88 protein-coding genes and 2 tRNA genes (1 of these 90 running past the window's edge) are annotated in these 115,343 nt (G+C 70.2%); 39 read left to right on the forward strand and 51 right to left on the reverse strand.

Annotation, left to right across the window (positions count from 1 at the left end):
• A partial coding sequence (locus tag VF557_12265) for an amidase family protein (protein ID HEX8080978.1) occupies positions 1-810 on the forward strand: 810 nt, incomplete at its 5' end.
• Positions 811-837: 27 nt separating this feature from the next.
• Here the strand turns inward: VF557_12265 and VF557_12270 are convergent.
• Complete coding sequence (locus VF557_12270; GenBank protein HEX8080979.1) at positions 838-1,944, reverse strand: adenosine deaminase; 1,107 nt, start codon at positions 1,942-1,944, stop codon at positions 838-840.
• A gap of 70 nt (positions 1,945-2,014) precedes the next feature.
• On the opposite strand from VF557_12270, the gene VF557_12275 reads away from it, so the two are divergent.
• The 3 genes from VF557_12275 (at position 2,015) to VF557_12285 (ending at position 5,050) form a co-directional block, all read left to right on the forward strand.
• Complete coding sequence (locus VF557_12275) at positions 2,015-3,580, forward strand: aminopeptidase P family protein (protein HEX8080980.1); 1,566 nt, start codon at positions 2,015-2,017, stop codon at positions 3,578-3,580.
• Positions 3,581-3,618: 38 nt separating this feature from the next.
• Positions 3,619-4,077, forward strand: a complete 459-nt coding sequence (gene arfB / locus VF557_12280) for an alternative ribosome rescue aminoacyl-tRNA hydrolase ArfB (protein HEX8080981.1) — start codon at positions 3,619-3,621, stop codon at positions 4,075-4,077.
• A 124-nt stretch (positions 4,078-4,201) separates the two neighbouring features.
• The gene (locus tag VF557_12285; protein ID HEX8080982.1) at positions 4,202-5,050 is read left to right on the forward strand and encodes a hypothetical protein; all 849 of its coding nucleotides are present in this window, start codon (positions 4,202-4,204) and stop codon (positions 5,048-5,050) included.
• A gap of 17 nt (positions 5,051-5,067) precedes the next feature.
• On the opposite strand, the gene VF557_12290 is transcribed toward VF557_12285, so the two are convergent.
• Both VF557_12290 and mca read right to left on the reverse strand, forming a co-directional pair.
• Complete coding sequence (locus VF557_12290; GenBank protein HEX8080983.1) at positions 5,068-5,394, reverse strand: hypothetical protein; 327 nt, start codon at positions 5,392-5,394, stop codon at positions 5,068-5,070.
• Positions 5,391-6,353, reverse strand: a complete 963-nt coding sequence (mca, locus tag VF557_12295) for a mycothiol conjugate amidase Mca (GenBank protein ID HEX8080984.1) — start codon at positions 6,351-6,353, stop codon at positions 5,391-5,393. Before mca ends, VF557_12290 begins: the two co-directional genes overlap by 4 nt.
• Positions 6,354-6,591: 238 nt before the next feature.
• On the opposite strand from mca, the gene greA reads away from it, so the two are divergent.
• From greA to VF557_12310, 3 genes are all read left to right on the forward strand, one after another.
• A complete protein-coding gene (gene greA / locus VF557_12300) occupies positions 6,592-7,092 on the forward strand; it encodes a transcription elongation factor GreA (protein HEX8080985.1) in 501 nt (166 codons plus the stop codon).
• A 79-nt stretch (positions 7,093-7,171) separates the two neighbouring features.
• Positions 7,172-8,623 (forward strand): magnesium chelatase, encoded by a 1,452-nt coding sequence (locus tag VF557_12305; GenBank protein HEX8080986.1) that lies wholly within the window; start codon positions 7,172-7,174, stop codon positions 8,621-8,623.
• A gap of 39 nt (positions 8,624-8,662) precedes the next feature.
• Positions 8,663-10,609 carry a VWA domain-containing protein gene (locus VF557_12310; protein ID HEX8080987.1) on the forward strand — a complete coding sequence of 649 codons (1,947 nt, stop codon included), beginning with the start codon at positions 8,663-8,665 and terminating at the stop codon, positions 10,607-10,609.
• 36 nt (positions 10,610-10,645) lie between these two features.
• On the opposite strand, the gene VF557_12315 is transcribed toward VF557_12310, so the two are convergent.
• On the reverse strand, positions 10,646-11,377 hold the full coding sequence (locus tag VF557_12315; protein ID HEX8080988.1) for an HU family DNA-binding protein: 732 nt from the start codon (positions 11,375-11,377) through the stop codon (positions 10,646-10,648).
• A 280-nt stretch (positions 11,378-11,657) separates the two neighbouring features.
• Between VF557_12315 and VF557_12320 the strand changes: the two genes are divergently transcribed.
• Positions 11,658-12,026, forward strand: coding sequence for a GNAT family N-acetyltransferase (locus VF557_12320; protein HEX8080989.1), 369 nt, complete (start codon positions 11,658-11,660; stop codon positions 12,024-12,026).
• On the opposite strand, the gene VF557_12325 is transcribed toward VF557_12320, so the two are convergent.
• Entirely contained in the window at positions 12,027-14,720 is a 2,694-nt protein-coding gene (locus VF557_12325; GenBank protein ID HEX8080990.1) for a GNAT family N-acetyltransferase, read from the reverse strand.
• A 36-nt stretch (positions 14,721-14,756) separates the two neighbouring features.
• Positions 14,757-15,953 (reverse strand): acetoin utilization protein AcuC, encoded by a 1,197-nt coding sequence (locus VF557_12330; GenBank protein ID HEX8080991.1) that lies wholly within the window; start codon positions 15,951-15,953, stop codon positions 14,757-14,759.
• 471 nt (positions 15,954-16,424) lie between these two features.
• Here VF557_12330 and VF557_12335 point away from each other — a divergent pair, with 471 nt between their 5' ends.
• The 4 genes from VF557_12335 to VF557_12350 all read left to right on the forward strand — a co-directional run bounded on the left by VF557_12335 (position 16,425) and on the right by VF557_12350 (position 21,385).
• Positions 16,425-17,246: a hypothetical protein gene (locus VF557_12335; protein HEX8080992.1), complete on the forward strand. Its 822-nt coding sequence runs from the start codon at positions 16,425-16,427 to the stop codon at positions 17,244-17,246.
• 67 nt (positions 17,247-17,313) lie between these two features.
• On the forward strand, positions 17,314-19,230 hold the full coding sequence (locus VF557_12340; GenBank protein HEX8080993.1) for a fumarate reductase/succinate dehydrogenase flavoprotein subunit: 1,917 nt from the start codon (positions 17,314-17,316) through the stop codon (positions 19,228-19,230).
• A 73-nt stretch (positions 19,231-19,303) separates the two neighbouring features.
• Positions 19,304-20,056 (forward strand): succinate dehydrogenase/fumarate reductase iron-sulfur subunit, encoded by a 753-nt coding sequence (locus tag VF557_12345; protein HEX8080994.1) that lies wholly within the window; start codon positions 19,304-19,306, stop codon positions 20,054-20,056.
• A 213-nt stretch (positions 20,057-20,269) separates the two neighbouring features.
• Complete coding sequence (locus tag VF557_12350) at positions 20,270-21,385, forward strand: sulfotransferase (protein ID HEX8080995.1); 1,116 nt, start codon at positions 20,270-20,272, stop codon at positions 21,383-21,385.
• A 12-nt stretch (positions 21,386-21,397) separates the two neighbouring features.
• On the opposite strand, the gene VF557_12355 is transcribed toward VF557_12350, so the two are convergent.
• From VF557_12355 to VF557_12385, 7 genes are all read right to left on the reverse strand, one after another.
• A complete protein-coding gene (locus VF557_12355; GenBank protein HEX8080996.1) occupies positions 21,398-21,979 on the reverse strand; it encodes a hypothetical protein in 582 nt (193 codons plus the stop codon).
• A complete protein-coding gene (locus VF557_12360; GenBank protein HEX8080997.1) occupies positions 21,976-23,301 on the reverse strand; it encodes a DUF58 domain-containing protein in 1,326 nt (441 codons plus the stop codon). Before VF557_12360 ends, VF557_12355 begins: the two co-directional genes overlap by 4 nt.
• Positions 23,302-23,315: 14 nt before the next feature.
• On the reverse strand, positions 23,316-24,302 hold the full coding sequence (locus tag VF557_12365; protein ID HEX8080998.1) for a MoxR family ATPase: 987 nt from the start codon (positions 24,300-24,302) through the stop codon (positions 23,316-23,318).
• Positions 24,302-24,823, reverse strand: a complete 522-nt coding sequence (locus VF557_12370) for a hypothetical protein (protein ID HEX8080999.1) — start codon at positions 24,821-24,823, stop codon at positions 24,302-24,304. The genes VF557_12365 and VF557_12370 overlap by 1 nt, the downstream gene beginning before the upstream one ends.
• Entirely contained in the window at positions 24,820-25,548 is a 729-nt protein-coding gene (locus VF557_12375) for a DUF4129 domain-containing protein (GenBank protein HEX8081000.1), read from the reverse strand. The genes VF557_12370 and VF557_12375 overlap by 4 nt, the downstream gene beginning before the upstream one ends.
• 55 nt (positions 25,549-25,603) lie before the next feature.
• Positions 25,604-26,773 carry a cystathionine gamma-synthase gene (locus tag VF557_12380; protein HEX8081001.1) on the reverse strand — a complete coding sequence of 390 codons (1,170 nt, stop codon included), beginning with the start codon at positions 26,771-26,773 and terminating at the stop codon, positions 25,604-25,606.
• A gap of 61 nt (positions 26,774-26,834) precedes the next feature.
• Positions 26,835-28,226: a cystathionine beta-synthase gene (locus VF557_12385; GenBank protein ID HEX8081002.1), complete on the reverse strand. Its 1,392-nt coding sequence runs from the start codon at positions 28,224-28,226 to the stop codon at positions 26,835-26,837.
• 65 nt (positions 28,227-28,291) lie between these two features.
• On the opposite strand from VF557_12385, the gene VF557_12390 reads away from it, so the two are divergent.
• Both VF557_12390 and VF557_12395 read left to right on the forward strand, forming a co-directional pair.
• Positions 28,292-29,332, forward strand: a complete 1,041-nt coding sequence (locus VF557_12390; protein HEX8081003.1) for an SGNH/GDSL hydrolase family protein — start codon at positions 28,292-28,294, stop codon at positions 29,330-29,332.
• Positions 29,333-29,378: 46 nt separating this feature from the next.
• The gene (locus VF557_12395; GenBank protein ID HEX8081004.1) at positions 29,379-30,608 is read left to right on the forward strand and encodes an acetyl-CoA C-acetyltransferase; all 1,230 of its coding nucleotides are present in this window, start codon (positions 29,379-29,381) and stop codon (positions 30,606-30,608) included.
• A 164-nt stretch (positions 30,609-30,772) separates the two neighbouring features.
• Here the strand turns inward: VF557_12395 and VF557_12400 are convergent, their stop codons facing one another.
• From VF557_12400 to VF557_12410, 3 genes are all read right to left on the reverse strand, one after another.
• Entirely contained in the window at positions 30,773-31,609 is an 837-nt protein-coding gene (locus VF557_12400; protein HEX8081005.1) for a Bax inhibitor-1/YccA family protein, read from the reverse strand.
• A 148-nt stretch (positions 31,610-31,757) separates the two neighbouring features.
• Positions 31,758-31,830: transfer RNA gene (locus tag VF557_12405), tRNA-Leu, on the reverse strand.
• An 18-nt stretch (positions 31,831-31,848) separates the two neighbouring features.
• Positions 31,849-33,159, reverse strand: coding sequence for an NAD(P)/FAD-dependent oxidoreductase (locus VF557_12410; GenBank protein HEX8081006.1), 1,311 nt, complete (start codon positions 33,157-33,159; stop codon positions 31,849-31,851).
• Positions 33,160-33,307: 148 nt separating this feature from the next.
• On the opposite strand from VF557_12410, the gene VF557_12415 reads away from it, so the two are divergent.
• Positions 33,308-33,646 carry a DUF4235 domain-containing protein gene (locus VF557_12415; protein HEX8081007.1) on the forward strand — a complete coding sequence of 113 codons (339 nt, stop codon included), beginning with the start codon at positions 33,308-33,310 and terminating at the stop codon, positions 33,644-33,646.
• 102 nt (positions 33,647-33,748) lie between these two features.
• On the opposite strand, the gene VF557_12420 is transcribed toward VF557_12415, so the two are convergent.
• From VF557_12420 to VF557_12445, 6 genes are all read right to left on the reverse strand, one after another.
• Positions 33,749-34,687, reverse strand: a complete 939-nt coding sequence (locus VF557_12420; protein ID HEX8081008.1) for a Ppx/GppA phosphatase family protein — start codon at positions 34,685-34,687, stop codon at positions 33,749-33,751.
• Complete coding sequence (locus VF557_12425; GenBank protein HEX8081009.1) at positions 34,684-35,256, reverse strand: DUF501 domain-containing protein; 573 nt, start codon at positions 35,254-35,256, stop codon at positions 34,684-34,686. Before VF557_12425 ends, VF557_12420 begins: the two co-directional genes overlap by 4 nt.
• 20 nt (positions 35,257-35,276) lie before the next feature.
• Positions 35,277-35,759 carry a septum formation initiator family protein gene (locus VF557_12430; protein HEX8081010.1) on the reverse strand — a complete coding sequence of 161 codons (483 nt, stop codon included), beginning with the start codon at positions 35,757-35,759 and terminating at the stop codon, positions 35,277-35,279.
• 3 nt (positions 35,760-35,762) lie between these two features.
• Positions 35,763-37,049, reverse strand: a complete 1,287-nt coding sequence (gene eno / locus VF557_12435; protein HEX8081011.1) for a phosphopyruvate hydratase — start codon at positions 37,047-37,049, stop codon at positions 35,763-35,765.
• Between the two features lie 126 nt (positions 37,050-37,175).
• Complete coding sequence (locus VF557_12440) at positions 37,176-37,955, reverse strand: MazG family protein (protein ID HEX8081012.1); 780 nt, start codon at positions 37,953-37,955, stop codon at positions 37,176-37,178.
• The gene (locus tag VF557_12445) at positions 37,952-38,572 is read right to left on the reverse strand and encodes a hypothetical protein (protein ID HEX8081013.1); all 621 of its coding nucleotides are present in this window, start codon (positions 38,570-38,572) and stop codon (positions 37,952-37,954) included. The genes VF557_12440 and VF557_12445 overlap by 4 nt, the downstream gene beginning before the upstream one ends.
• A gap of 125 nt (positions 38,573-38,697) precedes the next feature.
• Between VF557_12445 and VF557_12450 the strand changes: the two genes are divergently transcribed.
• Together VF557_12450 and VF557_12455 are read left to right on the forward strand one after the other, a co-directional pair.
• Positions 38,698-39,042: an MmcQ/YjbR family DNA-binding protein gene (locus tag VF557_12450; GenBank protein ID HEX8081014.1), complete on the forward strand. Its 345-nt coding sequence runs from the start codon at positions 38,698-38,700 to the stop codon at positions 39,040-39,042.
• A 100-nt stretch (positions 39,043-39,142) separates the two neighbouring features.
• Entirely contained in the window at positions 39,143-40,822 is a 1,680-nt protein-coding gene (locus tag VF557_12455) for a hypothetical protein (protein HEX8081015.1), read from the forward strand.
• A 313-nt stretch (positions 40,823-41,135) separates the two neighbouring features.
• Here VF557_12455 and VF557_12460 read toward each other — a convergent pair whose 3' ends face one another.
• Positions 41,136-43,298: an SNF2-related protein gene (locus VF557_12460; protein HEX8081016.1), complete on the reverse strand. Its 2,163-nt coding sequence runs from the start codon at positions 43,296-43,298 to the stop codon at positions 41,136-41,138.
• Between the two features lie 97 nt (positions 43,299-43,395).
• Complete coding sequence (gene mfd, locus VF557_12465; GenBank protein ID HEX8081017.1) at positions 43,396-46,998, reverse strand: transcription-repair coupling factor; 3,603 nt, start codon at positions 46,996-46,998, stop codon at positions 43,396-43,398.
• Between the two features lie 224 nt (positions 46,999-47,222).
• Here mfd and VF557_12470 point away from each other — a divergent pair, with 224 nt between their 5' ends.
• Positions 47,223-47,933, forward strand: a complete 711-nt coding sequence (locus VF557_12470; GenBank protein ID HEX8081018.1) for a hypothetical protein — start codon at positions 47,223-47,225, stop codon at positions 47,931-47,933.
• Between the two features lie 125 nt (positions 47,934-48,058).
• Positions 48,059-49,852, forward strand: coding sequence for a DUF4012 domain-containing protein (locus VF557_12475; protein HEX8081019.1), 1,794 nt, complete (start codon positions 48,059-48,061; stop codon positions 49,850-49,852).
• Between the two features lie 45 nt (positions 49,853-49,897).
• Here VF557_12475 and VF557_12480 read toward each other — a convergent pair whose 3' ends face one another.
• The gene (locus VF557_12480; protein ID HEX8081020.1) at positions 49,898-50,341 is read right to left on the reverse strand and encodes an adenylyltransferase/cytidyltransferase family protein; all 444 of its coding nucleotides are present in this window, start codon (positions 50,339-50,341) and stop codon (positions 49,898-49,900) included.
• A 147-nt stretch (positions 50,342-50,488) separates the two neighbouring features.
• On the opposite strand from VF557_12480, the gene galE reads away from it, so the two are divergent.
• The 6 genes from galE (at position 50,489) to VF557_12510 (ending at position 56,960) form a co-directional block, all read left to right on the forward strand.
• Positions 50,489-51,463 carry a UDP-glucose 4-epimerase GalE gene (gene galE / locus VF557_12485; protein HEX8081021.1) on the forward strand — a complete coding sequence of 325 codons (975 nt, stop codon included), beginning with the start codon at positions 50,489-50,491 and terminating at the stop codon, positions 51,461-51,463.
• Positions 51,464-51,520: 57 nt separating this feature from the next.
• Positions 51,521-52,363 (forward strand): CDP-alcohol phosphatidyltransferase family protein, encoded by an 843-nt coding sequence (locus VF557_12490; GenBank protein ID HEX8081022.1) that lies wholly within the window; start codon positions 51,521-51,523, stop codon positions 52,361-52,363.
• Positions 52,360-53,907 carry an oligosaccharide flippase family protein gene (locus VF557_12495; GenBank protein HEX8081023.1) on the forward strand — a complete coding sequence of 516 codons (1,548 nt, stop codon included), beginning with the start codon at positions 52,360-52,362 and terminating at the stop codon, positions 53,905-53,907. The genes VF557_12490 and VF557_12495 overlap by 4 nt, the downstream gene beginning before the upstream one ends.
• A 135-nt stretch (positions 53,908-54,042) precedes the next feature.
• Positions 54,043-55,830, forward strand: coding sequence for a Wzz/FepE/Etk N-terminal domain-containing protein (locus VF557_12500; protein ID HEX8081024.1), 1,788 nt, complete (start codon positions 54,043-54,045; stop codon positions 55,828-55,830).
• 6 nt (positions 55,831-55,836) lie between these two features.
• On the forward strand, positions 55,837-56,286 hold the full coding sequence (pssD, locus tag VF557_12505) for a PssD/Cps14F family polysaccharide biosynthesis glycosyltransferase (protein ID HEX8081025.1): 450 nt from the start codon (positions 55,837-55,839) through the stop codon (positions 56,284-56,286).
• A gap of 98 nt (positions 56,287-56,384) precedes the next feature.
• A complete protein-coding gene (locus tag VF557_12510) occupies positions 56,385-56,960 on the forward strand; it encodes a glycosyltransferase (protein ID HEX8081026.1) in 576 nt (191 codons plus the stop codon).
• Between the two features lie 131 nt (positions 56,961-57,091).
• On the opposite strand, the gene VF557_12515 is transcribed toward VF557_12510, so the two are convergent.
• The 6 genes from VF557_12515 to VF557_12540 form a co-directional block, all read right to left on the reverse strand.
• Complete coding sequence (locus VF557_12515; GenBank protein ID HEX8081027.1) at positions 57,092-58,402, reverse strand: hypothetical protein; 1,311 nt, start codon at positions 58,400-58,402, stop codon at positions 57,092-57,094.
• Positions 58,403-58,404: 2 nt separating this feature from the next.
• The gene (locus VF557_12520) at positions 58,405-59,358 is read right to left on the reverse strand and encodes a glycosyltransferase family 2 protein (protein HEX8081028.1); all 954 of its coding nucleotides are present in this window, start codon (positions 59,356-59,358) and stop codon (positions 58,405-58,407) included.
• Entirely contained in the window at positions 59,349-60,266 is a 918-nt protein-coding gene (locus VF557_12525) for a glycoside hydrolase family 16 protein (GenBank protein HEX8081029.1), read from the reverse strand. Before VF557_12525 ends, VF557_12520 begins: the two co-directional genes overlap by 10 nt.
• A 96-nt stretch (positions 60,267-60,362) precedes the next feature.
• Positions 60,363-61,856 (reverse strand): family 16 glycosylhydrolase, encoded by a 1,494-nt coding sequence (locus tag VF557_12530; GenBank protein ID HEX8081030.1) that lies wholly within the window; start codon positions 61,854-61,856, stop codon positions 60,363-60,365.
• A 439-nt stretch (positions 61,857-62,295) separates the two neighbouring features.
• Positions 62,296-65,949 carry an Ig-like domain-containing protein gene (locus VF557_12535; GenBank protein HEX8081031.1) on the reverse strand — a complete coding sequence of 1,218 codons (3,654 nt, stop codon included), beginning with the start codon at positions 65,947-65,949 and terminating at the stop codon, positions 62,296-62,298.
• A 137-nt stretch (positions 65,950-66,086) separates the two neighbouring features.
• Positions 66,087-67,604, reverse strand: coding sequence for a sugar transferase (locus VF557_12540; protein ID HEX8081032.1), 1,518 nt, complete (start codon positions 67,602-67,604; stop codon positions 66,087-66,089).
• A gap of 495 nt (positions 67,605-68,099) precedes the next feature.
• Here VF557_12540 and ppc point away from each other — a divergent pair, with 495 nt between their 5' ends.
• The 3 genes from ppc to VF557_12555 all read left to right on the forward strand — a co-directional run bounded on the left by ppc (position 68,100) and on the right by VF557_12555 (position 73,014).
• Entirely contained in the window at positions 68,100-70,940 is a 2,841-nt protein-coding gene (gene ppc / locus VF557_12545) for a phosphoenolpyruvate carboxylase (protein HEX8081033.1), read from the forward strand.
• 75 nt (positions 70,941-71,015) lie between these two features.
• The gene (locus VF557_12550) at positions 71,016-72,500 is read left to right on the forward strand and encodes an AlkA N-terminal domain-containing protein (protein ID HEX8081034.1); all 1,485 of its coding nucleotides are present in this window, start codon (positions 71,016-71,018) and stop codon (positions 72,498-72,500) included.
• A gap of 10 nt (positions 72,501-72,510) precedes the next feature.
• Positions 72,511-73,014: a methylated-DNA--[protein]-cysteine S-methyltransferase gene (locus tag VF557_12555; GenBank protein ID HEX8081035.1), complete on the forward strand. Its 504-nt coding sequence runs from the start codon at positions 72,511-72,513 to the stop codon at positions 73,012-73,014.
• Positions 73,015-73,059: 45 nt separating this feature from the next.
• Here VF557_12555 and VF557_12560 read toward each other — a convergent pair whose 3' ends face one another.
• The 4 genes from VF557_12560 to VF557_12575 form a co-directional block, all read right to left on the reverse strand.
• Positions 73,060-73,320, reverse strand: coding sequence for a hypothetical protein (locus VF557_12560; protein HEX8081036.1), 261 nt, complete (start codon positions 73,318-73,320; stop codon positions 73,060-73,062).
• Between the two features lie 79 nt (positions 73,321-73,399).
• On the reverse strand, positions 73,400-74,425 hold the full coding sequence (locus tag VF557_12565; GenBank protein HEX8081037.1) for a L,D-transpeptidase family protein: 1,026 nt from the start codon (positions 74,423-74,425) through the stop codon (positions 73,400-73,402).
• A gap of 91 nt (positions 74,426-74,516) precedes the next feature.
• Positions 74,517-75,089, reverse strand: a complete 573-nt coding sequence (pth, locus tag VF557_12570) for an aminoacyl-tRNA hydrolase (GenBank protein ID HEX8081038.1) — start codon at positions 75,087-75,089, stop codon at positions 74,517-74,519.
• A gap of 51 nt (positions 75,090-75,140) precedes the next feature.
• Complete coding sequence (locus tag VF557_12575; protein ID HEX8081039.1) at positions 75,141-75,824, reverse strand: 50S ribosomal protein L25/general stress protein Ctc; 684 nt, start codon at positions 75,822-75,824, stop codon at positions 75,141-75,143.
• Positions 75,825-76,184: 360 nt separating this feature from the next.
• Here VF557_12575 and VF557_12580 point away from each other — a divergent pair, with 360 nt between their 5' ends.
• A complete protein-coding gene (locus tag VF557_12580; GenBank protein HEX8081040.1) occupies positions 76,185-77,114 on the forward strand; it encodes a 4-(cytidine 5'-diphospho)-2-C-methyl-D-erythritol kinase in 930 nt (309 codons plus the stop codon).
• A 33-nt stretch (positions 77,115-77,147) separates the two neighbouring features.
• Positions 77,148-78,914: an ABC-F family ATP-binding cassette domain-containing protein gene (locus tag VF557_12585; protein ID HEX8081041.1), complete on the forward strand. Its 1,767-nt coding sequence runs from the start codon at positions 77,148-77,150 to the stop codon at positions 78,912-78,914.
• A gap of 17 nt (positions 78,915-78,931) precedes the next feature.
• On the opposite strand, the gene VF557_12590 is transcribed toward VF557_12585, so the two are convergent.
• Positions 78,932-79,570 carry a TetR/AcrR family transcriptional regulator gene (locus tag VF557_12590; protein ID HEX8081042.1) on the reverse strand — a complete coding sequence of 213 codons (639 nt, stop codon included), beginning with the start codon at positions 79,568-79,570 and terminating at the stop codon, positions 78,932-78,934.
• A gap of 72 nt (positions 79,571-79,642) precedes the next feature.
• Between VF557_12590 and kynU the strand changes: the two genes are divergently transcribed.
• A complete protein-coding gene (kynU, locus tag VF557_12595; GenBank protein HEX8081043.1) occupies positions 79,643-80,998 on the forward strand; it encodes a kynureninase in 1,356 nt (451 codons plus the stop codon).
• 7 nt (positions 80,999-81,005) lie between these two features.
• Here the strand turns inward: kynU and VF557_12600 are convergent, their stop codons facing one another.
• Positions 81,006-82,076, reverse strand: a complete 1,071-nt coding sequence (locus tag VF557_12600) for a fatty acid desaturase (GenBank protein ID HEX8081044.1) — start codon at positions 82,074-82,076, stop codon at positions 81,006-81,008.
• Between the two features lie 211 nt (positions 82,077-82,287).
• On the opposite strand from VF557_12600, the gene VF557_12605 reads away from it, so the two are divergent.
• From VF557_12605 to VF557_12615, 3 genes are all read left to right on the forward strand, one after another.
• Positions 82,288-82,360: transfer RNA gene (locus VF557_12605), tRNA-Gln, on the forward strand.
• Between the two features lie 93 nt (positions 82,361-82,453).
• A complete protein-coding gene (glmU, locus tag VF557_12610) occupies positions 82,454-84,034 on the forward strand; it encodes a bifunctional UDP-N-acetylglucosamine diphosphorylase/glucosamine-1-phosphate N-acetyltransferase GlmU (GenBank protein ID HEX8081045.1) in 1,581 nt (526 codons plus the stop codon).
• The gene (locus VF557_12615) at positions 84,031-85,176 is read left to right on the forward strand and encodes a ribose-phosphate diphosphokinase (GenBank protein HEX8081046.1); all 1,146 of its coding nucleotides are present in this window, start codon (positions 84,031-84,033) and stop codon (positions 85,174-85,176) included. Before glmU ends, VF557_12615 begins: the two co-directional genes overlap by 4 nt.
• 27 nt (positions 85,177-85,203) lie before the next feature.
• On the opposite strand, the gene rsmA is transcribed toward VF557_12615, so the two are convergent.
• The 8 genes from rsmA to rsmI all read right to left on the reverse strand — a co-directional run bounded on the left by rsmA (position 85,204) and on the right by rsmI (position 95,551).
• Positions 85,204-86,049: a 16S rRNA (adenine(1518)-N(6)/adenine(1519)-N(6))-dimethyltransferase RsmA gene (gene rsmA / locus VF557_12620; protein HEX8081047.1), complete on the reverse strand. Its 846-nt coding sequence runs from the start codon at positions 86,047-86,049 to the stop codon at positions 85,204-85,206.
• 401 nt (positions 86,050-86,450) lie between these two features.
• Positions 86,451-86,900: an ASCH domain-containing protein gene (locus tag VF557_12625; GenBank protein ID HEX8081048.1), complete on the reverse strand. Its 450-nt coding sequence runs from the start codon at positions 86,898-86,900 to the stop codon at positions 86,451-86,453.
• Positions 86,901-86,919: 19 nt separating this feature from the next.
• Positions 86,920-88,992 carry a GNAT family N-acetyltransferase gene (locus VF557_12630; protein ID HEX8081049.1) on the reverse strand — a complete coding sequence of 691 codons (2,073 nt, stop codon included), beginning with the start codon at positions 88,990-88,992 and terminating at the stop codon, positions 86,920-86,922.
• 316 nt (positions 88,993-89,308) lie between these two features.
• A complete protein-coding gene (locus VF557_12635; GenBank protein HEX8081050.1) occupies positions 89,309-90,478 on the reverse strand; it encodes a ubiquitin-like domain-containing protein in 1,170 nt (389 codons plus the stop codon).
• Positions 90,479-90,610: 132 nt separating this feature from the next.
• On the reverse strand, positions 90,611-91,798 hold the full coding sequence (locus VF557_12640; protein HEX8081051.1) for a transglycosylase family protein: 1,188 nt from the start codon (positions 91,796-91,798) through the stop codon (positions 90,611-90,613).
• Between the two features lie 123 nt (positions 91,799-91,921).
• Complete coding sequence (locus VF557_12645) at positions 91,922-92,755, reverse strand: TatD family hydrolase (protein ID HEX8081052.1); 834 nt, start codon at positions 92,753-92,755, stop codon at positions 91,922-91,924.
• Positions 92,752-94,572 carry a methionine--tRNA ligase gene (gene metG, locus VF557_12650; GenBank protein ID HEX8081053.1) on the reverse strand — a complete coding sequence of 607 codons (1,821 nt, stop codon included), beginning with the start codon at positions 94,570-94,572 and terminating at the stop codon, positions 92,752-92,754. Before metG ends, VF557_12645 begins: the two co-directional genes overlap by 4 nt.
• Before the next feature lie 106 nt (positions 94,573-94,678).
• On the reverse strand, positions 94,679-95,551 hold the full coding sequence (gene rsmI, locus VF557_12655) for a 16S rRNA (cytidine(1402)-2'-O)-methyltransferase (GenBank protein HEX8081054.1): 873 nt from the start codon (positions 95,549-95,551) through the stop codon (positions 94,679-94,681).
• 38 nt (positions 95,552-95,589) lie between these two features.
• Between rsmI and VF557_12660 the strand changes: the two genes are divergently transcribed.
• From VF557_12660 to VF557_12680, 5 genes are all read left to right on the forward strand, one after another.
• Positions 95,590-97,287, forward strand: a complete 1,698-nt coding sequence (locus VF557_12660) for a phospholipid carrier-dependent glycosyltransferase (GenBank protein ID HEX8081055.1) — start codon at positions 95,590-95,592, stop codon at positions 97,285-97,287.
• A 56-nt stretch (positions 97,288-97,343) separates the two neighbouring features.
• The gene (locus tag VF557_12665; GenBank protein HEX8081056.1) at positions 97,344-97,856 is read left to right on the forward strand and encodes a general stress protein; all 513 of its coding nucleotides are present in this window, start codon (positions 97,344-97,346) and stop codon (positions 97,854-97,856) included.
• Between the two features lie 330 nt (positions 97,857-98,186).
• Complete coding sequence (locus tag VF557_12670) at positions 98,187-99,536, forward strand: hypothetical protein (GenBank protein HEX8081057.1); 1,350 nt, start codon at positions 98,187-98,189, stop codon at positions 99,534-99,536.
• A 44-nt stretch (positions 99,537-99,580) separates the two neighbouring features.
• Positions 99,581-101,356: a GTPase gene (locus tag VF557_12675; GenBank protein HEX8081058.1), complete on the forward strand. Its 1,776-nt coding sequence runs from the start codon at positions 99,581-99,583 to the stop codon at positions 101,354-101,356.
• On the forward strand, positions 101,353-102,975 hold the full coding sequence (locus VF557_12680; protein ID HEX8081059.1) for a GTPase: 1,623 nt from the start codon (positions 101,353-101,355) through the stop codon (positions 102,973-102,975). The genes VF557_12675 and VF557_12680 overlap by 4 nt, the downstream gene beginning before the upstream one ends.
• Before the next feature lie 196 nt (positions 102,976-103,171).
• Here the strand turns inward: VF557_12680 and VF557_12685 are convergent, their stop codons facing one another.
• From VF557_12685 to VF557_12710, 6 genes are all read right to left on the reverse strand, one after another.
• Entirely contained in the window at positions 103,172-104,467 is a 1,296-nt protein-coding gene (locus tag VF557_12685) for a S8 family peptidase (protein HEX8081060.1), read from the reverse strand.
• A gap of 1,010 nt (positions 104,468-105,477) precedes the next feature.
• On the reverse strand, positions 105,478-106,902 hold the full coding sequence (locus tag VF557_12690; GenBank protein HEX8081061.1) for a peptidoglycan DD-metalloendopeptidase family protein: 1,425 nt from the start codon (positions 106,900-106,902) through the stop codon (positions 105,478-105,480).
• A 177-nt stretch (positions 106,903-107,079) separates the two neighbouring features.
• A complete protein-coding gene (locus VF557_12695; GenBank protein HEX8081062.1) occupies positions 107,080-109,923 on the reverse strand; it encodes an amino acid adenylation domain-containing protein in 2,844 nt (947 codons plus the stop codon).
• Positions 109,920-110,849, reverse strand: a complete 930-nt coding sequence (locus VF557_12700) for an SDR family oxidoreductase (protein ID HEX8081063.1) — start codon at positions 110,847-110,849, stop codon at positions 109,920-109,922. The genes VF557_12695 and VF557_12700 overlap by 4 nt, the downstream gene beginning before the upstream one ends.
• The gene (locus VF557_12705; protein HEX8081064.1) at positions 110,846-111,559 is read right to left on the reverse strand and encodes an alpha/beta fold hydrolase; all 714 of its coding nucleotides are present in this window, start codon (positions 111,557-111,559) and stop codon (positions 110,846-110,848) included. The genes VF557_12700 and VF557_12705 overlap by 4 nt, the downstream gene beginning before the upstream one ends.
• Positions 111,560-115,343, reverse strand: the 3' portion of a protein-coding gene (locus VF557_12710; protein ID HEX8081065.1) for an amino acid adenylation domain-containing protein. 1,280 nt of this gene lie beyond the right edge of the window; 3,784 of the gene's 5,064 nt are visible here — the last part of the coding sequence; its start codon lies off the right edge, out of view; it ends in the stop codon at positions 111,560-111,562.

A 115,343-nucleotide genomic window follows, 5' to 3' on the forward strand; every position in this document is an offset into this window, starting at 1 on the left:
GCCCGGTTGTTCACGGTGCTGGCCGGCGGCTCACCCGCTGGCAGCGTCGAAGGGCCCGACCGCAGCCCCGAGGCGTCAGGCGGCAGCCCCGGCGCGTCAAGCGGCAGCTCCAGCGCTTCAAGCGGCAGCTCCAGCGCGTCAGGCGGCCTGGCCGGACGCCGGCTGGCGCTCTGGCGCCCGGAGGCGATGACCGGGGACGTCGCGGCGGTGTTCGCAGCGGTGGCCGACCTGCTGGCCGGCGCCGGCTGCCAGCTGAGCGAGACCCGGGCGGCGATGTCCGGCCCGTTCGAGGACGCCGAGTTCCAGGCGCTGCTGGCGGAGTTCTCGGTGGAGTTGCCGGCCTACCTGCGCGGCCGTCCCGGTCCGCACCCGCGCGACTGGCCCGGGCTGCTGGCCTTCAACCGGGCTGATGAGAAGGAGCTGTCCCTGTTCTCCGACGAGATCTTCCAGTTCTGCGCGGAGCTGGCCGGCGGCGTGGAGTCCGAGGACTACCAGCGGTTCCGGCGAACGGCTGACGAGGCCAGCGCGCAGGGACTGGCCGACGTGCTCGGGAACTGCGAGTTCGCCCTCGCGCCCACCAACTCCCCGGCCTGGCCGATCGCCTACGGCGCGCAGGAGGACCACGGAATCCTGACGTCCTCGCTGTGCGCGGTGACCGGAGCTCCGTCGGTAAGCCTGCCGGCCGGCGTGGTGGGCGGGCTGCCGGTCGGCGTCAGCGTGCTCGGCCGGCACGGCGAGGACGAGCGGTTGCTGGCCTTCGCGGCCGAGCTGCAGGCGGCGCTGCCAGCGCTGAGCTACCCGCTGGACTGAAGCCGAGCCGCTGAGTCCTGAGCCTGATCAGATGCTGAGCGCGGCGTAGCCGGGCTTGATGGTGCCGTTGATGATCGCCAGCCGCTCGTCGAACGGGATGAAGGAGCTCTTCATGGCGTTGACCGTCAGCCACTGCAGGTCCGACCAGGTGTAGCCGAAGGCCTCGGCCAGCAGGGTCATCTCGCGGGTCATCGAGGTGCCGCTCATCAACCGGTTGTCGGTGTTCACCGTGACCCGGAAGTGCAGCCGTCGCAGCAGCCCGATCGGGTGCTCCTCGATCGAGGACACCGCCCCGGTCTGCAGGTTGGAGGACGGGCACATCTCCAGCGGGATCCGCTTGTCCCGGACGTACTGGGCCAGCCGGCCCATCTCGGCCGAGGTGACCTGCTGCTCCAGGCTCGACCCGGTCGACTTGATGTCGTCGATGATCCGGACGCCGTGCCCGAGCCGGTCTGCGCCGCACCACTGGATGGCCTCCCAGATCGAGGGCAGGCCGAACGCCTCACCGGCGTGGATGGTGAAGTGGAAGTTCTCCCGCCGCAGGTACTCGAAGGCGTCCAGGTGCCGGGTGGGCGGAAACCCTGCCTCGGCGCCGGCGATGTCGAAGCCCACCACGCCCCGGTCCCGGTAGGCCACCGCCAGCTCGGCGATCTCGCGCGAGCGGGCCGCGTGGCGCATCGCGGTCACCAGCGAGCCGATCCTGATGTACTGGCCCTTCTCCGAGGCGGCCTGCATGCCGTGCGCGAACCCCTCCAGGGTCGCGTCCATCACCTCGTCCAGGTTGAGGCCGTCGGTGACGTGCTGCTCCGGGGCCCACCTGACCTCGGCGTAGACCACGCCGTCCTCGGCCAGGTCCTGCGCGCACTCGCTGGCGACCCGGTGCAGGCCCTCACGGGTCTGCATGACCGCGACGGTGTGGTCGAAGGTCTCCAGGTAACGCACCAGCGAACCCGAGTTGGCCGACTCGATGAACCACTGGCCCAGCACCTCGGCATCCATGCTGGGCAACTTCTGGTAACCGATCCCGGCGGCCAGGTCGATGATGGTCTGCGGTCGCAGCCCGCCGTCGAGGTGGTCGTGCAGCAGCACCTTGGGAGCGGTCCGGATGGTCGTGGGATTCAGTTCGGCGGGCATGGCCATACGCTAGTCGCACGGAGGAAACACCGTCGGCCGTGATTGCTCGTCCGGGCCTAGACTCACAGCCATGACCGTTGAGACTTCATCGTCGGCGCCTTCCGAGACCGCCGGGTCGGCCGCTGAGCCCACTCCCGAGACCGCCGCTGACGCGATCGAGGGCTCCAGCTCCCACGACATCCCGCTGTCGGCCGAGCTGGCCAAGACGATGGCCGAGAACTGGGACCCGGCGCCGTTGATGCCGCACCCCGCCAGCCCGACCGGCACGCCGTCGGCAGGCGCGGCCACCTTCGCCCGCAACCGGGCGGCACTGTCGGCGGCGTTCGGCGGCCAGCTGGTGGTCGTCCCCGCCGGAGTGCCCAAGGTCCGGGCCTATGACACCCATTACAGCTTTCGGGCCTGGTCGGGCTTCACCTGGTTGACCGGCGAGACGATCGAGGGGGCAGTGCTGGTGCTCGCCCCGGCCGGCGCCGGCCCGGACTCCGGCCACACCGCGGTGCTGTACCTGCGCGAGTACGAGGGCCCTGGCCAGCCGGGTTACTTCACCAACCGGTTCTACGGCGCGCTCTGGGTGGGCAACGTGCCCACGGTCACCGACACCGCCACGGTGCTCGGCGTCTCGACCCGGCCGCTGTCCGAGCTGGCCCGCGACCTGCAGGTCCACCGCGGCCGGCCGGTGCTGGCTCCGCGCGGGGTCGACCCGAGCGTGGACGCGCTGCTGCCCACTGCCGAGCTGGGCCGGCTCCACGAGGTCATCGACGAGCTCCGGCTCGTCAAGGACGACTGGGAGATCAGCCAGCTGCAGGCCGCCTGCGACGCGACCGCGCGCGGTTTCGCCGACGTGGCGGCCGAGTTGCCCGGCGTGCTGGCCCGCGGCGGGCGTCGCGGCGAGCGCTGGCTCGAGGGCACCTTCTGGCGGCGAGCCCGGTACGAGGGCAACGAGGTCGGTTACAGCTCGATCGTCGGCGCCGGCCAGCACGCCACCACGCTGCACTGGTGGCGAAACGACGGCGACCTGGCCGAGGGCCAGTTGCTGCTGGCCGACATGGGGGTCGAGGTCGACTCGCTGTTCACCGCCGACGTGACCCGCACCCTGCCGGTGAACGGCGCCTGGACCGACACCCAGCGCAAGCTCTACAACGCGGTGCTCGAATCGCAGGAGGCCGGCATCGCCGAGGTCAAGGCCGGAGCGGACTTCCTCGCCGCCAACCGGGCCGCGATGTGGGTGCTGGCCGATCACCTGCACTCCTGGGGGGTGCTGCCGGTGACCGCGGACGTCTCGTGCGCCGCCGACCCCGAGGCGCCGGGCGCGGGCCTGCACCGCCGCTACACGCTGCACGCCGTCAGCCACATGCTCGGCATCGACGTGCACGACTGCGCCCAGGCCAGGGCAGAGCTCAACCGGGACGGCCCGCTCGGCGCCGGCTACGTCCTCACCGTCGAACCCGGCCTGTACTTCCAGCCCAATGACCTGACCGTGCCGGCCGAGTGGCGTGGCATCGGGATCCGGATCGAGGACGACATCCTGGTCACCGACGGGGCTCCGGTGAACCTGTCCGGCGGGCTGCCCCGCCAGCCTGACGAGGTCACCGCCTGGATGCGCGACGTCCAGTCACGCCCGGAGCGGCAGCCCTGACCCGGCCCGCGCCGGCCTAGCGACAACCCGACGACGACGTGGCAGCCTCGGGCGACCTGGTGGTGCCGGCCGGCCGAGGCGTGCCGGGCGGGCTGACGGTTCCCGCGACCGAGCTGACCGAGCGGTTCTCGCGCTCGTCCGGGCCAGGTGGCCAGGGGGTCAACACCACCGACAGCCAGGTCGAGCTGCGCTATGACGTCCTGCGTTCAAGCGCGCTGACCGAGTTGCAGCGGTCCCGGGCCCTGGAACACCTGGCGCCCCGGTTGGTGGACGGCGTGCTGACCATCACCGCGTCCGAGCATCGCTCTCAGCTGCAGAACCGGCTCGCCGCGCGGGCCCGGCTGGTGACCTACCTCAGCCAGGCGCTGATTCCCCCGCCGCCGCCCCGGCGAGCCACCCGGCCCTCCCGCGGCGCCAAGCAACGGCGGCTGGACGTCAAGAAACAACGGAGCCATATCAAGGCCGGCCGGGCCCGGGTGCGGGGACGCGAGGACTGACCCGGCCCAGCCGGGCAGAGGTCTACCGATCGCCGACGCTCGATTTCTGCCACAACGCCAGACACCGCCTCGGCGCCCGTGGGATGCTGCACGCGCGTCCGATTCGGGTTGAAAGGGCTGGTTGATGCGGCAGCACAGTGTTCAGTCCACCCGCGCCCGGCTGCGGCCGCGGGACAGCGAGGAGGACGTGGAGCACTCCGGCGCAGAAGCGCCGGTGATGAGGATGACGCCGGTCGCGGGGCTGGCGGTGGGACGTCCCGCTGTAGAGCCGGGCCAGCCGACGCTCCGGCGCACCCTGGTTGACAACTCCGGCCCCGTGCAGGCGAACATCACCACCGAAGCGCAGTTGCAGAACTATCCGTGGTGGAACTCCCTCACCGACCCCCAACAGACGTATCTGGTGGCACGACTGGACGCCGAGCTCGGCCCGTTCGACCTGCACCAGAGCCTTGCCGGTGTGCCCCGGCGTGCCGTGACCGGCGGCATGGATCTCATCAACCCGCAGAGTTGGCAGTTGATCCAGCAGCTGGTCGACCAGTACGCCGATGTGGTGTGCGCCGACCCGGTGCTGAACGTCCAGCTGACCACGTTCCTGAAGCAGAAGAAGGGTCTGGACTTCAGCAATGTGCGCCAGCTGCTTCAGAACGCGGCTCCCGCCGCTCGCAACGCTGACATCTTCATCATCCACCCCGGGCCCTGGATCTATACGGCCAACACCTTGCACCACGATCTGCGGGCCGTCATGACTCCGGGATGTGTGGCCTACGTCCTCACCGACAACGAGAACAGCAGCGGCCAGGCGGCCACTCTGGTCCAGGGTCTCGCCCAACTGGGTGGCTTCACCGTGACGGTCCAGGACCTCGTGCCCGACCCGGAGGGGATGGTGGACCTGGCGACCGGGCCCCAGAACGGCGCGCTCAAGATCAAGCCGTATCACCAGGGTGGGTTCAAACTGATCCGCATCGCCGCCTGAGACCAGCGCGACAACCGTCAGGCAGGCCGCCCGGGCCGCGGTGGCTCAGGTTGGTCGGACGGGCTCGGCGAGGGCGATGCGGCCGGAACGTCCTGGCCTGCGGTGTCGTTGCCAGTGGCGTTCGAAGAGCCCGTGCTGGCAGCGGCGTTGGTCATCCCGTTCGCGCCCCCGCCGTCCGTGCCGGCGCCGTATCCGGGGAACCGCTCCGGCAGCCGGCGGAGCCGGCTCGACATCGAGCGGTACAGCAGGTACACCGCGACGATCAGCAGCAGCATCACGAACAGCCCGATCGGGCTGCCCTTGCCGGTGTCCGAGGCGGCCAGCACCGCCGTGCCGGGGCTCATGTGACGCGCGCCTTCTCCCGAATGCCGGCGAACAGGTCGTCCTCCGGGATCTCGGTGTCCACCAGCGAGCGGGCCAGCTCGAACTGCTCCCACGGAAAGACCTCGCGCTGGACGTCCAGCGGCACCTTGAAGAACCAGCCCTGCGGATCGACCTGGGTGGCGTGCGCCAGCAACGCGGCGTCCCGGCGGTCGAAGTGGTCGGCGCAGTAGACGCTGGTGGTCACCTTCGGCGCTCGCATGCTGGCCGCCCGCTCCTCCCAGTTCGCCAGCCATTCCTGGTAGGGCGACTCGATGCCGCGCTCGACCAGCGCGTTGTGGAAGGCCTCCACCCGCTCGCGGGTGAACGTGACGTCGTAGTACAGCTTGAGCGGCTGCCAGGGCTCTCCGGCGTCGGGGAACGCCTCGGGGTCACCGGCCGCCTCGAAGGCCGCCACCGAGATCTCATGGCAGCGGATGTGGTCGGGGTGCGGGTAGCCGCCGTTCTCGTTGTAGGTGGTCACCACGTGCGGCCGGAACCGGCGGATGACCTCGACCAGCGCCCGGGTGGGTTCTTCCAGCGGCACCACGGCGAAGCAGCCCTCAGGCAGCGGGGGCAGGGGGTCGCCTTCGGGCAGGCCGGAGTCCACGAAACCCAGCCAGTGATGCTGGAAGCCCAGCACCCGCTGGGCTTGGGCCATCTCGGCCTGGCGGATCTCGCGGATGTTCTCCTCGATCTCGGGGCGGCCCTTGAGCGCGGGGTTGAGCACGTCGCCACGCTCACCGCCGGTGCAGCTGACCACCAGCACCCCGGCGCCTTCGTCGACGTAGCGGGCCATGGTGGCCGCGCCCTTGCTCGACTCGTCGTCAGGGTGCGCGTGCACGCACATCAGCCGTAGCTGCTCCCCCGAGTCGGCAATGGCCGCCTCGGAGGCCGCGTCGCCAGCTGAGTTCGGCCCGGTGGCTGACGGTCCTGGTATCACGGGAGGATCACGGTAAACAGAAGTATCGGGCACCCTGCCATTGTTCCCGATGAGCCTGAGGACCCCCACTCTCGGGGGGTTGGGCAGCACTGGGAGCCGCCGAGCGGGGGCGCTGGCGCGTCGGCGGTCGATTTCGCGGAACCCCGGGCGCCGGTGTTACGTTCTAGAACTTCAGGCAAAACCGCCCGCACCTTGGACCGGCGCCACTCTGGCCGGCGCAGCATTTGGGAGTCACACCGTGAGCACCGATACCTCCTCGACCAGCTGGCTTACCCAAGAAGCCTATGACCGCCTGTCGAAGGAGCTCCAGGACCTGATCTCCAACCGGCCGGCGATGGCCCAGGAGATCAACGCCCGCCGTGAAGAGGGCGATCTGAAGGAGAACGGCGGCTACCACGCGGCTCGTGAGGAACAGGGCAAGCAGGAGGGCCGGATCCTGCAGCTCACCAAGTTGCTGCGCGAGGCCAAGGTCGGCGAGGCGCCCACCAGCGAAGGCACCGCCGGCCCGGGCATGGTGGTCACCGTCCGGTTCGGCGACGTCGGCGACGACGAGGTCGAGACGTTCCTGATCGGCTCCCGCGAGGAGGCCGGCACCACCGACCTGGACGTGTACTCCTCCGCCTCACCGCTGGGTCAGGCGCTGACCGGCGCCAAGGAGGGCGACGAGGTGTCCTACTCCACGCCCACCGGCAAGACGCTGACGGTGACCCTGCTGACCGCCAAGCCCTACCGCGGCTGACCGCGAACCGGGCGCGGCCGACCGGGAACCGGGCGCGGCCGACGTAGCCGAAACCTGGTTGGCGACGTAGCGTCGAACGGTGACTACAGCACCGGAGACCACCACCCTGGGTGAGCTGCGCGCCTCCGGGCACGTGCACCGGGTCGTCAAGGCCGAGATCCGGCAGAACCTCATCGCCCGGTTGGCGGCCGGCTTGCCGAGCCTGCCGGGGATCGTGGGCTTCGACGACACGGTGGTGCCCGAGGTCGAGCGCGCGCTGCTGGCCGGCCACGACCTGGTGCTGCTGGGCGAGCGCGGCCAGGGCAAGACCCGGCTGATCCGGACGTTGACCGGGCTGCTCGACGAGTGGACGCCGGTGATCGCCGGCTCGGAGCTCAACGAGCACCCCTACGCCCCGATCACCCCGGCCTCCCGCCGGCTGGCGGCCACGCTCGGCGACGAGCTGCCGGTCACCTGGAAGCACCGCAGCGAGCGCTACGGCGAGAAGCTGGCGACCCCGGACACCTCGGTCGGTGACCTGATCGGCGACGTCGACCCGATCAAGGTGGCCGAGGGCCGCTCGCTCGGTGACCCCGAGACGGTGCATTACGGCCTGGTGCCGCGCACCAACCGCGGCATCTTCGCGGTGAACGAGCTGCCCGACCTGGCCGAGCGAATCCAGGTCGCGATGCTCAACGTGCTCGAAGAGCGTGACATCCAGGTGCGCGGCTACCAGTTGCGGCTGCCGTTGGACCTGTTGCTGGTCGCCAGCGCCAACCCCGAGGACTACACCAACCGCGGCCGCATCATCACCCCGCTCAAGGACCGCTTCGGCGCCGAGATCCGTACCCACTACCCCATCGACCTCGGCGACGAGCTACAGCTGATCGCCCAGGAAGCCGCGGTGCTCTGGGAGGACGGCGACCAGCACGGCGGCGAGGCCACCTCCCACGGCGCCCCGCTGGTCCCCTCGCACCTGCTGGAGGTGGTGGCCCGGTTCGCCCGCAACGTCCGCGACGCCCCGCAGGTCGATCAGCGCTCCGGGGTCTCGGCCCGGTTCGCGATCGCCGCGGTCGAGACGGTGGCCGCCTCAGCCGTCCGGCGGGCGGCTATCAACGGCGAACCGGTCGCGGTCGCCCGGATCTCGGACCTGCCGGCGATCGTGCCGGCCTCCCGCGGCAAGGTCGAGTTCGAGGACACCGACGAGGGACGCGAGTTCGAGGTGCTGGAGCACCTGCTGCGCAGGGCCATCGCCGAGACCGGCCGGGCCAGGCTGGCCGGACTGGACCTGCGGCCGCTGCAGCAGAAGTTCGACTCCGGACTGCTGGTGGAGTCCGGCGACACCGTGTCGGCGGACAAGCTGCTGGAACAGCTGGGCACCATCCCCGGGCTGGCGGCGCTGCTTGAGCGGCTCGAGCCCGACAGTGTGCACGAAGGGCCGGCCACCGTCGGAATCGCCGCCGCGGCCGTCGAATTCGCCCTGGAAGGGCTGTACCTGAACAAGCGGCTGGCCAAGGAATCGGCCGGCAACCGCACCGTGTACGGCGCATGAGCGAGTAACCGACATGAGCGAGCATCGAGTGAGCGCCCCATGAGCATCCGCTACGGCGCCTGGCACGGCGGCGCCGATCCGCTGGAACCGCCCTATGACATCCGCCAGGCGCTGGACGAGATCGGCGAGGACGTCCTGGCCGGGATGTCGCCGCGGACGGCGCTGAGCCGGCTGATGCGCTCCGGGGTGGACGGCCGCAGCGGGCTGGACGCGCTGCGCCAACGGGCTCGCAACCAGGCACGGAAGCTGCGTAACTCCGGCCGGTTGGACGGCACCCTGAACAAGGTGCGCCAGCTGCTGGACCAGGCGCTGGAAAGCGAACGCGCCGCGTTGTTCCCGGACCCGTCGGACTCGGCGCGGCTGGCCGAGAGCGAGTTGGACGCGCTGCCCGCCGACACCTCCCGTGCCGTCCGGGAGCTGGCGGACTACCAGTGGCGCTCGCCGGAGGCCGCAGCCGCCTACCAGCAGATCTCAGACCTGCTGCGCTCGGAGGTGCTCGACGCGCAGTTCGCCGGGCTGCGCGACGCCCTGGCCAATCCCGACCCTCGTGCCATGGAGCAGATTCGGCGGATGCTCGCCGACCTCAACGAGCTGCTGGACGCCGACGCCCGCGGTGAGCACACCGACGCCGACTTCGCCGAGTTCATGGCCAAGCACGGGCAATTCTTCCCCGACAACCCGGCCAACCTTGCCGAACTCGTCGATTCCCTCGCCCGGCGGGCAGCGGCCGCCGAGCGGCTGATGAACTCCCTCACCGCGCAGCAGCGCGCCGAACTCAGCTCGCTGATGGACCAGGCCCTGAGCCAGGCAGATCTCGGCGACCAGCTCAGCCGGCTTCAGCAGTCGCTGCGGGCGGCCCGTCCGGACCTGCCGTGGGGTGGCTCGGAGCGCATGTCGGGCGAGCAGCAGCTCGGCTACTCCGACGGCACCCAGGCACTGGCCGAGCTGGCCGACCTCGACGAGCTGGCCGAACTCGCCGGGCAGGACTACCCCGGCGCCAGCCTGGCCGACATCGATGAGGAGCTGGTGGAGCGAGCGCTGGGTCAGCAGGCGGTCGAGGATCTCGACCAGTTGCGCCGGATCGAGCGTGAGCTGCAGCGGCAAGGTTACCTCGAACAGGGTGGCCGCGGCCTGGAACTCAGCCCGCGGGCGTTGCGCAGGCTCGGTAGCACCGCGCTGCGCAAGGTGTTCGCCGCGCTGGAGTCAGGTGGGCGCGGTGACCACGACGTGCGCGACGCCGGCGCTGCCGGTGAGATAACCGGGGCCAGCCGGGAATGGCGCTTCGGCGACGAGCAACCGCTGGACGTGGCGCGCACCGTGCGCAACGCGGTGCTGCGCTCGGGCCCGGGCCGGGTGCGGTTGAGCGCCGAGGACTTCGAGGTGGTCGAGACCGAGCGCCGATCCTCGGCCGCGGTGGCGTTGCTGGTGGACATGTCGTACTCGATGGAGCTGCGCGGCACCTGGGGCGAGGCCAAGACCACCGCCCTGGCTCTGCACGCGCTGGTCAGCACGAAGTACCCGCAGGACGCCATCGAGATCATCGGATTCTCTGACTACGCCCGCACCATGACCCCCCGCGACCTGGTCAATCACGACTGGGAGCGGGTCTATGGCACCAACCTGCAGCACGCGCTGATGCTGGCTCGCCGGCACCTGGACAAGCATCGTGAGGCTGAGCCGGTGATCCTGGTGATCACTGACGGCGAGCCCACCGCGCACCTGGCCGCCGACGGCTACTCCGATTTCTGCTGGCCGCCGTCGAGTGACACCATCGCCGCGACCGTGGCCGAGGTCCAGCGCTGCACCAGGCGCGGCGCCACCATCAACATCTTCATGCTCGATGACGAGCCCCGGCTGGTCGACTTCATGCAAGAAGTGGGCCGCCGCAACGGCGGACGGGTCTTCCTGCCGAAGTCCGGCGCGCTCGGCGAGTACGTAGTGGCCGACTATCTCAAGGCGCGCAACGGACGGCGCCGGGCCGGTTGAAACGTGGTGTCTCGGCATCGCCGAGCCACCACCGTTTCAGCGAGCGTTCTTTGCCGGAGCCTTGCGGGCGGTGGTCTTCTTCGCCGGAGCGGCCTTAGCGGTGCTCTTGGCCGCGGTCGTCTTGGCCGCGCTGGTCTTGGCCGGAGCGGCCTTGGTCGCCGTGGACTTGGCCGCCGTGGACTTGGCGGCGGTCTTGGCCGGCGCCTTGGTGGCCAGGGTCTTGGCCGCGGTCGTCTTGGCCGCGCTGGTCTTGGCCGGAGCCTTGGTGGCCAGGGTCTTGGCCGCGGTGGTCTTGGCCGTGGACTTGGCCGCCGTGGACTTGGCCGCGGTGGTCTTGGCAGCGGTGCTCTTGACAGTGGCGCCCGCCTTGGTCGCCGTGGCCCTGGCCGGCTTCACCGGAGTCGCCTTGGCCGCGCCGGACTTGGCGGCGGACTTGACGGCCGGTGCGACCTTGGCGGCGACCTTCTTGGCCGGAGCCTTGGCCACCTTGCGGCGACCGGCGATGATCTCCTTGAATTCGGTACCCGGGCGGAAGGCTGGAACCGAGGTCTTCTTGACCCGAACCTTGGCCCCGGTGGCCGGGTTACGCCCGATCCGGGCCGCCCGGTCACGCTTCTCGAAAGCGCCGAAACCGGTGAGGATCACCTTCTCGCCCTTGACGACGTTGGCATAGACCTCGTCGGTGATCGCATCCAGAATGGCTGCGGTGGACTTGTGGTCTGCATTCAGTCGAGCCGCGACGGCGTCGATGAATTGGGTCTTGTTCAAGCTCGTCCCTCCCAATGTGTTGTCATTCCAGCGGAAAGTGTGACACCAATTGATCATCAATGTGAAATCTTGGCTCGATTCGTTCTCGCGAGTCTTTTCCGGCCCTCGACGGCCCCTGCTACGCTCAGCGGCGATTTACCATGTGGAATAGGCATATTCATCGCCTGACAGCTAACCTGACCTGGTGAAAACATCTTTGTCGGTTCGGCGGATTCAGGCCACTGAAAGCAGTGAGTTGCGCCGATCGGTGCTGCGGCCGGGCTGGTCACAGGGTGCGGAGATGCCCGGTGAGGACCAACCCGGGGTCGTGCACCTTGGCGCCTATGACGGAGAAGAGCTTCTCAGCGCTTGCCTGATCTTTCCCGAACCGTGTCCCTGGCTACCCGGTGAGCACGCCTGGCGGCTGCGCGGGATGGCCACCGATCCACAGCGGCGGGGCACCGGTGCGGGTACCGCCATCGTGCGTGAGGCGAGCCGAATCGCCATCGCCGACGGGGCCACCGTTCTGTGGTGCCTGGCCCGCGAGACAGCGGTCGGTTTTTATCGCCGCCATGGTTGGACAACTTTCCAAACAGTGTTCGACACCGACCTGGGACCGCACCAGCGAATGTGGCTGCGACTGGGTCCGACAAGCGATCCGACGCCCTGATCACAGACCGCGCAACCGGCGGGCGCCGACGTCGTTTCGCGTGATCGGCGGGGCGATCCGCACCCGGGCGACGAGCACGTGCGCGCCGGCGGCGGCCGCGACCATCGGCTCCAGCGCGCACTCGACCACTTCGGGTAGCTCATCAGCCAGCCGGGAAAGCCGCAACGCCACCTCGGTCAGGGCCGGGATGTCAGCCGGTTCGCCGCCCCCGTAACCGGTCAGCAGCGGAAACGCCTTGGGGCCCCTGATCAAATCGGCGGCATCGAGAGGGGTCAGCGGCACGACGGCATAGGCCCGGTCATTGAGCAGGTCGGTGGCCAGCCCGCCGACTCCGAAGGACATCAGCGATCCGAAGGACCGGTCGTCGTGCACTCGCAGCACCGTGTCGACGCCCCGGGACGCCATCCGCTGCACGATCACCTCGGCATGCTCGGCAAGACCGAGTGAAAGCCATGCCTCGTCGATGTCAGAAGGGCCGCGCAGGTGCAACCGGACCGCGCCCGGCGCCTTCAGCGCGACCGGCCAGCCGAGCCGCTCAGCCGCTCGCACCGCGGCCGCGACGCTGTCGGCCGGCTCGGCGGCAACCACGTCGATGCCATAGGCGCCAAGCAATGTCCGGGCCTCGGCCGGCTCCAACCACCGTCCGGCCGGCTCGGCTGCCAACAACCGGGCGACGAACTCGCGGGCCGCGACGGCGTCCACCTCGGCGAGTTCCGGCGGCGGGCCGGCGTCACGCCCGCGCCAGCGGGCATAACGCGTCACGTGCGCCAGGGCGGTGACAGCGCGCTCAGGCGATGAGTAGGACGGGATCGAACCGCGCATCGGCGCCAGCGGGCCGGGAGCCGCCAGCGCCGTCAGCACACCGTCAAAGCCCAGAAAGGTCGACAGCACCGGTTTCTGCTGCCCGGCAACGGCGTTGCGCATCTCCTCGGCCACCGCGATCTCCTGGCCCCGGTGCACCGGCGGGACGAAGATGGTGACCACCGCGTCGACATCCGGCGCCGCAAGCGCTTCCCGCAACGCGATCCCGAAGTCAGCGGCGCTGGCGTCGACGCCGACGTCGACCAACCGGGCCAGGCCCATCCCGGCGGTGGCCAGCGCGTCGAGCACCAGCACCCCCAGCGCGGTGGAATGGCCCACCACGGCAACCCTGTTTCCTTCGGGCAGCGGTTGGGTGACCAGCAGCAGGGCGACGTCGAAGAGCTCGGCCAAGGTCTCGGTGCGGATCACCCCCGATGCCTCGAACAACGCCTGGACGCTGGCTTCGGGCACCTCTACCGAGGTGTGCTGAAGGCCTGCGACCATGGAGCCGCGACCGCTTTTGACGGCCACGATGGGCTTGTGCCGCGCGAACCGGCGAGCGATCCTGGCGAACTTGCGAGGGTTGCCGAAGCTTTCCAGGTACAGCAGGGCGATCTCGGTCGCCGGGTCGGCTTCCCAGTACTGCAGCAGGTCGTTGCCCGACACGTCGGCCCGGTTGCCCGCCGAGACGAAGCTCGAGACCCCCAGCCCGCGCCGCGCCGCCTCGCCGAGCACCGCGACTCCCAGAGCCCCGGACTGGCAGAAGAAACCGACCCGGCCGGGTAGCGGCGCGACCGGCGCCAACGACGCGTTCAGCGCCACCCTCGAATCGGTGTTGAGCAGTCCCAGGCAGTTCGGCCCGACGACCCGCATGCCGTGCGCGCGGGCCTCGGACACCAGTTCGCGTTGCGCCCGGGCGCCGTCGGCGCGGGCCTCATCCGTGCCGGACTCGCCGAAACCGGCAGACATCACCACCAGCCCGCGCACCCCGCGGGCGCCGCACTGCCTCACCACCTCGCCCACCTCAGCGGCCGGAATGGCCAGCACCGCCAGATCCACCTCGCCCGGAACGTCGGCGATGCTGGGGTAGGCCAGGGTCGAACTGACCGAACGTGCCGCTGGATTCACCGGATAGATCGGTCCGGTGAAGCCCGAACGCTGCAGGTTGCGCACCACCAGATGGCCGATCTTGGCCGGGTCGGCACTGGCCCCGATCACCGCCACCGAGCGCGGGTACAGCAGCCGGCGGACCGAGCTGGCATCGGCCCGCAGCTCGCGCTCGCGAATCACCTTCTCGGTCAACTCGGTGGCGGCGATGTCGAACTCGAGGGTCACCTCGTTGCCCTCGAGGTGGCGGGACGGCTGGTACCCGGCGTCGAGGAACACCCGCATCATGGCGGTGTTCTCGGCCAGCACCAGCGCCTCGAACCGGGTGATGCCCAGCTCGCGGGCGATCTCGGCCAGATGTTCCAGCAGCACCGAGCCGATCCCCCGGCCCTGATGGGCATCGGCGACCACGAACGCGACCTCGGCGCGCTGGCCGGGCGTGGCCGGGTCAGCACCCGGCAGCCGGTCGAAACGCCCGACAGCGACGACCTCACGGCCGAGCCAGGCCGCCAGCGCCACCCGGTCGACGTGGTCGACGTGGGTGAACCGGATCAGGTCCCGTCGCGGGATCGTGGGATAGGCCGAGAAGTAGCGCAGATAGCGGGTGCGAATCGACAGCCCGGCGTGAAAGGCCACCAGCGCCTCGGCATCCGCGGGAGTCAGCGGGCGCAGGTGCAAGGTGCCGCCGTCGGCGACCACCACGTCGGCTTCCCAGGCCGGCGGGTAGTCGCCCCACTCGGTCACCCGGCCCTGCGAGTCGGTCACCCGACGCGGCGGGTCAGTCACGGGGATCCTCCGGGTCAGTCACGGGGATCCTCCGGATCAGTCACGGGGATCCTCCGGATCCAGGCCCAGCAGCGGGAAGCTGGCGTGGCGGGTGGCCCAGATCGAGCGGTCCAGCCAGGTCTCACCGCCCGGGGCCCACGGCTGCGGTTGCGGCTCGCGGCCCTCACCCATCAGCTGGGGCAGCGCGGCGGTCACCCCGCGGCGGCGCAGTCGCTCCGACCAGGACTGCGGGATCTCGGTCCGGGGGTCGATCGGGTGGCCGGTCATCTCGGCCAGCAGGTGGGTCCAGGTACGTGGCACGCAGCGCAGCACCCCGTAGCCGCCGCCTCCCATGGCCAGCCACCGGCCATCGGCGACCTGGTGCGCGAGCCGGTGCAGCGCCGCGTAGGCGGCCCGCTGGCCCTCGATGGTCAGCGCCAGGTCGGCCAGCGGGTCCTCGTGATGGGTGTCGCAACCGCACTGGGTCACCAGCACGTCCGGGCCGAAGGCCGTCACCGCCCCCGGCACCACCGCCTGAAAGGCCCGCAGCCAACCGTCGTCGGACGTGCCCGGCGGCAGGGCCAGGTTGACCGCGGTGCCCTCACCCGGGCCGCTACCGACGTCAGTGGCCACCCCGGTTCCCGGGTACAGGGTGCGGGGATCCTGGTGCATCGAGATGGTCAGCACCCGCGGGTCGTCGTAGAAGGCCGCCTCGACGCCGTCGCCGTGATGGACGTCGATGTCGACATAGGCCACCCGTCGGGCGCCTGCGGCCAGCAGCGTCCGGATCGCCAGCACCACGTCGTTGAAGACGCAGAAACCGGCGGCCGAGTCGCGCATCGCGTGGTGCAGGCCGCCGGCGATGTTCATCGCGTGCCGGGCGGCGCCGCTCCACACCTGCAACGCCGCCAGCCGGGAGCCGCCGGCGATCAGCGCGGCAGCCTCGAACATGCCCGGGAAAACCGGGTTGTCCGAGCTGCCGAGGCCGAAGCCCTGGTAGCCCGGGTCATCGCCGGCGGCACGGACCGCGGCAAGGTAGCCGGCGCCGTGCACCGTCAGCAGCTCGGACTCCTCGGCCGGAGCCGGTTCCAGCACCGTCAGCCGGTCCAGCACGCCCAGGCTGCGGGCCAGTGACATCGTCAGGTCCAGCCGGACCGGCGCCAGCGGGTGCTCGCCGAAGTCATATCCCAGGTAGCCCTGCCCCCAGATCAGGGTGGTCCGGCAGTCCGATCCGATCCCGGTTGGCGAGCTCATAGGAATTGACGGTAACCGTCGCGGCTGCGGCCTACATCTCGGCGTCCGTGGCAGGCTTGCGCAACGGTCGTCCCCGACCTCGGCGCGGGTCGGGTGGCGTGCTTGGCTGGTGATGTGAAGTTGGACATACTCAGCCTCGGCGCTATGTCAACGTCATACGATTTTGCCGTCGAATGGAAGGCGTTATGCCGGTCTCTGTCGAGCTCAGAACGCTGAACCGCGCGGTGCGGGATCTCCGCACGGCGGTCACGTCTCTGCGCGGCAAGTACGGTGATGTTCCGACCGTGATGCGGCTTCGCAACGATCTCGAACGGCTCGAGTCAGACGTCCACGACGTCAGCTCGCTGCCGCCGACTGGCCTGGGAGGAACCCCATCGAGATGCACCAGCTGACCGACGAACCTCACGACACCTCGATGTGGGCCGAGGACGCCGAGGACGAGGGCCTCGGCGGCCACCGTGGAACCTCACGATGACGAAGGCAGATCCGACCGACCGGGCAACCGGCACCGGCGTCAACGCCCCTGGCCGAGCCCGCATCGGCGCCCGCACGCTGCGCACCGACCGCTGGTGGATGCCCCAACTGGTGACCGCCCTGGTGCTCGGGCTGTTCGCGATCTACGCGACGCTGCGGGCGTTCCAGAACGGTGACTACTACTCCAAGCCCTACCTGTCACCGCTGTACTCGCCCTGCCTGAGCACCGAGTGCGTGCCCGGCTCCAGCGACTTCGGCACGCCGATCGGGTCCTGGTTCCCGCTGTCGCCGGCCATCATCATCCTGATCTTCCCGCTCGGATTCCGGATGACCTGTTACTACTACCGCAAGGCCTACTACCGCTCGTTCTGGCTGTCACCGCCGGCCTGCGCGGTGGCTGAGCCGCACGCCAAGTACACCGGCGAGACCCGCTTTCCGCTGATCCTGCAGAACATCCACCGCTACTTCTGGTACGCGGCGATGGTGTTCTCGGTCATTCTGACCTTCGACGCGATCCTCGGGTTCCGCGACCAGCAGGGCAACTGGGGCCACATGGGCCTGGGCACCGTGGTGCTGCTGATCAACGCGGCGCTGATCTGGGCGTACACGCTGTCCTGCCACTCGTGCCGGCACATCGTCGGCGGGCGGTTGAAGCACTTCTCCAAGCACCCGATCAGGTACTGGGCCTGGGGCAAGGTCTCGGTGCTCAACGCCAAGCACATGGAGCTGGCCTGGGTGTCGCTGGTCTGGCTGGTCGTCACCGACCTGTACATCTTCCTGCTGGCTCGTGGCGCCTTCAGCGATCCCCGGTTCTTCTAGGACCGCCGGCTGCGCTAGCTGAATCCCCCGCGACCATCGAACAACGGACACCGAGGACTGCCGCCTGATGATCGAATACGAACAGCACCGTTACGACGTCCTGATCATCGGCGCCGGCGGCGCCGGCCTGCGCGCCGCCATCGCCGCCCGCGAAGCCGGTCTGCGCACCGCGATCATCTGCAAGTCGCTCTTCGGCAAGGCGCACACCGTGATGGCCGAGGGCGGCATCGCGGCCTCGATGGGAAACGCCAACTCCAACGACAACTGGCAGGTGCACTTTCGCGACACCATGCGCGGGGGCAAGTTCCTGAACAACCCGCGGATGGCCGAGCTGCACGCCAAGGAGTCCCCGCAGCGGGTCTGGGAGCTCGAGACCTACGGCGCGCTGTTCGACCGGACGGCGGACGGACGGATCAGCCAGCGCAACTTCGGTGGGCATGAGTACCCGCGGCTGGCCCACGTCGGTGACCGCACCGGCCTGGAGCTGATCCGGACCCTGCAGCAGAAGATCGTCTCGCTGCAGCAGGACGACGGCGGCGGGGTCGCCTCGGACGGCAAGCTCAAGGTGTTCGCCGAGCTGACCGTCACCGAGTTGCTGCACGACGACAGCGGCTCCATCGCCGGCGCCTTCGGCTACTGGCGCGAGTCAGGCAGGTTCGTGGAGTTCCGGGCGCCGGCCGTGGTGCTGGCCACCGGCGGCATCGGCAAGTCCTTCAAGACCACCTCCAACTCCTGGGAGTACACCGGCGACGGCCATGCGCTGGCGCTGCGGGCCGGGTCGAACCTGATCAACATGGAGTTCGTGCAGTTCCACCCGACCGGCATGGTGTGGCCGCCCTCGGTCAAGGGCATCCTGGTGACCGAGTCGGTCCGCGGCGACGGCGGGGTGCTGCGCAACTCCGACGGCGAGCGGTTCATGTTCAACTACGTGCCGGACGTGTTCCGCAAGAACTACGCCCAGACCGAGGACGAGGCCGACCGCTGGTACAAGGACCCCGAGAACAACAAGCGGCCGCCGGAGCTGCTGCCCCGCGACGAGGTCGCCCGGGCGATCAACTCCGAGGTCAAGGCCGGCCGCGGCTCGCCGCACGGCGGGGTGTTCCTGGACGTCTCGACCCGGTTGCCGGCCGAGGAGATCATCCGGCGGCTGCCCTCGATGCACCACCAGTTCAAGGAACTGGCCGACGTCGACATCACCAAGGAGCCGATGGAGGTCGGCCCGACCTGTCACTACGTGATGGGCGGCGTCCAGGTCGATCCGGACACCGCTGCCGCCGACGGGGTGCCCGGGTTGTTCGCGGCCGGCGAGGTCGCCGGCGGCATGCACGGCTCCAACCGGCTGGGCGGTAACTCGCTGTCGGACCTGCTGGTCTTCGGCCGCCGGGCCGGCGTCGGCGCCGCCGAGTACGTGGCCTCGCTGGGCGGCTCCTACCCGCTGGTCAACGAGAAGGCGCTGGCCGCTGCCGCCGAGGCCGCGGTGGCGCCGTTCCGGACCGAGTCCGGCGAGAATCCCTATACGGTGCACCAGGAGCTGCAGCAGACCATGAACGACCTGGTCGGCATCATCCGCACCGAGCCGGAGATGCGGCAGGCGCTGGACCGGCTGGGCGAGCTCAAGGCCCGGGCCCGTCGGGTCAGCGTCGAGGGCCACCGGCAGTTCAACCCGGGCTGGCACCTCGCCCTGGACCTGCAGAACATGATCGCGGTCAGCGAGTGCGTGGCCCGGGCGGCGCTGATCCGGCAGGAGAGCCGTGGCGGGCACACCCGTGACGACTTCCCGGCGATGAGCTCGGACTGGCGCCAGCGCAACCTGGTCTGCACGCTCAGCCACGACGCCGACGGTATGAGCGATGTCACCGTTGTCGAAAAGCCCACCCCGGCGATGCGAGCGGACCTGCTCGAGCTGTTCGATCGGGACGAGCTGGCCAAGTACCTGACCGACGAGGAACTTCCCGTGACGGCAGCCAAGGAGCAGAACCGATGAGCGAGGATCGCAGCGAAGCGAGGACCGGAGCGAATCCCGTGATGAGCGCTTGCGCGAAGAACAAGGAAAACAAATGACGTACAAGGCGAAGTTCCGGGTCTGGCGAGGCGACGCCGACAACGGTGACCTGCAGGACTTCACCGTCGAGGTCAACGAGGGCGAGGTCGTGCTCGACATCATCCACCGGTTGCAGGCCACCCAGGCCTCGGACCTGGCGGTCCGGTGGAACTGCAAGGCCGGCAAGTGCGGCTCCTGCAGCGCCGAGATCAACGGCCGGCCGCGGCTGCTGTGCATGACCCGGATGTCGACGTTCACCGAGGCCGAGACGATCACCGTCACCCCGCTGCGCGCGTTCCCGGTGATCCGCGACCTGGTCACCGACGTCTCCTTCAACTACCAGAAGGCGCGCGAGATCCCGTCGTTCGCGCCGCCACCGGGCCTGGCGCCCGGCGAGTACCGGATGCAGCAGGTCGACGTGGAACGCTCGCAGGAGTTCCGCAAGTGCATCGAGTGCTTCCTGTGCCAGGACACCTGCCACGTCGTGCGCGACCACGAGGAGAACAAGAAGTCCTTCGCCGGACCGCGGTACCTGATGCGGATCGCCGAGCTGGACATGCACCCGCTGGACGCCCGGGACCGGCAGCGCGAGGCGCAGGACGAGCACGGCCTGGGCTACTGCAACATCACCAAGTGCTGCGGCGACGTCTGCCCCGAGCACATCAAGATCACCGACAACGCCCTGATCCCGATGAAGGAACGGGTCGCCGACCGCAAGTACGACCCGCTGGTCTGGCTGGGCAACAAGATCTTGCGCCGCGACTCCTAGGGACTGGCTCGCCGGCCCCCACCAGTCGAACCTGGAGCAGGCCCGACGCTCATCCGGATGACCTTCGGCGTCAACGCGCTCGTGGTCGCCACCCGGTGAGCCTGCGATCGGCGCTGCGCGGCACACCCAGCAGGGGTATGGTGTCCTCCCACTGGGGGCCCGGCCGGCTGAGGCCGGTGTCGGTATGCACTGGCACCCGATGGGAGCGAGCCGATGAGCGCGCGCGTGCTGCACATCGTCGACAAGGTGGCGCCGCTCGAGTTCTTCCCGGCGGTCCCGCAGAATTTCGTCCTGCGCGAGGGCGAACCAGTGCCCCCGGAGGTCGTGCTCGAGGACCCGGACCTCAGCCTGTACTGCCTGGACGACGACAACGGGCAGGCGCTGTTCGTCCGAACGCCCACCGGCGTCGACCTCTTGGCGTCGCCGTTCTACTACCTTGCCCAGTACCAGCATGCGCAGCAGGTGATCGCGGTGCCCTATGACACCCTGCACCGGCTTGCCGATGGCCTTGCCGTCGGCGCTGACGACCTCGTCCTGATCTACTCTGTCGGGCGCTGCGGCTCCACCCTGATCAGCCAGGCCCTCAACGCCGTGGACGGCGTGCTCAGCTACTCCGAACCCGACGTCTACACCCAGATCGCGATGCTGCGGCACTCCGACGGCAGCCGCGACCAGGAGTACCTGCGGCTGATCCGGACCTGCACCCGCATCCTCCGCCGGAACGCCACGACGGTGGCGCTGAAGTTCCGCGCCAGCGGCATCCACCTCGCCGACCTGTTCCACCAGCTGTACCCCGACGCCCGCAACATCTTTCTGCACCGGCACGCGGAGAGGTGGCTGGAATCGATGAACGCCGGGTTCACCCCGAACCTGCCAGGGCCCGAGGCCGAGCCGATGTTCACCAGGTTCGTGCTGGCTCAGGCGCCGCTGCTGCAGCCGTTCGCGGCCCAGCACCGCCGCAGGCCGACCCTGACCGAGGCCTACACCCTGACCTGGCTGTCCGTCGTGGACAAGTACCTGACGCTGCGCCGCGACGCGGTGCCGTTCCTGACCCTGCACTACGAGGACATCAAGGCACAGCCAAGGGCGACGCTGCTGGAGCTGCTGGCCTACTGCGGGCTGCGGATCGAGGACTTCGACCGGGCCTACGGCACGTTCTCGGCGGACTCGCAGGAAGGCACCCTGCTCTCGCTGGCAAGCCGGCAGAAGAACCCGGCGCCGGCATTGCGCCCGCAGGACTACGTGCAGGCACGGGCGGTGCTGGCCGAGCACGCCACCATCCGGACACCGGATTTCGACCTCGGCGCGGCGCACGCGGCGATGGACTGAGACGGGGGCGGATCAGTCGCGAGATCGCTGCAGCAGCAGCACCGGGACGCCGACCAGCACGAGCACGCCGAGCAGCCCGAGCAGTTGCAGCCCGCTGGTGCCGCCGGGCCGCCCCAGGCCGTAGCTGATCACCGCCAGCGCCGCCGCGACCGCAAGCTCCACCGAGCACCGCCGCAGCCAGCGGCGCAGCACCGGGCCCCGCAGCCGCACGCCCAGCGGAACGGCCGCGGCCAGCGCGGTGCTGGTGTGCAGCAGGTACAGGGCGAGCGCGAACGCGGCCGTGGCGGCCAGCGGCGGCGTGCCCTGCCAACCGTAGGCGGCCAGCCAGCCACCGATCGCCGACCCGAGCGCCAGGCCGGCGCCGGCGCGATCCGGGCTGGCGACCGCGACCAGGACGCCGGCCGCCGTGAGCAGGGCCCACCCCAGGTGGCGCTCGGCCGGAATCGCCAGCACCGCCAGCCCGGCCAGCAGGATGACCAGCCGCACCGCCAACCCGGCCGGCGGGTACCGCCGCCATGCCGGGTGCCCGGACAGCGGGCCGCGGCCGGCCCACGCCGCCGCCAGCCGGCTCATCGGCGCCGCCAGCCGGCTCATCGGCGCACCCTGGCCGCCCGATGGGTCCGGCTGAGCCCGACCAGCACCTGATCCAGGCTGCCACTGCCCAGCCAGGGCACCACCGGAACGCCGTGATCGGCAAGCGCCCTGACCAGGTTCTGCCGCTCGATCAGCTGCGCCCGCCAGGCCAGCTCGAGCCAGGGCCCGGACTCGGGCAGCACCACCTCCGCCGGCAGCGTGTCCACGACCAGCACCGAGCGGCCGGCCCGGGACAGCCCCGCCGCCTCGATCGCCACCTCGGCGCCGAGCAGCGGGCTCAACACGATCACCAGGGCCCGGCCGGAGATCCTGGCCATCGCGCGGCCGGCAGCCAGCTCGCTGACCGGCGCGGCCCGGACGTCCAGCAGCACGTCCATGATCCTGAACAGGTGCGCCTGGCCGGTCCGGGGCTGGACCGGCCGGCCGGCGCGGCCCAGGTCCAGCACCGCCACCCGGTCACCGTGGCGCAGGTAGTGCTCGGCGATCGAGGCGGCCGCGCGCACCGCGACGTCGAGGTTGCTGGCGGTGCCCGGACCGGCGTGGGCGCCCACCTCGAAGGCGGTGTCGAGCACCAGCACCACCTCGGTGTCACGATCTGAGTAGGTGGCGGTGACGTGCAGGTCGCCGGTGCGCAGCGACACCGGCCAGTTGATCCGCCGCAGCCGGTCGCCCGCGACAAAGGGACGCACCCCGGCCGGATCGACCCCTTCGCCGATCCGGCGCGACCGGTGCGCCCCGACGATGCCAGGAGCTGACGGCACCAGGTCGGTGGCTGCGAACTCGGCCCGCAGCGGGATGGTGACCAGCGACGCCACGTCGGCGCCGGTCACGGTGGTGCGCAGCAGTCCGTGGGCGGCCGTGACGCTCATGCTCACCCGGCCGATCCGGCTACGTCCCCACCGGGGCGCGACCAGCCGATGATCGAGGCTGACCTCCTCATCCGGGCCGGCCGTGGTGCAGACGTCCTGGCCGCCGCCGGACAGCTCGATCCAGCCCTCCAGCCGGGTGCGCAGCCGGATGACGTCGACCGCGTCCGGGGCGTGGAGCTGCTGGCTCAAGGTGGTCGACTGGCCCTCGAACAGCGTGGTCGCCGTGGTCCGGAGCCGCACCACCGGCGCCCGGGAGGCCCGGCTGAGCAGCGGCAGCACGGTGCCCACCGCCAACGGCAGCGCCAGCAGCAGCAGGTCCTGGCGGGCCAGCAGCACCGCCAGCCCCAGCAGCACCGCCGCGCAGCCCACCGCGGGCGCCAGCGCCGCGGTGGGTGACCACCGGGCCGGCGGGATCGCGGCCCGGTCAGGCTCCCCGGCCGGGTGGGGGGTCATAGCCGGGTCGGAACTCATGGCCGGCTGGCCGACCGCAGCCGCGGCCGGTCCGTGCCGATTGCCGGGGCCGGCACCTCGGCCAGCACCGTCGAGATCACCTCGGCCGGCATCAGCTGGCGCATCCACATCTCCGGACGCAGCGTCACCCGGTGCGCCAGCGCCGCGACCGCGATGGCCTTGACGTCCTCGGGAGTCACGAAGTCGCGATGATTGATCAGGGCGTAGGCCCGGGCGACCAGCAACAGGGCCAGCGCGCCACGCGGCGAGGCGCCGACCAGCAGGTGGTGATGAAACCGGGTGGCGTCCACCAGCGCGACGCAGTACCGCCCGACGCTCTCCTCGACCTCGATCCCTTCGACGACCCGCTGCACCGCCATCAGCCCGGCCGCGTCCAGCACCGGGTTCAGGGTTATCGCCTCGGCCTGGCGCGCCATCCGGCGCTGCAGCACCTGCCATTCCTCGTCCTGGCTGGGGTAGCCGAAGGACACCCGCAGCAGGAACCGGTCCAGCTGGGCCTCGGGCAGCGGGTAGGTGCCCTCGTACTCGATCGGGTTGGCGGTGGCGATCACGTGGAACGGCTCGGGAAGCGCGAAGGTGCGGCCCTCGACGGTGGCCTGGCGCTCCTGCATCGCCTCCAGCAGCGCGGCCTGGGTCTTGGGCGGCGTCCGGTTGATCTCATCGGCCAGCACCAGGCCGGCGAACAACGGCCCGGCGCGAAACGCGAACTCGCCCTGGCGCTGGTCGTAGACGAACGAGCCGGTGATGTCAGAGGGCAGCAGGTCGGGGGTGAACTGGATCCGGCGGAACTCCAGCCCGAGCGCCTGCGCGAAGGACCGGGCCGTCAGGGTCTTGGCCAGGCCGGGGTTGTCCTCGATCAGAACGTGGCCACCGGCCAGGATGCCGGCCAGCACCATGGCCAGCCGGCCTCGCTTGCCGACCACCGCCCGGCCCACCTCGGCCAGCACCCGGTCACAGGCCTGCGCGGCCGCCGGCGCGTCCATCACAGGGCCTCGATCTGGTCCAGCAGCGCGCTCAACTGGGCGTGACTGGACGCCGGGCTGGAAGGCGTCGGCGGCGCCATCGTCAACGACCACAACTGCTCTCCTAACACTTCTCTGGCCTGGACGGGCTGGCTGCGCGGGTCGATCCCGTACTTCTGGCGCAACCGCTCGGTGGCCAGCCGGGCAAGCATCGGGCGCACGTTGCGGTCATATTTCGAACCGTCCCGGCAGGCTGCTTCGAGCCGGCGTTCGGACTGTCGCAGCCTGCTGAGGTACTCCCCGCCGGTCGGCGCCGGCTGCTCGAAGAGCTCCGGCGGCGGCTGCGGCCCGGCGGCGGTCTCACGCACCAACTGAACCAGCACCGCGGTGGCCATGCCGACTCCGACGCACAGCTCCGGCGGCGGGTCCGCGCCGGAGGCGACGCCGGTCAGCAGCACGACGATGCCGACTCCCAATCCGATCCCGGCGGCCAGGGCCAGCCGTAGCCAGAACCGGGAACGCCAGCCCGCCGGCTCGGTCATCTGCGGCCCTGACCCGCGGGCTCGACGGGCTGGACGGGTCCGGCCGCCTCGAGTTCGGAACGGAGCTGGGCCAGGTCAGCCCGGGCTTGGGCGACAGCCTCGGCCGGGATCGGATGGCTGGAGAACCGGGCCTCGCGGTACAGGGCGGCCAACCGGTTCAGCGGCGCCTCGCTCAACGGCAGCGAGGACAGCAACCGCTCGGCCAGGTCGGAGGAGGTCTCGGCGGGCCGGCGGCGCAGGCCTGCCGCCTCGGCGGTCTGCTCCAACCGGTACCAGCACAGGATCACCCCGTCCCGGATCTGGCCGTTGGCCATCTGGGACATCGTCGAGCGCAGCGTGTTCGAGACCCGCCTGCGGACATCGTCGGGAGCCGGCTCGGCCGGCGGCCGGGCGGTCCGGCGGCCCCGCTGCCGGGAGCGCAGCCAGGCGAGGAAGCGCGGCCAGAGCGCCACCGCGAGCCCGAGCAGCGCCAGCAGCAGGGTGGCGATGAGCACCCACTGGATGAAGGACCAGGGCACCCGGAAGCCGTCCGAGGTCTCGGGGGGCACGGAGTTCAGCTGGTCCTCGGCCGGCGGAGCGGTGACCGAGGCCTCGCGTGGCGCGCCCGAGCGGGTGACGGTCCGCACGTCCACCTGTTGCGGCCGGGCCCGGGCGGCGAAGGCGACCAGCGTGAACCCGGCCAGCGTCGCTGCCGCCAGCCACCCGTTGCGGGCGTTGGACCTCACCGCGCGCTCGCCACCGTCCTCACCTGCGTCAGCCGGGCGCCGCTGCGAACCTGGCTCAGGCCAGTGCCGCGGTGAGGTCTGCCAGCAGATCCTTGATGTCCTCGATGCCGACCGAGAGCCGGACCAGGTCGCCGGGAACCTCCAGCTCTGAGCCTGCCACGCTGGCGTGCGTCATGCGGGCCGGGTGCTCGATCAGCGACTCGATACCCCCGAGCGACTCGCCGAGGGTGAACAGCCGGGTCAGCCCGCACACCTTGAGCGCCGCCTCCTCGCCGCCGCGCACCCGGAAGGACACCATGCCGCCGAACCCGGTCATCTGCCGGGCCGCGACCTCGTGGTGGGGGTGGGTGGGCAGGCCCGGGTACAGCACGCTCGAGACGGCCGGGTGCTGGCTGAGGAACCGCACGATCTGCTCGGCGTTGGAGCAGTGCCGGTCCATCCGCACGCCCAGGGTCTTGATGCCGCGCAGCACCAGCCAGGAGTCGAACGGGCCGCTGACCGCGCCCATCGCGTTCTGGTGGAAGGCCACCTGCTCGCCGATCTCGGGGTCACGGGTCACCACCGCCCCGCCGACCACGTCGGAATGCCCGCCGAGGTACTTGGTGGTGGAGTGCACCACGATGTCGGCGCCCAGGGCCAGCGGCTGCTGCAGGTAGGGCGAGGCGAAGGTGTTGTCGACGACCAGCAACGTCTGGTGCTGACGCGACACCTCGGCCAGCGCGGCGATGTCGACGATGTTGAGCAACGGGTTGGTGGGCGTCTCCACCCAGATGACGCGGGTGTTGGGCTGGATCGCGGCGGCCACCGCGCCGCTGTCGTGCATGGGGACCGGGGTGAACTCGATGCCCCACCTGGTCAGCACCCGGGCCACCAGCCGGTAGGTGCCGCCGTAGGCGTCATCGGGCAGCAGCATGTGGTCCCCGGGCACGCAGAGCGTCCGCAGCAGGGTGTCCTCGGCGGCCAGGCCGGAGGCGAAGGCCATCCCGCGCGCGCCGCCCTCCACCGCGGCCAGGCACTCCTCCAGCGCCGTCCGGGTCGGGTTGCCCGACCGGCTGTACTCATAGCCGCCGCGCAGCCCGCCGACGCCGTCCTGCTTGTAGGTCGAGGTCTGGTAGATCGGCACCACGACCGATCCGGTCAGCGGGTCGGGCTCCTGGCCGGCGTGAATCGCCCGGGAGTTGAAGCCGAGCTGGTCCGGCGCGCTGCCATCAATCGGGTTACCCATAGCCCACAGATTACTGCCCCGTCCGGAATGCCGAGTACCCGTGACAAAACGGGCACCACTCCTACTTGCTGACCAGGAATCCCAGCAGGTCCTGCCGGGTCACCACCCCGGCGGGCTTGCCGTCGACGTGCACCAGCAACGCGTCCGCCCCGCCCAGCGCCTCGACCGCCCGGCGGACCGGCTCACCCGAGCCGATGATCGGCAGCATGGCCGACATGTGCTTCTCCAGCGGGTCCGACAACGAGGCCTGGCCTGCGAACAGGGCGTCCAGCAGCGCCTTCTCCGACACCGACCCGACCACCTCGCCGGCGGTCACCGGCGGCTCCGCGCCGACCACCGGCATCTGCGACACCCCGTACTCGCGCAGGATATCGATCGCCTCGCGGACGGTCTCGTTCGGGTGCCCGTGCACCAGGGCCGGGGTCTCGCCGTCCTTGGCGGTCAGCACCTCGCCCACGGTGGTCTCGGCGCTGTTGTCCAGGAAGCCGTAGTCGCTCATCCACTTGTCGGAGAAGACCTTCGACAGGTAGCCCCGGCCGCCGTCGGGCAGCAGCACCACGATCACGTCCTCGGGCCCGGCGCGCTCGGCCACCCGCAGCGCCGCCGCGACGGCCATGCCACACGAGCCGCCCACCAGCAGGCCCTCCTCGCGCGCCAGCCGCCGGGTGATCTCGAACGACGTCGAGTCCGAGACCGCGATGATCTCGTCGGCGACGTCACGGTCGTAGTTGCCGGGCCAGAAGTCCTCGCCCACCCCCTCGACGAGGTAGGGCCGGCCGGTGCCGCCGGAGTACACCGAGCCCTCGGGGTCGGCGCCGATCACCCGCACCGGGCCGCCGGCGCGCTCGGCCGACATCTCCTTGAGGTAGCGGCCGGTGCCCGAGATGGTGCCGCCGGTGCCCACGCCGGTCACGAAATGGGTGATCCGGCCCTCGGTCTGCTCCCAGATCTCCGGGCCGGTGCTCTCGTAGTGGGCGCGGGAGTTGTTCACGTTGGAGTACTGGTCCGGCTTCCACGCGCCGGGCACCTCACGAGCCAGCCGGTCAGAGACCTGGTAGTAGGAGCGCGGGTCCTCCGGCGCCACCGCGGTCGGGCAGACCACCACCTCGGCGCCGTAGGCCTTGAGGAGGTTGATCTTCTCCGGGGCGACCTTGTCCGGCAGCACGAAGATGCAGGAGTAGCCGCGCTGCTGGGCGACGATCGCCAGTCCCACCCCGGTGTTGCCGGACGTCGGCTCGACGATCGTCCCACCGGGCTTGAGCTCGCCCGCACGCTCGGCCGCCTCGATCATCGGAAGGGCGATCCGGTCCTTGACCGATCCTCCGGGATTGAAGTACTCGACCTTGGCCAGCACCAGCGGTGCGGTCTCGGGGTCGAGGTGGCTGGTGATGCTGCGGAGCTGGAGCAGCGGGGTGTTGCCGATCAGGTCAACGAGTGAGGTGTAGTAGCGCATGGACCAAAGGCTAACCTCGCCTCAACGATTCGGGGACATCAACGGTCAATCCAGGAGGCAGTTCCATGAGCCGGGCTTCGCGCGCACGCCGGGTGGTGACCGCTGCCGCGTTCGGAACAGGCAGCCTGGGCGCGCTCAGCGCGGCGGCGGCCGGCCTGGTCTACGGCCAGACCAAACTTGCCCGGCGGCGGATCCAGCCTGCTGAGGCGAACCCGCCGCGGGCCGACGGGGTGTGGCTGGCGCCCGGCGCGCGGGCCGACGAGCCGCCGCTGCTGCTGGCGATGCTCGGTGACTCCTCAGCCGCCGGATACGGCGTGCACACCGACGCCGAGACCCCGGCAGCCCAGATCGCGATGGGGCTCTCGGCGCTGGCCCGGCGGCCGGTCCAGCTGCGCAACGTCGCGGTGGTCGGGGCCCAGAGCTCGGCGCTGGTGCGGCAGGTCGGGATGGTGCTGGAGGAGAGCCAGCGGCCCGATCTGGTGGTGATCATGATCGGGGCCAACGACGTCACCCACCGGATCCGGGCCTCGGAGTCGGTCCGGCACCTCAACGACGCGCTGAGCGTGCTGGCCGAGCACAACCTCGAGGTGGTGATGGGCACCTGCCCCGACCTGGGGACGATCCGGCCGATCGCGCAGCCGCTGCGCTGGCTGGCCCGCCGGCTGTCCCGGACGCTGGCCGCCGCGCAGGCGGTGGCGGTGGTGGCCGCGGGCGGGCGGGCCGTCAGCCTGGGCGACATCCTGGGGCCGGAGTTCGCCAGCAGCCTGGATTACTTCTCCGCCGACCGGTTCCACCCGTCGGCGATCGGCTACACCCGGGCCGCGGAGGTGCTGCTGCCCTCGGCCGCCGCGGCGCTGGGCCTGAGCACGGTGTCCGAGCCGGCCGCGCCGTTCACCTCGACCAGGGCCCGGCCGGTGGCCAAGGCCGCGGCGCGGTCGGCCGGCCTGCCGGGCACCGAGGTGCTCCCGGCCCAGGTGCACGGCCAGCGGGCGGGCCGGCGCGGGCCGTGGGCAAGGCTCATCCGCCGCCGGGCAGCCACCGTGATACCGCCCACGTCCGGCGGCCAGGAAAACTTCACCCCTGCCACCATGGTGGGTAGCGACTAGCCCGTTCGGGGCCAGCTTTTTCGAGAGCTTCATCAAGGAGAAACCCATGACCAGCACGCCGCAGGCCGTCATCGTCGCCACCGCCCGATCGCCGATCGGCCGGGCCGGCAAGGGCTCGCTGGTGAACATGCGCGCCGATGACCTCACCGCGCAGATGATCGCCGCGGCGCTGGCCAAGGTGCCGCAGCTGGATCCGCGCCAGATCGATGACCTGCTGCTGGGCTGCGGCCTGCCCGGCGGCGAGCAGGGCTACAACATGGCCAAGATCGTGGCCACCCTGCTCGGTTACGACTTCTTGCCGGGCGCGACCGTCACCCGGTACTGCGCGTCCTCGCTGCAGACCACCCGGATGGCGATGCACGCCATCCGGGCCGGCGAGGGGGACGTGTTCATCTCCGCCGGTGTCGAGACGGTGTCGCGGTTCGTCAAGGGCTCCTCCGACGGCCTGCCCGACACCAAGAACCCGCTGTTCGCCGAGGCGCAGGAGCGCACCGCGAAGGTCGCAGCCGAAGGCGCCGACGGCTGGCAGGACCCGCGCGAACGCGGCGACCTGCCCGACCCCTACATCCCGATGGGCCAGACGGCGGAGAACCTGGCCCGGCAGTTGGGCGTCAGCCGCGAGGAGATGGACCACTTCGGGGTGCGGTCGCAGAACCTGGCGGAGAAGTCCATCGCCAACGGCTTCTGGGCCAGGGAGATCACCCCCGTCACGCTGCCCTCCGGCGAGGTGGTCAGCGTCGATGACGGGCCGCGGGCCGGGGTCACCTACGAGGGTGTCTCGCAGCTCAAGCCGGTGTTCCGCCCGGACGGGCTGGTCACCGCCGGCAACTGCTGCCCCCTCAACGACGGGGCCGCGGCGCTGATCATCATGAGCGAGACCAAGGCCGCCGAGTTGGACGTGACGCCGCTGGCCCGGATCGTGGCGACCGGGGTCACCGGCCTGTCGCCGGAGATCATGGGCCTGGGGCCGGTCGAGGCGTCCCGGCAGGCGCTGGCCCGGGCCGGCATGTCGGTCTCCGACATCGACCTGGTGGAGATCAACGAGGCCTTCGCCGCCCAGGTGGTCCCGTCGTACCAGCAGCTGGGCTTCGACCTTGACAAGGTCAACGTCAACGGCGGTTCGATCGCGGTCGGGCACCCGTTCGGCATGACCGGGGCCCGGATCGCCACCACGCTGATCAACTCGCTGCAGACCCATGACAAGCAGTTCGGCCTGGAGACGATGTGCGTCGGCGGCGGCCAGGGTATGGCGATGATCCTGGAGCGGCTGTCCTGAGCTTGACCGACCCGTATCGATTCGGCCTGAGCTTGACCGACCCGTATCGATTCGGCTGCCTGGGACGGCCGACATCGATACGCGTTCCCCGACATGGTGCGGCCCCGTCCCTCAACGCTGAGGGACGGGGCCGACTTGGTAGTTACTAGCTGGCTCTTGGGGGCTTAGTCGTTGCGCCCGGTCAGGTAGCTGAGCAGCCGCAGGATCTCCAGGTACAGCCAGACCAGGGTCACCAGCACGCCCCAGGACAGGTACCAGCCGACCTTCTCGTCCACGCCGCGCCGGACCGACTGCTCGATCATGTCGAAGTCCACGATCAGGTTCGAGGCCGCGATCACGATGCAGAGCAGGCTGAACCCGATGGCCAGCGCCCCGCCGTCCCGCAGGCCCAGGCCGCCGGGAGTGAACATGCCGGCGATCAGGTTGACCAGCATCAGGCCGACGACGCCCAGCGTCGAGGCGAACACGATCTTGGTGAACTTCGGGGTGACCCGGACCGCGCCGGTCTTGTAGACCACCAGCACGCCGCCGGCCACCATGATTGTCCCGGTGATCGCCTGCACCACGATGCCGTTGAACCGGTCGTTGAACATCTCGCTGATGCCACCCAGCGCCAGGCCCTGCAGGCCCGCGTAGATGGTCGCGGTGACGGCGTTCGCCTTGCCCGAGAACGCCATGTAGAGGCCGAGTCCGAGCGTGGCGAGCACGCTGATCAGGACGACGGCGCCGATGGTCGCGTCGGGGATGAGGAACCAGGCGAAGCCGGCTGCCACCAGCAGGGTGCCGAGCAGCACCATGGAGCGGGTGACGACGTCGTCCAGGGTCAGGTACCGCGACGGCGCCGCGGGCGGGGCCGGCTGACCGTAGGACGGCTGGTTGTACCACTCGTTGAGCTGGCCGGGCGACGGCGGCGGCGCGATCGGGCCGTTGGGGCCCTGGGCTGCCGTGGAGCCTGGACGTCCGGTCTTCTCAAAACCCCGCAAGACAGGGTTACTGGCCACTTTGTTGCCTCCACCTCGGTATCCGCACCGGTGGGTTCCCGGTGCGCACGTTGTACATCAGATGTAACGCATGACGGTGCTTCGGTAGTTCCCGGGCCTGCTGCTCGTCCCCGCCGCGATCTGACCGGTGGACAGCCGGCGCCAGCCGTACCCCCGGTCGGACTCGAACCGACACTGTGCGGATTTTAAGTCCGCTGCCTCTGCCATTGGGCTACGGGGGCGCGCCAGCAGGGTATCGGTCAGGACGCGCTGGCCCGCTCGAAGTCATGGCGCGGCGACTGCAGCTGGCCCAGCGACACCACCTCGCGGGGGAAGAACAGCGCGGCGGTCCAGTCGGCGAGCACCCGCACCTTGCGGTTGAAGGTGGGCACCCGGGACAGGTGGTAGGTGCGGTGGATGAACCAGGCCAGCGGGCCGCGCACCTTGACCCCGTAGAGCTCTGCCACCCCGCGGTAGAGCCCCAGCGAGGCGACCGAGCCGACGTAGGCGTGCTTGTAGTCCTTCAGCGCCTGGCCGTTGATCGTCCGCACGAGGTTGTCGGCGAGCAGCCGGGCCTGCCGGACGGCGTGCTGGGCCGACGGGCCGCACAGCGCGTCGGGGTCTGACTTGGACAGGTCCGGCACCGCCGCGGTGTCACCGGCCGAGAACACCCCCTGGACCCCCTTGACGGTCAGGTTCGCGCGGCAGGGCAGCCGGCCGCGATCATCGACCGGCAACCCGGAGCTGGCGGCCAGCGGATGGGCCTTGACCCCGGCCGTCCAGACCAGGGTGTCGACCTCGAAGCTCTCGCCGTCGGACAGCTCGACCCGCCCGCCCACCGCCGACACCAGCCGGGTGTTGAGCCGGACGTCGATGGAGCGTTCGGCCAGCCGGTCGGCGGTGTAGGCCGACAGCCCCACCGAGACCTCGGGCATGATCCGGTTCGCCGCCTCGACCAGCACCCAGCGCAGGTCGGCGGGGCTGATGTCGGGGTAGTAACGGCAGGCGTAGCGGGCCATGTCCTCCAGCTCGGCCAGCGCCTCGACACCCGCGTAGCCGCCGCCGACGAAGGCGAAGGTCAACGCCCTGCGCCTGGCCGCCGGGTTCTCGGTGGAGGAGGCGAAGTCCAGCATGGCCAGCACGTGGTTGCGCATGAAGATGGCCTCGCCGATGGTCTTGAAGCCGATGCCCTGCTCGGCCAGGCCCGGAATCGGCAGCGTCCGGGCGATCGAGCCGGGAGCCACCACCAGCAGGTCGTAGCCCAGCTCGTAGGAGTCGCCCGAGGCCGGCTCCACCACCACCGACCGCCGATCGTGCTCGACCCGGCTGACCAGTCCGGTGATCACCCGGCAGTGCTTGAGCACCCGGCGCAGCGGCACCACCACGTGTCGGGGCTCGACGCTGCCGGCCGCCGCCTCGGGCAGGAAAGGCTGGTAGGTCATATTGGGCTGCGGATCGATCACCACGATCTCGGCCCGGCCGCGGGACAGCTTCTTCTGCGCCCGCAAGGCGGTGTACAGGCCGACGTAGCCACCGCCGACGATCACAATTCGGGTGGGTCCACTGCTCATCGCTTCCGCCCCCTCAGTTGGCGATTTCCACGCTACCGACCCGCGACCGGCGGCCGACCACCCGGCAGCCGCCCACAGCCGCCCGGGGCGCCACCTAGACTGGTCCCACATGCCGGGCGAGCACGGGGCTCACGACGATGGGATGGCTATGGCTGGCAAGGCGAGCAGGTTCGCGTTCAAGTTGGTGGCACTCGCGGTGGCGGTGCCGGTCGGCAAGGTGGTCACCGCCAGCACCTCGAAGCTCTGGACAGCCGCCCGGCCGGGCCGGGCGCCGGTGAATCCTCGCGATGCCGACACCAACTGGAAGGACGCCCTGCTCTGGGCGAGCCTGAGCGGGTTCGGGGTGGCGGTGGCCCAGTTGGTGACCACCAAGGGCGCCGACACGATCTGGCGGGCGATGACCGGCCGGCCGTCGCCGCGGCCCAAGCAGATCAGCGACGACAAGGGCCCCAAGGCTCCGAGCGCGCTGACCGCGGTGAACGCCTAGCGAACCAGCCGAGGCCGAGGCCGACGCCTAGCGGCCCAGCCGAGGCCGAGGCCGACGCCTAGCGGGCCAGCCGACGCTGATCAGCGGGCCAGCAGACGCTGATCAGCGGGCCAGCAGGCTCATCGCGATGCCGTCCAGGATGTCGTGCTCGCTGGCGATCACCTCGCGCGCTCCGACGGCCTCCATCACGGTGCGCAGCACCAGCGCGCCGCCGCCGATCACGTCGACCCGGCCGGGGTGCATCACCGGCAGGGCCGCGCGCTCGTCCCGGCGCATTTTCAGCAGCCGGTCGGTGACCTCGCTGACCTGCAGGTAGTCGATCACCGAACCGTGGATCGCGTCCGGGTCATAGGCGGGCAGGTCCAGCGCCAGCGCGGCGATCGTCGTCACAGTGCCCGCCACCCCGACGAAGGCGGCCGCCTCGCCCACCGGCACGTCCACCATGGCGGCCTGCAGCGCCACCCGCAGATCGGCCAGTGCCGCCTGCACCTGGGCCTCGGTCGGCGGGTCCTCGCGCAGGTGCCGCTCGGTGATCCGGACGCAACCGACGTCCATGCTGTGGGCGGCGATCAGCTTCTGCGAACCCGGGGTGGCGGTCGGCGAGCCCAGCACCAGCTCGGTGGAGCCGCCGCCGATGTCGGCCAGCAGCAGCGGGTCCGCCACCCCGGGCAGCCCGGCCACGGCCCCGGTGAAGGACAGCTCCGCCTCGGCCAGCCCGGTGATCACCTCGGGCTCGACTCCCAGCGCCTGGCGGACCACCGCCCGGAACTCGTCGGCGTTGTCGGCGTCGCGGGAGGCCGAGGTGGCGACCATCCGGACCTCGGTCGCACCCAGCGAGTGGATGCTCGCGGCGTAGTCGGCCAGCGCCAACCGGGTCCGCTCGATCGCCGCCGGGGCCAGCCGGCCGGTCCGGTCGACGCCCTCACCGAGCCGGACCACCCGCATCTCGCGGTGCACGTCACGCAACCCGGTGGGACCGCCGTCGGCGATCAGCAGCCGGATCGAGTTGGTGCCGCAGTCGATGGCCGCTACCCGCTTCACGATGGGCCCGCTTCCGGCTCGGGCACGCACCGGCCCTGGCGCCACCAGTCCCCCAGCGCGGCCAGCGCCTCGTCACCCAGCGGGTTCACCCCGGGACCGGCGGCCAGCGAGTGCGCCACCAGGACGTGCAGGCACTTCACCCGGGTGGGCATCCCGCCGGCCGAGACGCCGCTGATCTCAGGCACCGGCCCGTGCCGCTCGCGCTGGGCCAGGTAAGCCTCGTGCGCCGCCCGGTAGCCGGCGGCCAGGCCGGCGTCCGAGCCCAACCGGTCGGTCATCTGCCGCATCAGCCCGGACGCCTCCAGCGTCGAGACCAGCGAGGCCGCCTTCGGGCAGGTCAGGTAGTACAGCGTCGGAAACGGGGTTCCGTCGGGCAGCCGGGACGCGGTCTCGACCACGTCCGGATTGCCGCACGGGCACCGGTGCGCGACCGCGCGGATGGCCCGCGGCGGCCGTCCCAGCTGGGCCCGGACGATCTCGGCGTCCACGGCACTCACCGCGTCCGTGGCACTCACCGCGCCCGTGGGGCCCACCGCGTCCGGGGGGCCCACCGCGTCCACGGCGTCCATTGCGCGCACCGCGTCCGCGGTCACTGCGAGGTGTCGGTGTCGTGCACGCTGGTCCACAGCACGGTGTTCCAGCTGGGCCGGTGATCAACCCGGGTGATCTTCTCGGCGGCCGCCGCGGCAGGCGGTTCGAGCGGGTTGCCGTGCGCGTCTAGCACGGTGTAGAGGGTGTCGCCGGGACGGATGTACTGCAACCGGATCCGCGCCTGCCTGGCCACGAAGGCCGGGTCCTGCCACTGCTCGCTCTGCTGCCGCAGCTCAGCGAGCTGGGCGTTGAGCTGGCGCTGCTGGCGCTCGGAGTCGGCGACCGAGGCCCGCCGGCTCAGGTAGGTCTGGAACGGCGAGGCCAGCACGACCACCAGGAACAGCGCCATCGCCGCCACCATCATCCGGCGGCCGGTCAACTTGGGCGCGCGCACCCAGGCCGGCCAGCGCCGGCCGGTCGGGGAAGCTCCGCCGGCCTGCCGTGGCCGGCCGGCCACCCGGGTCGGAGTTCGAGCTGCCATCGGCTAGCTGCCTGCCCTGTTGTAGCGCGGGAAGGCGGCCGCCCCGGCGTAGCGCGCGGCGTCGTCGAGCTCCTCCTCGATCCGCAGCAGCTGGTTGTACTTGGCAACCCGCTCCGAGCGGGCCGGCGCGCCGGTCTTGATCTGGCCGCAGTTGGTGGCCACCGCCAGGTCCGCGATGGTGGTGTCCTCGGTCTCGCCGGAGCGGTGGCTCATCATGCAGCGGTAGCCCGAGCGGTGCGCCAGGTCGACCGCGTCCAGGGTCTCGGTCAGCGAGCCGATCTGGTTGACCTTGACCAGCAGCGCGTTGGCCGCGCCGCTGGCGATCCCGCGGGTCAGCCGCTCGGGGTTGGTCACGAACAGGTCATCGCCGACGATCTGGATGACCTCGTCCAGCTCCGAGGTCAGCGAGATCCAGCCGTCCCAATCCTCCTCCGACATCGGGTCCTCGATCGAGACGATCGGGTAGTTGGCGACCAGGTCGGTGTAGTAGGCCACCATCTGCTCCGAGGACTTCGGGCTGCCCTCGAACTGGTAGGCGCCGTCAGAGAAGAACTCGGTCGCCGCGACGTCCATGGCGAAGACGATGTCGGAGCCGAGCCTCAGGCCGGCCTTCTCCACCGCCTCGGAGATCACGTCCAGGGCGGTCCGGTTGGACTCCAGGCTCGGCGCGAAACCGCCCTCGTCGCCCAGGCCGGTCGCCAGGCCCTTGGACTTCAGCACCGACTTCAGCGCGTGATACACCTCCGCACCCTGGCGCAGCGCCTCGCTGAAGGTCGGCGCCCCGATCGGCGCGATCATGAATTCCTGGACGTCGACGTTGGAGTCGGCGTGCGCGCCGCCGTTGAGGATGTTGAGCATCGGCACCGGCAGCAGGTGGGCGTTCGGGCCGCCCAGGTAGCGGAACAGCGGCAGGCCGGCCGACGCGGCAGCCGCCTTGGCGACCGCGAGCGAGACACCGAGCACCGCGTTGGCGCCGAACTTGGACTTGTCGGGGGTGCCGTCCAGGTCGATCAGGGCCGCGTCGATCAGCCGCTGCTCGCTGGCCTCGAAGCCGAGCAGCTCGGGGCCGATGTCGTCCAGCACGGCCGCGACCGCCTTGCGCACGCCCTTGCCGCCGTAGCGGGCATCGCCGTCGCGCAGTTCCACCGCCTCGAACGCGCCGGTGGAGGCGCCGGAGGGCACCGCTGCCCGCGCGAACGTGCCGTCGTCGAGGGCTACCTCGACCTCGACGGTGGGGTTGCCGCGGGAGTCCAGGATCTCCCGGGCGCCTACGGCCTCGATGCTGGCCACAACTGGGTCCTCTCGACGTACTCCGGTGGTGGTTCCGACCGGTTTCAGATCGCAGCCCGCGCACGCACACCGCGCCTGCAGGCTCTTCTCGCCAGCCTATCGGGCGGCCCCGGCGATCCGGCGCAGCTACTCGCCCGTCGCGTTGTCCCGCCCGGCGGTCTCCCGGGCCCGGATGGCTCCGGCGTACTCGCGCGCGCTCTCGCGCAACGCCTGCTCCGGATCGACGCCGGCCCGCACCGCGCTGCCGACCAGGGCCAGCAGTTGATCACCGATCCCGTCGCCGGCCGGCGGCGCGACGGCCAGGCCGGCCCGCTCGGACCGGCTGACCAGCTTGGCGGCCAGGGCCAGCGCGGGTTGCCCCATCGCGATCCCGTCGGTCACCGACTCGCGCTGCTTCTCAGCCTTCTTGATCGCGTCCCAGTTGGTCTGCTGCTGGTCGGCCGAGGACGGACCCTGCGCCCCGTTGCCCTGCGCCCCGTTGCCCTGCGCCCCGTTCCCCTGCGCCCCGTTGCCCTGCGCCCCGTTGCCCTGCGCCCCGTTGCCCTGCGCCCCGTCCTCGGACTCGGCGAAGACGTGCGGATGCCGGCGGACCAGCTTCGCGACCAGGTCGGCGGCGACGTCGTCGATGGTGAACCGCTGGCCGGTGGCGGCCTCTTCGGCCAGCCGGGCGTGAAAGAGCACTTGCAGCAGCAGGTCGCCGAGCTCCTCGCGCAGCGCTGCCAGGTCGGCTGTCTCGATCGCCTCGAGGGTCTCGTAGGCCTCCTCGATCAGGTACGGCGCCAGCGAGGAGTGGGTCTGCTCGGCATCCCAGGGGCAGCCGCCGGGCGAGCGCAGCCGGTCCATGATCTGGACCGCCCGCACCAGTTGCGCGCCCGGTTCGCCGCCTTCGGCGCGGGCCCCGGTCACTGCTGGGTCGGCTGCGTCACGTCGCCGGGCAGGGTCTGGTCGAAGGACAGCACGGAGGGCAGTTGCTTCTTGCCCAGGTCCTTCACCGACAGGCTGCCCAGGTCCCAGCTGCCGTAGCGCGGGTTGATCGAGACCTTGTCCTTGATCTTGGCCAGGGCGTCGTTGATCTGCTTGTCGGTGGTCAGCTTGGTCTGCAGCACGGCGATCAGCTGGCGATTGCGCAGCACCACCGGCTCGAACCGCTCGCTGAGGCCCGAGGCGACGATCTGCTGGGTCAGCTCGCGTTCGGTGGTGCCCTCCAGCGCTTTGGCCCTGCCGGCCGCGAGCTGGGCATCGGTCACCGGGGAGCCGGACGCGGCCAGCAGCAGCGGGAAGACCTCGTTGCGGACCAGGAACTGCAGGACGAAGTTCTTGGCGGGGGTGCTGGTGCCGCCCTGGCCCGGGATCGGCTGCGCGTTGGCCGGCACGTAGCGCGAGAGCTCCTTCTCGGTGATCCGGTGACCGTCGACCACGGCGGCGGTGCCGGCCTTGGATTCACAACCCATCAGCCCCAGGCAGCTGAGCACCAGCACCGGCAGCACGGCCAGCAAGCGGGGCCTTCCCGAACGGATCTTCACGTCTTCGATCTCCGAGTTCGTCTGCGGTGAGGGGCCGAGCGCCACCCATTTTGGCACGGTCGGATAAACGGCTGCCAAGGGCAGCGCGGCGGGCCGGCGCCGGCTGTGCTAAACCTGCTCCCGAGATGGACAGCGACGACGCGATGCGCTACGCCCTCGGCAAGCCCGGCGCCTGGGCTGACAGCCCGTGGGGTGAGGACCACCACGTGGCCAAGGTCGGCCAGAAGATCTTCCTGTTCCCCGGCAGCCGGGACGGCCGTCCCGCGATCACGGTCAAGAACACCGCCGAGGCCATCGAGGAGCTCAAGCAGCGCTTCAGCCCGGACGCCGGGCCCGCGCCCTACCTCAACAAGCGGCTGTGGGCCCAGCTCTACATCGACCGGGTGCCGGAGGAGGACGTCCGGGAGCTGATCGATGACTCCTACCGACTGGTGGTCGCCAAGCTGCCGAAGTCCCAGCGGCCCGGCTGAGGCGGCATCGGCTGGGAGCCGTGGGCAGAAGCCGATGGCAGGCGCGCTACCCTACCAAATGTGGTGAAACCTCCAGAAACTCGAATGCTATCCGAGCGGTATGCCTGACAAAGAGAGTGCAGTGTCTTTTGACGTGCCGGCTTCGATCCTCCGTGATCGAAAGTCCGTAGCCGCACCCCTTGCAAAAGTGTTGCCTCACAAGTTGGCCCTACCATTTGTCGAGCTCGTTACTAATGGCCAGATTCCGAGCGATCCCCAGTTGGCGAACTCCCTGGCGGTTTTTACAGCTGATAATGCCGAAGCGGCGATCTCTGCGCTGAACGCTGTTTCAGCGGCCTGTTTACTCGACGAAAAATTGATCGGCAAGGCACTTACGGTTAACGCAACCACACGCGCGATTCTATCCGTAGGATCGAACAGGTTCCTCTGGACTCTTGGTGCGCGCGCCACTGGAGAAGATACGTCACTCCGCGCCGTGAAATCTTTTTTCGAATCCGCCATAAAATGGTTAGCCGGCATCCAGGCAATGTCTTTGTTCGTATCGCCCGATCCAGGACTCGCGAGCGGTATCGCAGTTAACCCCGATCATGAACGCGTTCGACGAGTGTACTCCACTACGGTGCGCTTCTCTTGGGTGACTGAGTACCTGTGCAATGCCATAGCTGACTGTGTGTCATTACTAGGAGACGGCACCCCTTTTCCGTCGGGTGCTTCCATAACTGAAGTCCTTTCCTACATCAAACGGATGCTCGTTGGCATGGGCCACCTCCCCAATAGAGATCTTGAGGGCCTGTCGGAGGGTGCACGAGACTTACTGAGCGCTGCAAGCGTTCACCAGGGTCATCTGGCGAACATATCGAATTTCGCCGATGTATTTCTTTCCTCAGAAATTGAAAACCACCCGTTTATAGCGATAGGCGGTGAACCGCATCTGTTAGGTGTCCGTGAAGCGGCTGTGGGATTCGAACACGTCTTGTTCGAAATCGCTAGATCAACCTTAGGGGAAAAGCAACGGGGCGACTTGCTTGAGGCCGTGGTCAGTCGATGCATCGCAGACCTCGGTCCGGCAGAATTGACGCGTCTCCACCCTCCGATCGCAATTGAGATCTCCAAGCCACACGACCCAGGGGAAGTGGACTTCGCATTTGTGTCTTCGCCGTTGGCGATCATCGGAGAGTGTAAAGCTCGGTTGGTCACCAAGGAGAGTAGCTCCGTGATAAATGCATTCAGCGATCAGGTGGGGAAGGCCGCTGACCAACTTCGGTCTCGACTCTTCGCATTCGCGCACGGATCGAAGCTTGTGTCGTCGCAAATTTCCTCTGTATCAGATATAGATTCCTCTGCTGCCATCGGCTTGGGCATCACCCTTCACCCCTACGCAACGGCAGTGTGGGACCGTGACGCATTGGAGGAGATAGATGCATTTGCTGCCGACCTGCTAGTGATGCCGATCCATCAGTTAATCATTTGGATTCACGCCATGAGGTCTGCAGAAGAGATCATCGACTACGCAGATGTAAGGTACCGGCTGCTATCAGCCGGTGCCGTGGTACACGATGAGATAGATTTTTTAGCGTTCTTTATGCACCCTCAGCGAGGATCGCTGCTCGCCTCCTTCGAGGCCATTGCTGAAGGCAACCGCCTGATTATTAGGCCCCTCAGCGTGCCCACCCCTTGGGCCTTACAGATAAAGAAGCCTGAGTCTGCGGAGGCATGGGTAGCGGCCTTACAGGAGATCATGATGAGCGAGCTATGGGCACCGTCGCCAAATCGGACGTAGCGAATGCCAGTCGGGGGCTGGCCGCCCGAACTCGACCTTGACCCAACTGCCGTCCGGCTTCACCACACCCTTGGGACAGGCGGCCGCCGAAGCCCACCCAGGCGATGTGGCCGGGCTGCTAGCCGCCCAGCAGGTTGCCGGCGCCGGGATCTCTTGCCCGATCCCGGCGGGGACACCAGCACCGCTTTACCGGTGCGTCTGACCGCGGCGATCGTCTCGGGCAGCACCGCCCGAACCGGGAGATCCGCGCCGGGCACGTCGGGCGGTGGCAGCAAGGACGGCACACCCAGACGCTAGCCGTGCCGCGCCCGGGTCAGGGGCCGTCCTGTGAGGCTGCCCGCTCCTGCGACAACTCAGACAAGGCGTCGGTCAACAACGCGACCAGCGCCTCGTGCTGCACGTCCGCCGAGGACCACATCTGCTCATCCGAGCCGTCCAGCGCTCTGGCGGCGAGCCCGGCCTTGCTGTCGATCAACTCAGCGATCCTGCTGTCGATGGTCCGCGCGGCGATGATGCGCCACGCGGTGACGGGTTCGGTCTGACCGATGCGGTGGCTGCGGTCGATGGCCTGGGTCTGCTCCGCGTCGGTCCAGGACAGCTCGGCCAGCACGATGTTGGAGGCGACCTGCAGGTTGATGCCGACGCCGGCCGCCGTCAGGGAGCAGACCGCGATGGCGACCTCCGGATCGTTGACGAAGGCGTCGATGTTCTTCTGCCGCGACCCCGGCGTCTGGCCGCCCCGGATCGATGAATAGCGGATCCCCTGCCTGGCGAAGGCCTCCTCGGCGACGTCCATGACGTCGACGTGCTTGGCGAAGAAGACGACTTTGCCGGCGCTGCGCGCGAGCTGTGCCGCGTAGTCGGCGGCGAGGCCGGCCTTCGCCTGGCCGATGCGTCGCATCATGCTGAACACGTTCTCGCCGGTCTTCGTGGTGCTCGCGTCCTTCTGCTCCCAGGTGGCCACCTTGCGCACCAGGTCGTGGTCGATGCCACCGTCGACACCGTCGGCGCCGGACCGGCGGTTCGCCAGTGCGGTCAGGTACCGCGACACCAGCCGGTTGGCGAGGTCGCGCTCCGCCGCCCGGATCGAACGGCCGACCTTCTCGTCGAGCTCGACGGGCAGGTCAGCGGTGCGTCGGGCAGGGAGGTCCGCAGCCACGTCGACTTTGCGTCGCCGGACGATGCCGAGGTCGATCACGCACTTGCGGGCGGCGGAGTGAAACCCCGGGTCCGCCGGGGTCAGGCCGGTCTTCTCGAGGGCGTTCATCAGCTCGCCGAGCGGCTCGGTCGCGTCGATCCAGCCGAGAAACTGCCAGATCGCCCGGAAGTCCTCGATGTCATTTATCAGCGGGGTGCCGGTGAGGGCCATCAGCAGGGGGCGCGGCGTGCGGGCCCGGATGCGCTCGGAGAGCTCCAGGACGTGCTGGGAGCGTTGGGAAGCCTTGTTCTTGATGAAGTGCGCCTCGTCGACGACCATGCCGCGGAAGCCGAAGTCGCCGAACCAGCCCACGTGCCGGTCGAGCACCTCGTAGTTGACGACGACGATGTCGGCGAAGCCGTCGACCGTGTCACCGTTGCCCTGTACCACGGTGGCCGAGCGGTTCGGTATCCACAGACCAGCCTCGCGTACCCAGTTGGTCTTCACGACGCTCGGCACGACGACCAGCAGCGGGTAGGCGTTCGCGGCCTCCGCGGCGAGCAGCGCCTGAGCCGTCTTGCCCAGGCCGGGCTCGTCGGCGAGCAAGAAGGTCCGGTGACCGGCCGCGGCGGCGGCGACCAGCCGCACCTGGTGCGGCATCAGCTCCCGGTTCCCCGGCACGCGCCGAGGGGCCGGCGCCGGCAGGGCCATGCACGCCGGGGCTCCCGGCTCGGCACGTTCGAAGGAGTTGAGGAGCGGGTTGAGCAGCTCCCAACCGGCCAGGCGGCGTGGGCCGACCGTGCTCGGTCGAACCGAGGAGAAGTCCGGGGCCAGGAACGGGCTGGCCAGCTGTCGAGAGACGACCGACCGGGGCACGACCCGACGCTCGGCGCCGGCCGAAGCCGCGGGCTCGGTGGGCGCGGTCTCCTCGGGGGCCGGCTCCATGCCCACCGCCCTGAGCATGTCCCGCTTGAGCGACTTGGCCGCGGCGGGGACAACGGCGTCCTCGGCGAGGAGCGCGAGGAGCGAGGGGTCGCGTACGGCGGTCTTCGCCAGGATCGTCGCGATCCCGTCCAGGCGCTTGAGCTGCTCGGCCCGGTGAGTCTGGCTGCTGGTGAGCTCCCGCCTGACTCGGGCGTTCTCCTCGCGCAGCAGCAGTGCGACGACCTGGAACTTCGTGCGCACCGCGGGCGTCACGCGGCGACGCTCGACCGTTGCCTCCACCTCGCGGACGGCGCGGGCCAGCACCGAGATGACGTCCTCGGGGGCGGGGCCGCGTCGCTGCTTTCGCGAAGCGGTACGGCGACCGTCCGCCTGACGCCGGCCTGGTCGAGCCACAGACTTCTCCTCTTCGAACACCCGGCACGGTGCCCGGGCAAGAATTCCACACCTACCCTCGGTCAGGCGATGACTGTTCCGCCAGGAACCGGGCTGTTCAGTTGGACAGCACTGCCCTGAGCACCGGGCCGAGGATGGCCTCCAGCAGATCTGCGCACCAGGTCAGCAGCGGCTGGTCGCGCAACGGCTCGCCACCGAACTTGACCTCGGCCCAGCTGCCGTCGGGCTTCACTACACCCTTGGGACGGGCGGCCGCCATCGTCGAGACCGCCGGCTTGTAGATCGCCTTGTCGTAGGTGCGCTGCAGCCGGACCTGGGCCGACTCGGGCAGCAGCACCGGCGAGAACCGCACCGACTGGCCCTGCAGCGACACCTCGGTGATGCCGAACTTACGGCACACCACCTTGAACCGGGCCACCGCCAGCAGGTTGTCCACCTCGATCGGCATCGGGCCGAACCGGTCCAGCAGCTCCAGCCGGACCGCGTCGACCGCCTCGTCGGTGGTGGCGTTGGCCAGCGCCCGGTAGGCCTCCAGCCGCAGCCGCTCACCCGGCAGGTAGTCCTGCGGCAGGTTGGCGTTGACCGGCAGGTCGACCTTGACCTCGCTGAACTGCTCCTGCTGCTCGCCGCGGAACTCCGAGACCGCCTCGCCGACCAGCCGGACGTAGAGGTCGAAGCCCACCCCGGCGATGTGGCCGGACTGCTCGCCGCCCAGCAGGTTGCCGGCGCCGCGGATCTCCAGGTCCTTCATCGCCACCTGCATGCCGGCGCCGAGCTCGGTGTGCTGGGCGATGGTGGCAAGGCGGTCGTGCGCCAGCTCGGTGAGCGGCTTCTCCGGCGGGTACAGGAAGTAGGCGTAGCCCCGCTCGCGAGCCCGGCCGACCCGCCCGCGCATCTGGTGCAGCTGGGACAGCCCGAAGGTGTCGGCCCGGTCCACGATGAGGGTGTTGGCGTTGGGGATGTCCAGGCCCGACTCGACGATGGTGGTCGAGACCAGCACGTCGTAGTCGTTCTGCCAGAACCCGACCATGATCTTCTCCAGCGCGTCCTGGCCCATCTGGCCGTGCGCCACCGCGATCCGGGCCTCGGGAACCAGCTCGGCCAGCTTGGCGGCGGTCCGGTTGATCGACTCTACCCGGTTGTGGATGTAGAACACCTGACCGTCACGCAGCAGTTCGCGCCGGATCGCCGCCGAGATCTGGCGCGGGTCATAGGCGCCGACGAAGGTCAGGATCGGGTGCCGCTCCTCGGGCGGGGTGAGGATCGTGGTCATCTCCCGGATGCCGGTCAGCGACATCTCCAGGGTGCGCGGGATCGGGGTGGCCGACATCGTCAGCACGTCGACGGCGGTGCGCATCGACTTCAGGTACTCCTTGTGCTCGACCCCGAAGCGCTGTTCCTCGTCCACCACGACCAGGCCCAGGTCCTTGAACCGGACGGTCTGCTGCAGCAACCGGTGGGTGCCGATCACGATGTCGACGCTGCCGTCGGCGATGCCGGCCAGGATCTGGTCGACGTCGGCGGCGTGGGTGAACCGGGACAGCTCCTTGATGGTCACCGGGAACTGGTTCATCCGTCCGATGAAGGTCTGCAGGTGCTGGTGGGCCAGCAGCGTGGTGGGCACCAGCACCGCCACCTGCTTGCCGTCCTGCACGGCCTTGAACGCCGCCCTGACCGCGACCTCGGTCTTGCCGTAGCCGACGTCGCCGCAGATCACCCGGTCCATCGGCAGCGGCTTCTCCATGTCGGCCTTGACCTCGTCGATGGCCGCCATCTGATCGGGGGTCTCGACGTAGGCGAAGGCGTCCTCGAGCTCGCGCTGCCACGGGGTGTCCGGGCCGAAGGCGTGACCCCGGGTGGCCATCCGCGCCGAGTACAGCCGGATCAACTCGGCCGCGATCTCCTTGACCGCCTTGCGCGCCCGGCCCTTGGTCTTGGCCCAGTCCGCGCCGCCGAGCCGGGACAGCGAGGGCGACTCGCCGCCGACGTACTTGGTGACCTGGTCGAGCGAGTCGGTCGGCACGAACAACCGGTCACCCGGCTGGCCCTTCTTGGCCGCGGCGTACTCGATGATCAGGTACTCGCGCTCGCCGCCGTTGACAGTGCGGCGCACCATCTCGACGTAGCGGCCCACCCCGTGCTGCTCGTGCACCACGAAGTCACCGGACTGCAGCTGGATCGGATCGATCGCGTTGCGCCGCCGGGACGGCATCCGGGACTTGTCCATCGCCGTGATGCCACGCTGGCCGGTGAGGTCGGACTCGGTGAGGATGGCCAGCTTCAGCTCGGCCGAAACCAGCCCGGACTCCAGGTGACCGGTCGTCACGGTGACGACGCCGGCCTCGAGCTTGTCGATGCCGGGCACCATCCGGGCTGAGATGTCGGCGGCGTGCAGGCGTTCCAGTGCCCGCTCGGCGCTGCCGTGGCCCTGGAAGACCAGCGCCAGCCGCCAGCCCTGCCGGGCCCAGCCGCCGATGTCGCCGAGCAGTGACTCGGTGTCGCCGCGGTAGGCCGGGGCCGCCTCGAAGGACGAGTCGACGGCGGCGATCGTCCGCAGGTCGGACCCGGCGCCGGTGACGAGCTCGTTGTCGGTGCTGAACGGTGACAGCGACCACCACGGCATTCCCAGTTCGAGGGCCGCGTCGCGTACGTCGTCCAGCGAGCGCAGCGAGGCCGAGCCGAGGTCGACCGGGGCCTTGCCCCCGCCGGCGGCCGCGGCCCAGGACGCGGCCAGGAACTCCTCCGAGGTCGCCACCAGGTCTGCCGCCCGGGCCCGGACCCGTTCGGGGTCACAGACCAGCACCGAGGTGTCGGGCGGAAACTCCTCCAGCACCAGCCGCAGCTCGTCGACCAGGACCGGGGCCAGCGATTCCATGCCCTCGACCTGGATGCCCTGGCTGATCGGCTCGAGCAACTCGCCGAGTTCGGGGTGCTGGCCCAGCAACGTCGCCGCCCGGGCCCGGACCTTCTCGGTCAGCATCATCTCCCGGCACGGCGGAGCCCACACCCCGCCGGTCGCGATCTCGAGCGAGCGCTGGTCGGCGACCTTGAAGTAACGGATCTCCTCGACCTCGTCACCCCAGAACTCCACCCGCAGCGGGTGCTCCTCCGTCGGCGGGAAGACATCGAGGATGCCGCCCCGAACCGCGAAGTCACCGCGCTTGTCCACCAGCTCGACCCGCGCGTAGCCGGCGGCCACCAGAGCCTCGACGATCTCTTCGAGCTCGCGGCCGGAGTCTCCGATCGAGATGCTGACCGGCTCCAGATCGCCCAGGTCCGGAACCTGCGGCTGCAGGACGGAGCGGACCGGGGCGACCACCACGCTCAGCGGGCCGGTGCTGGGATCGCGCGGGTCGGGGTGCCGCAGCCGGCGCAGCACCGCCAACCGGCGGCCGATGGTGTCGGCGCGGGGCGAGAGCCGCTCGTGCGGCAGCGTCTCCCAGCCCGGGTACAGGGCCACCGCGTCCGGCGGCAGCAGGCACTGCAGGCTGGCCAGCAGGTCCTCGGCCTCGCGGCCGGTGCTGGTGACTGCCAGGACAGTGCGACCGGTCCGTCCGGTCAGGGTGGCTATCGCCAGCGGCCCGAGCGCGGCCGGGCCCGACAGGGTGAGCGGCCGGGCGCCGGTTCGACCGGCTGCCCCGACCACGGTGGCAAGCGCTGGGTCTTCGAGGGCGGCGTCGACAAGTCCCGCCAAGCTCATGGGACGAGCTTACGTCCCAGCTCCGACAGCTCTCCACCACCGGCGGCGGTCGCGGCAAAAGCGCAATGTCAAACGCTTGTAAATTGATGCTCCTGACCGCTACATTACGGTCGCGGATTCGGGGGAATCAGATGCGCGGTCCATCGGGCGTAAAAAGCACGCCCAGACTAGTTCTTCAGTACGGGACCGGCGACGGCTCCCGACTTCGCGCATTCTCCAGGCCGGTGACCGGCAGCCTGGTGCTGCTGGCCGGCTGGTGGCTCACCGCCGGCAGCGCGCTCGCGGCAAGCTATCCACCCGCGATGGGCTGCGCGGTCTCAGGCAACGCGCCGGCCGGCGCCGGAGTGCTCGAGGTGCGTGGGATGGGCTTTCGGGCCGGCTCCGCGGTGCTGGTCAGCGTGGCCGGATCGCGGGCCGGCCGGGCCGTGGCCGACCGCGCCGGCTCGTTCGAGGCGGGGTGGCTGATAGCTAACCTGACATCCGGCGCCACGGTGACCGCCACCGACGCCTCGTGCACCGTGACCAGCGTGCTGTCGATCGAGAATCACCAGTCCGAGCAAGGTAACACCGCGCTGCCACCAGCCACGCCCGGCGGCGGCTCGGCACCCGGACCGGCCACCCCGACGACGCCGGCCAAGCCGGCCAAGCCAGCCAAGACGGCCAAGCCCCGTCCGGCGCCGGTCCTGCCCGGCCCGGGCGCCCGCCCTGAGCCGACGCCACCGGCGCGCCAGAGCGACCCGGTCGCCGCCGCGATCCCTTCGATCCCGCTCACCGGGCTGCCTCCGCAACTGTTCCTGGGACTGACCGGCGCACTGCTGCTGGCCGGCGTGGGGCTGACCGGCCTGACCGGGCGGCTGGGCCATCGCGGCGAGCGCCGGCCCGCCCCGACAAGCTCGGTGTCGAGCACGCTGCCGGCGACCCCGGGCAATGCGTGACAGAGAAAGTGACCTGCAGTGATCGATATGGCCCATAAACACTGACCGAACGTAATTAACTTTAAAATCACAGGGTAAATTCGCGGCTGACTCATGCACCTCGCCAGCCATCTGAAGGGGTGAGCATGACGGCCGTCGCACCGGCGTCCGCTCCCGAGCGCCGGAATCCGGCCCGGCGGCGAGCGCTCACCGCGCTGCGCTATCCGGCGCTGGTGGCCGGCGTGGTGCTGCTGGCCGGCGCACTCTGGCTCGCGGTGACCGCCGAGCTGGCCCGGCGCGAGGCGCAGGCGGCCCAGCAGTCGGTGAGCCGGCTGCGCACCGCGCTGGCCCAGGCCGACCTGCCGGCCGCCCGGAGCGCCGCCGACTCGGTGACCGCACACGCCCGCTCGGCCCACCGGTTGACCACCGGGCCGGCGTGGTGGACCGCCGCGCGGGTTCCCTGGCTCGGCAGCCCGGCCCGCTCGATCCGGGGCTGCGCCGCGCAGGCCGACCAGCTCGGGTCAACGGTGCTCACCCCGCTGCTGCGGCTGGCCGACACCCTGACCCTGGCCGGGCTGCTCAACCACGGCTCGGTACGGCTGCAGCCACTGATCGACGCCGCCCCGGTGCTGCACCAGGCCGAGTTCCGGCTGCAGGCCGGCTCCGAGCAGCTCGACCGGTTGCCCAGGCACACCTGGCTGGGTCCGGTCGACCGTGGCCGCGACCGCCTGCGCGGTGACCTCGGCAGGCTGTCGGAGCAGCTGCGACCGGCCGGCCAGGCGGCTGACCTGCTGCCCGAACTGCTCGGCCGGCACGGCGCCAAGCGGTACTTCGTGGGCCTGCAGAACCAGGCCGAGTCGCGCGGAGTCGGTGGCATCCCGGGCCTGTTCGCGATCGTGACAGCCGAGGACGGCAGGATCAGCTTCGACCGGTTCGAAAGCGACACCGTCCTGAGCAAGGTCCGGACCGATCTGGACCTGGGCAGCGAATACCACCGGCGCTACCGGGCCGCGGATCCGGTGAACACCTTCGCGAACTCGACGATCAGCCCGGACTTCTCCGACGCGGGCAGGATCTGGGCGGCGATGTGGCACAAGCACAGCGGCCAGCGGATCGACGGCGCCGTGGCCATCGACCCGACCGCGATCTCCTACCTGTTGCGAGTGACCGGCGGTGCCACGCTGGCCGACGGCAGCACGGTGGACGGCGCCGAGGTGGTCGGCCTGACCCAGCAGACGCTGTATCGCACCCATCCCGACAAGGCGGCCCGCAAGGCCTACCTGCTCGACATCGCCCGGGCGATCTCGGTTCGGCTGCTGTCGGCCCGCGGCTCCACCGGGCTGGTCCGAGCCGCCGCGCAGGCGGTGGATGAGCGGCGCATCGTGGCCTGGAGCGCCGATCCGGGCCTCCAGCAGCGGCTGGCGACAGAGCCGATCTCGGGGACGCTGCGTGCCGGAAGCGGCTACTTCGCCGGTTTCAGCACGGTGAACGCCACCGGCGGCAAGCTCGACTACTACCTGACCCGCCAGATGTCCTACTCCCGTTCGGGCTGCGGCGCCGGCAGCGTCAGCACCTCGACGTTCGTCCTGACCAATGAGGCGCCGGCCGGGCCGCTGCCCTCCTACGTCACGCTGCGGCTGGACTCACCCGGCTACCGCACCGCGCCCGGCGACAACAAGGTGCTGCTCAGCTATTACGGAACTCCCGGCTCGCGGATCGACAGCGTCACCCTGGACGGCCGCCGCGCGGTGGTGATGCCCTCGTCCGAGCGGGGCCTGACGGTGTTGACGCTGCCGCTGGAGCTGGCGCGCGGATCGAGGCACTCGGTGACGGTGACCGCCACCGAGCCGGCCCGCTCGGAGCAGACCCGGATCCTGCGGCAACCGGCGGTGAACCCGGTGACGGTCACCTCCCGGCTGCCCGACTGCGGAGGCTCCTGACCTGCGGCTCCGCCCCGCTTCAGCGCAAGCGCCAGGTGGTAACCGCTAGGCCCGCATGCTGCCTATCTCCAGGTTCAGCGCCTCGCGCAGCATGGTGGAGGAGGTGTGCACCGTGTAAGGCAAGAAGAAGACCTCGACGCCGACCGAGGCCATGTCCCGCTCGAGCCGGCGGCCCTTCTCGGTGCCACGCCAGTCGTCGCCCTTGATGATCACGTCGAAGCGCAGCCGATCCCACATCTCGAGCTTGGACGCGTCCTCCTCGACCGCCTCGTCGACGTAGCGGATGCTGCTGACGATCTCCAACCGCTCGGCCAGCGGGATCACCGGGCTCTTGCCCTTGACCCGCCGGCTGAAATCGTCGGAGGCCACGCCGGCGATCAGGTAGTCACAGGCAAGCCGGGAGTTGCGCAAGATGTTGAGGTGGCCGATATGGAACATGTCGAATACGCCTGGGGCATAGCCGATCCGCTTGGCTCCGACTGAGTTCAACGCACTCATGATCCCCCGCGACCATCCTTCACCGACCGGCACAACGTGCAAACAATGTTAAGATTAACCCATCTCAGCGCGCCCGTGTTGCTTTACGCTGACTTTATTCAGCGGCTCGAAGAACCACCGAAAAGAACGGCTCCAAACATGACAGAGACCTGGCTGGTCACCGGCGGCGCGGGGTACATCGGCGCACATGTGGTGCGAAGCCTGCAGGCCGCAGGCGCCGAAGCAGTGGTGATCGATGACCTCAGCACCGGCGACCTCCGCCGGGTCGAGGTCCCGTTCGTCCAAGCCGACATCGCCGACTGCGAACTGGTGGCTGACACCCTGCGCCGCCACCGGATCACCGGAGTGGTGCATCTGGCCGCCGACAAGCAGGTCGAGGAGTCGATGCGCGAGCCGCTGACCTACTACCGGCGCAATGTCGTCAACCTTATGCAACTGCTGACCGCGATGGCCCAGTGCGAGGTCGACAAGCTGGTCTTCTCCTCCAGCGCCGCGGTCTACGGCATGGTCGACTCGGCGCAGGTCCGCGAGGATCACCCGACCCGGCCGATCAACCCCTACGGCGAGACCAAGCTGGTCGGCGAGTGGCTGATCCGCGACCAGGCCCGGGCCACCGGCCTGCGGTACGCGGCGCTGCGGTACTTCAACGTCGCCGGCACGGCCGCCCCCGAACTCGGCGACCTCGGACGGACCAACCTGGTCCCGATGGTGTTCGACGCGCTGGCCCGCGGCGAGCAGCCGGTGATCTTCGGTGGCCAGCACCCCACTCCGGACGGAACCTGCGTGCGGGACTTCATCCACGTCCAGGACCTGGCCGACGCGCATGTCGCAGCGATCGCCGCGCTGGACGAGCCGGGCGCGGGCCACGTCTTCAATGTCGGCTGCGGCCGCGGGTACTCGGTGCGCGAGGTCATCGAGATGGTCGCCGAGGTCTCCGGCCGTGGCATCACCCCGCGGGTCGGCGCCGCCCGTCCCGGCGATCCGGCGATGGTGGTGGCCGACACCACGCACATCAACGCCACGCTCGGCTGGCGCGCCCGCCACGACCTTCGTGAGATGGTGAATAGCGCCTGGCGTGCCCAACCCCGGCAGCTCAGCGCGGTGCGGACCTAGCCACCCCCAGCAGTTTTCCGGACCCCCAGAGAGCTCGTCGAACCAAAAGGCATCCTCATGGACAACAGCGCCCTCGTGGCCAACGAAGGCTCCTTCAGGAGCCGATTCGACTACGCGCGTTCCCGGCTGGCCGGCGCCCAGAAGCCGACCGCCTCGACGCCGGCCTACCTGCGCTTCGTCAACCGCAAGGCCGGCGGCCTGCTGGCCGCGGTGGGTTACGCGCTGCACCGCACCCCCACCCAGCTCACCGTGCTGAGCTCGGCCGCGTCCTTCAGCGCGATCGCCGTGCTGATCCTGCGCGACTCGACTGCGCTGACCGGCGTCGTGGTGTCACTGCTGCTGCTGCTGGGCTACGCCCTCGACGCGGCCGACGGCCAACTGGCCCGGGTGGGGGGCGGCGGCAGCAAGGCCGGCGAGTGGCTCGACCACGTCGCCGACATCGCCAAGATCAGCTCGCTGCACAGCGCGGTGGCGATCGCGGTGCTGCGCTACTTCGAGCTCGACTCGCTGCTGTACCTGGCGGTGCCGGTGATCTTCCTGGTCGCCAACGTGACCCAGTTCTTCGGCATGATGCTGCGCGACAAGCTCACCGCGGGGCAGCCGGTACAGCCTGGGACGGAAGGGTCGTCCTCGCTGCTGGTCGCGTGGCTGCTGCAGCCGCTGGATCACGGCAGCCTGGGATTGGCCTTTCTGGTGCTCGGCTGGCACACCCTGTTCCTGTGGTGCTACGGGTTCCTGGCGCTGTGCACCGCGCTGTTCGCGGTCCGCTCGCTGACCAAGACCTACCGCCGGCTGCTGCGGGCTGAGTCCGGCGCCGCCGCTTCGGCCGGTGGCGCTCCGACCGGCGCCGCTTCGGCCGGCGGCGCTCCGGTGCTCAGCCCGGCGCCGCGCCTGCCATGAGCCTGGCCAGCCCCGCCCAGCCGGCGGCCAGCCCGCTGGCCGGGGTGGCCCGCGGCGGCAGCTTCGCGGTGCTGGGCAGCGGCGCCGGCTCGATCTTCGGCTTCGTGCTGACCCTGGTCCTCACCCACGGCCTGACCACCACCACCGCGGGCCAGTTCTTCAGCGCCACGGCGATCTTCATCGTCCTGCAGACGTTCCTGTCGTTCGGGGTGGGCGCCGGCCTGGTTCGTTTCGTGCCGCGGTGGCAGGCGCTGGACCGCCAGGCCGACGTGCCCGCGCTGCTGGTGGTCGCCTTCGTCCCGGTCATCGTGCTGGGCATCGTGGGCAGCGTCGCGTTGTGGTTCGCCGCCCCGGCGCTGGCTTCGGAGATCGGCCACGACAACACCGACGCGGCCCTGGACAGCATCCGGATCCTGGCGCTGCTGTTCCTGCCCGGTGTCATCGAGGTGGGCATCGTCGAGTCCACCCGGGCATTCGGCAGCGTGCGCAATTACGTGCTGCTGCAGCAGGTCGGCATACCGGCGGCCAGGCCCCTGCTGGTCGGCATCGCCATCGCGGCCGACGCGCCGCTGTGGGCGGTGGTGCTGGCCTGGCTGATCCCGCTGCTGCTCGCCCTGCTGGTGGGAGGCCTGCTACTGGCCCGCCGGATGCGGGCGCTGTTCGGCCGGAGCCTGGCCTGGCCGCGGCGAACCGCCTCGCTGCGCGACATCGCCGCCGAGTACTGGAGCTTCACCGGGGCGCGCGGGCTGGCCGGCGTCATGGAGATCCTGCTGACCTGGATGGACGTGCTGCTGGTCGCGGCGCTGGCCTCGCCGGCTGAGGCGGCCATCTACGCCGCCGCCAGCCGGTTCATCCTCTCGGGCACCCTGGTGCTGCAGGCGCTCCGGGTGGCGATCGCCGGCGACGTCAGCGCGGCGCTGGCCCGCAAGAACACCGACCGGGTCAGCCAGATGTACTCGGCCGCCTCGCAGTGGGTGGTGCTCAGCTCCTGGCCGCTGTACCTGGTGATGGCGGTGTTCGCGCCCACGGTGCTGGCGATCTTCGGCGATGCCTACCCGGCCGGAGCGAACGCGATGACCGTGCTGGCGCTGGCGATGCTGGTGTACCTGGCCGCCGGCAACGTCGGCACCGTGCTGCTGATGGGCGGCCGGAGCAGCTGGGTGCTGATGGACAAGGCAGCCGCCCTGGCCGTCAACGTGGCCGCCAACCTCGTGTTGATACCGCATTTCGGCATCACCGGCGCCGCGGTCGCCTGGGCGGTCACGATCGTGCTGGACAGCACGCTGGCCTTCGCCCAGGTGCGCTGGGGCATGCGGATCGGCGGCAGCCTGCGCGGTCTGGCGCTGGCCGCCGCGCTGGCGCTGGGCTGCTTCGGGGTGGTGCCGGTCATCGTCCGGATGCTCGCCGGCAGCTCGCTGGTCTCGATGTCGGTCGCGATTGCGCTTTCGCTGGGCCTCTACCTACCGATGGTGTGGTTGCGCCGGGACACTCTCGGCGTTCGGATCTTGATCGATGCGCTGTCGCCCCGCACCGCTCGGCGGTGACCCGGACCGGTGGAAGCCGGGTGCGCGCGCCTGGATCCGAGGTGTCGCGGCGAAAGTAACCTAATCTTGACAGCAGTCATGAGTAACAGCAGCGTTGGGGGACCCCGTGAGCACCAGATCGAATCGGAACACCGGATGACCGGGCCGGTGCAGGCTGCCGCGCCGTCGGGCGCCGGGCAGTCCGTGGTCACCATCGGGCAGTTCTTCTCCACCCTGCGGCGCAGGCTGCTGGTGGTGCTGACGATGGTGCTGCTGGGCATCCTGGCTGCCGGCGCGCTGCTGCTCAACACCACCAAGACCTATGAGGCGACCGCCGTCGTCGACATCTCGCCGACGTCCGGGGCTGCCCTCTCCACCGTCAGCACCATCACCGAATCGCGGATCGTGACCTCCGCGTCGGTGGCGATGGCCGCCCAGCAGACGCTGGCCTACACCGGGACGCCGACCGAGCTGGCCGACCAGGTCAGGGTGACCTCGCCGCTGGCCAGCCAGGTCCTCTACATCACCTTCGCCGCCGAGACCGCCCAGGGCGCCGCGGACGGCGCCAACGCCTTCGCCAACGCCTACCTCGATTACCGGACGGAGATCGCGCAGAAGGACCTCACGCTGCGGGTCGGCCGGATCCAGTCCCAGGTCGCTGACCTGCAGCGGAGCCTGGCCGGAGTGGGGGCCGGAGTCGGGGTGGGCCAGAACGAGACCCAGCGCGGTTTGCTGCAGAACCAGATCCAGCAGCTGCAGAACCAGCTGAACAACCTGAAGACCTCGGTCATCAACCCGGGACAGGTGGCCGGCGCCGCGGCGGTCCCGGAGTCGCCGAGCTCGCCCCGGCCGCCGCTCTACCTGGTCGGCGGCCTGCTGATCGGACTGCTGCTGGGCATCATCCTGGCGGTGGTGCGCGACCGCCGCGACGACCGGGTGCGCGCCTCGGCGGATCTGGAGCAGAGCCTGGGCGCCCCGGTGATCGCCGAGTTCGTCGCCGACGAGGGCGGCTCCCGGCTTCCGGAGTCCCTGGCCGCCACCGCGGCCACCCGGAGCCCGGAGGCCGACGCCTACCGCACGGTCACCACGGCGGCGACCTCGCACTCGACCGGCAGCCGGGTGGTGCTGCTGTGCGGCACCGGGCAGGAAGGGCTCAGCCTCGCCCCGATGAACCTGGCGGCGACCTTCGCCACCCAGGGGCTGCGGACCGTGCTCGCCGGACCGGAGCATGCCGTGCAGCCGGCCGTCGAGCTGCTCGAGGTCCAGGACGCGCCGAGCTGGCCGGGCGCCCGGCTGGCCGACCGGCTGGCGCCCTCGACCCAGCTGTCCAACCTGCTGGTGCTGTCGCTGGGCGATGAGGTGTCGCTCGGATCGACGCTGCGAGCCAACGGCGACAACCTCTCCGAGATCCTGGCCAAGGTCGACATCATCGTCCTGGACGGGGTGAACATCGAGCTTCCCAGCACCTCGCTGCGGCTCGGCCAGATCGCCGACGAGGCGGTCGTGGTGGCCTACAAGGGCCACTCCACCCATGTCGAGATCGAGCGGCTGGCCCGCCAGCTGGCCCAGGTCAGCGTCACCGTGCTGGGCGGAATCCTGCTCAGCCGCCGGTCGAGCCTGCTGGGCGGCCGTCGACGCCTCGCCGACCGCGCGCCGGGGCGACCGGTCGGCGGCGCCAGCCACCGTGAGGCCGCCGGGGCGGGGCCGCGTCCCGCTCAGGCGGCTGAGGAGGCGACAAACGCCCCCACCAGCAGCGCAGCTCCCACCAGCAGCAGCCCGGCCGCGACCAACCCCGCCTCGGTCACCGCGGAAATCCCCAGGCCGGGTGGCTCCGGCTCGACCTCGACTCAACCGTCCGGGGCCGGCTCCTGGCCGGGCGGCGGCTTCGGCTCGGAGGCGCCGCCGCCGGGCTCGCCCCGGCCGGCCTCGACCAGAAAGAGCTGAGCCACCATGCGGATCCTGCTGGCCAGCTCGACCGGCGGCCATCTCGGCCAACTCGAGGCGTTGCGACCGTGGTGGTCCGAGCATGAGCGGCACTGGATCACCTTCGACAAGCCCGACGCCCGGTCGATGCTGGTCGGTGAGCAGATCACCTGGGCCTACCACCCCACCACCCGCAACATCCCGAACCTGATCCGCAACTTCGGCGTCGCCTGGAAGGCCCTGCGCGGGTTCCGGCCCGAGGTGGTCGTCTCGACCGGGGCCGCCGTCGCGGTGCCGGTCTTCTACCTGGCACGGCTGATGGGCATCCGCACCGTCTACGTCGAGGTCTATGACCGCATCGACACCCCGACCCTGACCGGACGGCTGTGCCGGCCGGTGTCGGACCTGTTCCTGGTGCAGTGGGACGAGCAGCTCAAGCTCTATCCCAACGCCACGCTGATCGGCCAGCTGCTGTGAGTGAGCATCGCAGCGAGCGCAGCGAGCGAGGAGCGGCGCGAATGGGTAGCCCTGTGAGTGAGCATCGCAGCGAGCGCAGCGAGCGAGGAGCGGAGCGAATGGGTAGCCCTGTGAGCGCGGTCGGTCCGCTCAACGGAGTGGTCACCGTCGGCACCGACCACCACCGGTTCGACCGGCTGATGGACTGGCTGGAGCGCTGGAACGCCGGCAACCCCGGCGCGGTGCGCTGGATCGTGCAGCACGGCTCGAGCCGTCCGATGAGCGGGGCGGACGGGTTCGGCATGAAGCCGCGCGCGGAGTTGCTCGAGCTGCTGGCCGACGCCGATGTGGTGGTCACCCAGGGCGGCCCCGGCGGCATCATGGACAGCCGGATCTGCGGCACGGTCCCGATCGTGGTTCCCCGGCTGGCCCGGCTCAACGAGGTGGTCGATGACCACCAGGTGGCCTTCGTCCAGCAGCTGGCCCGTAACGGCCTGCTGGTGGCGGCTCATTCCGAGGCAGAGCTGCACGCCGCGCTCGATCGGGCGGTGCTCGACCCGGCGAGCCTGGCGGTCGGCCCCGGCGCCAGCGATGTCAGCCAGACGGTGGCCCGGTTCGCGGCCGTGGTCGGTCAGCTGCTGGCGAGCAAACCGGCCCGGGTCGGGTTCCGGCGCACGGCGCGCTCGGCCCGTTAGCGGCATCGTTTCCCGCACTTTCCGATCGTTGGCCCCGCTGCAGGGTGTCGACGGCGTGTCGTCCCTGCTGGACGGCCAACGATGGCGAGCGACGCGGCATCACCCGGGCAAGAAAGCAGAGTCAAGCCGGGTCAGGACCGGGCGGCCAGCAGCTCCGGCGCGGGCTGCGCGAGGCCCGGCGGGCGGCTCGGCGCGCTGGTGGCGGCCACCTCACCCCGGCGGGTCCGCAGCGCCAGCGCTGCCGCGGTCATCACCACCGTCAGCTGGATGCCGTCATAGCCGTAGTAGAAGAAGGTGGCGAAGGCGACGAACAGCGTCGCGTGCACCCACAGGTCGGCCTGGCCGCGCGCTCGCCAGCTCTGCAGCACGACCACGGCGAACCAGCCCAGAAAGAAGGCCAGCGCCACGAAGCCGTAGCTGAACATGACGTTCCACACCTGGCCCTGGGTGCCGATGGACACGTCCAACGTCGGGGATGGCTGTGGCGCGCCGTGGCCGAAGACCGGCGAGTCCAGCGTCCCGTCGAAGGCCTCCCGGTAGATGGTCTGCCGGCCCAGGTTGGTGCGGCTGTAGTGCAGCCGCTCCTGCAATCGGGCCAGCACGCCGGCCGACACCGCCACGACCAGGCCCACCGAGGCGCCGCCCAGCACCACCGACAGCGGCACCAGCCGGCCGCGCAGGGCCAGCCGGAGCGAGGCGTAGGCCAGCACCAGGCCCAGGGCCAGGAACATCCCCCGGTTCAGGGTGGCGAACGCCGGCACACAGGCCGCAGCCAGCAGCGCCGCGATCGCCAGCCGGGCGCCCAGCCGCCGGAACGTCATGATCGCGGCGACCATCAGCGGCACCAGCAGCGCGACGTTGCACCCCCAGCTGTTGGTGTAGGGAAACGGCGCGCTCGGACGGTAGAAGGTGCGAGGTGAGCCGTAGGGCCGTTGCACCTCGGCGAAGGTCGGGTGCACCAGGCTGCGGACGTACTCGTTGCTGCCGATGCTCGAGGGCAGCAGCGACTGCATCAGGGTCGAGAAGTTCCCGCGCGGCACCAGCACCCCGAGGTAGCCGCCGATGACGACGAAGGCGAACAGCAGCACCAGGGCCCGCAGCACGACGCGGTTGTTCAGCCGGTCCCGGCCGTTGTAGATGTAGAGAAAGACGATGCTGGAGCCGATGTAGTTGCCCATCCGGACGCCGGAGCCGATCAGGCGCGGTCCGGAGTTCAGCATGAGCGCGGCCACGCACGCCCAGACCACGAAGCCGATCCACAACCAGAACACCGGCGGCATCTCGACGTTCCTGCGCTGCACCAGCAGCAGGAACATCGGGATCGCGATGATCATCACCGCGAACGCGCCCATGCCCAGCAGCCACCAGATCGGAAAACCGGCGAACAGCGCGTACACCGGCCAGGCCGGCAGTTGCCGGACGCCGGTGAGTGGCCTGCTCATGCTCAGATCCCGCGACCGAACCGGCGGGCGGTGGCCAGCACTCGGTCGGCGCTGACCAGCCGGCTGGCCACCACCAGCGCCGCGTAGCTCTGCCGGGCGCGGCGCGACTTGCGCAGTGATCGCAGCGCCCACTTCGCCGCCGCGGCCCGATTGCCCAGCGCCGCATGGGAGAACGCGATCTGGCCTTCGATCCGGGCCAGGCCCTTGGGGTCCTGCGCGAACTCCGGCACCCGGTCGAGCAGGTAGACCAGGGCGTCGTTGATGGTCTGCCAGCGGCTGGCGAAGAAGGACGAGTCGTGCAGGTACACCCGGGACTGGGGTTCCTCGACGCAGACGATCGGACCCTGCCGGGCCGCTCGTAGCAGCAGCTCGTAGTCCTCGGCGTAGCTGCCTGGCAGCTCCTCGTCGACCAGGCCGATCTCGCCGAGCAGCTCGGCGCGAGGGATCAGGTAGGTGGAGGCGTTGGCCTCGATGTGCCGGTCGTTGAGCAGGTCGGTGAACGTCAGGGCCGGCAGCTCGGCCAGCCGGGGGATGTCCTTGCCGCGGTAGTGATAGACGAAACCCGACGCCGCGGCGCTGGCCTCGGGGTGCTTGCGCAGCAGGTCGACCTGGGCCCGCAGCTTGCCGGGCAGCCACTCGTCATCGTCGTCGCAGGAGCCCACCAGCTCACCGGAGGCGGCGAGGTAGCCGGTGTTGCGGTTGCCCGCCAGCCCCTTGGTCCGGTTGTTCACCAGCACCTGCACCGTGCGGCCGGCGCTCAGGCGGACCTCCGGCATGACCGGCTCGGTGCCGTCATAGACCACCAGGCACTCGATCTCGCCCGGATAGTCCTGATCGATCACCGACTGGACGGCGCGAACCAGCAGTTGCGGGCGGTTCATGGTGGGGACCACCGCGGTGACCAGGGGCCACACCGCCGCTTCGCCCCGCCAGCCGGACGTGCTCGTCAGCGCCATTGGTACACCTTCACCCAGTCCACCACCATGTCAGCCGGAAGTTCGGTATCGGAGTTCGGGCTGCCGGGCCAGCGGCCGCCCACCGCGAGATTGAGCCTGAGGAAGAACTCGCCCGCGAAGGCCTCGTCTATCCAGGGTGCGCTGCTCCGGTTGCGTTCGAAAGTCAGTTGCCCGTCGATGTACCACCGCATCACGCCGGACTGCCATTCCGCGGCGTAGGTGTGAAATCCGCCGGCCGGACCACCCTTGACCGGGGCGGAGTAGGACTGCTTGGTGAAGGTGCCCTTTCCGTCGTACCAGAGCGTGTGATGCACCGAGCCGGCTTCAGGATCCTGGCTGTCCCCGGTGCCGATCGCCTCCATGATGTCGAGCTCGCCGTCCCCGGAGCCGTTGGCCGGACGCATCCAGAACGCGGGCCACAGGCCCTTGGACTTGCCGGCGGCCAGCGGCAGCTTGGCCCTGACCTCGAACCGGCCCTGATGCCAGGCGGCCTTGCCTTTGGTGCTCAGCATCGCCGAGGTGTAAGAACGGCCGCCCGGAAAGCGGGAGTCCTTGTCGCCGCAGATCACCGGAGGGTTCTCCCGGGCGGCTCGCAGGGTGAGCATGCCGCCGGCCACCTCCACGTTCTTCGAACGGCTCATCAGGCAGGCCAGCTCCAGGTTGCCCTCTCCGAAGGTGGACTCGTCTTCGGCGTCCCACTTGGAGCGGTCGAGGGTGGAGCCGTTGAAGTCATCGGACCAGACCAGCTGCCAGTCGGGTTTGGGTTCCTGACGAAACATCGACGCCGCGGTCACCGTGGTGGCCAGCACGAGCGCGGCCAGCCCGGCCACCGCCAGCCGCCAGCGGCCGTTCCTGCGTTCGGGTGCCTCGGGAGCGCTGTCGTGCTGTGCCGATCTCAGGTCATCCATCACATTCTTCTGCCCCCGTGGGCCCGGCCCTTGGATCTGCGGACCGGGACCACGAAAGCATATGTCACAAGCTAGATCGCTGTTAGCTCCGGCTCGCTAGCCGAGCTGGTAAACCCGCACGTAGTCGATCACGAAGTCGCTCTGGCCGAGGGGCGCGCCCTTGACGGGCAGCCCGTACCAGTTCGGCATGCTGCCGCCGACCTGCAGGTTGAGCCGGATGTTCATCGGCTCGTTGAAGCTCGAGTCGAGCCAGGTGAGCTGGGACTGGGTCTTGTGGAAGACCAGCCGGCCGTCGACGTACCACTTCATGTAGCCGGGCTGGCGCTCCACCGAGTAGGTGTGCCAGGTGCTGGTGTCGCCGCTGGGCAGGGTGTCCTCGTGTCCGGCCTTGGCCAGGTCGCCGTTGGTGGACTGGTGGACCGTCTGCACGGTCTGGTTCACCCGGCCGCCGACGGCCTCCATGATGTCGAGCTCACCGAGGGTGGTGTTGTTGCGCAGCCAGAAGGCCGGCCACATCCCCTGGGCGGTGGGCAGCTTGGCGCGCATCTCGAAGCGGCCGTACTTCCAGGATCCCCGCCCGATGGTGTCGAGGTAGCCGGAGGTGTACTGCCGGGTCGTGCTGCCGACGGTGTAGCTCTCGTTGATCGCCCGCAGCGTCAAGGCGCCGTTGCTGACGAAGACGTTGGACGCCCGTGAGGTGACGATCGACTCTTCGTTGCGCGCCCAGGAGTTGTTGCGGACGTTCCACTTGACGCGGTCGATGGTGTTGAAGTCATCGTTGAAGACCAGCCGGTAGCCAGTGGGAGCCGGGGCCGAGGTGGTCGGCGCGGGAGCCGGGGCCGAGGTGGTCGGCGCAGGGGCCGGGGCCGAGGTGGTCGGCGCGGGGGCCGGGGCCGAGGTGGTCGGAGCGGGAGCCGGGGCCGAGGTGGTCGGAGCCGGAGCCGGGGCCGAGGTGGTCGGCGCGGGCACCGGCTTCTTCACCGGGGCCGGCTGGGTCGGCAGGGTCAGCAGGGTCAGGCTGGGCTGGCTGATCAGCAGGCTCTTACCCCGGGGCAGCGACCAGGCGAGGATGTTGAAGTCGATGGTGCTCTGGTTGGCCTTGGCGGTGTAGTTGGCAGTGACCTTCACCCAGCCGGTGGTGCGCAGCCAGGCGCTGGTGCGCTTCTCACCGCGGTACAGCAGTCGCTGGTACTCCATCATGCGGCCCGCGGCGGTGAGGCCGGGCGCGTCGGTCCTGATCCAGGCGCTGGCCTGGTAGGTCGCACCGGCCACGGTGGCGCGCACGGTGTTCACCTTGTCGTTGAGCGCCAGGGTGAGGGGGGCGGCGGTCTGGTTGCGCAGCCGGATCGCCCGGTGTCCGTCGTGGCCGGGCACGACGGCCAGCGAGCCACCCGAGCGGGTGTACCACCCGGTCGTGCCGGTGCTGAACGTCGAGTTGGCGACCAGGTTGACGGTGGCGGCGCCGGCCACCGCGGTGGTCGAGGACAGGTTCAGCGCGGTCACCGCGCCGGCACCGACCAGAGCGACCAGCGACGCGCCGACCCAGGACCTTGTCTTTGCGCTTCTGCGCGCTGCGTGGTGGCGGTGCATGATTACTCCTAGTAGTCGGTTATCCGCAATATCGTCAGCGTGACCTTTCAGTTAAGTGGTTACGGTACGTAATTTTTACAGAGACCTAATGGCCTCAATAAACCCTCAAAAAACAGACAAGAACTAGTACTTATGGGGCCTGATGATGTACTGACCGTAGCGATGCTGTCCTTGTACCAGATGGATGGGCGACTGGGGCGCGTATGCGCCAGCTGGTGCAGCGACCAGTTACTTACAGTGATGTAACTTACCTGTTAAGTACTGTCGGAGGAGGCTCGCGGCGGGTGCGACTCAGCCTCATCCGTCCTCAGAACGCGCCGAAGCCCCTCCTGGGATCAGGAGGGGCTTCGGTCACTCGGTCATCGCTGGGCAACGGCGTGGCGCAGGGCCACGCGGATGCGCAGGCGCCGCTAACGGCGCTGCCAGGTTCGGCTGGTCGCTACTGGCCGTCCCGGATGGCCAGGTCGTCGAAGGAGACCGACTTGACACCGACGTTGGTGCCACCGCGCACCACCGACAGGAACAGCTGCCCGGCGGCCGTGACGCTGGTGTCGGTAGCGGTGGACTCCCAGGCGATCGGCTCGGCCGTGCCGTCGGACCAGATCTTGAACTGGATGGTCGAACCGCTCACCCGCAGCCGCAGCCACTGCTTGCCAGTGGTCACCGCCTGAGCGCCGACCACCGACTGCACGGTGCTGGTGATGCTGTTGACGTTCTTCTGCACCGTCACCGTGCCCGAGTTCGACTGCAACTGCAGGCCGTACCCGTTGCGCGGCCGGTAGGCGTTCTGCCAGCCGCCCGAGCCCCGCAGGTACACGCTGAGGTAGCTCAGCGCGGTGTTCGAGGACCAGGTGTAGGAGGTCAGCAACTCGCTGTCCGCCTGGACTGCCAGGCCGGTCAGCTGGGCCCTGCTGTACGCCCCGGACACATCGGTCACCTCGAGCCGGCCGGCGTCGGCCTGCAGGGTGGCGCTGCCGGTGCCGGCGCCGGTCGTCCAGGACGGCGCCCAGGGCGCGCCGTCGACGCCGGCGAAGGCGTCGGTGAACAGCGGGGCGCTCTCGGACAGCGTGGTCACCGACACCGAAGCGCTCTCGGGGCCGACGTTGCCCGCCGCGTCCACCGCCCGGACGGTGTAGCTGTAGGTGGCCCCCGGAGTCAGGCCGGTGTCGCTCCAGCTCAGTCCGGCGCTCTGGCCGACCTGCACGCCGTCGCGCAGCACCTGGTAGCCGGTCACGCCGCGGTCATCGGTGGCCGCCGCCCAGCTCAGCGTCGCCGACGTGGTGGTCACCCCGTTGCTGCTCGGCGTGCCCGGCGCGCTCGGCGCGGTGGTGTCAGCCGGCACGGTCACCGTCACCGTCGCCGAGGTCCCGGTGTTGCCCACGCCGTCGCGGGCCCGCGCCTGCAGGGTGTGGCTGCCGGCCGCGGTGGCCGACCAGGTGAAGCTGTACGGAGCGCCCGAGTCCGAGGCGAGGAGGGTGCCGTCCACCAGCAGGTCCACCGCGGCGACCGTCTGGTCATCCGTGGCGGTCGCGGTCACCGTGACCTGGCCGTACACCGAGGCGCCGTTGGCCGGGCTGGTGATGGCGGCGGTCGGCGCGACGGTGTCGGGACCCTGCACGCTCAGCTTGTTCGAGGTGGCCGACCGGTTGCCGCCGGTGTCGACAGCGCGCACCCAGTAGTCGGCGGGCACCGAGCCGGTGGTGTCGACGTAGGACAGGCTGTTGGTGGAGACGATCACCCGGTCATCGCGCAGCACCTCGTAGCGAACCGAGCCGGCGTTGTCTCCTGCGGCGTTCCAGGCCAGCTTGAGCCCGGTCGGGTCGGTGCTGGAGCGCAGGTTGGTCGGCGTGGTCGGCGCGGTGGTGTCGCGCTGGCAGAACTTGCCGAAGCCGCCGAGCCACTGGTAGCCGGTGCCGTGGTAGGAGCCCCGGGTGAAGTCACCGCCGAACCACATGCAGCCGTTGGAGTCAGGAGTCAGCTCCCAGCCGCCGATGCCGGAGCGGGTGCCCAGCGCGCTCGGGTAGAAGTCGGGCAGGTACTCACCGGTCACCCTGTCCCAGGCCGCGATGTACCTGATGTTGTGCACGTCCTTGGCGGTGGTGATCGTGGTGGCGTCGTAGTTCAGGGTGTCGGAGTAGTTGTAGTTGCCGCAGTGACAGCTGGCATAGACCACGCCGTCGTGGACCCCGATGGTCTGGAAGTCACCGCCGGACCTGGTGATGTGCGACCTCTTCAACGCGAAGTTGCCCCGGTCGTACTGGCTCAGGACGTGCTGTGAGCCGCCCACCCAGACGTTGCCACCGTCCTCTTTGACGGCCTGCTGGTAGGTGTTGGTGCCGGAGCCGATGCTCGGCTGGAACGGCGCCAGGCCGGTGACCGAGGCGGCGCCGGTGGCGGTGCTGATGACCCCGTGGTTCGGCGAGGCCACCCCGTTGACGTTGTTGAAGTAGCCGGCGAAGTAGACCCGGTCGCCCTGGGCGCTGGCGTCGAGCTCGACGATCGAGCCGTCGAAGTGCGGCTTCCAGGCGCCGTCAGGCCTACCGTCGGTGGCCCGAAGCCGGGCGGCGCGGGCTACCGTGACCGGGCCGGTGAGCGGCACCCCACCGGTGACCCGGTTGAACCGGCCGCCGATGTAGAGGTAGCCGTCCTGGTAGTCGATGGCCTTGACCTGGAAGGCGACGTTGGTGTCGGTGGTGACGTAGTCGACCTTCGCGGTCCAGCCGGCCACCGTCGCGCCGGTGATCGGGTCGAGCTGGGTGAGGCCGTTGACGCCGAAGGCGCCGTTGACCGTGGTGAACTCGCCGCCGACCACCAGCTTTCCGTCAGGGGTGGCCTGCAGGTCCCAGACCATGCCGTTCAGCTGGGGCCGGAAGCTGGACAGCCACTCGCCGGTGTTGACGTTGAAGCCGGCCAACCAGGGCTGGGCGATGTTGTCGGCAGCTGCCGGGGTGGCGCCTTTCTGAACCCGCTGGAAGCCGCCGCCGACGTACATGACGTCGCCGATCTGAGCGAACGACTCGACCTCCATGTTCAGCTCGCTGACCGCGCCGAGGATGCCGGTGACACCCCACGGGGTGTTGAGCGAGGTCGTCGAGGAGGCCAGCGGGCGCACCGTGCTGGCCGGCAGCCCCTCGGCCGGGATCGGCTGGAAGCCGGCCGTGGTCAGCTTGGGACGGATGAACACCTGGGTGAACGGCAGCGCCGACTTCTCAGTGGTGTACTGCCACAGGTAGCTGGTGGTGTTGTTCTGGCCCGCGATCTGGTTGCCGTAGGACCAGCCCATCTTGTAGTTGTGGGTGGAGGACTCGCTGGTGGTCAGCCGCAGCAGGCCCTGCTCCTTGCTCTCGCTGGCCCACGAGTGGGTGCCGCCCGCCCCGTAGTTGGTTCCGTTGACCTTCATGTTGGAGAACAGCACGCCGCCCCCGAACGCCCAGCTCCAGTCGGAACGGTCGGAGGCCGCGATCCGCATCTCCTGGTAGGTGGTCCCGTTGAGGTCGGTGGCCCGGCGGACCCTGATGCCGTCGGTCAGGGCGTCGACCCGGCCGCCGCCCAGCAATCCCTGCACGGTGGCCGCGGGCAGCGCCGCGGGAGCGAACGCGCCGGTGCCGGTCGGGGTGTTGCGCAGCGTTGCGACGCTGCCCTGGCCGCCGTGGGCCCAGGTCCAGCCCTCCCGGCCGCGCCCGACCAGCACCCAGCCGCCGCCGTCGGTGGTCATGTCGCAGTAGAACTGCTCCGGCGCGATGAGCTGGGTGGTCTGGAGCCAGTAGACGCCGTTGGCGCTGGCGGGCTTGAGCTGCTTGATGGACCAGCACGACGGCGCGGCCAGCGAGGACTGCGATCCGTCCAGCGCTGAGGCCGGGGTGGCCGCGGCGGCCGCGGGGGCGTCGGCGAGGCCGCCGGCGAGCACGCCGGTGGCCAGCACCACGGTGCCCAGCAGGGCGCGGGCGCGCCGGGACAGCGAGCCGGACCGGGCCTGGACGTTGCCACTGCTGAGCATGTATTCCCCAACCTGAAAGGCCGCGATGACTGCGGTCTCGCTGACAATCAGGCTGACCGGCGCCAGCGGCGGCCAGATCAGCCTCGCGCTACTCATGGACTCAGAGGCGCTAGTAAAATCCGTGCTAAGAACTGCCTCAAGGCTAGCCGACGGCACGCGTGCTGTAAAGCTGGAATGAATTGATAATAGCCTTATTTTGCAAGGCTAAACCACGGTTACCGAGCGTTACGGGCTCAGTACGCTCCGGAGCCGGCTGCTACAGCCCGTGCCGTCTTCCAGAGGATGAACAGGTCCTCGCCGAGGGACCAGTTCTCGACGTAGCGCAGGTCCAGCTGGACCGACTCGTCCCAGCTCAGGTCACTGCGCCCGCTGACCTGCCAGAGCCCGGTCAGGCCCGGCTTGACCAGCAGCCGGCGGTGCACGTGGTCCTCGTAGCGCGCGACCTCCAGCGGCAGCGGCGGGCGGGGGCCGACCAGGGACATCGTGCCGAGCAGCACGTTGATCAGCTGCGGCAGCTCGTCCAGGGAGTACTTGCGCAGGAACTTGCCGACCCGGGTGATCCTGGGGTCCTCTTTCATCTTGAACAGCACGCCGTCGCCGTGGTCGCTCTGCTCCCGCAGGCTGGCCAGCCGCTCCTCGGCGTCGGCGTACATCGACCGGAACTTCAGCATCACGAAGGTGCTGCCGGCCCGGCCCACCCGAACCTGGCGGAACAGCGCGGGCCCGGAGCTGGTCAGCCGGACCGCCAGCGCCAGCGCCAGGAACAGCGGGGCGAGCAGCAACAGCGCCACACCCGCCATGCTGCGGTCGAAGGCGCCCTTGAGCACCCGGCGGAAGCCGGTGAACTTCGGCTCCTCCACGTGCAGCAGCGGCAACCCGGCCACCGGCACGATGTGCAGCCGCGGGCCGGCCACCTCGGTCAGCCCGGGTGAGACCACCAGGTCGGTCGAGCTGCCCTCCAGCTGCCAGGACACCCAGCGGAGCTTCTCGGGCCCGACCGCGCCGGAGGACACCACGGCCACCGTGTCGGCGCCACTGAGCCGCACCGCGCTGACGATCGAGTCGACGTCTCCGAGCAGTGGCACCTCGGCCTCGCCCAGGGTGTCGATGGTCCGCATGTCGGCGATCGCCTCGGACGGAACGCAGGCGCCGACCACTCGCAAGCCCGCGTGCAGGTCCCGGCGCAGCACCTCGGTGAAACTGCTGATGGCCTCGGCGTCACCGACCAGCAGCACGTACTTCATCGCCCGGCCGCGGGCGCGCTGGGCGTGCAGCCACTTGCGGGCGGCGTAGCGAGCCATCAGGTTCAGGCACAGCGCCAGCGGCAGGGCCAGCAGCACGAAGCCGCGAGCCAGCTGGGCATTGGTCACGAAGGAGGCGAACGCGATCAGCGCGGTCAGGTGCAGGAAGGCGCGGAAGATCTTCTGGAACTCGGCGGCGCCGACTCCGACGAGCCGCCCTCCGTAACCGTGGTTGACCGCGATCAGGGCGATCCAGCCCAGCGGCAGCACGACGGCCGCCAGCACGTTCAACGGCGCGGAGGCACTCGCGCCGAACCGCAGCAGGTAGGCGATCGCGATGGCGACCCAGGCGGCAGCCAGGTCGGTGACGACCAGGCCGCGCTGGTACTTGCCGAGCCAGCGGGAGCGGCGCAGGACGCCGGAGTCCTCGGGAGCCGGCTCGGTCGCGCCGGCATCGGTCCAGCCCGCGATCACCGGCGGCTGCGGGCTCTCGGAGAGGGTGGTGCTCACCTGGGCACGGTCCTGGCCGGGGCGGTCCTGGCCGGCTACCGGGGCAAGCGCCGACGGCGTTGCACCGGCAACCGCCAGCCGGCCTCGAGCTGAGGAGTCGTCATCGTCCTCAGCCACGGCCCCTAGGTCCGAAGTGAACATCTGTCCCCCGTTTGCGGCAGGCGGTCCGAACCACCTGCGAATCCCCCATGCGCCACCGGAGTCTGTTGTCCGGGTGACTCCTCGACTACGCATAAGACGCATACCGGGGGTCGCTCGATACCTGCCGTCGTCCCCCGATCGACGCCTGTAACCTCACGTTTATAGTCCGTGAAGTGGGCGTTTGGGAAGCGCTAAATTCGTCAAAAGTTTATGCATTTTTATCCTATCGGCAATAGTTGTGCTCACGGTAATCAGGTGTCTGCGGACAGTTACCGTAAGCCTCGCAGATTGCCCTTCACCGGCAGGTGACCGTCCGTCGGGTCATTCGGAGCGACGATGGGTAAGGATTGGGGGGTGACCACGCGCACCGCCTTCGACTTTCCTTCCCACATCCGGACGACCGACGACGACACACCCCTGCGCCGGGACGTCCGGCGGGTCGGCCAGCTGCTGGGCGACTCGCTGGTCCGCCAGCACGGCCCGGCCCTGCTCGAACTGGTGGAGCGGGTCCGGGCGCTGACCAAGCAGAGCAAGGAGGCAGCCCGGATCGAGGATCGCAACGCGGCTCGCGACGAGGTCCGGTCACTGCTCGCCGGGCTGCCGGTCGAGACCGCCTCGGCTCTGGTGCGGGCGTTCTCGGCCTACTTCCACCTGGCCAACGTCGCCGAACAGGTGCACCGGGTGCGCAGCCTGCGGGACCGGCCGGCCGAGCAGGGCTGGTTGGCCAGCGCGGTGGCCGCGGTCGCGGCCAAGTCCGGGCCCACGGGGCTGAGCCAGGCGGTGCACGCGCTGGCCGTGCGTCCGGTGTTCACCGCGCACCCGACCGAGGCCAGCCGCCGGTCCATCCTGAGCAAGCTACGCCGGCTGGCCGACGTGCTGGCCGACCCGACCGAGCCCGGCACCGGCGCGCGGGAGCGCCAGGACCGCAACCTGGCCGAGATCATCGATCTGATCTGGCAGACCGACGAGCTGCGCCGGCACCAGCCCACCCCGGTGGACGAGGCCCGCAACGCGGTGTACTACCTGCAGGAGCTGATCGATGAGACGGTGCCTGATTTCACCAGTGACCTGGCCGCCGAGCTGGCCCGCCACGGCGCCGAGCTGGACACCGACGCCCGGCCGCTGACCTTCGGGTCCTGGATAGGCGGTGACCGGGACGGCAACCCCAACGTCACCGCGGCGGTCACCAACGAGGTGCTGCGGCTGCAGCATCACGTGGCCGCCCGTTCGGCGCTGGCCGAGATCGACGCGCTGATCGGCGAGCTGTCCTCTTCCAGCTCGATCGTCGGGGTGTCGCCGGAGCTGCTGTCCTCGATCGACACCGACCTGGCCAACCTGCCCGAACTGGACCCCCGGGTCCGGGTGGTGAACGAGACCGAGCCGTACCGGCTCAAGCTGTCCTGCATCCGGCACAAGATCGTCAACACCCGGCAGCGGATCGACGCCGGCAGCCGGCACGTGCCCGGCCGTGACTACCTCGGCCGGGCGGAGTTGCTGGCCGAGCTCCGGTTGATCGCCGCCTCGCTGCGGCAGAACTCCGGCGGCCTGATCGCCGACGGCCTGCTCGCCCGGGTCCAGCGCACCATCTCGATCTTCGGGCTGCACCTGGCCACCCTGGACATCCGCGAGCACGCCGATGCCCACCACCACGCGGTCGGCCAGCTCATCGACCGGCTCAAGGAGGAGCACTGGCTCTACGCCGACCTGCCGCGCGACTACCGCCGCCGGCTGCTGTCCAAGGAGCTGGCCTCCCGCCGGCCACTGGCTCAGACCCCGCCGCCGCTGGACCCGGCCGGCGCCAAGACCTTCGCCGTCTTCACCGAGATCCGCCAGGCGCTGGACACCTACGGCGTCGAGGTGATCGAGAGTTACATCGTGTCGATGACGATGGGCGCCGATGACGTGCTGGCCGCCGTGGTGCTGGCCCGCGAGGCCGGCCTGGTCGACCTGCACGGCACCGGGAGGGAGGAGTCCGACGGCGGCCAGCGGCCGGTGGCCCGGATCGGCTTCGTGCCGCTGCTGGAGACCGTCGAGGAGCTGCGCCACAGCGGTGAGGTGCTCGACGAGCTGCTCTCGGATCCGACCTACCGGCTGATCGTCCGGCTTCGCGGTGACGTGCAGGAGGTGATGCTGGGCTATTCCGACTCCAACAAGGACGCCGGCATCACCACCTCCCAGTGGGAGATCCACAAGGCCCAGCGCACGCTGCGCGACGTCGCGGCCCGGCACGGGGTGCGGCTGCGGCTCTTCCACGGCCGCGGCGGGACCGTCGGCCGCGGCGGCGGCCCCACCTACGACTCGATCCTGGCCCAGCCCTGGGGGGTGCTGGCCGGCGAGATCAAGTTCACCGAGCAGGGCGAGGTGATCAGCGACAAGTACTCCCTTCCCGAACTTGCCAGGGAGAACCTGGAACTGACCGTGGCCGCGGTGCTGCGGGCCTCGACGCTGCACCTGGCGCCGCGCCAGCGGCCCGACCAGCTGCAGACCTGGGACCACACCATGGAGCTGGTCAGCGAGGCGGCCTTCACCACCTACCGCAGGTTCGTCGATGACCCGGGCCTGCCCGCCTACTTCCTCGCCTCCACGCCGGTCGAGCAGCTCGGCTCGCTCAACATCGGCTCCCGACCGGCCCGGCGGCCCGACTCGGGTGGCGGCATCTCGGGCCTGCGCGCGATTCCCTGGGTGTTCGGCTGGACCCAGTCCCGCCAGATCGTGCCGGGCTGGTTCGGAGTCGGCTCCGGGCTCCGCGCGGCTCGCGAGGCCGGCCTGGCGGAGGCGCTGGCAGACATGCACGCCAACTGGCACTTCTTCCGGACCTTCATCTCCAACGTCGAGATGACGCTGTCCAAGACGGACCTGGAGGTCGCCTCGCACTACGTCTCGACCCTGGTGCCGGCCGAGCTGCGCCGGCTGTTCGAGCTGGTCAAGGCCGAGCACGAGCTCACCGTCGATGAGGTGCTGCGGGTCACCGGGGAGCAGTTCCTGCTCGATGACCAGCCCTTGCTGCAGCGGACGCTGAGCGTGCGGGACGCCTATCTGGACCCGATCTCCTACGCCCAGGTCGACCTGCTGTCCCGGGTCCGCTCCGGTGAGGACGGCACGCCGGCCGGCGGCCAGGACGCCGCCGAGCAGCTGCGCCGGGCGCTGCTGCTCACCATGAACGGCGTCGCGGCCGGCCTGCGCAACACCGGCTGAGCCCGGGACCGGGCCGGAAAACGCCATGTCCGAAAACCGCCAGTCAGATGGCCGGAGGCGCGGCAGACTGGTGCCGTGCCGATCGACGAGGACGCCGCCTACCGCGCGGTGCGCAGCCGGGACGCCCGCTTCGACGGGACGTTCTACACCGGTGTGCGGACCACCGGGATCTACTGCCGGCCGTCCTGCTCGGCCCGCACGCCGCACCGGCGCAACGTCGGCTTCTACCCCAGCTCGGCGGCCGCCCAGCGGGCCGGCTTCCGGGCCTGCAAGATGTGCCGGCCCGACGCCACCCCGGGCTCGGCGGACTCGAACAGCCGGGCCGACCTGGCCGGCCGCGCGGTGCGGCTGATCGCCGACGGGGTGATAGACCGCGACGGGGTCGCCGGGCTGGCCCGCGAGCTGGGCTACTCAGAACGCCAGCTCAGCCGCGCCCTGGTGGCCGCGCTGGGAGCGCCGCCGCTGGCGCTGGCCCGGGCCCAGCGCGCCCAGACCGCGCGCATCCTGCTGGAGAACACCGACCTGGCGGCATCGGAGATCGCCTTCGCGGCCGGCTTCGCCAGCATCCGGCAGTTCAACGACACCATCCGAGAGGTCTTCGCCAGCACCCCCAGCCAGTTGCGGGCCACCCGTATCGGGCCGCGCGGGGAGCCCGGGGCGATCGAGCTGCGGCTGGCCTACCGCGCCCCGATGGATGCCGCGGCCACCTTGGGCTTCCTGGCCGGCCGGGCGGTCAGCGGGCTGGAGAGCTACGACGGCAGCACCCTGAGCAGGACGCTGCGGCTGCCGCACGGGGCCGGCCTGGTGTCGCTCACCCCCGCCACCGGCTACGTCGCCGCCCGGCTGCGGCTGGTCGACCACCGGGATCTGGCCGCCGCGGTGGCCCGGGTCCGGCGGCTGCTGGACCTCGACGCCGACCCGCAGGCGGTGGACGAGGTGCTGGCCGGCCAACCCGCGCTGACCGGCCTGGTCACCCGGCGGCCGGGACTGCGCTCACCGGGCGCCGTGGACGGTTTCGAGATGGCCGTCCGGGCGGTCATCGGCCAGCAGGTGTCGGTGGCCAGCGCGCGCACCGTGCTCAGCCGGCTGGTGGCCGAACATGGTGCGCCGGCCTTCGACTCCAGCCCGGACTGGCGGCTGTTCCCCGAGCCCGCGGTGATCGCGGGCCTGGACCCGGCGTCGTTGCCGATGCCCCGGACCCGCGGTCGCACCCTGGTCGGGCTGGCAGCCGCGATGGCCGACGGGAGCCTGGTGCTGGGCGCCGGCTCGGATCGGACCGAGACCCGGGCGGCGCTGTTGCGGCTGCCCGGCATCGGCCCGTGGACCGCGGACTACCTGCTGATCCGCGCGCTCGGCGACCCGGACGTCTACCTGGGCTCGGACCTCGGTGTCCGGCAGGCCCGGGCCCGCCTGACCGGTGCGCTCGACCCGGTCGCCACCGCGCCCTGGCGCAGCTACCTGACACATCACCTGTGGGCCAGCCTGCAGGACGTCCACCCGCTTCCAGCGGACCAAACACCCCTATCGCACAAGGACTTCCAGCTAAGTTCCCACCTATGAAGGACGGCACATGATTTCCAGCCAGGTCACTTCCAGCTACGTCGTGCACAGCTATGTCGACTCACCGCTGGGCCCGCTGCTGCTGACCGGCGACGGCCGGGCGCTCACCGGCCTGTACACCGACCAGCACGGCCGCAAGCCCACCGACCTCGGCGAGCGGGACGACGCCGAGTTCGCTCAGGCCCGCGCCCAGCTCGAGGAGTACTTCGCCGGTCAGCGCGATGACTTCGACCTGCCGCTGAACCCCCGCGGCACCGCCTTCCAGCGCGCGGTGTGGCAGGCGCTGCGCCAGATCCGCTACGGCTCCACGCTGACCTACCGCGAGGTCGCCGAGGAGGTCGGCAACCCCAAGGCGGTCCGGGCGGTCGGCTCGGCCAACAGCCGCAACCCGATCTCGATCATCGTTCCGTGCCACCGGGTGGTGGGCAGCGACGGCAAGCTGATCGGCTACGCCGGCGGCTTCTCCGCCAAGCGCTGGCTGCTCGATCACGAGCTGCGGACCGCCCGGGTCTAGCCAGGCTGCTCAGCCGGGCAGGAAGGAACTGACCGGCTCGGCTAGCTAGGGGCAGGTGACCCAGCTGGTGGTGGTGTAACGCGAGGTCTCGCCCCACCAGAACGCTTCGCCGCACGGTCCGGCGTGGGCGTACTGGCCGATCACCTCGCCCGACCTGCTGCCGTAGTGGTAGCTGGTCACCTGGTATTGGGTATACGGATCAGGGATCGGGCCTGCCGAGGCCGTGCCGGCCGGCGACACCGTCAGAGTGCTGACGGCGATGGCGGCCAGCACCAGCGATCGGGCGAGAGGGGTGCGACGTGTCATGGCTTGCTCCAGCTGATTCACCCCGTATGTCCAGGATGGGCAGCGTAGCGCGAGACGCCGGTCTCGGATAGCGGCTTTCTCAGCCGACGGTGACCGTCCGACAGCCGATCCGCGGGTTGCCGGTCCCCAGCCGCAGGTTCAGCGCGTAGACGCAGACGGTGTGGGCGCCACGGGCCACGCTGCCCACCGTGATCGCGAAGCCCTGGTTGGGGCCGGCCCGCAACGCGGCGGCCACGTCCGGCCGGGCCACCCCGGTGCTGAACCGGCCCCGCATCCGGCCGTCAATATAGACGTCGAGTTTCACCGGATAGGTCGGCAGGTCAGGGTCGACGGCCCAGCCGGTGGCCCGGACGCTGCCCCGGCCACCGGTCGCCGAGTCCAGGTAGCCCTTTGGGTTGTGCAGCGCCGCGGCGGCGTTGGCCTTGGTGATGATGCTGGTGGCCTGGCTGCCCACGCCGATCGAGATCACCGGATTCGCGGCGGGGTTCAACCAGCGCATGATCGAGTCCAGCGAGGCCGATGAGACCGCCACGCAGCCCGCGGTCGGCCGGCCGTTGTCGATGTGCAGGAAGAAGGCCGAGCCGGCGCCGGGCACCACCGGGAAGCGGTTGTAGTCGATCACGACGGCGTGGGCGTACACCGGGCCCATGGTGTAGAGGTTCTCACTCGCCCCGCCGGGCGAATAGGACTGCACCACATGGGTGTTGTAGACCGGTGAGTAGACGTTGCCGTTCCACCAGTCGTTCCGACCGGCCTGGAAGTAAGGCAGCTTGGTGCCGTTGTTGGGCTGGTTGCCGAAGGCCTGGGTGAGGCCGAACACGCCGGCCGGCGTCCGTCCCAGGCCCTCGCGGGTCTGCCCGACGCCGCTGCGGCCGACATAGGCGGTGACCGGGCCGGCCGCGCGCCAGAAACCGCCGAGGCTGGAACGCTGCCACAGCTCCAGCCGCGCGGTGGTGGACGTGGAACTCGCGGCCTGCACCGTGATGACCTGGTTCGGCTGGCCGGCCGCCTCGGCGGGACGGGCCAGCGGCGGCGCCGCGACGCTCACCACGGTGGCGGCCAGGCCGCTCAGCACGGCGGTCAGCACTGCGAGGCTGGCTCTCATCGCTCTCCTTTGCGGGCGTCCCCTTCGGGCACGCCTTCGACCATCCCCGTCCAACGGTTGCGGCGTGGACGCTAGCGCACGGGGCGGCCGCTCAGGAGTTGAACTCGTTCTGGGCCGCTTCCAGCCCTTTGCCGATCAGCGTCTCGACCGCGTCGGCGGCCCGGTCGATCAGGAACCCGAGCTCCTTGCGCTCGGCCGCGGCCCACTCGCGCAGCACGTAGTCAGCCGGATCCTGGCGTCCGGGCGGCCGGCCGATCCCGAAGCGGACCCGCAGGTACTCCTTGGACCCCAGAGCCGAGCTGGCGGACTTCAGTCCGTTGTGGCCGCCCTCGCCGCCGCCGCGCTTGAGCCGCAGGCCGCCGAAGGGCAGGTCGAGCTCGTCGTGGATCACGACCATTCGAGTGACGTCGACCTTGTAGAACCGGCTGATCGCCACGATCGGACCGCCGGACTCGTTCATGTAGGACTTCGGCTTGGCCAGCACCACGGCCTGCCCGGCCAGCCGGCCCTCGACGACATCGGCCCGGCCCTTGTGGGCCTTGAAGGACCCGCCGATCCGGGCGGCCAGCTCGTCGGCCACCAGAAAGCCGGCGTTGTGCCGGGTGACGGCATAGCGAGGGCCCGGGTTGCCGAGCCCGACGATGAGAAAGCGCTCGTCAGTCATGGCAGTCCCGGGCCCCTAGCTGAAACCAGTGCCGCCGGTGGGCGGCAGGCGTTACTCCTTGTCCGAGGTCTCGTCGTCCTTGGCTTCCTCGGCAGCCTCTTCGGCAGCCGCGGCCACGTCGGCGTCGGAGGGCTCCTCGACGATGCCCAGGTCGGCGATCGCCTCGGCGGTGTCGGCCTCGATGTCCTCGGCGGTCGGCGCGGTGCTGACGTTGAGCAGCAGCGTCTCGGCGTCGGTCACCAGCGTCGAGCCGGCCGGCAGCTTGAGGTCGCCGGCGGTGATGTGCGCGCCCGTGTCCAGGCCCTCGACCGAGACCTCGATCTCGGTGGGCAGGTGGGTGGCCTCGGCCTCGACCTGGACCGTGGTGTGCTCCTGGCCCAGCATGGCGCCGGGGGCGACGTCGCCGACGACCACCAGCGGAACGTCGATGGTGACCCGCTCACCCCGGCGGACGGCGATCAGGTCGACGTGCTCGTAGTCGCCCCGGATCGGGTGCCGCTGGACGGCCTTGGGAATGGTGAGCTGGTCCTTGCCGTCCAGGGTCAGGGTCAGCAGCACGTTGCCGCCGCCCCGCTTGATCGCCTGGGCGAACTCGCGGGCCGGCAACGACACGTGCCGGGGGTCGGCGCCGTGGCCGTAGATGACGGCAGGGATCTTGCCGGAACGACGGGTACGGCGAGCGCCACCCTTGCCGAACTCGGTACGTACTTCGGCGGCCAAACGGACTTCAGACACGGGGGCGCTCCTGTTGCATCAGTTCGTACATGAGTTATCGCTTAGTGAATCGTGCCGAGCGTGAGACGGCGGTCATAATGCGTAGTCGATCGCGGTGTTGCCACAGCGCGGCTGTCGTTCCGTTCCGCGATCGAGCATCGCGGTCACAACAGGTCAACAACACAGCGCCGGCAAGCACCGCGTCGATAACGGGGCTCACCAGGACGGTCGGGACAGCTGACCGGTTCTGCGGGCTCCCTCGCCGAGGCAACCCTGCAATCCTACAAGGCAGTTGAGCCACCGAGGAAATCGGGTGGCCCCGCGCCCGACGCCGGCCCGCGTGGTGATCGGGACGTCACGGCGCGCACTAGCATCGCAGCCGTGTCCCAGACTGCCGAGCGGGTGAGCGTCCGGGTTCCCGCCAAGATCAACCTTCAGCTGGCGGTGGGGCCGCTGGGCGCCGACGGCTTCCACCAGATCGGCACGGTGTTCCACGCGCTGGAGCTGACCGACCAGCTGAGCGCCGCGCCCGCCGAGTCGCTGACCCTGACGCTGACCGGCGCCGAGAGCGCCGGGCTGCCCACCGACCAGCGCAACCTGGCCTGGCGGGCGGCGAGCCTGCTGGCCGAACACGGCGGCGTCCCGGCCCACGCCGAGCTCGTGATCGACAAGCGGATTCCGGTCGCCGCCGGCCTGGCCGGTGGCTCGGCCGACGCCGCCGCCGCGCTGCTGGCCTGCGACCGGCTCTGGGGACTGGGGCTGCCGGCCGGCGAGCTGGCCGGACTGGCGGCCCAGCTGGGCAGCGACGTGGCCTTCGCCCTGCTCGGTGGTTCGGCGGTGGGCTCCGGACGCGGCGAGCGGCTGCGCCCGATCCAGGGCGGGCGGGAGTTCCACTGGGTGCTGGCGGTGGCCCACGGCGGGCTGTCCACGCCGGCGGTCTATGCCGAGCTGGATCGCCGGCGCGGCTCTGACCAGGCCGGGGCCGCCGGCGACCCGGTCGCGGCGGTCACTGCCAGCGGAGTGCTGGAGGCCGTGGCCAGCGGAGATCCCGGGCTGCTGGCCGGCCGGCTGGCCAATGACCTGCAACCGGCCGCGATCGCGCTGGCGCCCTACCTGGCCGCCACCCTGGCTGCCGGGCAGGACTGCGGCGCGCTGGCCGGCATCGTCTCCGGCTCGGGGCCGACCTGCGCGTTCCTGGCTCGTGATGAGGCGCACGCCCGGACGCTGGCCCGGGCGCTGGCCGGCACCGGCAGCTGCCGGCAGGCCCTGGCGGTGGCCGGCGGCAACGCCCGAGCGACGGTGTCGGGCTGATGGCGGTGTCGGGCTGATGGCGGTGTCGGGCTGATGGCGAACCTGGTCAACCTGGAGAACGTCTCCAAGGGTTACGGCACCACCTCGGTGCTCGAGGCGGTGTCCCTCGGCGTCGGTGACCGCGACCGGATCGGCGTGGTCGGGCGCAACGGCGGCGGCAAGTCCACCCTGCTTCGGATGATCACCGGCGCCGAGCCACCGGACTCCGGCCGCTCCACCGCTACCGGCGGGCTGCGGATCGCCGCCGTCGACCAGGCCGGTCACCTGAACTCCGGCTCCACCGTGCGGGACCTGGTGGTGGGCGACGCCGCCGAGCACGTCTGGGCCGGTGACGCCGCCATCCGCGAGGTGCTCAGCGGCCTGGGACTGGCAGCGCTGGGCCTGGACACCCTGGTGGACCGGATGTCCGGTGGCGAGCGCCGCCGGGTGTCGCTGGCCGCCGCGCTGGTCACCGACGCCGACCTGCTGGTGCTGGACGAGCCGACCAACCACCTCGACATCGAAGGGGTCACCTGGCTGGCCGAGCACCTCAACCGGCGCCGCGGCGCGCTGCTGGCCGTCACCCACGACCGCTGGTTCCTCGACGCGGTCTGCACCCGCACCTGGGAGGTGACCGACGGCTCGGTCCGCAGCTTCGACGGCGGGTACGCCGCCTACGTGCTGGCCCGGGCCGAGCGCGACCGGCAGGCCAGCGCCAGCGAGGCCCGGCGGCAGAACCTGCTGCGCAAGGAGCTGGCCTGGTTGCGCCGGGGCCCGCCGGCCCGCACCTCCAAGCCCAAGTTCCGGATCGAGGCCGCCGAGGCCCTGATCGCCGACGTCCCGCCGGTGCGCAGCGCCGTCGAGTTGCGGGCGCTGTCGGCCAAGCGACTGGGCCGCACCGTCTATGACGTCGAGGACGTGACGCTCTCGGTCGGCAGCGGCGACACCGCCCGGACGCTGTTCTCCCACGCCACCTGGCATGTCGGCCCCGGTGACCGGATCGGGATCATCGGCGTCAACGGCTCGGGCAAGACCCACCTGCTGCGGCTGCTGGCCGGCGAGCTGGCTCCCGAGGCCGGCAAGGTGGTGATCGGCCAGACCGTCCGGGTCGGTTACCTGTCCCAGAACGTCACCGAGCTGCCGTCGCAGTTGCGGGTGATCGAGGCGGTGACCGAGGTGCGCGGCACCGCGGTGCTCGACGGCGTCGAGCAGTCGGCCAGCCAGCTGGCCGAGCGGTTCGGCTTCGCCAACGAGCGGCAGTGGACGCCGGTGAGCGACCTGTCCGGCGGCGAGCGGCGCCGGCTGCAACTGCTGCGGCTGCTGCTCACCCAGCCCAACGTGCTGCTGCTGGACGAGCCGACCAACGACCTGGACACCGACACCCTCGCCGAGCTGGAGGACCTGCTGGACTCCTGGGCCGGCACCCTGGTGGTCGTCAGCCACGACCGGTACCTGATCGAGCGGGTCTGCGATTCGACAGTGGCGCTGCTGGGCGACGGCTCGATCGCGGCGCTGCCGGGCGGGATCGATGAGTACCTGCGACGCCGCGCGGCCGACCTGCGGGCCGCCGAGCCGACCAGCCAGCCGGCTTCTCCCAAGCCGGCGCGCAAGTCCGACCCGCGGGCGACCCGCAAGGAGCTGTCCCGGCTGGAGCGCGAGATCTCCAAGCTGGACCGCCGGGAGGCCGAGCTGCACCAGGCGCTGGCCGAGCACGCCACCGACTACACCCGGATCAGCGCGCTCGACGCCGAGCTGCGCGAGGTGCTGGAGTCCAAGGAGGCCGCCGAGCACAGCTGGCTGGAGCTTTCGGAGGAGCTGTAGCGCCTGACCGGACGGGCTCAGGACTCCAGCGACAGCTTCGGCTTGGCCTCCAGGCCCCGCAGGCCGTTCCAGCCCAGGTTCACCAGGTGCGCGGCCACCTCTTCGCGCTTGGGCTTGCGCACCTCGAGCCACCACTGCCCGGTCAGGGCCACCATGCCCACCAGCATCTGGGCGTACATGCCGGCCAGCTTCGGGTTGAGCTTCCGGGCGTCGAACTCGCGGACCAGGATGTACTCCACCTGGCTGGCGATGTCGTTCAGCAGCGAGGAGAAGGTCCCGGTGCTGGTGGCCACCGGGGAGTCCCGGACCAGGATCCGGAAGCCGTCGGTCTGCTCCTCGATGTAGGTCAGCAGCGCCAGGGCGGCCTGCTCGACCAGCGCCCGGGGGTTGGTGCCGGTCAGGGCCGAGGTGACCGCTTCCATCAGGTTGCGCATCTCGCGGTCCACCACCACCGCGTACAGGCCTTCCTTGCCCCCGAAGTGCTCGTAGACCACCGGCTTGCTGACCCCGGCCCGGGTCGCGATCTCTTCGATCGAGGTGACTTCGAAGCCCTTCTCGGCGAACAGCGCCCGCCCGACGTCCAGCAGTTGCTCGCGCCGTTCCTTACCGGTCATCCGAACCCGGGGCCTGCTCTGGCTGTCGGTCACCGTGCCCATTCTTGCGTATCCTCCCCGGACGCCGCGCCACGGCGGTTTTCGCGCACACCGGCGACTTGCCATCATTGACCCATGACCGACTCGCCGACCACCACCGCACCGGACGCCGCTCTGACCGTCGCACCGGATGCCGACCAGCACTCGACGGGCCGGCTGGCGAGCCTGCCTGAGCCCGGCGCCGCCGCTGAGGACCCGCTGCTGGCAGCGGCCCGGCTGGCCGACGCCGGTGACGAGCTGGCCCACCTGCGCGAGAGGTTCGAGCTCCCGGACGGCACGGTCTACCTGGACGGCAACTCCCTCGGCCCGCTGCCGCGGGTGGTGCTGCCCGCGGTCACCGAACTGGTGCGCCGGCAATGGGGCCAGGACCTGATCACGTCCTGGAACATCCACGACTGGTGGGGCCTGCCCGGGCGGGTCGGCAACCAGCTCGCCGGTTTTATCGGCGCCGGCGAGGGCCAGGTGATGTGCGGCGACTCGACCTCGGTGCAGCTGTTCCAGGCGATCACCGCGGCCTGCCGGCTGCGACCGGACCGGTCGACGCTGCTGACCGACGGGGTGAACTTTCCCAGCGACCAGTACCTGGCCGACTCGGTGGGCCGGCTGCTGGGCCTGCGGGTGGTCCGGCTGCACCCGTCCGAGCTGAAGGCCTACCTCGACGAACACGGCGAGCAGGTGGCGGCGGTGTCGTTCTCACTGGTCGACTACCGCACCGGCGAGCTGTTCGACGCCGCCGAGCTGACCCGGACGGCGCAGGCGGCCGGCGCGGTGATGGTCTGGGACCTCTGCCACGCCATCGGCGCGCTGCCGGTCGCGCTGGACGAGATCGGGGCGGACCTGGCGGTCGGCTGCACCTACAAGTACCTCAACGGCGGGCCGGGCTCCCCCGCCTTCATCTACATCGCCCACCGCCATCAGCGCCACGTTCAGCTGCCGTTGACCGGCTGGAACGGGCACCGCGAGCCGTTCGGCCTCAACGGCAGTTACGTTCCCGCCGACTCGATCGAGCAGGCCCGGATCGGCACCCCGGCGCTGCTGTCGATGGTGGCGCTGCAGGCCGCGCTGTCCGCCTTCGACGGGGTGGGCATCGAGCGGTTGCGCGCCAAGTCCCTGGCGCTGACCCAGCAGGTGATCGACTTCGCCGACCAGCGGCTGGCCGGTTTCGGGGTCGAGGTGGTCACCCCGCGCCGGCCGGAGCTGCGCGGCTCGCAGGTCTCGCTGCGGATGCCCGATGCCTACCAGGTCTGCCAGGCGCTGATCGAGCGCGGTGTCATCGGTGACTTCCGGGCGCCCGACCTGCTGCGGCTGGGTTTCACCCCGATGTACCTCAGCTTCACCGAGGTGCACCGGGGAATGGCCACGCTGGCCGAGATCATGGCCGACGGCAGCTACCGCGAGCCCCGGTTCGCCCGGCGGGCGGCGGTCACCTGAGCCTGGCTCAGGCGGCGGCCCGCTCCTCGGTGCGCTCGGCCGCCCGGCGCGCGGCCAGCTTGTCGAACCGGTCCCGGCGCGGCCAGCGGACCTCGCTCGCCCAGCCGAACTTCTCCAGCAGCCAGATCGTCCGGGCCGAAATGTCGAGCTGGCCGCGGTCGACGCCGTGCCGGGCGCAGGTCGGGTCGGCGTGGTGGCTGTTGTGCCAGGACTCGCCCATGCTCAGGATCGCCAGCGGCCAGAAGTTCGCCGACCGGTCCCGCGAGGCGTAGGGCCGCTCGCCGATCAGGTGGCAGACCGAGTTGATCGACCAGGTCACGTGGTGCAGCAGGCACAGTCGCACCAGCGAGGCCCAGAAGAACGTGCTCAGCGCGCCGGTCCACGACCAGCTGATCAGCCCGCCCAGCACCGCCGGGGCCAGCAGCGTGAAGGCCACCCAGAGCGGGAACTGCTTGTCGATCCGGACCAGGTCCGGATCGGCCTGCAGGTCGGGGGCGTACTTGGCCTGGTTGGTGCGCTCGGAGTCGAACATCCAGCCGAGGTGGGCGTACCAGAAGCCCTTGACGAGCCCGCGGGCCGACGCTCCGAAGCGCCACGGCGAGTGCGGGTCGCCTTCGCGGTCGGAGAACGCGTGGTGCCGACGGTGGTCGGCGACCCAGCGGATCACCGGGCCCTCGATGGCCAGCGAGCCGGCGATCGCGAGCGCGATTTTGAGGCCCCGGTTGGCCTTGAACGCGCCGTGGGTGAAGTAGCGGTGGAATCCCACCGTGATGCCCAACGCGGAGACCACGTAGAAGACCAGCGCGATGCTCAGCTCCATCCAGCCGATTCCCCAGCCCCAGGCCAGCGGGACGGCGGCCAGCACCGCCAGGAACGGCACCACCACGAACACGTAGAGCAGCACCTGCTCCGATAGGCCCTTGCGTCCGGAGATCATCGGCTTGGCGCCCGGCTGGCCGTCCTGCAAGCCGTGGCCGTCCCGCAAAGGCTGGCCGTCCTGCAGATTGCGTCCGTCCTGCAGGTTGTGCGGGCGGTGGCTCGGCGGGGTGGCGCCCGGCGTGTCCTCGAGCATGGTCATAAGCTGGCTCCCTGATGGGTGAGCGGGATATATGGTGAGCCGGCGCGGTGGTTTCGGCGCGGCTATATGTGTCGTTCTCAGCAGGCCCGGTTCCAGCCTGGCTACTCCAGCGTAACCTACGGTACCGTAGGTTTGTCGAGACCGCACTGTGAAAGCCAGCGCGTAAGCTGTCTGGCGTCGAGTGCTCGCCGCTGGGCGGCAGGGCACGCAGTGGGAGATGGGGTAATCGGCAGCCCGCCGGCCTTTGGAGCCGTGCAGTCTGGGTTCGAATCCCAGTCTCCCAGCAATAGCTCGGTATTCGCCGCCGGTCGCCGGTGTTGGGATGAGCGCTGCTGTCGCGGCCGGAACACCGGCCGAGTTCGGCTAGGCTCCGGCTCGTGACCGCCCTCGACGCCTCGATCGCGCGCCCGCCGCTCACAATCATCGTCCTGGCCGCGGGCGAGGGCAGCCGGATGAAGTCGCCCGCGCTGCCCAAGGTGTTGCACTCCTTCGCCGGCCGCACGCTGCTCGGCCACGCGCTGGCGGCGACGGCGGGCCTGGCTGCCGAGCGCACCGCGGTGGTGATCGGGCACCGCCGAGACGAGGTCGCCGCCGAGCTGGCCAAGATCGCCCCGGCCGCCGTGCCGGTGGTGCAGGAGCAGCAGAACGGCACCGGGCACGCCGTCCGGGTGGCGCTGGAGCAACTGGCCGCCGACCGGCCGGTCACCGGCGCCGTGCTGGTGCTGCCCGGCGACGCGCCGCTGCTGTCGGCGAGCACCCTGGCCGGCCTGCTGGACTCCCATAACGTCAGCGGCGCCGCCGCGACCCTGCTGACCAGCGAGCTGGCCGACCCGACCGGGTACGGCCGGGTGATCCGGACCGGCGACCCGGCCAGGCCGAACTCGGTGCTACGGGTGGTCGAGCAGAAGGACGCCGACCCCGACGAGCTGGCCGTGACCGAGGTGTCGGCCGGGGTGTACGCCTTCGACGCCGACCCGCTGCACCAGGCGATCGGCCGGCTCAGCACCGACAACGCCCAGGGTGAGGAGTACCTGCCCGAGGTGGTCAGCATCTTCGTCGCCGAGGGCCGGGAGGTGCGCGCCCTGACCGCGCCCGCCGACGAGACCGCCGGCGTCAACGACCGGCTCCAGCTGGCGGCCGCGCACCGCGGCTACAACCAGCGGCTGCTGGAGCGGCACATGCGCGACGGCGTCCGGGTGATCGACCCGGCGACCTGCTGGGTGGACGCCGAGGTCAGCCTGGCGCCCGACGTGACCCTGAAGCCGAACGTCCAGCTGCACGGCGCGACCCGGGTCGAGGCCGGCGCGGTGATCGGCCCGGACTGCACCCTGACCGACACGGTGGTCGGCGCCGGCAGCGTGTTGAACCGGACGGTCGCCAACCAGGCCAGCGTCGGCGCCGGCGTCACGATCGGCCCGTTCGCCTACCTGCGGCCCGGCACCGAACTCGCCGATCAAGTGCACATCGGCACCTACGTCGAGATCAAGGCCTCGGACATCGGAGTCGGGAGCAAGGTGCCGCACCTGAGCTACGTCGGGGACGCCAGCATCGGCGAGCACTCCAACATCGGCGCCGCCACCGTGTTCGTCAACTACGACGGCGTGCACAAGCACCGCTCGAAGATCGGCGACCACGCCCGGACCGGCGCGGACAACATGTTCGTGGCACCGGTCAGCGTCGGCGACGGCGCCTACACCGCGGCCGGATCGGTCATCACCTCCGACGTCCCGCCCGGAGCCCTGGGGGTGGGTCGGACGCCGCAGCGCAACGTGAAAGGCTGGGTGTTGCGGCGCCGGGCCGGCACCGCCTCGGCAGCCGCCGCCCAAGCGGCCGCCACCACCACCGGTCCGGCGGACACCGGCACACCGGCACAGGACGGCACACCAGCACCGGACCAGGACAGCCCGAGCCGCACGACTGGGGAGCAGCAAGGCATGAGTGGGAGCAGCAGGGCATGATTGAGCAGGACATCAGCCAGCAGGGCACGAGTGAGCAGAGCACGAACGGGCACGGCATGAGCGGGCAGGGCGCGAGTGACCAGCAGGGCGCGGGTGGCCAGCATGGCGCGCGTGAGCACCAGGGCGCGCGTGAGCACCAGGGCGCGGGTGAGCACCAGAGCGCGCGCAACCTGCAGGTAGCCAACCGCAAGAGCATGACGCTGTTCTCCGGTCGGGCGTTTCCTGAGCTGGCCGACGAGATCGCCGGCCACATCGGCATGCGGATCACCCCGATGACCGCCCGGGACTTCGCCAACGGCGAGATCTTCGTGCGGCCGGAGGAGTCGGTTCGCGGCTCGGACGCGTTCGTGATCCAGTCCCACACCACCCCGATCAACCACTGGGTGATGGAGACCCTGATCCTGGTCGACGCCCTCAAGCGCGCGTCGGCCAAGCGGATCACCGTGGTGGCGCCGTTCTACCCCTACTCCCGGCAGGACAAGAAGCACCGCGGCCGCGAGCCGATCTCGGCGCGGCTGATCGCCGACCTGCTCAAGACCGCCGGCGCCGACCGGATCATGTCGATCGACCTGCACACCGCCCAGATCCAGGGCTTCTTCGACGGCCCGGTGGACCACCTGTTCGCGCTGCCGTTGCTGGCCAAGTACGTGGCCGACACCTACTCCGGTGAGAACCTGACCGTGGTCTCCCCCGACACCGGCCGGGTGCGTGCCGCCGAGCAGTGGGCCGACCGGATCGGCGGGGCCCCGATCGCGTTCATCCACAAGACCCGCGATCCCAACGTGGCCAACACCGTCGTGGCCAACCGGGTCGTCGGCGACGTGGTCGGACGTCTGTGCATCCTGGCCGACGACATGATCGACACCGGCAGCAGCGTGGTGAAGGCGGCTGACCTGCTCTACGAGGCGGGCGCCTCCGACGTCATCATCGCCGCCACCCACGGAATCTTCTCCGAGCCGGCCGCCGACCGGCTCAAGAACAGCCGGGTCCGCGAGGTGATCATCACCAACACGCTGCCGCTGCGGCCCGAGCAGCGCTTCGACAAGCTGACCGTCATCTCGATCGCCCCGATGATCGCCCGCGCCATCAAGGAAGTCTTCTCCGACGGCTCGGTCACCAGCCTGTTCGACGGCCGCAGCTAGGCCGGCCGTAATTCAGCCGGCCGGGATTCAGCCCGGCCGGGCTTCGGCGATCCGGGCGAAGGCCGCCACCGGCAGGGTCTCCCCGCGAGCCGTCGGATCGACCCCGGCCTTGATCAGCGCCGCCTCGGCGGCCGCCGATGAGCCGGCCCAGCCGGCCAGTGCCGAGCGCAGCATCTTGCGGCGCTGCGCGAAGGCCGCGTCGATCACCGCGAACACCTCTGCCCGGCTGGCGTTGCCCGGCGGCGGCGCGCCCCGGCTGAACCGGACCAGTCCGGACTCGACGTTGGGGACCGGCCAGAACACCGAGCGCGGCACCACGCCGACCCGGACCGCCGGGCCGTACCAGGCCAGCTTGGCGCTCGGCACGCCGTACACCTTGGACCCCGGGGCGGCGGCCAGCCGGTCGGCGACCTCGAGCTGCACCAGCACCAGGCCGTGCCTGATCGTGGGCAGCGCCGCCAGCAGGTTGAGCAGCACCGGCACCGAGACGTTGTAGGGCAGGTTGGCCACCAGCGCCGTCGGCTGCGGATCCGCCAGCGCCGTGACGCTCAACGCGTCGGCCTGCACGACCCGCAACCGGCCGGCCAGCTCGGGAGCGTAGTGGCTCACGGTGGCGGGCAGCTCGGCCGCCAACCGCGGGTCGATCTCCACGGCGGTCAGCTGGCTGCTGGCGGCCAGCAGCTCCAGGCTCAGCGATCCCAGCCCGGGGCCGACCTCCAGCACGACCTCGTCCGGCTCGAGCTCGGCGGCCCGGACGATCCGGCGGATGGTGTTGGGGTCGTGGACAAAGTTCTGGCCGAGCGTCTTGGTGGGACGTATCCCAAGACGCCCGGCCAGTTCTCGGATCTGGGCCGGCCCCAGTAGCTCGGTCATCTGAGCGGCGCGGTTCGCGGCAAGCGCCCTGCTCCATTCGACTTGCTTGAAGCGGTCAAGCTACTTGCTTCTGCCGGTGCTTGGTGTTGTGGGTGGCCTACTTCCCCCTGGGGGCGGGCGTAAGCCAGCGACAGAGCCCGACATCGGGACCTTGCCACCTATCTTTGCCAACGGGTCACGCTTGATCGGCGGCTGGGTTTCGCGTCGATTCGATCCCGTCATCGGTACCTACCCCTCGTGTCCGAATCCGCAAGGCCCATGGTCGGCGAGCTCAGTCTATTCGCTGTCACCCTCGAGCGGGTCCTGGTGCGCCTTGCAGAAACTCCACCACGTGCGGGCACTCCCGCCGCCGAGTCGGCGCGACCTACGGTTGAGTCCGGGGCCCGTCGTCGCAATGGCCGTCACGCCGGTAGGGCAAGCAGCCCATGCAGCACAGCGGACGCAGGATGGCGACCAAATAGCTGAGCAAGCCGGGCATGATCGAGAAAGTGCCACGTCTGCGGAGGCTGGAACCGGCCCGACAGTCTCAACTCGCTGAGAGACACCGCTGATGCCAACGGCTTGACCGCGCCCAGGTGCAGCGCGACAGCAAATGAAACGCCGTCGTAGTACGCGTCGAATTCTTCACGGCGGATTGCAGCTGCAGCGCCGACCTTGGCCCACAGCGCCCCCGGCGACCCAACTTCCACCTGGACGATCCGGCAGGTCGCGACGACTGCCGCTCGCGGCGATGTCGCATAGATGGCGACCGGCTGGCCCGGCTCGACCGCTGGACGGGTGCGGCGCAACTCCACCGTCTTCACGCCATCTAAGATCCGCTGAACGTGTTGAGGGTGTATCGACAGCATCATCAGACGCTCGTCAACTGAGTCAGCTGGCACCGCGGACCTCCCTCATGATGGCCACATACAGCTCATTTCTGAGCCGCGAGGTCGACCGTAGCTGAAGGGTCTGACCGTTCGCTGCTGCGAGTTCTCGGAAGGCATCCAGGCCCAACGGTCGTTCGAACAGTTCGGTGTTCAGAACACGCAACGCTTTGGCGATACCTCGCTTACCAGCCACCGTTGCCACGTCGGAATACTGATAAACGCCCAACCGACGGAACCGGCGAAACAAGTCCTTTGGCGTACCCGACGTCGCCTCAGCCAACTCACTACATCCGATGACCTCACCGTGGTGCCGACCACTGAGATACCACAACACCCTCGCCGGTACGACAGGCGTTGCCGACCCCCCGTGGTAGTACACGTGCTCCACACTTATACCGAGTTCGTTGTCCCGCTCGAACAACTGCCTCGGGTAGCCGAATAATGCAGACGCGTATGGAGCCTTTATCGGGACCAGCCAGGTATCCATGGGGGCATCAGTGAGACGTAGCGGGCGCACATGACGCTCCAACGCAGCTGTAACCACGGAGTCGTTGCTATCTGGCAACTTGAAACTCTCTACTAGACCGGCCCTCTCCTCAGGCGAAAGGACAGACGCTGCGCGAGCAATGCGGGCCCCGACGTCCGCCCGGGTGCATACGGCATTGACAGTGAGAGCGATGAAGTTTTCCCCGATGCGACGGAAACCGTCCCGCAGCAACCCTTCTACCAGCAACGGGTGTGGATGCGGGTCGCTGACTTTGACCACTTCGACGCCGGCCTCGACTGCCATCGGTCGCAGCAACGAGGCGATTTGAGCGGCGAGACTGGTCTGGACAGCAGACGGACGCATCCGCAACATGGTTACGAACAGGACGCCATCGCCGGGGAGCGTTCCCAACAGCGCGATCGGTTGTCCTGCGGGATCAGTGAGAACGCGCCGATGCGACCGGGGGCGGGTAGACGCCAGAAGCTTCAGCCGCTCATCGTAAGCCTTCCGACGTTCACCGCCCCCTGAGGCGAGGAAGACACCGACGGCAGGGTCGTCCGCAGCCGCCTCGCGCACCATGTAGCCCGTGTCGAGCAACGCTGAAGGCCAGTAAGTCGGGGCGGACTCTAGCTCGTCGATCAAGGTAACCAGCGTCTGAGGGCTGACCATGGTCATGCCGACCGCACGCGCCGCCTCACCCCACCGCTTGGTAGCCGGACCGTCGCGCGTGACGAATACCGAGACCCCTGCCGCGTGCGCGTACGCCAGATGGTTCAAGTCGCTGCGATCTCGTGGGGATATTGGATGAAAGCCTGCCGAGGAGGCTAGCTCAAGACGCGCTCGCGACATTGAATCCGCATGCACCGCCAGAGCCGGATAGTTCGTCAACATCGCTAGCAGCCGCTGCCGTCGTGCTTGGTCGGGTTGACGTCCGAATTCCACGGCCATCTCTGGCGTCACCAACACTTCTATGCGGCTGTCCAGAACATCGCGGAACACATGGTTGGTGATGCGGGCGCCTGGGCTGGTGTCCTCACCGCTCAAGTCCAGGAGGACGTTGGCGTCGACGGCGACCGATGTCACCGAATCCGGTGCCCCTTGCCATGACATGAGATTGACATGGCCATGATCGCGCCACCAGTCAGTCAGTGGCAATCCCGCCAGGCTTCGTCCTGGCCTGTCTCCAAGCGGATAAAAGTCCAGTCGAGGCCACATGTGGTGGGCCGGGTAATCATTGCGGCATCGCACCGCGATACCGCGACGTTCAGGAAATAGTCCGGAAACCATCTCCACTAGTTGGCGGGCGACGCCACGGTTACGGGCCGACGGTGAAACGACTAGCTGAACCACGACGACGTCGTTACGGCGCAACCGGTACAACACGTAGCCAAGCAGAGCCCCATCGGCCGACACTGCCGCAATGAGTCGGCCCTCACCCGCAGCGTCGGCCCATGCCTGAGGGGTAAGCCATCCCAGATTGCGTTTGACCGACTCCGCTAATTCGAAGCAGGAGTCGAACAATGCGCTGCCCGGAAGTGGGCAGGTCAACGGATGGGTAGATGCCTCAGCCCTCCGCAACTTCACCACCCGTTCATACCGGCAATAAACCTGTTGATACCTCAACGCCGCGCGCCATGTAACCGTGAGTCAGTGTGGTGTCGTTTCGGTCCCCGCTGGACTGGATGCCTAGCAGGTTGTGGATCATGGGTTGGGCCGCGGTGCTGGGCGTCATGGCATACGAACCATAAGCGGTGCGGCCGACAAGTCAGGCCGCGTGAACGCAGTTGTGGACAACCGGCTGCTAACGGAACGCGCAGAGCAGGAAAAGACGCCGATGCCCGGGTGCGCAAGCACCGGGCATCGGCTCGAATTACTCAGCGCGGCTGAACTCCGCCGCGGGCGGTCAGTACCAGTTGGTGGCCTGCGAGTGCGCCCAGGCGCTGCACGGGGTGCCGTACACCTCGGCGATGTAGCCCAGGCCCCAGCTGATCTGGGTGCTGGCGTTGGTGCGCCAGTCAGCGCCGGCCGAGGCCATCTTGCTGCCCGGCAGAGCCTGCGGGATGCCGTAGGCGCCGGACGGGTTGGCCGCCGTGGTGCGCCAGCCGCTCTCCTTGTTCCACAGGCTGACCAGGCACGAGAACTGGTCGCTGCCCCAGCCGCGGGCCGACACCATGCCGGCCGCGATCTGCTGGGCGCTGCCCGAGGACACCGGCGCGCTGACCGGGGCCGGGGGCGGAGTGGGCCGCTTGGTGCCCACCGCGATCCGCCGGCTCACCGTCGAACGCACCATGTGGTCGTCATAGACCACCCGGCCGGCGAGCTTTCCGTCGACGTAGCGCAGCTGGTAGGTCACCTGCTTGAGGCCGTTGCGGCCGGCGGTCACCACCGCGTTGGCGCCTACCGCGCGGTTCGGATCGTCCTGCCGGACGGTGCCGTAGGGCACGGCCTGCCGGGTGACGCTGTACTTGTAGGACACCCGGGTGATCTTGACGACCTGCTTGTCACGCACCGGGCTGGTCACCTTGGCCGAGATCCGGTCGTGCGGCGCCAGCCGCAGCTTGGCCTGGTCCAGCGCCTGGCGCAGGGTCGGGCCGAAGCTCGAGACCCGCACCGACTTGCCGTCGACCTTGAAGGTGACCAGCTTGGGTGAGGTGATCGAGAGCCGGGTGGCGGTGCTGCTGTCCAGGCGGGTGGAGCGCGACACCGACACCAGATTCTGGGTGCCGTAGCCGAGCTGGCGCAGCGCCTCGTCCACCGAGTCGGCGTTCACCCAGACCTGGCGGGCCTTGCCGTTGACCGTCAGGTGCAGCAGGTCACCCCGGCGGACCACGATGGCGGCGCCGTCGTCGACCTTGGCGTCCAGCTCCGGCGCGACCAGGTCGTGCTCGCCGACCGAGATGTCAGCGTCGGCCAGCACCCCCCGGACGTCGGCGGCCGAAGTCTGCACCTGGCGGTCCTGGCCGTCGATGCGCAGGTTGACGGTGTTGTCACTGGCAGTGGCCCAACTGGCGGTGCCGCCGAGCAGGCCGGCCAGCACCAGGCCGTACAGGCCGAACTTGACATTGCGATGCAAAACGAAAACTCCTAAGAAGATTGCCGGCAGCACGCAACGCACTGCAGGCATGGAAAAGCCAGGCTGTGCCGGTCAGGGCCATCCGGGCGCACGGCTGCCTGAAAAGCGGCTAGCCGAGGGAAAGGGGACTAGTTAGAGAAGCCTTCCGCAGGTGGGCCAGGGGCTGGCACCGCGGGCGTTGTACAGGTTGGTCGCGACCGCGATCTGCTGCTCCCGGGTGGCCAGGTCAGCTCGCGGGGCGTAGGCGCCACCGCCGTTGGACAACCAGGTGCCCGAGTCGAACTGCAGGCCGCCGTAGTAACCGTTGCCGGTGTTGATGGACCAGTTGCCACCGGACTCGCAGGCCGCCATGGCGTCCCAGTTGAGCCCGTTGTTGGACGACGGCGGGGGCGGCGGCGCGGGGGTGCGCGGAGCCGGCTGGTTGGTCACCGGAGGAGCCGGAGGAGCCGGCGGGGGTGGTGGCGGCGGGGGCGGCTTCTGCCGGGTGCCGATCTCGGTGATGTGAGCGACCGGCGCCTTGACGACCTTGGCGCCCAGCAGCACGCGGCTGGACAGCTTGCCGTCGAGGTAGACCAGCCGGTAGCTGACCCGCTTCACACCCCGCTGGCCGGTGCTGACGACGCGGTTCTCACCGACGTAGCTGTTGGGGTCAGACACCGTGCGCCGGTCGAAGCCCACCGGCACCGAGACGACCTTGGATCCGTAGCGGACCCGCTGCACCTTGATCACCTGGTTGTTCCGGACCTCGCTGGCCCGCGGCGCGGACAGCCGGTCGGCCGGGCCCAGGAACACCATCGCGCTGCGCAGGGCGTCGTTGACGGTCTTGGCCGCGCTGGTCACCGTCACGGTCCGGCGGTCGACCTTGATCACGATGCGCTTGGGTGAGGCGATCGACAGCTTGGTGGCAGCGCCCCGGCCGAGGGTGTCCAGCCGCATCGAGCGCGACACCGAGACCAGCGCGTCTGAGTTGTAGCCGAGCTGGCTGAGGGCCTCGTCGATCGAGGTGGCGTTCACCCAGACATCGCGTGCCTTGCCGTCCACCGTCAGGTGCAGCAGGTGGCCCCGGCGCACGACGATGGTGGCGCCGTCGCCGATCGAAGAAGTGAGGTCGGGAGCCACTATGTCGTGGCTGTCGACCGAGACGCCGGCCTTGGCCAGGACGTCGGAGACATTTTTCGCTGTGGTGGAAACCTGCTGGTATTGGCCGTCGATCTTCAGGTCGACGGTCTTGCTGCTCGGCACGGCTGCCCAGGTGGCAGTGCCACCCAAAAGCCCCGCTACCGTCAGCCCGTACAGGCCGTACTTCACGCTGCGACGCAAGAAAACCCCTTGATCGTGTGTGGCCGACTGTGGCCTGTCGCGTTCTGCTCGGTCACAGCACCGTAACGGGCCGAAAGCGCTATGGCCAAACTTGATCTTGCGGTTTGAAGGCCGAATCAGGCATTACCACCCGAAAACGCGCGCACCGGTGGCGGATATTGTGGCGCACACCACTGATTCGGGCACATTTTTCTGCTCGGATAAACTGCGCACAACGTGCGGAATAAGGTATGGCGCGTTCGGCCGACCGCGGTAGGGGTGCGGGGTCAGAAAGGGAGCGTCGGTCTCCACCAGCAGCTGTTCCAGCGGGGTGACCGAGGCCGCTTCGCGCAGTTCCGGCGCGTTGGTGAACGTCAGGACGCCGGAGAAGGACAGCAGGTAGCCGGCCGCCACGCACTCCCGCGCCATCTCGGCGTCGCCGGAGAAGGCGTGAAAGATGACCCCGGCCGGTGGCGCGCCCTCTTCGCGCAGGATCCGCAGGACGTCGGCGTGCGCCTGCCGGTCATGGATCACCAACGGCTTGCCGACCTGCTTGGACAGCTCGATGTGCCGGCGGAAATGCCGCTGCTGCTCGGCCGGCTCGGTGCGGTCCCAGTAGTAGTCCAGGCCGGTCTCGCCGACCGCCACCACCTTCGGGTGGCGCAGCAGCTCGGCCAGCGCGCCGTAGTGCGCCTCGGTCAGGCCGCCCACCTCGGTCGGATGGACGGCCAGCGCGGCGTAGACGTCAGGGTGCGCGGTGGACTCCAGCGCCGAAGCCCACTCACCGACCTCGCAGCCGACGTTCACCACCCGGGTGACGCCGACCGCCGCGGCCTCGGCCAGCACAGCCGCGGTGAACTCGGGGCCCGCCGGCTCGCCGCGGCGCGAGCGCCCGGACCGGGCCGACATCGCGTCGAGGTGGCAGTGCGAGTCGAAGACCGTGCCGGCCAGCGGCGGCGGAGCCGGTGGCGCGGTCATGACTCGGCGAGCCGGGCCAGCTCCTCGTCCACCACCGAGGGGTCGAGCTTGGTGATGATCGGGGTCGGCGCCGCCAGCGGCCGACCCACCGCGATCGGCTGGGACACCCAGCGGGCCTGGGTCTGGTAGTCCCCGGTCAGCACCCAGTAGGACGGCGAGCCGGCCGCGGTGGGCTCGTCGACCTCCACCAGGTCGGGCATCGCCGCCCAGCTGCCGGTTCCGCCGAGGGCCTGGTGCACCTTCTGCGACGAGGTCGGCAGGAACGGCGTGATCAGCGTCTTGACGTCGTCGACCACCTGCAGGGTGGTGTGCAGCACCGAGGCCATCCGCTCGGGATTCTCGTTCTTCAGCTTCCACGGCGCGGTGTCGGACAGGTACTTGTTCGCCTCGCCGACCAGCTTCATCACCTCGCCCAGCGCGGCCTTCTGCCGGTTCTTCTCGATCAGCGCCCCGACCGTGGCGAAGGCGGCCGAGGACGAGGTGAGCAGGGTCCGGTCGGCGTCGGTCAGCTGGCCGGCGGCCGGGATCGCGCCGAGGTTCTTGGCGGTCATCGAGATCGTCCGGTTGACCAGGTTGCCCCAGCCGGCCACCAGCTCGTCGTTGTTGCGCCGGACGAACTCCGCCCAGGTGAAGTCGGTGTCCTGGTTCTCCGGGCCGGCGCTGGTCAGGTAGTAGCGCAGCGCGTCGGCGTCATAGCGGGAGAGCATGTCACCGACGTAGATGACGACGTTGCGCGAGGAGGAGAACTTCTTGCCCTCCATGGTGAGGAACTCCGAGGACACCACGTCGAAGGGCCGGTTCAGCGCCCCGAGCTGGCCCGGCTTGGCGCCGTTGGGCGCCCGGTCGCTGATTCCGGAGTAGCCGAACAGCATCGCCGGCCAGATCTCGGCGTGAAAGACGATGTTGTCCTTGCCCATGAAGTAGTAGGCCCGCGCGTTCTCCTCCTGCCACCAGGCCCGCCAGGCCTCGGGGTCACCGGAGCGGGCCGCCCACTCGATCGAGGCCGACAGGTAGCCGATGACCGCGTCGAACCAGACGTAGATCCGCTTGTCACCGCGGTCGCGCCAGCCTTCCAGCGGCACCGGGATGCCCCAGTCCAGGTCGCGGGTGATGGCTCGCGGCTTGAGATCGTCGAGCAGGTTCAGCGCGAACTTCTGCACGTTGGGCCGCCAGTGCGACTGGCCGCGCAGCCATTGCGAGATGACGTCGGCGAAGGCCGGCAGGTCGAGGAAGAACTGCTCGGTGTCGACGAACTTCGGCGTCTCGCCGTTGATCTTGGAACGGGGGTTGATCAGGTCCGCCGGGTCCAGCTGGTTGCCGCAGTTGTCGCACTGGTCACCGCGCGCGTTGGGGTACCCGCAGATCGGGCAGGTGCCCTCGATGTAGCGGTCGGGCAGCGTCCGGCCGGTGGACGGGCTGATCGCGCCGAGCTCGGTGCGGGCGAAGATGTAGCCGTTGTCGAGCAGGCCCAGGAACAGCGCCTGGGTCACCTCGTAGTGATTGGTCGTGGTGGTGCGGGTGAACAGGTCATAGGAAAGGCCCAGCTGCTGCAGGTCCTTGGCGATCACCAGGCTGTTGCGGTCGGCGAGCTCGCGCGGCGAGACGCCCTCACGCTCGGCCTGCACCTGGATCGGCGTGCCGTGCTCGTCGGTTCCCGACACCATCAGGACGTTGTTGCCGGCCATCCGGTGGTAGCGGCTGAAGACGTCGGACGGAACGCCGAAGCCGGCGACGTGGCCGATGTGCCGCGGGCCGTTGGCGTAGGGCCAGGCCACGGCGGTCAGGATGTTGACGGGCCCGCCGCGATGCTCGCTCACGTTGCTAATCGGTTCGCTCCTCGCTGCGCTGCTCGGTTCTCTCACCCTCCAGCCTAGTGAGAGGCCTCAATCCAGAAACGGGCCGCCGAGCGCGGCAGCCGCACAGTCAGCTCCCCCGTTTGGCCGAGACCACCGCGTCGAACACCAGCCGCTTGGCCACCCCGGCTGTCGCGGCCACCTCGGCGATCGCCTCCTTGCGGCTTTGACCGGCCTGCTCCCGGACGCTGACCAGCTCGGCGAGCTCGGCCGCCTCGGGCTGCGCGGAGGAGGCCGGCTCACCTGCGACCACCAGCGTGATCTCGCCCCGGACGTCACCGGCCGCCCAGTCGGCAAGCTCGGCCAGCGTGCCCCGGACCACCTGCTCGTAGGTCTTGGTCAGTTCCCGGCAGAGCGCGGCCGGGCGGCCAGGGCCCAGCGCCCCGGCCAGGTCGGCCAGTGACTCGGCGATCCGGTGCGGGGACTCGAAGAACACCATGGTGCGGCGTTCACCGGCCAGCTCGGCCAGCAACCGCCGCCGGCTGCCGGACTTGCGCGGCAGGAAGCCCTCGAAGCAGAACCGGTCGACCGGCAGCCCCGAGACCGCGATCGCGGTGGTGACGGCCGAGGGGCCGGGCAGCGCGGTCACCACCAGGCCGGCCTCGATCGCGGCCGCGACCAGCCGGTAGCCGGGGTCAGACACCGACGGCATGCCGGCGTCGGTCACCACCAGGACGTCCTGGCCGTCCTGCAGGGCGCTGATCAACTGCGGGACCCGGGCCTGCTCGTTGCCCTCGAAGAAGGACAGCACCCGGCCCGAGACGCTGACCCCGAGGTCACTCGCCAGCCGGTGCAGCCGCCTGGTGTCCTCGGCCGCGATCACCGGCGCGGTGGCCAACGCCCGGGCCAGCCCGGCCGAGGCGTCGGTGGCCCGGCCCAGCGGCGCGCCGGCCAGCACCAGCCGACCGGCCGGCTGCCGCTCTGCCGGCTGGCGGGCTGTCATCGTGGGTGTTCCATATCCGCAGACCCTACGATCACCGGGTGACCGCCGCGACGCTGCAAGCCAGCAGCACCAGTTCGGCGCCGGACCAGCCCCTCCGCCAGGCGCCGCCGGCGCTGCGGCAATGGCGGCCGCACTCAGCCGCCCAGAGCTGGCTGTGGACCCTGCTGGTCACCGCGGTCGCGGCCGGCACCCGGTTCTGGGCGCTCGGCTTCCCCGAGGGCAAGAGCTTCGACGAGGTGTACTACGCCATCGAGGCGCAGGAGATGCTGCGCTACGGCTACGAGGACAACCGCGGCTACATGTTCATCGTGCATCCGCCGCTGGGAAAGTGGCTGATCGCGGTGCCGTCCTGGATGTTCGGCGACGACGCGGTGGGATGGCGGGCCGCGCCGGCGCTGGCGGGGACCATCAGCGTCCTGATCCTGGTCCGGCTGGCCCAGCGGATGTTCCGCTCGGTGATCCTCGGGGTGCTGGCCGGTGGCCTGCTGGCCCTGGACGGCATCTCGCTGGTGATGTCGCGGGTGGCGCTGCTCGACATCTTCCTGCAGACCTTCGTGCTCGCCGGCTTCGCGGCCCTGGTGATCGACCGCGACCAGCTGCGGGCCAGGCTGGCCTCGCTCTACAGCGCCGGGGTCGACCTGAGCTACGGCGCGCCCCGGCTCGGCCCCCGGCCCTGGCGGCTGGCAGCCGGCCTGCTGTTCGGGCTGGCGCTGGCGGTGAAGTGGAGCGCGCTGTCCTATTGGCTGGCGTTCGCGCTGCTGTCGGTGCTGTGGGACCGGGGCGCGTTCAGGAGCGCCGGCGTCGAGCAGCCGTGGCTGGCGACGTTCAAGCGGTCGGTGCCAGCCGCCGCGGGCTCGCTGCTGGCCATGCCGGTCCTGGCCTACCTGCTGAGCTGGACGGGCTGGTTCGTCGGCGAGAACTCCTGGAACCGGCACTGGGGTGACACCCATCCGGGCACCGGGCTGTTCAGCCTGCTGCCCTCGAGCCTGCGCAGCCTGCTGAACTACCACCACCAGGCCTACGAATTCCACAGCCACCTCTTCGACCCGCACGCCTACAAGGCCAACCCGTGGTCCTGGCTGGTGCTGGGACGGCCGACCTCGTTCTACGCGCCGCCCAACGTGACCGGCTGCGGAGCTGAGAGCTGCACCCGGGAGATCCTGCTGATCGGCACCCCGCTGATGTACTGGGCCTTCGTGCCGGCGCTGATCTGGTGCCTGTGGCACTGGGCCACCACCCGGGACTGGCGGGCCGGCGCGGTCTGGCTGGCCTTTCTGGCCGGCTGGGGGGTCTGGCTGCAGAACACCCGGCGGACCGGCTTCCTGTTCTACATGACGCCGCTGATGCCGTTCCTGGTGCTCGGACTGACCTTCGCGGTCGGCGCGCTGCTGTCGCGGGCGGCCGAGGACGAGGTGGCCAGTGCTCGTCAGCCCGCTGAGCACGGGTATCAGGACCATCTCTCGGCCGGCGCGGATCGCGTCGGGGGCGGAGGCCGGGCCGGGGACGGGGGTCGGGCCGGGGACGGGGACGGCCGGGATGGGCCGCGCAGCGTCGGCCTGCGCGAGTGGATAGCCCTGCACGACATCCCGACCAGCCGGCTGATGCGCTCGGCCGCGGTGGCGCTGTGGCTGGGCGCGGTGGTGGCGAACTTCGTCTGGATGTGGCCGCTCTTCACCGGTGGCATGCTGACCAACCAGGACTGGCAGCTCAGGATGTGGCTGCCCGGCTGGATCTAGCGGCAGCCGGCACCCGGGTGCGGGCATCGCGGCCGGATCAGTGGCAGAGTTGAGTCATGGCTATGTCATCGAATGTCTCCGCGAGCGTCCCGCGGCCCGGGCTCGACCTTCAGTACCCGATGTCACTGGGCGTGTACGACAGCTACGAGCAGGCCCAGAAGGTCGTGGACTACCTGTCTGACAACGAGTTCGAAGTCCAGAACATGGCGATCGTGGGCACCGAGCTCAAGACGGTCGAGCGGGTCACCGGACGGATCACCCGGGCCAAGGTCGCCGCCGCCGGCGCCATGTCCGGGCTCTGGATGGGCCTGTTCGTCGGGCTGGCATTCTCGATCTTCGGCGACGGCAACGAGCTCGGCTTCCTGATCAGCACGCCCATCTTCGGGGCGATCTTCGGCCTGATCTGGAGCCAGATCGGCTTCACCGCGATCACCCGGGGCGGCACCCGGGACTTCTCATCGGTCAGCCAGGTGGTCGCGACGAAGTACGAGGTGCTGGTCGAGCACCGGTTCGCCGAGCGGGCCCGCGAGCTGTTGGCCAACATGCCCGGCGGGATGACTGCACGCTAACCGCTGAAGCCCGCCACGTCGTCGGCAGCGACGCGGTGGGGCCCTGCCTTGCCGCCGCGATCGACAGCCTCCGGTCGCCGCGCGGTGCTGAGTGGTCCGCCCCGAAGACCTCAGCCGTTCGGGAATTTGAGGGTGGGGAAATGGGTATTGCGGACTTATTTGCGAGGGCCTAATGTTTGGCTTCGTCATTAATTCCGCACTTGGGCAGGTTTAGCTGCCGCAACACCCCTTCAGCAGCAGCTGAGGCATTTCCTTTGCATGTCGGCGAATCCCCGCACGCGACATCCAGCCAGCAAACTCAGCGGGGCATTTCCGACTGAGGTGTGTTCTGTGCTGTCCCATGAAAGCCTTACCGCCGCTTATCTCGCCGCTCACAAGCAGTTCGGCTCGAGGGCCAGCGAGGTGGCCGACACCGTGCAGGAAAGCGTGCAGGCGACCAGCTTCGGCGCCCGGGCACTGAGCCGGCCGGTGTTCCTCGGTGCCGAGGAGTACCGCCGACTCAGCGATGACCTGAGCAATATCCATGACGCGGTCGTGGCCCTGCCCCATCGCCTGTTCGGCGGTGATCTGAGGAGATACGCACAGGCCGTGGGAATGCCCGAGGTCCAGATCTCGGCAGTCATGGCCAGCCACCGCGACACCCCGCCGCGACTGTCCCGAGCAGATCTGTGCATGGACGAGTCGGGTTTTAAGTTGATGGAACTGAATATGGGCAGCACGATCGCCGGATTCGACAACGGTTTCCTGAATGAGGGAATGCTGGGAGACCCCTTTGTCAAGCAATTCGTCACCGAGCACCGCCTGAGCTATATCGACACCGTCGCCGAGCTGGCTCACACCATTCGCACGGAGTGCAATGTGCCCGACGGCAGCCGGCCGATGATGGCCATTGTCGACTGGCCCGAGAGTTACCTGACGCTGGAACCCCAACTGCGCAAGAGCTCGGAACTGCTCGCCCGCCACGACCTCGACCCGCATCCGTGCCACATCGGCCAGTTGCGCTTCGCCGACGGCGGGGTGTGGCTGGGTGAGCGTCGCATCGACATCATCTACCGGCTGTTCACCATGACCGACCTGATGGAGGAGGCCGGCCCGGGGCTCATCTATCCGGTTCTGCAAGCCGTCGAACGGGGCGAGGTCGAGATCTTCGCGCCGATGGAGGTGTACCTCTACGGCAGCAAGGGCTCGCTGGTGATGCTGTCGGACGAGGCGAACCGGCACCTGCTCAGTGAGGCCCAGCGGATCAGCATCGACCGGATGCTGCCGTGGACCAGGATGGTGCGTCCCGGACCGGTGACCGTCGACGGCACGCAAGTCGACCTCGAGCGCTACGTGCTCGCCCATCAGCACGAGCTGGTCCTCAAACCGACCCTGCTCTACGGCGGCCAGGGAATCGTGCCGGGATGGCTCAGCACACCCGCTGAGTGGCAGGAGCAGATCTCGGCCGCGATGGACGGCCCGTTCCTGGTCCAGCGGCGGATCCGTCCGGTGGTCGAGTTGTTTCCGACCGATCAGGGGCTGGAGCCGTGGATGCTGGTGTGGGCGCCGTTCACCATGACCCGCGGCCCGGCCGGCATCTACATCCGCGCCCAGCGCGGCACCGAGGCCGGCGTCATCAACATCGCCATGGGGGCTACCGGCACCTGCTGCTTCGTCGCCTCCGACTCCTCGACGGGGTGACCGCCGGGCAGATCCGAACCTGCAGGTGACGCCACCGCGACCGCATGGCAGGGTTGGAACGTGACCCGACCCTGCCGCCTGCCGCCGCTGAGCACATGACGCAACTGCAGAAGAGCGCTCAATCGCCGCTGCTGGCTGCCCTGCGCGAGCTGCGCAGCGCCACCGCCGAGCTGCCGCTCAACCTGCAGACGCCCGGCGCGGCTGACGCCCGAGCGCTGCGCGACCAGCTGGTGGCCCAGCTGGAGGACTACCTGATCCCCCGGCTGGAACAGCAGGACGCTCCGATGCTGGTGGTCATCGGCGGCTCCACCGGCGCGGGCAAGTCGACGCTGGTCAACGCGCTGGTCGGCCACGAGGTCAGCCAGGCCGGCGTGCTTCGTCCGACCACCAGGTCTCCGGTCCTCGTCTTCCATCCCGACGACACGGGCTGGTTCACCGGCGACCGGATCCTGCCCGGACTGGCCCGCACGACCGGTCCGGAGGTGGCCGGTGATCAGCCCGGCCGGTCCTTGCGCCTGGTCGCCGCGCCGTCGCTGACCCCGGGACTGGCCCTGCTGGATGCCCCCGACATCGACTCCCTGGTCGAGACCAACCGCGAACTGGCGGTGCAACTGCTGGCCGCGGCCGACCTCTGGCTGTTCGTGACCACAGCGGCGCGCTATGCCGACGCCGTCCCCTGGGACCTGTTGCGGGTGGCGCGCGAACGGGCCACCGCCCTGGCCGTGGTGCTGGATCGGATGCCGTCTGAGGCGCTCGGCGAGGTGGACGCGCACCTGCGGCAACTGCTCGACCGCGAGGGACTTGGCGACGCGCCGTTGCTGGTGGTGCCCGAGGCGAGGTTGCAGAACGGCCGGCTGCCGGACTCGGCGGTGGCGCCGGTCCGCGACTGGATCGGTGCGCTGGCCGCCGACGCCTCCGCCCGGGCAGAGGTCATCCGGTCCACCATGACCGGCGCGGTCAACAGCCTGCAGCTGCGCGGGGCAGGGCTGGCCTCGGCGGTGGACGCCCAGGAGCAGGCGGCGCGGGAGCTGACCCAGGCCGTCGACGGCGCCTATGACCAGGCCCGGGCCACGGTGGGGCGCGAGGTGAGCGACGGCACGCTGCTGCGCGGCGAGGTGCTGGCCCGCTGGCAGGAGTTCGTCGGCACCGGAGAGCTGATGCGCACGCTGGAGTCCCGGATCGGCTGGGTGCGCGACCGGGTGGTCGCGGCGGTCACCGGCCGGCCGTCGGGCGCCGCTCCGGTGGAGGCGGCGTTGGAGATGAACCTGCAGGGCCTGCTGCGCGACGCCGCCGAGCGGGCTGCGGCCACCGCGGCCGCGGCCTGGTCGACCCGCAGTGACGGGCAGGCGTTGTTGACCCGCAGCACCACCAAGCTGGACCGGGCCGCCGCGGACATCGCCACCCGCGCGGAGGACGCGATCGGGACCTGGCAGGGCGAGGTGCTGGAGCTGGTCCGGGCCGAGGGCGGTGACCGGCGCCAGCTGGCCAAGCTGGCCTCCTACGGGGTGAACGGCGCCGGCTCGGTGCTGATCGTCGCCCTGTTCGCCAACACCGGCGGCCTGACCGGTGGTGAGATCGCCATCGCCGGCGGCACCGCGGCGGTGAGCCAGAAGGTGCTGGAGGCCATCTTCGGGGACCAGGCGGTCCGCTCGCTGGCCGTTCAGGCCCGCCAGGCGCTGCTGCGCCACGTCGACGAGCTGCTGGCCGCCGACGCCCGGCGATTCCACGAGCTGGTGGCCGACGCGGCGCCACCGGACGGGGCGACTGCCCGGTTCCGCGCCGCCGTGCACGCGGTCGAAGCTGCCCGAGCTGCCCGGTGAGCCGGCGGGCCCCTGACCTCGGTGTTCGTCTCGAGGCGCTGGGCCGAGCGGTGGAATTCGGCGAGCGCCGCTGCGACCCGACCCTGCTGGCGCCGGCCCGCGCGCTGCTGGGCCGGGCCGCGACCCGTCGCAGGCTCGCTCCCGAGCGCACCGTGGTAGCGCTGGCCGGCGGCACCGGCAGCGGCAAGTCGAGCCTGTTCAACGCCCTCGCCGGCGAGACGCTGGCGCCGACCGGTGTCCGGCGGCCCACCACCAGCCGGTCCCGTGCGGCGATCTGGCCGGCGGCCGGCGCCGGCGCCGATCAGGTCTCGGACCTGCTTGACTGGCTGGAGGTCCGGGACCGGCATTTCGTGACCGGGAAGGCCGTCAGCCAGGCCGGCTCGGGCCAGCCGGAGCTGGCGGGGCTGGTGCTGGTCGACCTGCCTGACTTCGACTCGACCGCTGCGGCGCATCGGCTGGAAGCCGAGCGGATGACCGGGGTCGTCGATCTGCTGGTCTGGGTGCTGGATCCCCAGAAGTACGCCGACGCCGCGGTCCACCAGCGTTACCTGCGCCCGCTCGCCGCGCACCGCGAGGTGATGATGGTGGTGCTGAACCAGGCCGACCGGCTCGACGACGACGCCCTGGACAGCTGCCGGCGGCACCTGGCTCGGCTGCTGTCCGACGACGGCCTGGACGGGGTGCCGGTGCTCACCGCCTCGGCGACCCGTGGCGACGGCCTGCCGCAGCTGCGGGGGGCGCTGGCCAAGCGGGTCGAGAGCAGCCAGGTCGCGCTGGCGCGGTTGCACGCCGACGCCGACGCCGCGGTCACCGCCCTCGAGCCACTCTGCGCCCAGAAATCGCGCGGAGGCGATCGTGACGCCGCGCGCAGCGAGGAGACCCTGGTCCGGGCGTTGGCCGTCGCTGCCGGCGCCGGCCCGGTGGCCGATGCCGCCGGGCGCTCCTACCAGATGCGGGCGAAGACCACGGTCGGCTGGCCGTTGACCCGGTGGGTCGGCCGGCTGCGGCCCGATCCGCTGCGACGGCTGCACCTGGACGCCAACTCCACCGGGGTCACCTCGCGGCCGGCCGCGACCGGGGCACAGCGCGCCCTGGTGTCCAACGCCTTGCGCGAGCTGGTCAACGACCGCACCCAGGGCCTGGCGCCCGACTGGCAGGCCTCGGCCACCGCGGTGATCGAGGTCCGGCAGAACGAGCTGCCCGGTGAGCTGGACCAGGCGGTGCGGTCCGCGCGGCTGTCGCACGCCGACCGGCCGTTCTGGTGGTCGGCGGTGCGCGCGGTGCAGTGGCTGTTCATGCTTGCCGCAGTCGCCGGCCTGGTGTGGCTGGCGGTGCTGGCCGGCTTCGCCTACCTGCAGCTGCCCGGCCCCAGCGTTCACATCGGGCGCGCGCCGGTGCCGACGGTGCTGCTGGTCGGCGGGCTGGCGCTGGGGTTGCTCACCTCGGTGCTGGTGCGCCCGTTCGTGCTCACCGGCGCGGCTCGCCGGCGTGCCCGCGCCCGCCGGTCTCTGGACTCAGGAGTGCGGGAGGTCGCCCGGCGCAGCGTGCTGGTTCCGCTGGCCGCCGAGCTCGAAGCCGCCACGGCGTTCTGCCAGGCGCTGACCGCCGCCCGCCGCTAACCCGCCTGGAAACGCATTACGCGGCCCGAATCCGCTCGCTGGGTCGGCCTCACCGCGGTTTCGGGCCGCGCAATGGCGTGCGCGAGTCCGAGAGCAAAGCAAACGGCGGTGTCCGGGCTGGGTAGCCCGGACACCGCCGCCTGCGTGCTGTGCTGACTCAGCCGGGGGGACGGTGCTGATTCAGCGAGGGGGAAAACTACCGCGACATCGCCGCGTAGGCGTCCAACCGACCACCGGTGGTGGTCATGCCGGCCATCGAAGCGGTCGGAACGGCGCTGCTGAGCAGGGCGTTCTTGACCGCGGCAGCCGTTGCCCCGGGGTGGGTCGAGGCGTAGAGCGCGGCTGCTCCGGCGACGTGCGGGGTGGCCATCGAGGTGCCGTTGTAGGAGGAGTAGCCGTTGTAGGCGGTGGTGGACCAGATGGCCGCACCGGGTGCGCCGATGTCAACGCTGGCCGGGCCGTAGTTGGAGAAGGCCGCCCTGGCGCCGGTGCTGGTGATGGCAGCAACGCTGATGATGTTGGGGTTGCTGTAGTTGCTGGGGTAGTGCGGGGCGCCGTCGTTGTTGTCACCGATCTGGTCGCTGCCGCCGTTACCGGCAGCGGCGATGAACAGGATGTTGGCGTTGTTGGCCCGGGTGATGGCGTCCATCAGGCCCTGCGAGAAGCCGCCGCCGCCCCAGGAGTTATTGGTCGCGACGATGTTGAGACCGCGCGCCTTCAGGCCGGTGAAGTAGTCGACCGCCCTGATCGCGTTGGCGGTGGTGCCGCCGTTGCGGCCGAGGAACTTGCCGCTGATCATCCGGACGTTCCAATTGACCCCGACCACGCCGGCGCCGTCGGACTTGGCGCCGATGGTGCCTGCGACGTGGGTGCCGTGGTCGTCGCTGCTACCTCTGGTGCCACCGTCGTAGACGGAGTTGTCATTGCCGGCGAAGTCCCAGCCGTAGACGTCGTCGACGTAGCCGTTGCCGTCGTCATCGACACCGTTGGAGGTCTCGAGCGGGTTGCCCACCTGGCCGGCCAGGTCGGGGTGGGTGTGCTGGATGCCCTCATCGATGACACCGACATACACGCTGGACGAGCCGGTGAAACCAGCAGCCCAGGCCGCTCCGGCGTTGCTGCCGAAAGCGTTGGCCGGAGTCGTGGTCGAGCCGTACATGCCCCACAGGCTGCCGTTGGTGTAGTAGGGGTCGGTGCTGGTCGCGGAGTGGGTGTAGACCCAGTTCGGCTCGGCGTAGGCGACCGACGGGTCGGCCTTCAGGGCCTGGATGGCGCGGGCCTGGTCCGAGCCGGCCGGCAACCGGAGCAGCTCGACCTGGGCGCGGTTGGCCGCGGCCGGCACCACTCGCTCAGCGAGCTGGGCCGAGGCCTTGCCACGAGCCCGGGCACGGTCGGTGGCGGCCGCGCCGTTGACGTAGCCGACCAGCACCTCATTGGCGACCGACTTGGCCGGGGCGTTGGTCGAGGCAGAGCTCGCGGAGTTCGCTGACACAGCTGCATGACCCGGAACGCTTACCGCAAAGGCCGAAACGGCCATTGTCGCGGCGCAAAGTAAAGGCAAAGAACGGCGCATCAAAAACTCCTTCAAAACTCTGATGATGGACAGGGGAAAGATCTCAGTCAGGGGGTAAATGAGACTTCTGCCACTATGGCAGCTACGAGTTTCCGGTGCCACCAGGGCAAGTTGAGATAGGCGTTAGAACCACTGTTCTTGTGAGTTTGAAGTATGAGATTTGGCCTTCGTCATGCGCCATCGACTGCATCAAACGTGGTTTAACGCGAAACCATTTACCAAGCTGTGATAGGTGCGCTTCACCCGGCAATAACAGGCATGTCTGCACCGCGAAGTTCACCGAGGGCCGTCCTGCCGGGCTTTTATCGGGTGCGGGAGCCGTTTCGGGAAGCAAGCTCGAGACTGCCGACACTCCCGTCCAGTGGTGTCACCTCGGGCGTCGACCGACATCGCCCGGGATGTTGGAAACTGGTGCCTTTTTATAGTGTGGCGTGCGTCACATTGCGTCAAGGGCCGCCGTAGTTGTGCCTAATCAGCACCTCTAGCCCCATCTGATTACTTACTTCACAAGGTTCTCGTGAACCACATGAGTAACTTCCTAACCAATCGCAGCCACGCAGAAGTCGCCTGGCATTTAGGTGCAGCCTTGGCGGGGCTTCTCGATTAAATCGGTGTCAGGGCTTCGGCCGGTGCCGTGGCCGCATGCTGGATGGAACCCCCATGGCGGCGAGTGCCAGGCGCTGGCGACACCGCAGTGCCTCGTCAGCTAGCTGGGCGTAAGCGAGGTCGAGCGGGCGTGCAAATACTCGAATACCCCTCGATCGCCGCTGCGGTTCTCATCGGCAAAGGCGTCAGCGCAGATCACGGGACTATAAATAGCACCTGCTTTGACCATCCGGGCACCGCGATGCTTGTCTGCTGACGGTGTGCTGGCGGCAGTCACCTGCTATTCAGCTCGGCGTGATAGCCGGCGCCTGCCGGGTGAAGCCTCAGGTGCTGACGCCGCGCCTGGCAAGAAACACCTGGGGGTCGACCGGCGGGCCTGACATGCCTCCGATGCGGACCTCCATGTGCAGGTGGGGACCGGTGGAGTGGCCTTCGCTGCCGACGTAGGCGATGGTCTGGCCGACCCCGACCGACTGGCCGGTCGAGACCGCGAGGACCCTCATGTGGCCATAGATCGAGGTGAAGCCGTTGCCGTGATCGATGACCACCCAGTTGCCGAAGCCCTGGGCGGGCCCGGCCGCGATCACGGTCCCCGCGCCGATGGCGTACATCGGCGTGCCGGACGCGGCCGCGAAGTCAGAGCCCGGGTGGAACTCACCCCACCGCATGCAGTAACAGGTCGAGATGTAGTAACTGCCGGCCGGCAGCGGCAGCGTCCAGGGCTGGTCGTCATCCGGTGGCGCGGCCGAGGGCAACGGCGGGTTGTAGGGCGGCGGCTGCGGCTGCTGAGGGGCCGGCTGGTTGGCGGCGGCCTGACGCTCCCGCTCGCGCTGCTCCTGACGTCGCTGCTCCTCCTGGCGCGCCCATTCGGCGGCCTGGCGGGCCCGCTCGGCCGCCTGGCGGGCGCGCTCAGCGGCCTGGCGGGCCCGCTCGGCCGCTTGGCGGGCACGCTCTTCGACCACCCAGCGCTGATAGGCCTGGCGCTGATTGGTCAGGCCGGCCAGTTTCGCCGCGGCCGCGGCGGTCTGCTTGGCCAACTCGGTGCGGCGGCGGGCGAACTCGGCACGTTGTTGCCGGTAGGCGGCCAGCTTGGCCAGCGCCCGGGTCTTCTTGATGTCGGCCTGCTTCTGCAGGCGCTCGGCCCGGGCCAGCGCGGCCTTGCGGGTCGCTTCGGCGTTGGACAGCGCGACCGTGTTGGTCTGCGCGGTCGCCAGCTGCTGCTCCTGCGCGGTGCTGAGGTAGCGCTGGTAGGCCATCGCCTGCAGCGCGCCGTTCGGATCGTTGCTGGACAGCATCGCGGTGATCGAGGGCCGGCGCCCGTAGACGTACTGGCTGAACACGTAATTCGCGATCTGGGTGCGGGCGCGGACCACCGTGGTGCGGGCAATCGTCACCGCGCGGTCAGCGGCCTCGAGGTCAGCGACCGCGCCCTGCACCGCGATGTTGGCGGCGTCGTAGGCCGCGATCGCCGCGTCGGTGTCGGCAGCCGCCCGCTGCAGCTGGCCCTGTAGCAGGACAAGCTGTCCGGACACCACGCCGAGTGACTGCGCGGCCTGCTGCTTGCGGGCCTGCGCGGCCGCGAGCTGGGCGTCGGTGGGGTTGACCGGTTTCGGGGCCGCTGACGCCGGTGCGCTGAGCAGGCTCAGCATCATCGCGGCCACGGCGACGGCGATCACGCCGGCCTGTCGCGCGCTGCGCAACCCCACCCGGTACTCCTTCGGCTTGATCAGCCCTGCGTTCTTCGGCATGCCGCTCGACAGCATGTCACACGGGTAACATCTGTTCTATCAGTCTCATCAGTCACAGCTGAATCAATTTCACGCCATGTTCAGCGGGTCAGGACGAGGGCACATTCTCTCCATTCGGCGAAGGGGCGCGGTTGTTGAGCGCTGGGAGCGCTTTCTCCCCCGGGGGTCGCCTCCTTTCTAGGACTGTGTGAGCACGGAGGCCAGGCGGCGCACCGTCCGGTTGAGGTAGAGCTGGCGCAACGGCGGGGTGGGCAGGCCCGCCGTGCGCATCGCGGCGAACAGCTGGACGCCGAGCAGTGAGTTGCCACCAAGGGTGAAGAAGTCGTCGTCGACGCCGACCCGGAAACCGAACACCTGTTGCCACACCGCGCGCAGCTTCGCCTCGACGTCCTGAGCGTCCGGTTCACCGTCGAGTCCGCCATCGACACCGGCGGACTCAGCAGACTCGGCGGCCGAGGTGATGAGCGGCTCGGGCAGCCGCGCCTGATCCAGCTTCCCGTTCGGGGTCAGCGGAAGCGCCGGCAGCGCGGTGAGGGTGCTGGGCACCATGTGCTCGGGAAGGAAACGGGCAGCGTGCTCGCGCACCTGCTGGACGGCGCCGTCGCCGGAGAACACCACATAGCCGTCCAGCCGCGCCGAGGCGGAGTCTCCGGTGGGCTGGCGCAACAGCACGGCCGCGGCCGCCACACCCGGAGCGTCGAGCAGCCGAGCCCGGATCTCGTCCAGCTCGATGCGAAAGCCCCGCAGCTTGACCTGGCTGTCCAGGCGTCCCAGGTGCTCCAGCCGCCCGTCGGGAAGCAGCCGGCCACGGTCGCCGCTGCGATAGCGCGGCCCCGGCGCGTACGGGTCCTCGACGAATCGCTGGGCGGTCAGCTCCGGCTGGTTGAGGTATCCCGCGGCCACCCCGGCGCCACCGACGTAGATCTCGCCGGACACTCCGGGCGGCACCGGCCGGCCCTGTGGGTCCAGCACGCTCAGATGCCAGCCGGGCAGCGGAGGCCCCACCGACCGGGAGCCGGCCAGCGCCTCGCGCCGTCCGAGGGTCTGGGCGGTGACGTGCACGGTGGTCTCGGTGATGCCGAACATGTTGACCAGCCGGCAGTCGGCCTCGGGATGGCGATCGAACCAGGACCGCAGCGGCCGGGTGTCCAGCGGCTCGCCACCGAAGATCACCAACCGCAGCGAGGCCGGCAACGGCCGGCGCCGATCGACCTCGGTGAGCTGGCTGAAGGCACTGGGCGTCTGGTTGAGCACGCTGACCTGCTCGGCGTGCAGCAGCTCGGCGAACTGCTCCGGATCACGCGCGGACCAGTGCGGCACCACCACCAGCCTGCCGCCGGTGCTCAGGCAACCCCAGATCTCCCACACCGAGAAGTCGAACGCGCTGGAGTGAAACAGCGTCCAGACGTCGGAGCTGCCGAAGGCGAACTCGTCCCGGGTGGCGGCCAGCAGGCTCAGCACGTTGCGGTGCGAGACCACCACGCCCTTGGGCCGGCCGGTGGAACCGGAGGTGTAGATGACGTAGGCGGCGTCGGCGCAGCGGGCGTCGGCGGCATCGTCGGCGCAGCCGGCCGGGGGTTCGGTCGCCGGGGGTTCGGTCGCCGGCCAGTCTGCTGACTGCAGCGCGTCCGGACGCAGCAGCCGCACCCCGGGCAGCCGCGGGAAGTCCGCCGACTCGGTGATCACCACCGGCAGCCCGGCGTCGGTCGCGGTGTAGGCCAGCCGGTCGGCCGGATAGCCGGCGTCCATCGGAACGTAGGCCGCGCCGGCCTTGAGCACCGCCAGCAGCATCACGACCAGCTCGAGCGAGCGTTCCAGGCACACCCCGACCCGGTCACCGGGCCGCACCCCGGCCGCCGCCAGCGCGTGCGCGCCCCGGTTGGCCCGCTCGTCGAGCTCGCGGTAGCTCAGCCGCTGCTGCTCGAAGCACAGCGCGACCGACTCCGGGGCACGCTCGGCATGCGCCCGCACCGCGTCGCAGATCCGTTGGTGGGCATTGCACCGGTCACCGGCCGGCAGCGGGCGTCCCAGCCCGCCCAGCTCGGCCAGCGCCAGCAGGTCCTCGGCGTCGAACAGCGCCACCTCGCCGATCGGCGTGCGTGGGTCCGCGGCTGCCAGGTTGCGGTGCGCGACGCCGATCATCCGGACGAGCCGGTGCGCCACGGCCGGGTCGAAGGCGCCGAGCCGGAACCAGCAGCCGCCGCGCAGCCCGCCGTGGACGTCCGACCGGCCGGCGGGGTCGCTGACCCAGATCGACAGCGGGTGCACCGGCGCCAGGAATGGCCGGCCGGCGCCGGGCTGGTCGGTAACCGTCAACCCGATGAGCGGGGCGGCGCCGGTCACCGGATGCTCCAGCGCCTGCCGCACGCCGCTGAGGTAGTCCGCCACCGTGGTCCGGCCCGCGCAGTCGAGTTCCACGCTGAGCACCGGGTCGACCCCGATGCTGACCCGCTGCTGGCCGGTGCAGGTGGCCAGCGCCAGGCCGAGCGCCGCGGTCAGCGCCACGCCGGCCGGCCCGCCGGCCCCTTCGGGCGCGGTGAACGGCAGGCTGACCATGGCGTCCGAGCCGGGCCGGCCCAGGCCCCAGTCCGGCGGGTCCAGCCGGTCCAACCTGGCCAGGCCGGCTCGCAGCCGCTCGTCGAGGTCGGCGTCCAGCCGCGCCACCGGCTCCGGCGCGCCGAGCACCGCGCGCAGCACCGAGCCGGGGTCGGCCACGGCTCGGTGCGCGACGACGACCAGGTCGGCGAGCCCGTCGGCATAGCGCAGCAGCACCACCCGGACGCCCGGGCCGGCCTGCGGGTCCACCGGCCGGGACAGCTCGCGGTCACGTCGCCGCGCGGCGATCGCGGACCCGGCGCCGCCGGGGACGTCCTGCGTCCAGAGCCGGGTTGCGGTGGCCAGCTCGACGTTGGCGGGCAACCGATCCTCAGCCGCGCCGGTCCCGATGCGCGCCACCAGCGCCTGGCACAGCCGGCCCGCCTGGCTGCCCGCGCCCATCCCACGGCCATCACCGGCGGTCATCGGCTGAGGTACCCGCCGTCGACCGGCACCGCGCTGCCGGTCACCTGTCGCGACTCGTCCGAGGCCAGCCAGAGAGCGGCGCCCGCTACGTCCTCGGGCTCGATCAGGGCGTTCATCGGCTGCGCTGTGACGAAGGTGTGCTCGTGCTCGTCCACCGGGACCTCCAGCGAGCGCGCTATCTCGGTGAGCATCCGGCCCTCCACCGCCGGTTCGTCGCGGACCGAACCGGGGCAGAGCGCGTTGACCCGCACCTTGAAGGGAGCCAAGTCCAGCGCCGCGGCCTTGGACAGCCCGACCAGGGCGTGCTTGGCGGTGACGTAGCCGGCGAAGTTGCGGTAGCCCACCAGCCCGGCGGTCGAGGCCACGTTGATGATGCTGCCGCTGCGCTGGTGGCACATCACCTTTCCGACCGCCCGGATCATCCGCCAGGCGCCGGAGACGTCCACGTCCAGCATCAGGTCCCACTCCCGCGCTTCGATGTCGTGCACCGCCTTGCCCGACGGCGCGGCGATGCCGGCGTTGTTGAGCAGCACATCCACCCGGCCGAACCGCTCGATCGCGACGTCGACCGCCCGGCGGACGGCCTCGCTGTCGCGCACATCGGCCTGGACGGTCAACACCGTCGAGACCGGGCCACCCGCCTGCCGGCAGAGCTGGGCGGTGTGCTCCAGTTGGCTTGCGGTGCCCAGCGGGTAGGGCACCCCCGCCAGGTCGTGCCCGATGTCCAGCAGCAGCAGGTCAGCGCCGGCCCGGGCGAAGGCCAGGGCGCAGGACCGGCCGATGCCGCGCGCCGCGCCGGTGACGATGGCCGCCTTGCCCGCCAACCGCTGGTCAGCCCCCGCAGGCAGGTCGACGCCCAGCACGGTGCTCACCGCGTCGACGCCCAGCACGGTGCTCACCGCGTCACCGCCCAGCACGGTGCTCACCGCGTCGCCTTCGGCGCCAGTTCGGAGTCCATCAGCCGGACCAGTTCGGCCGGTGAGTCGACCAGGTACATGTGATTGCCGGGCACCTCGCGCAGCTGGCAACCGGCGGTGGTCGCCGCGCTCCACTCGGCCGCCTGCTCCGCTGACACCAGCTCGTCCTGGTCGCCGCGGATCGAGGTGATCGGCACGTCGAGCAGCCTGCTCGGCGCGGCGAGGTAGTTCTCGTGCATCTCCACGTCCGCGCGCAGCGTCGGCAGCAGCATCTCGCGCAGCTCGGGGTGTTCCAGCGCGGGATGGGTGTAGCCGGCGAAGCCCCGGACCTGGCGCAGGAAGTCCTCATCGCTCATCCCGGTCGCGCGGATCTCGCGCCGGGTCCAGGGCCCTGGCGAGCCGCTGACGAAGACCCGCACCAGCTCGGGCCCGGGCAGCTGGCGCAACCGGTGGGCCATCTCGTAGGCCAGCACCGCGCCCAGGCTGTGGCCGAACACCGCGACGGCCGAGCTGCCCGCCAGCAGGTCGAGCGCGACCGGCAGCAGGTCATCGACGGCGGCGACCGCGTCGGTGCAGGCCGGCTCGTCGAAGCGGTCCTCGCGGCCGGGCAGCTGCAGCGGGCAGATCCGGACGGTGTCACTGCCGTACTCCTGGGCGCGGCGGAAGGCCGAGGCGCCCGCTCCCGCGAACGGAAAGCACAGCACCGGGATCTCGGACACTCAGACCTCCAGCTCGGTGGCCGACAGCCCGGTGGCCGGCAGCCCGGTGGCCGACGGCTCCCGCGTCCACGTCCGCACGACCAGCTCGCCGGTGGCCTCGGGGTTGGTGCGCACGAAGTAGTGGCCGCCCGACGGCACCCGGTGGAACCGGACGTCGGAGGCCAGCAGTGCCCAGCCGGCGTACTCCTGGCCCGCCCGCGCCAGGCCCAGATCGTCCTCAGCGACCACCACGGTGACCGGCGTCGCCAGCTTCCAGGCCGGGCCGCCCTGCACGGTGTCGATGAGATAGCGGTAACCACCGCCCACGTCATGCCGGAAGATCCGGCCCATCAACGCGGTGTGCCCGCTGTCCAGGCCGTCCAGGTCGGTGTAGCCGGTCTCGGTGACCATGTAGCGGATGATCTGGGAGTCGCTCCAGCTGTCCATCAGCTCGATGTTGTGGCGCATCTCGGGCACCGTGGGAAGCAGCTTGGAGCCGATGAACACGTGCCGCAGGTCGAAGCCCTGGTCCTCCAGTAGCCGTGCCAGCTCGACGGTGAACGCGGCGCCGCCGCAGTGGCCCCAGAGGATGATCGGCAGGTCGGCCTTCACCTCGATCTCGGCGATCGCCATGCGCGCCGCCTCGGCGATATCGGTGAACTCACCGCCCGAGACCGGGGCATGGCCGGGCAACTCCACGCCCCACACCGCGATCGCGTCGCTCATCCGCGCCACCGAGTCGGCCAGCGGCTTGAAGTTGATCGGGTGCCCGCACGGGTAGGGGACGCAGATCAGCGCGCAGCGGGCGCCGGCGGCGGTGGCTGACAGCAGCTGCAGCAGGTCGTTCTCCGGGCGCCGGCGCCGGTCGGCCAGTCCGGCCAGCTCGGCCAGCCGCGAGTGTCGGGTGAGATCGCTCAGGGTGATCAGGCCGTCGAGCTCCAGCACGACCCGCAGCGCCGACAGCGAGTTGCCGCCGAGTTCGAAGAAGTCACCGGAATCCTCGATCTGCTTGGCCGGCAGGTCGAGCACCCGCGCCCACACCGCGGCGATGGCGTCCACCGTCTCCCTGGACGCCGCCGCCGGCCGCGACGCCGGCCCAGCGGGCGCCGCCGGCGCGGTGCTCGCCGCGGCGCCGATCAGCGCCAGGTCCTCGGCGGCCAGCAACTGCCGGGCGCTGTGGCTGGCGGTGGGCTCGGCGGCCATCAGCTCCAGCACCCGGACGAAGTACCCGCCGATCCGGTCGATCTGGGCCTGGTCGTAGAGGTGGCTGTGGTAGTGCAGGCACAGCCGCAGCTCGTCGTCGGAGAAGTGCCGGGAGAACTCGGTCCGGAAGCTGAACTCGGTCTCGGAGTCCACCCGCATCTCCAGCAGCGAGAACTCCGGCAGCAGCTTGAGGTTCTTCAGCAGGTAGAAGTGGGTGAAGTTGAAGGTGGTGCCGAACAGCACCCGTTGGGTGCCGAGGTCCTGCTTCATCTTGGCCATCGGGTAGCGCCGGTGCGGCAGCAGGTCCAGCTCGGCCTGGTACACCTGCCTGATCAGGTCGGCCCACGACTCCTGGGCCTCCTCGGCCCCCTGACCGTCCCCGCTGAGCGTGATCCGGAACGGCAGGCTGTTGAGGTGCAGGCCCAGCGTCGTCTCAGCGCCCGGCAGCTCCGGCCGGCCGCTGTGCTCGTAGCCGGTGGTGACCTCTCGCTGCCCCGACACCAGGCCGAGCACCTTGGCGTGGGCGGCCAGCAGCACGTCCTTGAACGGCACCGACAGCGAGTCCGCCAGCTCGCTGATCCGCTGGGTGAGCCCGCCGGGCAGCGGCACGTCGCGCAGCACCACCTGGAAGTCGGCGGTGTCCACCGCACCCGGCCGGCGCGGCACGTTCGTCGACTCCGCGCCGTCCAGGACCCGCAGCCAGAAGTCCCTGGACTCCGCAGAGCGCAGCGCCTCGCGTTCCAGGCCGATGAAGTTGCGCAGGTGGTTGTCCACCTGCGCGACCGCGTCAGCAGCCCCTTCGGCGCCGGCGGCCCGGGCCGACTGCTGCTCGCGCAGCTGGTAGTACAGCTGGAACAGCTGGGTGTGCAGCAGGCTGATGCTCCAGCCGTCCAGCGCCGAGTTGTGCTGGCTCACCGTGTAGCGGTACTGCTCGTCGCTGAGGATCTGCACGTGCAGGGTGACCAGCTCGCCGCGTTCCCAGTCGAAGTGGCGGGCCTTCTCGGCCGCCAGCCACCGCTCGTGCCAGGCCGCCTGTGACTGGCTGTCCAACTGCCGCAGGTCGGCCACCGCAAGCGGGGGCCGCACCCGGCGGTGCACCACCTGGAGGAACTCGCTGTAGCCGGTGAGGTGGTAGCTGGTGCGCAGGATCGGATGGCGCAGGCTCAGCAGCCGGACCGCCTCGGTGAAGGCCGGGGCGTCGAACGTCCCGGTGATCGAGTAGCTGAGCACGTCGTGGTACTGGCCGAGGCCACCGGTGATCTCGGTCTGGAAGATCAGCCCGGCCTGGAGCATCGACAGCGGGTAGGCGTCCTCGGCGTCAGGGGGCAGCAACGCCCGGTCCTCGGCCGAGATCAGCTCGAACGGCTGGAAGCCGCCGCGGGCGGCCACATCGGCCTGCTCATCGGCAGAGGCGGCCTCGATGCTCTCGGCGAGCGCGGCGATGCTCTGCGAGCGGAACAGCTGTTGAAAGGTGTAGTCCAGGCCGGCGGCGCGGGACTTGGCCAGCACCTCGACGAAGTGGATCGAGTTGCCGCCCAGGGCGAAGAAGTTGTCGTGCACGCCGATCCGGTCCTTGCCGAGCACCTCGCGCCAGATCCTTGCCAGGGTCTGCTCGGTGGCGGTCCGCGGCTCGACCTGGGCGCCGGCCCTGGCACGGGTGGCCTGCGGCCCGGCAAGCCAGGCCCGGTCGAGTTTTCCGTTGGGTGTCAACGGCAACTCCTCCAGCGTCAGGATCCGGCCGGGCACCTCGTGCTCGGGCAGGGTCTGGCGCAGGTGCTGCTTCAGCGCGGACTCCGTGACCGGCTCGCGCGGCACCACGAAGCCCCGCAGCGAGTTCTGCCAGCCGTCGTCGACGGCGACCACGGCGGCGTCGGCCACGGCCGGGTGGGCCCTCAGCCGCTCCTCGATCCCACCGGGCTCGACCCGGAACCCGCGCACCTTGACCTGCAGGTCCACCCGGCCCAGGTAGTCGAGCCTGCCGTCGGGCAGCCACCGCGCCAGGTCGCCGGTGCGGTAGAGCCGCCGCTCGCCCACCGCGGCGCCGTCGAGAAACCGCTCGGCGGTCAGCTCCGGCCGATGCAGGTAGCCGCGTGCCAGTCCCACGCCGGCGACGTGCAGCTCGCCGGGCATCCCGACCGGCGTCTGGTTGCCGTGCGGGTCCAGCACGTACATCCGGATGTTGTCGATCGGCTTGCCGATCGGCAGCCGGGCCAGCCCGCGCAGTCCCCGGGTCGGCTGATGGGTGACGTCCACCGTCGCCTCGGTCGGGCCGTAGAGGTTGATCAGCTCCGCGCCGCCGAGGAGTTGGGCGAAGCGGCCGGCCTGGCCCGGAGTGAGCGCCTCGCCGCTGGCGAAGACCCGTCGCAGGCTCGCCAACCGTGGCGCCGCGCCGGCCCGCTCGGCCCAGACCAGGAACATCGTCAGCATCGACGGCACGAAGTGCGCCGTGCTCACCTGATGGCGCTCGATGGCAGCCGCCAGCAGGGCCGGGTCCTTCTCCGCGCCGGGATCGGGCAGCGCCAGCGCCGCGCCGGTGAACGACCACCAGAACAGCTCCCAGACCGAGACGTCGAAAGAGATCGAGGTCTTCTGCAGCAGGACG

It is taken from the genome of Jatrophihabitans sp. (assembly GCA_036389035.1).
Taxonomy (GTDB): Bacteria; Actinomycetota; Actinomycetes; order Mycobacteriales; family Jatrophihabitantaceae; genus Jatrophihabitans_A.

Coding starts and splice junctions, on each gene's coding strand:
- VF557_12415 (HEX8081007.1), top strand. CDS start 33,308: ATGGCTGGCAAGGCGAGCAGGTTCGCGTTCAAGTTGGTGGCACTCGCG.
- VF557_12455 (HEX8081015.1), top strand. CDS start 39,143: ATGCCTGACAAAGAGAGTGCAGTGTCTTTTGACGTGCCGGCTTCGATC.
- pssD (HEX8081025.1), top strand. CDS start 55,837: ATGCGGATCCTGCTGGCCAGCTCGACCGGCGGCCATCTCGGCCAACTC.
- VF557_12560 (HEX8081036.1), bottom strand. CDS start 73,320: ATGACACGTCGCACCCCTCTCGCCCGATCGCTGGTGCTGGCCGCCATC.
- VF557_12490 (HEX8081022.1), top strand. CDS start 51,521: ATGGACAACAGCGCCCTCGTGGCCAACGAAGGCTCCTTCAGGAGCCGA.
- VF557_12290 (HEX8080983.1), bottom strand. CDS start 5,394: ATGAGCCCCGGCACGGCGGTGCTGGCCGCCTCGGACACCGGCAAGGGC.
- VF557_12310 (HEX8080987.1), top strand. CDS start 8,663: ATGAGCATCCGCTACGGCGCCTGGCACGGCGGCGCCGATCCGCTGGAA.
- VF557_12425 (HEX8081009.1), bottom strand. CDS start 35,256: ATGGACGCCGTGGACGCGGTGGGCCCCCCGGACGCGGTGGGCCCCACG.
- VF557_12475 (HEX8081019.1), top strand. CDS start 48,059: ATGACGGCCGTCGCACCGGCGTCCGCTCCCGAGCGCCGGAATCCGGCC.
- VF557_12520 (HEX8081028.1), bottom strand. CDS start 59,358: ATGGCGCTGACGAGCACGTCCGGCTGGCGGGGCGAAGCGGCGGTGTGG.
- VF557_12270 (HEX8080979.1), bottom strand. CDS start 1,944: ATGCCCGCCGAACTGAATCCCACGACCATCCGGACCGCTCCCAAGGTG.
- VF557_12340 (HEX8080993.1), top strand. CDS start 17,314: ATGATCGAATACGAACAGCACCGTTACGACGTCCTGATCATCGGCGCC.
- VF557_12525 (HEX8081029.1), bottom strand. CDS start 60,266: ATGGATGACCTGAGATCGGCACAGCACGACAGCGCTCCCGAGGCACCC.
- VF557_12380 (HEX8081001.1), bottom strand. CDS start 26,773: ATGGGTAACCCGATTGATGGCAGCGCGCCGGACCAGCTCGGCTTCAAC.
- VF557_12585 (HEX8081041.1), top strand. CDS start 77,148: ATGGCGAACCTGGTCAACCTGGAGAACGTCTCCAAGGGTTACGGCACC.
- VF557_12360 (HEX8080997.1), bottom strand. CDS start 23,301: ATGACCCCCCACCCGGCCGGGGAGCCTGACCGGGCCGCGATCCCGCCG.
- VF557_12395 (HEX8081004.1), top strand. CDS start 29,379: ATGACCAGCACGCCGCAGGCCGTCATCGTCGCCACCGCCCGATCGCCG.
- VF557_12565 (HEX8081037.1), bottom strand. CDS start 74,425: ATGAGAGCCAGCCTCGCAGTGCTGACCGCCGTGCTGAGCGGCCTGGCC.
- VF557_12275 (HEX8080980.1), top strand. CDS start 2,015: ATGACCGTTGAGACTTCATCGTCGGCGCCTTCCGAGACCGCCGGGTCG.
- VF557_12555 (HEX8081035.1), top strand. CDS start 72,511: ATGATTTCCAGCCAGGTCACTTCCAGCTACGTCGTGCACAGCTATGTC.
- VF557_12665 (HEX8081056.1), top strand. CDS start 97,344: ATGGCTATGTCATCGAATGTCTCCGCGAGCGTCCCGCGGCCCGGGCTC.
- VF557_12500 (HEX8081024.1), top strand. CDS start 54,043: ATGACCGGGCCGGTGCAGGCTGCCGCGCCGTCGGGCGCCGGGCAGTCC.
- VF557_12675 (HEX8081058.1), top strand. CDS start 99,581: ATGGCAGGGTTGGAACGTGACCCGACCCTGCCGCCTGCCGCCGCTGAG.
- VF557_12335 (HEX8080992.1), top strand. CDS start 16,425: ATGACGAAGGCAGATCCGACCGACCGGGCAACCGGCACCGGCGTCAAC.
- VF557_12645 (HEX8081052.1), bottom strand. CDS start 92,755: ATGACCGCGCCACCGGCTCCGCCGCCGCTGGCCGGCACGGTCTTCGAC.
- VF557_12625 (HEX8081048.1), bottom strand. CDS start 86,900: ATGATGCTGTCGATACACCCTCAACACGTTCAGCGGATCTTAGATGGC.
- mfd (HEX8081017.1), bottom strand. CDS start 46,998: ATGAGCTTGGCGGGACTTGTCGACGCCGCCCTCGAAGACCCAGCGCTT.
- VF557_12355 (HEX8080996.1), bottom strand. CDS start 21,979: ATGAGCCGGCTGGCGGCGCCGATGAGCCGGCTGGCGGCGGCGTGGGCC.
- rsmI (HEX8081054.1), bottom strand. CDS start 95,551: ATGACAGCCCGCCAGCCGGCAGAGCGGCAGCCGGCCGGTCGGCTGGTG.
- VF557_12450 (HEX8081014.1), top strand. CDS start 38,698: ATGGACAGCGACGACGCGATGCGCTACGCCCTCGGCAAGCCCGGCGCC.
- VF557_12615 (HEX8081046.1), top strand. CDS start 84,031: ATGATTGAGCAGGACATCAGCCAGCAGGGCACGAGTGAGCAGAGCACG.
- VF557_12410 (HEX8081006.1), bottom strand. CDS start 33,159: ATGAGCAGTGGACCCACCCGAATTGTGATCGTCGGCGGTGGCTACGTC.
- VF557_12285 (HEX8080982.1), top strand. CDS start 4,202: ATGCGGCAGCACAGTGTTCAGTCCACCCGCGCCCGGCTGCGGCCGCGG.
- VF557_12695 (HEX8081062.1), bottom strand. CDS start 109,923: ATGACCGCCGGTGATGGCCGTGGGATGGGCGCGGGCAGCCAGGCGGGC.
- kynU (HEX8081043.1), top strand. CDS start 79,643: ATGACCGACTCGCCGACCACCACCGCACCGGACGCCGCTCTGACCGTC.
- VF557_12390 (HEX8081003.1), top strand. CDS start 28,292: ATGAGCCGGGCTTCGCGCGCACGCCGGGTGGTGACCGCTGCCGCGTTC.
- VF557_12330 (HEX8080991.1), bottom strand. CDS start 15,953: ATGAGCTCGCCAACCGGGATCGGATCGGACTGCCGGACCACCCTGATC.
- VF557_12590 (HEX8081042.1), bottom strand. CDS start 79,570: ATGGGCACGGTGACCGACAGCCAGAGCAGGCCCCGGGTTCGGATGACC.
- VF557_12350 (HEX8080995.1), top strand. CDS start 20,270: ATGAGCGCGCGCGTGCTGCACATCGTCGACAAGGTGGCGCCGCTCGAG.
- VF557_12495 (HEX8081023.1), top strand. CDS start 52,360: ATGAGCCTGGCCAGCCCCGCCCAGCCGGCGGCCAGCCCGCTGGCCGGG.
- VF557_12365 (HEX8080998.1), bottom strand. CDS start 24,302: ATGGACGCGCCGGCGGCCGCGCAGGCCTGTGACCGGGTGCTGGCCGAG.
- VF557_12385 (HEX8081002.1), bottom strand. CDS start 28,226: ATGCGCTACTACACCTCACTCGTTGACCTGATCGGCAACACCCCGCTG.
- VF557_12345 (HEX8080994.1), top strand. CDS start 19,304: ATGACGTACAAGGCGAAGTTCCGGGTCTGGCGAGGCGACGCCGACAAC.
- VF557_12530 (HEX8081030.1), bottom strand. CDS start 61,856: ATGCACCGCCACCACGCAGCGCGCAGAAGCGCAAAGACAAGGTCCTGG.
- VF557_12430 (HEX8081010.1), bottom strand. CDS start 35,759: ATGGCAGCTCGAACTCCGACCCGGGTGGCCGGCCGGCCACGGCAGGCC.
- VF557_12370 (HEX8080999.1), bottom strand. CDS start 24,823: ATGACCGAGCCGGCGGGCTGGCGTTCCCGGTTCTGGCTACGGCTGGCC.
- VF557_12510 (HEX8081026.1), top strand. CDS start 56,385: ATGGGTAGCCCTGTGAGCGCGGTCGGTCCGCTCAACGGAGTGGTCACC.
- VF557_12535 (HEX8081031.1), bottom strand. CDS start 65,949: ATGAGTAGCGCGAGGCTGATCTGGCCGCCGCTGGCGCCGGTCAGCCTG.
- pth (HEX8081038.1), bottom strand. CDS start 75,089: ATGACTGACGAGCGCTTTCTCATCGTCGGGCTCGGCAACCCGGGCCCT.
- VF557_12515 (HEX8081027.1), bottom strand. CDS start 58,402: ATGAGCAGGCCACTCACCGGCGTCCGGCAACTGCCGGCCTGGCCGGTG.
- VF557_12320 (HEX8080989.1), top strand. CDS start 11,658: ATGCCCGGTGAGGACCAACCCGGGGTCGTGCACCTTGGCGCCTATGAC.
- VF557_12600 (HEX8081044.1), bottom strand. CDS start 82,076: ATGACCATGCTCGAGGACACGCCGGGCGCCACCCCGCCGAGCCACCGC.
- galE (HEX8081021.1), top strand. CDS start 50,489: ATGACAGAGACCTGGCTGGTCACCGGCGGCGCGGGGTACATCGGCGCA.
- rsmA (HEX8081047.1), bottom strand. CDS start 86,049: ATGACCGAGCTACTGGGGCCGGCCCAGATCCGAGAACTGGCCGGGCGT.
- VF557_12690 (HEX8081061.1), bottom strand. CDS start 106,902: ATGCCGAAGAACGCAGGGCTGATCAAGCCGAAGGAGTACCGGGTGGGG.